The 111,065-nt window shown below is 70.9% G+C and carries 111 protein-coding genes, 1 tRNA gene, 1 pseudogene and 1 riboswitch (1 of these 114 only partly in view); of the genes and pseudogenes, 63 read left to right on the top strand and 50 right to left on the bottom strand.

What is annotated here, in order from left to right; translation table 11 throughout:
- The first annotated feature begins 28 nt into the window (after window positions 1-28).
- The 4 genes from ACIF83_RS17770 (at window position 29) to ACIF83_RS17785 (ending at window position 3,528) form a co-directional block, all read left to right on the top strand.
- On the top strand, window positions 29-1,435 hold the full coding sequence (locus ACIF83_RS17770) for an MFS transporter (protein ID WP_393472714.1): 1,407 nt from the start codon (window positions 29-31) through the stop codon (window positions 1,433-1,435).
- Window positions 1,436-1,497: 62 nt separating this feature from the next.
- Window positions 1,498-1,971, top strand: coding sequence for a DUF2771 domain-containing protein (locus ACIF83_RS17775; RefSeq protein WP_393472330.1), 474 nt, complete (start codon window positions 1,498-1,500; stop codon window positions 1,969-1,971).
- Window positions 1,944-2,690, top strand: coding sequence for a futalosine hydrolase (locus ACIF83_RS17780; protein ID WP_399727763.1), 747 nt, complete (start codon window positions 1,944-1,946; stop codon window positions 2,688-2,690). Before ACIF83_RS17775 ends, ACIF83_RS17780 begins: the two co-directional genes overlap by 28 nt.
- Entirely contained in the window at window positions 2,680-3,528 is an 849-nt protein-coding gene (locus ACIF83_RS17785) for a 1,4-dihydroxy-6-naphthoate synthase (RefSeq protein ID WP_399727766.1), read from the top strand. Before ACIF83_RS17780 ends, ACIF83_RS17785 begins: the two co-directional genes overlap by 11 nt.
- Before the next feature lie 3 nt (window positions 3,529-3,531).
- On the opposite strand, the gene ACIF83_RS17790 is transcribed toward ACIF83_RS17785, so the two are convergent.
- Window positions 3,532-3,915, bottom strand: coding sequence for a cold-shock protein (locus ACIF83_RS17790; RefSeq protein WP_053657923.1), 384 nt, complete (start codon window positions 3,913-3,915; stop codon window positions 3,532-3,534).
- 165 nt (window positions 3,916-4,080) lie between these two features.
- Between ACIF83_RS17790 and ACIF83_RS17795 the strand changes: the two genes are divergently transcribed.
- The gene (locus ACIF83_RS17795; RefSeq protein WP_094217163.1) at window positions 4,081-4,332 is read left to right on the top strand and encodes a hypothetical protein; all 252 of its coding nucleotides are present in this window, start codon (window positions 4,081-4,083) and stop codon (window positions 4,330-4,332) included.
- On the opposite strand, the gene ACIF83_RS17800 is transcribed toward ACIF83_RS17795, so the two are convergent.
- Together ACIF83_RS17800 and ACIF83_RS17805 are read right to left on the bottom strand one after the other, a co-directional pair.
- Window positions 4,308-4,952: an HAD family hydrolase gene (locus tag ACIF83_RS17800; RefSeq protein WP_399727770.1), complete on the bottom strand. Its 645-nt coding sequence runs from the start codon at window positions 4,950-4,952 to the stop codon at window positions 4,308-4,310. The genes ACIF83_RS17795 and ACIF83_RS17800 overlap by 25 nt on opposite strands.
- Window positions 4,953-5,027: 75 nt before the next feature.
- Window positions 5,028-6,044: a hypothetical protein gene (locus tag ACIF83_RS17805; protein ID WP_399727773.1), complete on the bottom strand. Its 1,017-nt coding sequence runs from the start codon at window positions 6,042-6,044 to the stop codon at window positions 5,028-5,030.
- A 146-nt stretch (window positions 6,045-6,190) separates the two neighbouring features.
- Between ACIF83_RS17805 and ACIF83_RS17810 the strand changes: the two genes are divergently transcribed.
- From ACIF83_RS17810 to ACIF83_RS17830, 5 genes are all read left to right on the top strand, one after another.
- Window positions 6,191-7,816: a hypothetical protein gene (locus ACIF83_RS17810; RefSeq protein ID WP_399727776.1), complete on the top strand. Its 1,626-nt coding sequence runs from the start codon at window positions 6,191-6,193 to the stop codon at window positions 7,814-7,816.
- 149 nt (window positions 7,817-7,965) lie between these two features.
- A complete protein-coding gene (locus tag ACIF83_RS17815) occupies window positions 7,966-9,576 on the top strand; it encodes a hypothetical protein (protein ID WP_399727780.1) in 1,611 nt (536 codons plus the stop codon).
- Window positions 9,577-9,810: 234 nt separating this feature from the next.
- Entirely contained in the window at window positions 9,811-11,415 is a 1,605-nt protein-coding gene (locus ACIF83_RS17820) for a hypothetical protein (RefSeq protein WP_393472347.1), read from the top strand.
- A gap of 97 nt (window positions 11,416-11,512) precedes the next feature.
- Entirely contained in the window at window positions 11,513-11,956 is a 444-nt protein-coding gene (locus ACIF83_RS17825) for a carboxypeptidase-like regulatory domain-containing protein (protein ID WP_393472350.1), read from the top strand.
- Window positions 11,957-12,021: 65 nt separating this feature from the next.
- Window positions 12,022-14,565 carry a helicase-associated domain-containing protein gene (locus ACIF83_RS17830; RefSeq protein ID WP_399727784.1) on the top strand — a complete coding sequence of 848 codons (2,544 nt, stop codon included), beginning with the start codon at window positions 12,022-12,024 and terminating at the stop codon, window positions 14,563-14,565.
- 12 nt (window positions 14,566-14,577) lie between these two features.
- On the opposite strand, the gene ACIF83_RS17835 is transcribed toward ACIF83_RS17830, so the two are convergent.
- Window positions 14,578-15,123, bottom strand: a complete 546-nt coding sequence (locus ACIF83_RS17835; protein WP_393472354.1) for a hypothetical protein — start codon at window positions 15,121-15,123, stop codon at window positions 14,578-14,580.
- Between the two features lie 147 nt (window positions 15,124-15,270).
- Between ACIF83_RS17835 and ACIF83_RS17840 the strand changes: the two genes are divergently transcribed.
- The gene (locus ACIF83_RS17840; protein ID WP_393472357.1) at window positions 15,271-16,914 is read left to right on the top strand and encodes a DNA repair helicase XPB; all 1,644 of its coding nucleotides are present in this window, start codon (window positions 15,271-15,273) and stop codon (window positions 16,912-16,914) included.
- A gap of 122 nt (window positions 16,915-17,036) precedes the next feature.
- Here ACIF83_RS17840 and ACIF83_RS17845 read toward each other — a convergent pair whose 3' ends face one another.
- From ACIF83_RS17845 to ACIF83_RS17855, 3 genes are read right to left on the bottom strand one after another with little or no spacing between them, the layout of a single operon-like run.
- Window positions 17,037-17,366 (bottom strand): SH3 domain-containing protein, encoded by a 330-nt coding sequence (locus tag ACIF83_RS17845; RefSeq protein ID WP_393472360.1) that lies wholly within the window; start codon window positions 17,364-17,366, stop codon window positions 17,037-17,039.
- A complete protein-coding gene (locus ACIF83_RS17850) occupies window positions 17,330-18,523 on the bottom strand; it encodes a glycosyltransferase 87 family protein (protein WP_399727789.1) in 1,194 nt (397 codons plus the stop codon). The genes ACIF83_RS17845 and ACIF83_RS17850 overlap by 37 nt, the downstream gene beginning before the upstream one ends.
- Before the next feature lie 18 nt (window positions 18,524-18,541).
- Window positions 18,542-18,724 carry a hypothetical protein gene (locus tag ACIF83_RS17855; protein ID WP_393472364.1) on the bottom strand — a complete coding sequence of 61 codons (183 nt, stop codon included), beginning with the start codon at window positions 18,722-18,724 and terminating at the stop codon, window positions 18,542-18,544.
- A 282-nt stretch (window positions 18,725-19,006) separates the two neighbouring features.
- Between ACIF83_RS17855 and ACIF83_RS17860 the strand changes: the two genes are divergently transcribed.
- A complete protein-coding gene (locus tag ACIF83_RS17860) occupies window positions 19,007-21,061 on the top strand; it encodes a HelD family protein (RefSeq protein ID WP_399727792.1) in 2,055 nt (684 codons plus the stop codon).
- 19 nt (window positions 21,062-21,080) lie between these two features.
- On the opposite strand, the gene ACIF83_RS17865 is transcribed toward ACIF83_RS17860, so the two are convergent.
- Window positions 21,081-21,788, bottom strand: a complete 708-nt coding sequence (locus tag ACIF83_RS17865; protein ID WP_399727795.1) for a copper homeostasis protein CutC — start codon at window positions 21,786-21,788, stop codon at window positions 21,081-21,083.
- A gap of 77 nt (window positions 21,789-21,865) precedes the next feature.
- Window positions 21,866-22,296 (bottom strand): annotated as a pseudogene (locus ACIF83_RS17870) (hypothetical protein).
- Window positions 22,297-22,356: 60 nt separating this feature from the next.
- Between ACIF83_RS17870 and ACIF83_RS17875 the strand changes: the two are divergent.
- Window positions 22,357-23,001 (top strand): hypothetical protein, encoded by a 645-nt coding sequence (locus ACIF83_RS17875; protein WP_399727798.1) that lies wholly within the window; start codon window positions 22,357-22,359, stop codon window positions 22,999-23,001.
- 26 nt (window positions 23,002-23,027) lie between these two features.
- Entirely contained in the window at window positions 23,028-24,128 is a 1,101-nt protein-coding gene (locus tag ACIF83_RS17880; protein WP_399727801.1) for a GNAT family N-acetyltransferase, read from the top strand.
- Between the two features lie 22 nt (window positions 24,129-24,150).
- On the opposite strand, the gene ACIF83_RS17885 is transcribed toward ACIF83_RS17880, so the two are convergent.
- Window positions 24,151-24,420 carry a DUF4031 domain-containing protein gene (locus ACIF83_RS17885; RefSeq protein WP_393472379.1) on the bottom strand — a complete coding sequence of 90 codons (270 nt, stop codon included), beginning with the start codon at window positions 24,418-24,420 and terminating at the stop codon, window positions 24,151-24,153.
- Between the two features lie 7 nt (window positions 24,421-24,427).
- A complete protein-coding gene (locus tag ACIF83_RS17890) occupies window positions 24,428-24,811 on the bottom strand; it encodes a hypothetical protein (protein WP_398139135.1) in 384 nt (127 codons plus the stop codon).
- A gap of 55 nt (window positions 24,812-24,866) precedes the next feature.
- On the opposite strand from ACIF83_RS17890, the gene ACIF83_RS17895 reads away from it, so the two are divergent.
- The 5 genes from ACIF83_RS17895 (at window position 24,867) to ACIF83_RS17915 (ending at window position 29,670) form a co-directional block, all read left to right on the top strand.
- Window positions 24,867-25,772: a MurR/RpiR family transcriptional regulator gene (locus tag ACIF83_RS17895; RefSeq protein WP_399727806.1), complete on the top strand. Its 906-nt coding sequence runs from the start codon at window positions 24,867-24,869 to the stop codon at window positions 25,770-25,772.
- 35 nt (window positions 25,773-25,807) lie between these two features.
- Window positions 25,808-26,731 carry an N-acetylmuramic acid 6-phosphate etherase gene (gene murQ / locus ACIF83_RS17900; protein ID WP_399727809.1) on the top strand — a complete coding sequence of 308 codons (924 nt, stop codon included), beginning with the start codon at window positions 25,808-25,810 and terminating at the stop codon, window positions 26,729-26,731.
- Between the two features lie 16 nt (window positions 26,732-26,747).
- Entirely contained in the window at window positions 26,748-28,220 is a 1,473-nt protein-coding gene (locus tag ACIF83_RS17905) for a PTS transporter subunit EIIC (protein WP_399727812.1), read from the top strand.
- Between the two features lie 31 nt (window positions 28,221-28,251).
- Window positions 28,252-28,467 (top strand): hypothetical protein, encoded by a 216-nt coding sequence (locus ACIF83_RS17910; RefSeq protein ID WP_393472391.1) that lies wholly within the window; start codon window positions 28,252-28,254, stop codon window positions 28,465-28,467.
- A gap of 66 nt (window positions 28,468-28,533) precedes the next feature.
- On the top strand, window positions 28,534-29,670 hold the full coding sequence (locus ACIF83_RS17915) for a methyltransferase (protein WP_398139132.1): 1,137 nt from the start codon (window positions 28,534-28,536) through the stop codon (window positions 29,668-29,670).
- A 44-nt stretch (window positions 29,671-29,714) separates the two neighbouring features.
- Here the strand turns inward: ACIF83_RS17915 and ACIF83_RS17920 are convergent, their stop codons facing one another.
- Window positions 29,715-30,377 carry a TetR/AcrR family transcriptional regulator gene (locus ACIF83_RS17920; RefSeq protein WP_393472397.1) on the bottom strand — a complete coding sequence of 221 codons (663 nt, stop codon included), beginning with the start codon at window positions 30,375-30,377 and terminating at the stop codon, window positions 29,715-29,717.
- A 136-nt stretch (window positions 30,378-30,513) separates the two neighbouring features.
- Between ACIF83_RS17920 and tcmA the strand changes: the two genes are divergently transcribed.
- The gene (gene tcmA, locus ACIF83_RS17925; protein WP_393472400.1) at window positions 30,514-32,160 is read left to right on the top strand and encodes a tetracenomycin C efflux MFS transporter; all 1,647 of its coding nucleotides are present in this window, start codon (window positions 30,514-30,516) and stop codon (window positions 32,158-32,160) included.
- Window positions 32,161-32,237: 77 nt separating this feature from the next.
- On the opposite strand, the gene ACIF83_RS17930 is transcribed toward tcmA, so the two are convergent.
- Window positions 32,238-33,050 carry a class I SAM-dependent methyltransferase gene (locus tag ACIF83_RS17930; protein ID WP_393472402.1) on the bottom strand — a complete coding sequence of 271 codons (813 nt, stop codon included), beginning with the start codon at window positions 33,048-33,050 and terminating at the stop codon, window positions 32,238-32,240.
- A 440-nt stretch (window positions 33,051-33,490) separates the two neighbouring features.
- Here ACIF83_RS17930 and ACIF83_RS17935 point away from each other — a divergent pair, with 440 nt between their 5' ends.
- The 11 genes from ACIF83_RS17935 to ACIF83_RS17985 all read left to right on the top strand — a co-directional run bounded on the left by ACIF83_RS17935 (window position 33,491) and on the right by ACIF83_RS17985 (window position 42,631).
- Window positions 33,491-35,218, top strand: coding sequence for an FAD-dependent oxidoreductase (locus ACIF83_RS17935; RefSeq protein WP_393472405.1), 1,728 nt, complete (start codon window positions 33,491-33,493; stop codon window positions 35,216-35,218).
- 1 nt (window position 35,219) lies between these two features.
- Window positions 35,220-35,561 carry an antibiotic biosynthesis monooxygenase family protein gene (locus ACIF83_RS17940; protein ID WP_393472408.1) on the top strand — a complete coding sequence of 114 codons (342 nt, stop codon included), beginning with the start codon at window positions 35,220-35,222 and terminating at the stop codon, window positions 35,559-35,561.
- Window positions 35,562-35,563: 2 nt separating this feature from the next.
- A complete protein-coding gene (locus ACIF83_RS17945; RefSeq protein WP_393472411.1) occupies window positions 35,564-35,893 on the top strand; it encodes a TcmI family type II polyketide cyclase in 330 nt (109 codons plus the stop codon).
- Between the two features lie 46 nt (window positions 35,894-35,939).
- Window positions 35,940-36,356, top strand: a complete 417-nt coding sequence (locus tag ACIF83_RS17950; protein ID WP_399727820.1) for a cupin domain-containing protein — start codon at window positions 35,940-35,942, stop codon at window positions 36,354-36,356.
- A gap of 1 nt (window position 36,357) precedes the next feature.
- The gene (locus ACIF83_RS17955) at window positions 36,358-37,638 is read left to right on the top strand and encodes a beta-ketoacyl-[acyl-carrier-protein] synthase family protein (protein ID WP_393472415.1); all 1,281 of its coding nucleotides are present in this window, start codon (window positions 36,358-36,360) and stop codon (window positions 37,636-37,638) included.
- Entirely contained in the window at window positions 37,635-38,864 is a 1,230-nt protein-coding gene (locus ACIF83_RS17960; protein ID WP_393472418.1) for a ketosynthase chain-length factor, read from the top strand. Before ACIF83_RS17955 ends, ACIF83_RS17960 begins: the two co-directional genes overlap by 4 nt.
- A 67-nt stretch (window positions 38,865-38,931) precedes the next feature.
- The gene (locus ACIF83_RS17965) at window positions 38,932-39,186 is read left to right on the top strand and encodes an acyl carrier protein (protein WP_393472716.1); all 255 of its coding nucleotides are present in this window, start codon (window positions 38,932-38,934) and stop codon (window positions 39,184-39,186) included.
- Between the two features lies 1 nt (window position 39,187).
- On the top strand, window positions 39,188-40,672 hold the full coding sequence (locus ACIF83_RS17970) for a methyltransferase (RefSeq protein WP_393472420.1): 1,485 nt from the start codon (window positions 39,188-39,190) through the stop codon (window positions 40,670-40,672).
- A 96-nt stretch (window positions 40,673-40,768) separates the two neighbouring features.
- Window positions 40,769-41,788: a methyltransferase gene (locus tag ACIF83_RS17975; protein WP_393472423.1), complete on the top strand. Its 1,020-nt coding sequence runs from the start codon at window positions 40,769-40,771 to the stop codon at window positions 41,786-41,788.
- A 14-nt stretch (window positions 41,789-41,802) separates the two neighbouring features.
- Entirely contained in the window at window positions 41,803-41,982 is a 180-nt protein-coding gene (locus ACIF83_RS17980; RefSeq protein WP_393472426.1) for a DUF6059 family protein, read from the top strand.
- 79 nt (window positions 41,983-42,061) lie between these two features.
- Window positions 42,062-42,631 carry a hypothetical protein gene (locus ACIF83_RS17985; protein WP_393472429.1) on the top strand — a complete coding sequence of 190 codons (570 nt, stop codon included), beginning with the start codon at window positions 42,062-42,064 and terminating at the stop codon, window positions 42,629-42,631.
- Here the strand turns inward: ACIF83_RS17985 and ACIF83_RS17990 are convergent.
- From ACIF83_RS17990 to ACIF83_RS18005, 4 genes are all read right to left on the bottom strand, one after another.
- Window positions 42,628-44,175, bottom strand: coding sequence for a carboxylesterase/lipase family protein (locus ACIF83_RS17990; protein WP_399727825.1), 1,548 nt, complete (start codon window positions 44,173-44,175; stop codon window positions 42,628-42,630). The genes ACIF83_RS17985 and ACIF83_RS17990 overlap by 4 nt on opposite strands.
- Window positions 44,176-44,254: 79 nt before the next feature.
- Window positions 44,255-45,382, bottom strand: coding sequence for an NADH:flavin oxidoreductase (locus ACIF83_RS17995; protein WP_393472435.1), 1,128 nt, complete (start codon window positions 45,380-45,382; stop codon window positions 44,255-44,257).
- 145 nt (window positions 45,383-45,527) lie between these two features.
- A complete protein-coding gene (locus tag ACIF83_RS18000; RefSeq protein WP_393472438.1) occupies window positions 45,528-45,764 on the bottom strand; it encodes a hypothetical protein in 237 nt (78 codons plus the stop codon).
- The gene (locus tag ACIF83_RS18005) at window positions 45,761-45,985 is read right to left on the bottom strand and encodes a hypothetical protein (protein WP_398139279.1); all 225 of its coding nucleotides are present in this window, start codon (window positions 45,983-45,985) and stop codon (window positions 45,761-45,763) included. Before ACIF83_RS18005 ends, ACIF83_RS18000 begins: the two co-directional genes overlap by 4 nt.
- Window positions 45,986-46,107: 122 nt before the next feature.
- Between ACIF83_RS18005 and ACIF83_RS18010 the strand changes: the two genes are divergently transcribed.
- From ACIF83_RS18010 to ACIF83_RS18020, 3 genes are all read left to right on the top strand, one after another.
- Complete coding sequence (locus ACIF83_RS18010) at window positions 46,108-46,947, top strand: Scr1 family TA system antitoxin-like transcriptional regulator (RefSeq protein WP_393472441.1); 840 nt, start codon at window positions 46,108-46,110, stop codon at window positions 46,945-46,947.
- The gene (locus ACIF83_RS18015; RefSeq protein ID WP_393472444.1) at window positions 46,931-47,116 is read left to right on the top strand and encodes a DUF397 domain-containing protein; all 186 of its coding nucleotides are present in this window, start codon (window positions 46,931-46,933) and stop codon (window positions 47,114-47,116) included. The genes ACIF83_RS18010 and ACIF83_RS18015 overlap by 17 nt, the downstream gene beginning before the upstream one ends.
- Window positions 47,117-48,152: 1,036 nt before the next feature.
- The gene (locus ACIF83_RS18020) at window positions 48,153-48,845 is read left to right on the top strand and encodes a class I SAM-dependent methyltransferase (RefSeq protein ID WP_393472447.1); all 693 of its coding nucleotides are present in this window, start codon (window positions 48,153-48,155) and stop codon (window positions 48,843-48,845) included.
- A gap of 90 nt (window positions 48,846-48,935) precedes the next feature.
- On the opposite strand, the gene groL is transcribed toward ACIF83_RS18020, so the two are convergent.
- From groL to thrC, 4 genes are all read right to left on the bottom strand, one after another.
- Window positions 48,936-50,558 (bottom strand): chaperonin GroEL, encoded by a 1,623-nt coding sequence (gene groL, locus ACIF83_RS18025; RefSeq protein WP_393472450.1) that lies wholly within the window; start codon window positions 50,556-50,558, stop codon window positions 48,936-48,938.
- 324 nt (window positions 50,559-50,882) lie between these two features.
- A complete protein-coding gene (locus tag ACIF83_RS18030; RefSeq protein WP_019057200.1) occupies window positions 50,883-51,089 on the bottom strand; it encodes a cold-shock protein in 207 nt (68 codons plus the stop codon).
- 441 nt (window positions 51,090-51,530) lie between these two features.
- Complete coding sequence (locus tag ACIF83_RS18035; RefSeq protein ID WP_393472453.1) at window positions 51,531-51,806, bottom strand: MoaD/ThiS family protein; 276 nt, start codon at window positions 51,804-51,806, stop codon at window positions 51,531-51,533.
- The gene (thrC, locus tag ACIF83_RS18040) at window positions 51,803-53,086 is read right to left on the bottom strand and encodes a threonine synthase (RefSeq protein ID WP_393472456.1); all 1,284 of its coding nucleotides are present in this window, start codon (window positions 53,084-53,086) and stop codon (window positions 51,803-51,805) included. Before thrC ends, ACIF83_RS18035 begins: the two co-directional genes overlap by 4 nt.
- 17 nt (window positions 53,087-53,103) lie before the next feature.
- A riboswitch (SAM riboswitch) is annotated at window positions 53,104-53,245 on the bottom strand.
- Window positions 53,246-53,403: 158 nt separating this feature from the next.
- On the opposite strand from thrC, the gene ACIF83_RS18045 reads away from it, so the two are divergent.
- On the top strand, window positions 53,404-54,348 hold the full coding sequence (locus ACIF83_RS18045; RefSeq protein ID WP_399727834.1) for a glucosyl-3-phosphoglycerate synthase: 945 nt from the start codon (window positions 53,404-53,406) through the stop codon (window positions 54,346-54,348).
- Between the two features lie 86 nt (window positions 54,349-54,434).
- The gene (locus ACIF83_RS18050; RefSeq protein ID WP_399727837.1) at window positions 54,435-55,853 is read left to right on the top strand and encodes a trehalose-6-phosphate synthase; all 1,419 of its coding nucleotides are present in this window, start codon (window positions 54,435-54,437) and stop codon (window positions 55,851-55,853) included.
- A gap of 4 nt (window positions 55,854-55,857) precedes the next feature.
- On the opposite strand, the gene otsB is transcribed toward ACIF83_RS18050, so the two are convergent.
- From otsB to ACIF83_RS18065, 3 genes are all read right to left on the bottom strand, one after another.
- Window positions 55,858-56,691, bottom strand: a complete 834-nt coding sequence (gene otsB, locus ACIF83_RS18055; RefSeq protein WP_398139123.1) for a trehalose-phosphatase — start codon at window positions 56,689-56,691, stop codon at window positions 55,858-55,860.
- Window positions 56,692-57,043: 352 nt separating this feature from the next.
- Complete coding sequence (locus tag ACIF83_RS18060) at window positions 57,044-57,268, bottom strand: DUF3263 domain-containing protein (RefSeq protein WP_393472466.1); 225 nt, start codon at window positions 57,266-57,268, stop codon at window positions 57,044-57,046.
- Between the two features lie 35 nt (window positions 57,269-57,303).
- Complete coding sequence (locus ACIF83_RS18065; protein ID WP_393472469.1) at window positions 57,304-58,548, bottom strand: extracellular solute-binding protein; 1,245 nt, start codon at window positions 58,546-58,548, stop codon at window positions 57,304-57,306.
- Window positions 58,549-58,686: 138 nt separating this feature from the next.
- On the opposite strand from ACIF83_RS18065, the gene ACIF83_RS18070 reads away from it, so the two are divergent.
- The 4 genes from ACIF83_RS18070 (at window position 58,687) to ACIF83_RS18085 (ending at window position 62,119) form a co-directional block, all read left to right on the top strand.
- Window positions 58,687-59,628, top strand: coding sequence for an ROK family protein (locus ACIF83_RS18070; RefSeq protein WP_393472471.1), 942 nt, complete (start codon window positions 58,687-58,689; stop codon window positions 59,626-59,628).
- Complete coding sequence (gene nagA / locus ACIF83_RS18075; protein WP_393472474.1) at window positions 59,628-60,770, top strand: N-acetylglucosamine-6-phosphate deacetylase; 1,143 nt, start codon at window positions 59,628-59,630, stop codon at window positions 60,768-60,770. Before ACIF83_RS18070 ends, nagA begins: the two co-directional genes overlap by 1 nt.
- Before the next feature lie 118 nt (window positions 60,771-60,888).
- Entirely contained in the window at window positions 60,889-61,806 is a 918-nt protein-coding gene (locus ACIF83_RS18080) for a 1-phosphofructokinase family hexose kinase (RefSeq protein ID WP_399727843.1), read from the top strand.
- Between the two features lie 82 nt (window positions 61,807-61,888).
- Entirely contained in the window at window positions 61,889-62,119 is a 231-nt protein-coding gene (locus tag ACIF83_RS18085) for a peptidase inhibitor family I36 protein (protein WP_393472480.1), read from the top strand.
- On the opposite strand, the gene ACIF83_RS18090 is transcribed toward ACIF83_RS18085, so the two are convergent.
- Both ACIF83_RS18090 and cdgB read right to left on the bottom strand, forming a co-directional pair.
- Window positions 62,112-63,017 carry a carbohydrate-binding protein gene (locus tag ACIF83_RS18090; protein WP_399727846.1) on the bottom strand — a complete coding sequence of 302 codons (906 nt, stop codon included), beginning with the start codon at window positions 63,015-63,017 and terminating at the stop codon, window positions 62,112-62,114. The two genes, ACIF83_RS18085 and ACIF83_RS18090, sit on opposite strands and share 8 nt — an antisense overlap.
- Before the next feature lie 117 nt (window positions 63,018-63,134).
- The gene (gene cdgB, locus ACIF83_RS18095; RefSeq protein ID WP_393472484.1) at window positions 63,135-64,790 is read right to left on the bottom strand and encodes a diguanylate cyclase CdgB; all 1,656 of its coding nucleotides are present in this window, start codon (window positions 64,788-64,790) and stop codon (window positions 63,135-63,137) included.
- 347 nt (window positions 64,791-65,137) lie between these two features.
- On the opposite strand from cdgB, the gene ACIF83_RS18100 reads away from it, so the two are divergent.
- Window positions 65,138-65,710 (top strand): flavin reductase family protein, encoded by a 573-nt coding sequence (locus tag ACIF83_RS18100; protein ID WP_393472487.1) that lies wholly within the window; start codon window positions 65,138-65,140, stop codon window positions 65,708-65,710.
- Between the two features lie 198 nt (window positions 65,711-65,908).
- Here ACIF83_RS18100 and arfB read toward each other — a convergent pair whose 3' ends face one another.
- Entirely contained in the window at window positions 65,909-66,346 is a 438-nt protein-coding gene (gene arfB, locus ACIF83_RS18105) for an alternative ribosome rescue aminoacyl-tRNA hydrolase ArfB (protein WP_389176606.1), read from the bottom strand.
- A 151-nt stretch (window positions 66,347-66,497) separates the two neighbouring features.
- Here arfB and ACIF83_RS18110 point away from each other — a divergent pair, with 151 nt between their 5' ends.
- Window positions 66,498-67,073, top strand: coding sequence for a TerD family protein (locus ACIF83_RS18110; protein ID WP_225824582.1), 576 nt, complete (start codon window positions 66,498-66,500; stop codon window positions 67,071-67,073).
- Window positions 67,074-67,143: 70 nt separating this feature from the next.
- Here ACIF83_RS18110 and ACIF83_RS18115 read toward each other — a convergent pair whose 3' ends face one another.
- Entirely contained in the window at window positions 67,144-67,575 is a 432-nt protein-coding gene (locus ACIF83_RS18115; RefSeq protein ID WP_399727851.1) for a hypothetical protein, read from the bottom strand.
- Window positions 67,576-67,672: 97 nt separating this feature from the next.
- Here ACIF83_RS18115 and ACIF83_RS18120 point away from each other — a divergent pair, with 97 nt between their 5' ends.
- Together ACIF83_RS18120 and ACIF83_RS18125 are read left to right on the top strand one after the other, a co-directional pair.
- A complete protein-coding gene (locus ACIF83_RS18120) occupies window positions 67,673-68,629 on the top strand; it encodes a GNAT family N-acetyltransferase (protein ID WP_399727854.1) in 957 nt (318 codons plus the stop codon).
- Between the two features lie 305 nt (window positions 68,630-68,934).
- Window positions 68,935-70,497, top strand: coding sequence for a M4 family metallopeptidase (locus ACIF83_RS18125; RefSeq protein WP_399727981.1), 1,563 nt, complete (start codon window positions 68,935-68,937; stop codon window positions 70,495-70,497).
- Window positions 70,498-70,534: 37 nt separating this feature from the next.
- Here ACIF83_RS18125 and ACIF83_RS18130 read toward each other — a convergent pair whose 3' ends face one another.
- On the bottom strand, window positions 70,535-71,929 hold the full coding sequence (locus tag ACIF83_RS18130) for a M1 family metallopeptidase (protein WP_399727857.1): 1,395 nt from the start codon (window positions 71,927-71,929) through the stop codon (window positions 70,535-70,537).
- 70 nt (window positions 71,930-71,999) lie between these two features.
- Between ACIF83_RS18130 and ACIF83_RS18135 the strand changes: the two genes are divergently transcribed.
- Window positions 72,000-72,500: a hypothetical protein gene (locus ACIF83_RS18135; RefSeq protein WP_393472518.1), complete on the top strand. Its 501-nt coding sequence runs from the start codon at window positions 72,000-72,002 to the stop codon at window positions 72,498-72,500.
- Between the two features lie 4 nt (window positions 72,501-72,504).
- On the opposite strand, the gene ACIF83_RS18140 is transcribed toward ACIF83_RS18135, so the two are convergent.
- Window positions 72,505-73,188 (bottom strand): pentapeptide repeat-containing protein, encoded by a 684-nt coding sequence (locus tag ACIF83_RS18140; protein WP_393472520.1) that lies wholly within the window; start codon window positions 73,186-73,188, stop codon window positions 72,505-72,507.
- 137 nt (window positions 73,189-73,325) lie between these two features.
- Between ACIF83_RS18140 and ACIF83_RS18145 the strand changes: the two genes are divergently transcribed.
- The 3 genes from ACIF83_RS18145 (at window position 73,326) to ACIF83_RS18155 (ending at window position 77,090) form a co-directional block, all read left to right on the top strand.
- Window positions 73,326-74,486 (top strand): NAD(P)-binding protein, encoded by a 1,161-nt coding sequence (locus ACIF83_RS18145; RefSeq protein ID WP_393472523.1) that lies wholly within the window; start codon window positions 73,326-73,328, stop codon window positions 74,484-74,486.
- 49 nt (window positions 74,487-74,535) lie between these two features.
- Window positions 74,536-75,510: a zinc-binding dehydrogenase gene (locus ACIF83_RS18150; protein WP_398139113.1), complete on the top strand. Its 975-nt coding sequence runs from the start codon at window positions 74,536-74,538 to the stop codon at window positions 75,508-75,510.
- Between the two features lie 65 nt (window positions 75,511-75,575).
- A complete protein-coding gene (locus tag ACIF83_RS18155; protein WP_399727862.1) occupies window positions 75,576-77,090 on the top strand; it encodes an MFS transporter in 1,515 nt (504 codons plus the stop codon).
- A 40-nt stretch (window positions 77,091-77,130) separates the two neighbouring features.
- Here ACIF83_RS18155 and ACIF83_RS18160 read toward each other — a convergent pair whose 3' ends face one another.
- Window positions 77,131-78,537: an NAD(P)/FAD-dependent oxidoreductase gene (locus ACIF83_RS18160; protein ID WP_393472530.1), complete on the bottom strand. Its 1,407-nt coding sequence runs from the start codon at window positions 78,535-78,537 to the stop codon at window positions 77,131-77,133.
- 78 nt (window positions 78,538-78,615) lie between these two features.
- Between ACIF83_RS18160 and ACIF83_RS18165 the strand changes: the two genes are divergently transcribed.
- Entirely contained in the window at window positions 78,616-82,386 is a 3,771-nt protein-coding gene (locus tag ACIF83_RS18165; protein WP_399727865.1) for a CHAT domain-containing protein, read from the top strand.
- 18 nt (window positions 82,387-82,404) lie between these two features.
- Here ACIF83_RS18165 and ACIF83_RS18170 read toward each other — a convergent pair whose 3' ends face one another.
- A complete protein-coding gene (locus tag ACIF83_RS18170) occupies window positions 82,405-83,100 on the bottom strand; it encodes a rhomboid-like protein (protein ID WP_399727984.1) in 696 nt (231 codons plus the stop codon).
- A gap of 22 nt (window positions 83,101-83,122) precedes the next feature.
- Here ACIF83_RS18170 and ACIF83_RS18175 point away from each other — a divergent pair, with 22 nt between their 5' ends.
- The 3 genes from ACIF83_RS18175 to ACIF83_RS18185 are packed head-to-tail and all read left to right on the top strand — an operon-like array spanning window position 83,123 to window position 86,232.
- Window positions 83,123-84,016: an aminoglycoside phosphotransferase family protein gene (locus tag ACIF83_RS18175; protein WP_399727869.1), complete on the top strand. Its 894-nt coding sequence runs from the start codon at window positions 83,123-83,125 to the stop codon at window positions 84,014-84,016.
- 59 nt (window positions 84,017-84,075) lie between these two features.
- A complete protein-coding gene (locus tag ACIF83_RS18180; RefSeq protein ID WP_399727871.1) occupies window positions 84,076-85,146 on the top strand; it encodes a nitrous oxide reductase family maturation protein NosD in 1,071 nt (356 codons plus the stop codon).
- A 57-nt stretch (window positions 85,147-85,203) separates the two neighbouring features.
- Window positions 85,204-86,232: a methyltransferase gene (locus tag ACIF83_RS18185; protein ID WP_393472541.1), complete on the top strand. Its 1,029-nt coding sequence runs from the start codon at window positions 85,204-85,206 to the stop codon at window positions 86,230-86,232.
- 97 nt (window positions 86,233-86,329) lie between these two features.
- On the opposite strand, the gene ACIF83_RS18190 is transcribed toward ACIF83_RS18185, so the two are convergent.
- The 7 genes from ACIF83_RS18190 to ACIF83_RS18220 form a co-directional block, all read right to left on the bottom strand.
- The gene (locus ACIF83_RS18190) at window positions 86,330-86,653 is read right to left on the bottom strand and encodes a TcmI family type II polyketide cyclase (protein WP_393472543.1); all 324 of its coding nucleotides are present in this window, start codon (window positions 86,651-86,653) and stop codon (window positions 86,330-86,332) included.
- A gap of 22 nt (window positions 86,654-86,675) precedes the next feature.
- Window positions 86,676-87,155, bottom strand: coding sequence for an SRPBCC family protein (locus tag ACIF83_RS18195; protein ID WP_390852948.1), 480 nt, complete (start codon window positions 87,153-87,155; stop codon window positions 86,676-86,678).
- 1 nt (window position 87,156) lies between these two features.
- Window positions 87,157-87,414, bottom strand: coding sequence for an acyl carrier protein (locus ACIF83_RS18200; protein WP_145875969.1), 258 nt, complete (start codon window positions 87,412-87,414; stop codon window positions 87,157-87,159).
- 19 nt (window positions 87,415-87,433) lie between these two features.
- Window positions 87,434-88,681, bottom strand: coding sequence for a ketosynthase chain-length factor (locus ACIF83_RS18205; protein WP_399727876.1), 1,248 nt, complete (start codon window positions 88,679-88,681; stop codon window positions 87,434-87,436).
- Window positions 88,678-89,958: a beta-ketoacyl-[acyl-carrier-protein] synthase family protein gene (locus tag ACIF83_RS18210; RefSeq protein WP_399727879.1), complete on the bottom strand. Its 1,281-nt coding sequence runs from the start codon at window positions 89,956-89,958 to the stop codon at window positions 88,678-88,680. The genes ACIF83_RS18205 and ACIF83_RS18210 overlap by 4 nt, the downstream gene beginning before the upstream one ends.
- Window positions 89,955-90,392: a cupin domain-containing protein gene (locus tag ACIF83_RS18215; protein ID WP_393472727.1), complete on the bottom strand. Its 438-nt coding sequence runs from the start codon at window positions 90,390-90,392 to the stop codon at window positions 89,955-89,957. The genes ACIF83_RS18210 and ACIF83_RS18215 overlap by 4 nt, the downstream gene beginning before the upstream one ends.
- Before the next feature lie 89 nt (window positions 90,393-90,481).
- On the bottom strand, window positions 90,482-91,570 hold the full coding sequence (locus ACIF83_RS18220; protein WP_393472551.1) for a SchA/CurD-like domain-containing protein: 1,089 nt from the start codon (window positions 91,568-91,570) through the stop codon (window positions 90,482-90,484).
- Between the two features lie 200 nt (window positions 91,571-91,770).
- On the opposite strand from ACIF83_RS18220, the gene ACIF83_RS18225 reads away from it, so the two are divergent.
- From ACIF83_RS18225 to ACIF83_RS18235, 3 genes are all read left to right on the top strand, one after another.
- Window positions 91,771-93,411 carry an FAD-dependent oxidoreductase gene (locus tag ACIF83_RS18225; protein ID WP_399727882.1) on the top strand — a complete coding sequence of 547 codons (1,641 nt, stop codon included), beginning with the start codon at window positions 91,771-91,773 and terminating at the stop codon, window positions 93,409-93,411.
- Window positions 93,412-93,939: 528 nt separating this feature from the next.
- Window positions 93,940-94,176, top strand: a complete 237-nt coding sequence (locus ACIF83_RS18230) for a hypothetical protein (protein WP_399727885.1) — start codon at window positions 93,940-93,942, stop codon at window positions 94,174-94,176.
- A complete protein-coding gene (locus ACIF83_RS18235) occupies window positions 94,173-94,613 on the top strand; it encodes an SRPBCC family protein (RefSeq protein ID WP_393472557.1) in 441 nt (146 codons plus the stop codon). Before ACIF83_RS18230 ends, ACIF83_RS18235 begins: the two co-directional genes overlap by 4 nt.
- 69 nt (window positions 94,614-94,682) lie before the next feature.
- Here ACIF83_RS18235 and ACIF83_RS18240 read toward each other — a convergent pair.
- Window positions 94,683-94,757, bottom strand: a tRNA-Thr gene (locus ACIF83_RS18240).
- A gap of 296 nt (window positions 94,758-95,053) precedes the next feature.
- Here ACIF83_RS18240 and ACIF83_RS18245 point away from each other — a divergent pair.
- The 3 genes from ACIF83_RS18245 to ACIF83_RS18255 all read left to right on the top strand — a co-directional run bounded on the left by ACIF83_RS18245 (window position 95,054) and on the right by ACIF83_RS18255 (window position 97,677).
- Complete coding sequence (locus ACIF83_RS18245; protein ID WP_399727890.1) at window positions 95,054-96,190, top strand: ABC transporter ATP-binding protein; 1,137 nt, start codon at window positions 95,054-95,056, stop codon at window positions 96,188-96,190.
- 208 nt (window positions 96,191-96,398) lie between these two features.
- The gene (locus ACIF83_RS18250; protein WP_393472560.1) at window positions 96,399-96,860 is read left to right on the top strand and encodes a hypothetical protein; all 462 of its coding nucleotides are present in this window, start codon (window positions 96,399-96,401) and stop codon (window positions 96,858-96,860) included.
- Between the two features lie 85 nt (window positions 96,861-96,945).
- Complete coding sequence (locus tag ACIF83_RS18255; protein WP_393472562.1) at window positions 96,946-97,677, top strand: NDP-sugar synthase; 732 nt, start codon at window positions 96,946-96,948, stop codon at window positions 97,675-97,677.
- A gap of 172 nt (window positions 97,678-97,849) precedes the next feature.
- Here ACIF83_RS18255 and ACIF83_RS18260 read toward each other — a convergent pair whose 3' ends face one another.
- The 7 genes from ACIF83_RS18260 to ACIF83_RS18290 all read right to left on the bottom strand — a co-directional run bounded on the left by ACIF83_RS18260 (window position 97,850) and on the right by ACIF83_RS18290 (window position 104,619).
- On the bottom strand, window positions 97,850-99,496 hold the full coding sequence (locus ACIF83_RS18260) for a DoxX family protein (protein ID WP_399727894.1): 1,647 nt from the start codon (window positions 99,494-99,496) through the stop codon (window positions 97,850-97,852).
- 128 nt (window positions 99,497-99,624) lie between these two features.
- Window positions 99,625-100,566, bottom strand: coding sequence for a 23S rRNA (guanosine(2251)-2'-O)-methyltransferase RlmB (rlmB, locus tag ACIF83_RS18265; RefSeq protein ID WP_393472568.1), 942 nt, complete (start codon window positions 100,564-100,566; stop codon window positions 99,625-99,627).
- An 87-nt stretch (window positions 100,567-100,653) separates the two neighbouring features.
- Window positions 100,654-102,057 carry a cysteine--tRNA ligase gene (cysS, locus tag ACIF83_RS18270; protein WP_399727897.1) on the bottom strand — a complete coding sequence of 468 codons (1,404 nt, stop codon included), beginning with the start codon at window positions 102,055-102,057 and terminating at the stop codon, window positions 100,654-100,656.
- A gap of 45 nt (window positions 102,058-102,102) precedes the next feature.
- Window positions 102,103-102,507, bottom strand: coding sequence for a PPOX class F420-dependent oxidoreductase (locus tag ACIF83_RS18275; RefSeq protein ID WP_393472574.1), 405 nt, complete (start codon window positions 102,505-102,507; stop codon window positions 102,103-102,105).
- A 62-nt stretch (window positions 102,508-102,569) separates the two neighbouring features.
- Window positions 102,570-103,094, bottom strand: coding sequence for a 2-C-methyl-D-erythritol 2,4-cyclodiphosphate synthase (ispF, locus tag ACIF83_RS18280; protein WP_393472576.1), 525 nt, complete (start codon window positions 103,092-103,094; stop codon window positions 102,570-102,572).
- The gene (gene ispD, locus ACIF83_RS18285) at window positions 103,084-103,836 is read right to left on the bottom strand and encodes a 2-C-methyl-D-erythritol 4-phosphate cytidylyltransferase (protein ID WP_393472579.1); all 753 of its coding nucleotides are present in this window, start codon (window positions 103,834-103,836) and stop codon (window positions 103,084-103,086) included. The genes ispF and ispD overlap by 11 nt, the downstream gene beginning before the upstream one ends.
- 300 nt (window positions 103,837-104,136) lie before the next feature.
- A complete protein-coding gene (locus tag ACIF83_RS18290; protein WP_003953493.1) occupies window positions 104,137-104,619 on the bottom strand; it encodes a CarD family transcriptional regulator in 483 nt (160 codons plus the stop codon).
- Between the two features lie 639 nt (window positions 104,620-105,258).
- Here ACIF83_RS18290 and ACIF83_RS18295 point away from each other — a divergent pair.
- On the top strand, window positions 105,259-105,948 hold the full coding sequence (locus ACIF83_RS18295) for a DUF461 domain-containing protein (RefSeq protein WP_393472582.1): 690 nt from the start codon (window positions 105,259-105,261) through the stop codon (window positions 105,946-105,948).
- Window positions 105,949-106,045: 97 nt separating this feature from the next.
- On the opposite strand, the gene ACIF83_RS18300 is transcribed toward ACIF83_RS18295, so the two are convergent.
- Both ACIF83_RS18300 and ACIF83_RS18305 read right to left on the bottom strand, forming a co-directional pair.
- Complete coding sequence (locus ACIF83_RS18300) at window positions 106,046-106,726, bottom strand: response regulator transcription factor (RefSeq protein ID WP_010358452.1); 681 nt, start codon at window positions 106,724-106,726, stop codon at window positions 106,046-106,048.
- On the bottom strand, window positions 106,723-107,976 hold the full coding sequence (locus ACIF83_RS18305; protein WP_393472585.1) for a sensor histidine kinase: 1,254 nt from the start codon (window positions 107,974-107,976) through the stop codon (window positions 106,723-106,725). The genes ACIF83_RS18300 and ACIF83_RS18305 overlap by 4 nt, the downstream gene beginning before the upstream one ends.
- A 234-nt stretch (window positions 107,977-108,210) precedes the next feature.
- On the opposite strand from ACIF83_RS18305, the gene phoU reads away from it, so the two are divergent.
- Window positions 108,211-108,900, top strand: coding sequence for a phosphate signaling complex protein PhoU (gene phoU / locus ACIF83_RS18310; RefSeq protein ID WP_393472588.1), 690 nt, complete (start codon window positions 108,211-108,213; stop codon window positions 108,898-108,900).
- Window positions 108,901-109,032: 132 nt separating this feature from the next.
- Complete coding sequence (locus ACIF83_RS18315; RefSeq protein ID WP_179851626.1) at window positions 109,033-109,188, top strand: hypothetical protein; 156 nt, start codon at window positions 109,033-109,035, stop codon at window positions 109,186-109,188.
- Between the two features lie 65 nt (window positions 109,189-109,253).
- Here the strand turns inward: ACIF83_RS18315 and ACIF83_RS18320 are convergent, their stop codons facing one another.
- A complete protein-coding gene (locus ACIF83_RS18320) occupies window positions 109,254-110,018 on the bottom strand; it encodes a GAF and ANTAR domain-containing protein (protein ID WP_393472591.1) in 765 nt (254 codons plus the stop codon).
- 197 nt (window positions 110,019-110,215) lie between these two features.
- Here ACIF83_RS18320 and ACIF83_RS18325 point away from each other — a divergent pair, with 197 nt between their 5' ends.
- Both ACIF83_RS18325 and ACIF83_RS18330 read left to right on the top strand, forming a co-directional pair.
- On the top strand, window positions 110,216-110,530 hold the full coding sequence (locus ACIF83_RS18325; RefSeq protein WP_393472593.1) for a hypothetical protein: 315 nt from the start codon (window positions 110,216-110,218) through the stop codon (window positions 110,528-110,530).
- Window positions 110,531-110,737: 207 nt separating this feature from the next.
- Window positions 110,738-111,065 carry the 5' portion of a GNAT family N-acetyltransferase gene (locus ACIF83_RS18330; RefSeq protein ID WP_393472596.1) on the top strand. 227 nt of this gene lie beyond the right edge of the window, so 328 of the gene's 555 nt are visible here — the first part of the coding sequence; the start codon lies at window positions 110,738-110,740; its stop codon lies off the right edge, out of view.

The raw sequence follows: 111,065 nt of genomic DNA on the forward strand, positions 1-111,065 counted from the left end.
GCACTATCGGGCGGTGTCTCAGGGCACTATGAAGCACGTGGCAGCCGCGGACAGGGGGAGCGTTCGAGGTGGCGGTTCGGGCCGGGTCGGCGGTGCCGTCCGCGCGGTGGGGCGTGCCCTGCACTTCCCGGTGACCGGTACCGCGCGCGGGATCCGGAAGGCCACGCACGCCCATGGTGCGGGCGAGTCGGGGCTGGGCAAGCTGATCGAGCTCCACGCGGTGAACGGCGCCGGTGATGTCATGATCACCATCGCGCTGGCCTCGACCGTGTTCTTCTCCGTGCCGACCGACGAGGCACGCGGGCGCGTCGCGCTCTATCTCGCCATCACCATGGCCCCCTTCACCGTGCTCGCCCCCGTCATCGGGCCGCTCCTCGACCGGCTGCCGCACGGGCGGCGGGCCGCGATGGCCGCGGCGATGCTGGCCCGGGCGCTGCTCGCGCTGATCATCTCGGGGGCCGTGGCCAGTGGCAGCCTGGAGCTGTATCCCGCCGCGCTGGGGGTGCTCGTGGCCTCCAAGGCGTACGGGGTGGTCCGCAGCGCCGTCGTGCCGCGGCTGCTGCCGCCCGCCTTCTCGCTCGTGAAGGCCAACTCCCGGGTCACCCTCGCCGGCCTCCTGGCCACCGGCGTGGCCGCGCCGATCGGGGCGGGACTGCATGCCGTCGGAGATCCCTGGCCGCTGTACGGCGCCTTCGTGATCTTCGTTGCAGGGACGTTCCTGTCGTTCTCCCTGCCGCCCAAGGTGGACTCCGCCAAGGGCGAGGACGTGGCCCTGCTCGCCGCCGACGAGGAGCATCTGCACGGGCCGCACCGCCGGCAGACGATCAAGCGGCGGCCCGGGCTGCGGACGGTCGGGCCCGCCGTCACCCATGCTCTCGGCGCCAACGCCTCCCTGCGCTGCCTGTCCGGCTTCCTGATCTTCTTCCTCGCGTTCCTGCTGCGCGAGCAGCCGCTGACCGGGGAGAGCGCGGCGGTCTCGCTGGGGATCGTGGGCGTCGCGGCGGGTGCGGGGAACGCCCTGGGTACGGCCGTGGGGGCCTGGCTGAGGTCCAGGGCCCCCGAGATCATCATCGTGACCGTCGTCGCCGTGGTGCTGGGTACGGCGATCGTGGCCGCCGTGTTCTTCGGGCCCTTCCTGGTGGCCTGTCTGGCCGCCGTCGCCGGGTTCGCGCAGGCGCTGGCCAAGCTGTCCCTGGACGCGCTGATCCAACGGGACGTGCCCGAGCTGGTGCGGACGTCGGCGTTCGCGCGGTCGGAGACACTGCTCCAGGTGGCCTGGGTCTTCGGCGGCGCCGTCGGCATCGTGATGCCCCTCAACGGCTCCCTCGGCCTCACGGTCGCCGCCGCCATCGTGGCCGCCGGATGGCTGACCACTCTGCGCGGACTGCTCTCCTCGGCACGCCACGGCAGCAGGCCGCGGGCGCGAGTGGCGTAACGAACCGGGCACGTCGCACCCCACATGGGCGGCGGGCTCCGGGTGCCCGATAGCCTTCGGCCATGACCACGCTGCAATCCGTTGTGCGACGCCGCCGCGCCGTCGCAGCCGCCGGCGCCGTTTCCGCCGGACTGCTCGTCCTGTCCGCCTGCGAGAAGCCGACTCCCGTCGCGACGATCACCGTAGGCCGGGAATCGGTCAACTCCGAGGCCCTCTGCTACAACGACGGCAATCCCCTGGACGCCAAGTCGCTGGCCAAGTGCGCCAAGAAGGCCGGGGACATCGAATCGATCAAGGTGGACCCGGACCAGACGGTCCGCTTCGGCGTCGACCCGAAGATCGCGGACGCCGGCTGGATCCTCCTGGTGAACGGCCGCCAGTTCACCGACGTGAGCAAGAAGACCTACACCACCATCCCCGGCAGCGCGTTCTTCAACGCCCAGTACGGCACCCAGGGCACCAGCAACACCGTCTCCGTCCAGATGGGCCAGCAGCCGGCCAAGGGCCTGTGGTCCTTCAAGCTGAAGAAGGCCTGACCACGCCCTCCGTACGCGTACTCGTAGCCACCGCGGTCCCGGCCGAACGGGATGCGGTGGCCCGGGCGTTCCCGGAGGCGGCCGCGGAGGTACGGCTGCCAGGGGTCTCCCTCGTGCGGACCGGTGCCGGGTACGACCTGCTGGCCGGCGGTGTAGGGCCCGCCCTCGCCGCCGCCTCCACCGCCACAGCGCTCACCGCGGCCGCCCTCGACGGCAGACCCTACGGTCTCGTCGTCTCGGCCGGGATCGGCGGTGGCTTCCTGCCCGAGGCCCCGGTCGGCTCGCTCGTCGTCGCCGACGCGATCACCGTGGCCGATCTGGGCGCCGAGACCGCCGACGGCTTCCTCCCGGTCACCGAGCTCGGCTTCGGGACCGTCACCCACCGGCCGCCGCCCTCGCTCGTGCGAGCCGTGTCCGAGACCACCGGCGCCCGTCCCGGCACCGTCCTCACCGTCTCCACCGTCACCGGCACCGCCGCCCGCGCCGCCGAGCTGCGCGCCCGCCACCCGCGGGCCCTCGCCGAGGGCATGGAGGGGTTCGGAGTGGCCGAGGCGGCCGCAGCGCACGGGGTACCCGTGCTGGAGATCCGGGCGGTGTCCAACCCGGTCGGCCCGCGCGACCGCGCCGCCTGGCGCATCGGCGACGCGCTCGCCGCCCTCGCCGAGGGCTTCGGGAAGCTCGCGCCCGCTTTGGAGAGTTGGAACACGCATGACCAGTGATGCGATGCAGATCGCGTACTCGCCCTGTCCGAACGACACCTTCGTCTTCGACGCCCTCGCGCACGGCCGCGTCCCCGGCGCCCCCGCGCTGGACGTGACCTTCGCCGACATCGACATCACCAACGGCATGGCCGAGCGTGGCGAGTTCGACGTACTGAAGGTGTCGTACGCCGTGCTGCCCTACGTCCTGGACGAGTACACGCTGCTGCCGTGCGGCGGTGCGCTGGGGCGGGGCTGCGGGCCGCTGGTGCTGACCCGGGAGGCGGGAAGCGACCTGACGGGCCGTACGGTCGCGGTGCCGAGCGAGAAGTCGACCGCCTACCTGCTGTTCCGGCTCTGGGCGGCGGACACGCTGCCGGGAGGGGTGGGCGAGATCGTCGTCCTGCCGTTCCACGAGATCATGCCGGCCGTGCGGGACGGCAAGGTGGACGCCGGACTCGTCATCCACGAGGCACGCTTCACGTACCAGAACTACGGGCTGCACAAGCTCGCCGACATGGGCGAGCACTGGGAGCGCAGCACCGGACTGCCGATCCCGCTCGGCGCGATCATCGCCAAGCGCTCGCTGGGCGCCGAGACCCTCGGCCGGCTCGCCGACTCCATCAAGGCGTCCGTCCGGGCCGCCTGGGACGACCCCGAGGCCTCCCGGCCGTACGTCATGGAGCACGCCCAGGAGATGGACCCGGCCGTCGCCGACCAGCACATCGGGCTGTACGTCAACGAGTTCACCGCCGACCTCGGCGAGGACGGCTACGCGGCGATCCGCGGACTGCTCACACGCGCGGCGGCCGAGGGGCTGCTGCCGCCCCTCGGTCCGGATGCGCTCGCTTTCCCCTGAGGGTCACACGTCCAACTGGTCGGCGACCGCCCGCAGGAGGCCGGCGATCTTCTTGCCGGAGGTCTTCTCCGGGTAGCGGCCCTTCTCGAGCATCGGCGTGATGTTCTCGAGGAGGGTCGTCAGGTCCTGCACGATCGAGGCCAGCTCGTCCGGCTTCTTGCGCTGCGCGGCCGCGACGGACGGCGTCGGGTCGAGCACGGTCACGGAAAGGGCCTGGTCACCGCGCTGACCGGCGACGACGCCGAACTCCACGCGCTGTCCCGGCTTGAGCGCTTCGACTCCGGCGGGGAGAACCGAGGAATGGACGAAGACGTCACCGCCGTCGTCGCGGGAGAGAAAGCCGAAGCCCTTCTCGCTGTTGAACCACTTGACCTTGCCGGTAGGCACGTCTGTCCTCGTCCTCGTACTTGTCGGGAAAACTACTTCGGAAACGGCTCTTGATAGCACTAGAGCGGGTCGACCATGACCCGCCGACACCAAGGCTAATGGTCTTCGGGCGGGTGACAAGACGTCCCCCGGTTGTTCTCTTGCGCTGGGAACTACCCTGGTCCGGTGCGTGACAAAACCCAAACGAATTCCGCCGGGCCCGGTGACCGACTGATCCGCGCCGGTGCCGTGGTGTTCTTCATCGGGGCCGTGGCCACCCTTGTCACGGTGGCCCCGCTGTTCCTCGGTGCGAAGCCTTTTCCGACGTACATGTTCGGTCTGAGCATGCTCATGGCCGTCGGCTTCCTGGTGGCCGGGGCGGGCGTGCTGCGTTCCGTCGCCGCCGGGCGGCGTCAGGCGCGGGGCGCCTCGCGGTAGGCGGCCAGCCAGGCCGGGAAGGCGGAGAGGTCGTCGAGCACGACGTCCGCCCCCGCCGCGCGCAGCTCGTCGCCGTCGCACGGTCCGGTGACCACGGCGACGGACAGCGCGCCCGCCGTACGGGCCCCGCGGACGTCTCCGACGTGGTCACCGACGTACACGGCCGCGCCGTACTCGCGCAGGGCCTCCGCCTTCTGCTCGGCCCACAGGTCGCCCACGACCACGTCGGGTGCGATGCGCAGGTGGTCCAGGTGCAGTTTGGCGTTCGGCTCGTACTTCGCCGTGACCACCATCGTCCGGCCGCCGACGGTCCGCACCGCGTCTATCGCCTCCCGGGCGCCCGCCATCGCGGGCGTCGCGGCGATGGCGATCGAGGGGTACATCTCGCGATACAGATCGGCCATACCGGCGACCTCCTCCGCGGGGAACCAGTTGACCAGTTCCTCCGCGAGCGGCGGCCCCAGCCGGGTCACCGCCAGGTCGGCGTCGATGAACGTCCCAGTCCGCTCCGCCAGCGCCCGGTAGCAGGCGTGGATGCCCGGCCGGGAGTCGATGAGCGTCATGTCGAGGTCGAAGCCGACGGTGAGGGCGGGGGCCGGGGTGACGGTCATGGGGGACATTCTGCCGGGTACCGATGACAGCGGGCCCGGAGGGCTGAGCGGCCTCGGGGAAGTGAGGCACGCCCCCGAGGCCGCTCAGCGCCTTCTCTGTGACCGCCAGACCAGGAACAGGGCCGAGGCGACCGCAGCGCCGCGCACCACCCAGGGCCAGGTCTGTGCCAGGGCCTCGTTCATGTGCCCCTGGGCGACGGGGGCACCCCAGCGGCCGGTGTCGCGGCCCCACAGCCACAGCAACCCGGACGCGAGGGCCAGGCCGGGGGCGCCCAGTACGGCCCACTTGGTCTCCGCGGGGGTGAGGCGGCGGGAGCCGTAGGCGATCAGCCAGCCGAGCAGGAGCGCGAACCAGTTGCCGAGCACGGCTCCGACGACCAGTGCGGCGGCGGCCAGCAGGAGGAGGGGGTTGCTCCAGCCGGCGGCGGGGCCCGGGAGCAGGCGGCGGGCGGCCGCCGCAGGCGCGGGCGCCTTGCGGGCGAACAGGCGGCGGCGCGGGGCGGCCGCCTGTTCCGTCGCCTCCGGCGGCTCTGCCTGCCGGGGCTCCGGCTCCTTCTCCTCCGTCTCCTTCTGCGGGCGTTTGAGCAGGTCGGGGATCTCCACCCCGCCCACGAACCCCGGTACGACGTCACCGGCGGGCGTACCGAACGGGCTGCCCTCCACCCGCCACCAGTCGGGATGCGTCGCACTGTCCCCCAGCTCGTCCGGGGCGGCGAGATGCGGCGGGGACGGAGCGTCGCGCGGCTCCGGCTTCGACTCCGGCTCGGCGGCACGCGGCCGGGGTACGACCCTGCGCAGCCCCTTGGGCCGTTCCTTCGGCTCCGGGTCCCGCTGTACGGGCACGGCGGCGGGCGCCGACCGCGGCACCCCCGCGCTGCCGCCCGCGGCCTCGACCACCTCGTCCGGGGTGCCCAGCCGCTCAAGGATGCGGCGCACCGCGGCGGGGCTGTCCACCGCCGCCCTGGCCCGGTGCCGGTCGATCTCGTTGCGCAGCTCCGACACCAGCCGCATCCGCGCGGACGACGGCAACTGCCGCTGCTGAGCGATGTCTCCGACGCGGCTCAGATACTCGTAGACGACCTGATCGCTTTCGATCCCCACGGAAAACCCTTCCGGGGCAACGGCGATGACACCCCGTTGGACGACGGTACCGCGTGGGTGCGGGTGCCCGACGCCATGACCTCTCATCCTGAGCGTGACCTGCTCACCGGCCACCGAGGCCGCGAAGCGGAGAGAGGAAACCTGTCTTGACGACCAGACGGAGAGCGCGCCGCGTCGTGCCGGCCCTGCTGGCCGCGCTCGCGCTGAGCCTGGGCGCGGGCCTGCCGCGGGCGAGTGGGGCGGCCGCTCGGCCCTGGGCGGAGGGGAGGCCGCTCCCCGCGCCCCACAAGGTTCACCTGTCCGAACCGAAGGTGGTCGACCCGACCGGGCACGCCCGGCCGAAGGTGCGCAAGAGCCAGGGACCGCTGCCCACCGTCCCCCGCGAGAGGCTCGCCGAACTGAAGGCCGACGCCGCGAAGCACCCGGCGAAGCAGCGACCCGGACAGACCGGCGGGAACAGGGCCTGGAAACTGGCGCCGCCACCCAGTCAGGGCAGCTTCGACGGGCTCGGCCAACCCTGCTGTCTCATGCCGCCGGACACGCACGGCGCCGTCAGCAACGGTTACTTCGTCGAGGTCACGAACGCCGGCATCGGCGTGTTCAGCAAGTCGGACGGCTCCCTGATCAAGAACGTCTCGTTGGCCGGCTTCTTCGGCTACGACGCGCAGGAGATCTTCGACCCCCGGGTCGTCTACGACAGGACGTGGAACCGGTGGGTCATCTCGGCCGAGGCGTTCCCGGAGGAGCAGGACGTCCAGAAGGTGTTCTACGCGGTGTCCACCGGCTCCAACCCGGCCGGCTCGTTCTACCGCTACACGTTCGACCCGCCGGAGGAGCCCGGCACCGGCGACTTCTACGACTTCCCGCAGCTGGGGCTCGACCAGGACGCCGTGATCGTCACGGCGAACGTCTTCCGCCCCACGGAACCCGGGTACGACTACATCGGCTCCCGCGCCTTCGGCATGGCCAAGGCCGATCTGTACAACGGCCGCTTCACCGACTTCCGGTACTTCGACCTGGGCTTGTCCGGCACGGTCGCACCTCCCGTCGTGGAGGACGACAACTCCAGCGCCTTCCTGGTGGCGGCCTCCCCCATGGCCGACCGTCTGAGCCTGTTCAAGGCCACCGGCCTGGGCCGCAGCGACGACACCATCGTGCAGCAGCCCGACGTGCCGGTGACCGCCTACACCGCACCGCCGAACGCCCGCCAGCCCGGTACGAGCGCCGTGCTGGACACCCTGGACGCCCGGTTCCAGAACAACAGCACACAGATCGGCAACCAGCTGCTCAACGTCCACACCGTCGATGAAGGGGGGCACCCGACCCCGAGGTGGTACCAGATCGACACCGACACCAGCACGGTCTCCGCCGGCGGTGAGGTGATCGAGTCCCCCGACTCGGACGACTTCAACCCCTCGGTGGCCGGCTCGGTCGTGGGCGGCACCATGGACAACCCGATCGGCCGGATGTTCTTCACCTGGTCCTCGACGAACGTGACGAGCACCCCCCACCAGGTGCGGGTCAAGAGCGGAGGCCGCCTCGGCACCGACGCCCCGAACGTCCTCGGGGGCAACACCCACAGCACGGCCTCGACGTTCTACGCGCCGTCGGGCGGGAACCAGGTCCAGCGCTGGGGCGACTACTCCGCCGTCACGATCAACCCTTCCGCGACCGGCACCTGCGTCGCCGGCAGCCGTGCCTACGTCGTGAACGAGCGTCAGATCGACACCGATTCATGGGGTTCGCGCATCGGCAGGCTCGGCTTCTGCTAGCCGACGGGACCGGAAACCGCTCCAACGACCGTTCAGGTGGACCTGGCTGAAATGTTCGCTAGGTCGCTTAGTTTCCAAATGCCCTTTCTCTCATGCTGAAACCTTCTCGGCGGCCCTCCAGGCCGCGGAAGCGAAGAGAGGAAGCCGTCTTGACGACCAGCCGGAGAGCGCGCCGAGTCGTGCCGGCCATGCTGGCCGCGCTCGTGCTGAGCCTGGGCGCGGCTCAGGCGACCGGGGCGGCCGCTCGGCCCAGGGCGGAGGGGAAGCCGGTCCCGGCGACCCACACGGTTCACCTGTCCAAACCGAAGTTGGTCACCCCGACCGGCAATGCCATGCCGAAGGTCCTGAAGAGCCAGGGCCCCCTGCCCACCATTCCCCGCAAGAAGCTCGCCGAGCTGAAGGCGGAGGCCGCGAAACACCCCGCGAAGCACGGGCCCGGACAGACCGGCGGGAACAGGGCCTGGAAACTGGCGCCTCCACCCAGTCAGGGCAGCTTCGAGGGGCTCGGCGAGCCCTGCTGCATCCGGCCGCCGGACACGCACGGCGCCGTCGGCCTCGGCCACTTCGTCCAGGTCGTGAACGGCACCGGCTTCGGCGTCTTCCGGAAGTCGGACGGCGCCCTGTTGAAGAAGGTGTCGTTCGCGAGCTTCTTCAAGTACACCGCACAGACGATCTTCGATCCACGCGTCGTCTACGACAAGAAGTCGAACCGCTGGGTCATCTCGGCCGCTGCGTTCCCAGAGAACTCCACGGTCCAGAAGGTGTTCTTCGCGGTGTCCACCACCTCGGACCCCACCGGCTCGTTCTTCGTCTACACGTTCGACCCGCCGGAGAATGCCGGCGACTTCTACGACTTCCCGCAGCTGGGGCTCAGCCCGGACGCCGTGATCGTCACGGCCAACATCTTCGACTCCGCGGAGAACTACGTCCGCAGCCGCGCGTTCGGCCTGGCCAAGGCCGACCTGTACAACGGCCGCATCACGAACTACCCGTACTTCAGCCTCGGCAAGGCGGGCACGGTCGCGCCTCCCCTCGTGGAGGACAACAACACCAACGCCTTCCTGGTGGCGGCCGGCACCTCGAACCAGCTGGGCCTGTTCCGCGCCACCAACCTGGGCCACAGCAACGCCACCATCGTGCAGCAGGCCGGCGTGCCGGTGGCCGCCTACACGGTGCCGCCGAACGCCCGCCAGCCCGGTACGAACAACCTGCTGGACAGCGCGGACGCCCGGTTCCAGAACGCGAGCTCGCAGATCGGCAACCAGCTGCTCAACGTCCACACCATCAATTCCGGCGGCTTGCCGCGCCCCAAGTGGTACCAGATCAACACCAGCACCGGCACGGTGCCCTCCGGTCGGTCCGGTTTCGTCTACGAGTCCGGCACCTCGGACGACTTCAACCCATCGGTGGCCGGCTCCTCCGTGGGCGGCACCACGACCAACCCGATCGGCCGGATGTTCTTCACCTGGTCCTCGACGAACGTGACGAGCACCCCCCACCAGGTGCGGGTGAAGAGCGGCGGCCGCCTCGCCACCGACCCGGTCAACGTCGTCGGGGGCAACACCTACAGCACGGCCTCGACCTTCTACGACCCGTCGTCCGACACCGTCGAGCGCTGGGGCGACTACTCCGCCGTCACCATCGACCCTTCCTCGACCAGCACCTGCCCCGTCGGCAACCGTGCCTACGTCGTGAACGAACGCCAGATCAGCACCACCTCGTGGGGCTCACGCATCGGCAGGCTCGGCTTCTGCAGCTAGCGGAGGAACCCGGGAGCAGGCGGCGGCCGGCCGGTCCGCCGTCCGCTCCCGGTGGCGTGTCTTCAACCGGCCGTCCATCGAAACGACTTCGGCGTTCGACCTCCCAAACCGCCGTTCAGGTGGAATTGGGTTAAATATTCACTAGGTCACCAAGTTTCCGAAATCCCTCTCGCATGCTGTGCCTGACCTTCTCGGCGGCCGTCCAGGCTGCGGAAGTGAAGAGAGGAATCTGTCTTGACGACCAGACGGAGAGCGCGCCGCGTCGTGCCGGCCATGCTGGCCGCGCTCGCGCTGAGCCTGGGCGTGGCTCAGGCGACCGGGGCGTCCGCCCACCCCCGGGCGGAGGGCAAACCACTCCCGGCGCCCCACATGGTTCACGTGTCCAAACCGAAGTTGATCAACCCGAGCGGGCACGCCCAGCCGAAGGTCCGCAAGGACCAGGGCCCGCTGCCCACTGTTTCGCGCAACAAGCTCGCCGAGCTGAAGGCCGCCGCCGCGAAGCACCCCGCGAAGCACCGGCCCAAGGTGACCGGCGGGAACAGCGCCAAGATGCTGAAGCAGCCCTCCCAGGGCAGCTTCGAGGGGCTCAGCCAGCCCTGCTGCGTCCGGCCGCCGGACACGGAGGGCGCCGTCGGCAAGGGCCAGTTCGTCGAGGTCGTGAACGGCGCCGGCTTCGGCGTGTTCAGCAAGTCGGACGGCAGCCTGCTGAAGAACGTGTCGTTCGCGAGCTTCTTCGGCTACAGCACGCAGACGATCTTCGACCCCCGGGTCGTCTACGACAAGAAGTGGAACCGCTGGGTCATCTCGGCCGAGGCGCTCCCGGAGAGCAGCACGGTCCAGAAGGTGTTCTACGCGGTGTCCACCACCTCGGACGCCACCAAGGATTTCTTCCTCTACACGTTCGACCCGCCGGAGAACCCCGGCGACCTCTACGACTTCCCGCAGCTGGGGCTCGACCAGGACGCCGTGATCGTCACGGCGAACATCTTCGACTCCGGGCTGAACTACGTCCGCTCCCGCGCCTTCGGCATCGCCAAGGCCGATCTGTACAACGGCCGCGACTTCGGCTTCCTGTACTTCGACCTGGGCACGCCGGGCACCGTCGCGCCTCCCGTCGTGGAGGACAACAACTCCAGCGACTTCCTGGTGGCGGCCACCGCGTCGGGCAACAAGCTGAGCCTGTTCAAGGCCACCGGCCTGGGCCGCAGCAACGAGAACATCGTGCAGCAGCCCGACGTGCCGGTGACGGCCTACACCGTGCCGCCGAGCGGCCGCCAGCCCGGTACGAGCAGCCTGCTGAACTCCGGGGACTCCCGGTTCGGGAACAACAGCACGCAGATCGGCAACCAGCTGCTCAACATCCACACCATCAACGACTCGGGGTTCCCGACCCCGACGTGGTACCAGATCAACACCGACACCAGCGCACTCACCGCCACCGGTGAGGTGTTCGAGTCCCCCGACTCGGACGACTTCAACGCGTCGGTGGCCGGCTCCCCCGTGGGCGGCAACGCGACGAACAACATCGGCCGGATGTTCTTCAGCTGGACCTCGACCAACGCGATGAGCGCCCCCCACCAGGTGCGGGTGAAGAGCGGCGGCCGCCTCGCCACCGACCCGGTCAACGTCATCGGGGGCAACACCCACAGCACGGCCTCGACGTTCTACGACCCCACGGGCGACGCCGTCGAGCGCTGGGGCGACTACTCCGCCGTCACCATCAACCCCTCCTCGACCAGCACCTGCCCCGTCGGCAACCGTGCCTACGTCGTGAACGAACGCCAGATCAGCACCACCTCGTGGGGCTCACGCATCGGCAAGCTCGGCTTCTGCAGCTAGCCGGCACCACCGAGCACCACCACTGACACACGGAAGGGCGGAGGCGGTGGCCACAGAGCCACCCCCTCCGCCCTTCCGTGCTGCCTACAGTGGAAACGTGCTCCCGCAACGCCGCCGCATCGCCCGGCGGCCGCCGGCCGGCCTGCTCCTCGCGCTCGTGGCGCTGACCGTGCCGGTGGCGCTGGCCGCGTGCTCCGAAGCGGCTCCGAACGGGTCGGGCGGCGCGCCGGCGGACGCCCGGTCCGGGGTGAAGGGCGTCGTCGTCCGGTGGCCGGCGTGTCCCGTGGAAGGCGCTCCCGAGAGCCGGGACTGCAGCAGGCCCGCCGAGGCGACCGTGCGGGTGCGGGACCGGTCCTCGGACACCGAGGTGGCGACCGTGCACACCGGTCCGGACGGCCGGTTCCGGGTGCCGCTGCGGACCGGCGTGTACGAGGTGCGGGCCCGCACCTCCGGCACCGCCCACTGCAAGCCGGTCGACGTCACCGTCCGCCCCGACGCGTACACGGAGATCACGGTCAGGTGCGACACGGGTCTGCGCTGACCGCGTAACGCCGGACCCCGTCCTACACCGCTGCGACCGGCCGCCCTCCGGGTACCGTGGGCGGGATGAGCGCCCACACGCCCCCGTCGGCTCCACGCTCCCTCGCGGAAGCGCTCCGCGCGCGCGACGACGCTTCCCTGGCCGCGCTCCTGCGCAGCAGGCCCGATCTCATCACCCCGGTTCCCACCGACCTCACGCAGCTCGCCACCCGCGCCGGCACCCGCGCCTCGGTCCTGCGTGCCCTGGAGCGGCTGGACCGGTTCGCGCTGCAGACCGCCGAGGCTCTCGCCGTGGCTCCGGAACCGGCGTCGTACGAGATTCTGCTCGGCCTGATGGCCGGGTACGCCCGGGACGAGACCGTCGCCGCCGCGCTGCCCCGCGCGGTGGCCACCCTGCGCGAACAGGCCCTGGTGTGGGGCGACGACGAACGGCTGCGCCTGGTGCGGACAGCGCGGGAGCTGCTGGCGCCGTCCGCGCAGCACCCCTCCCCGACCGGTCTCGGCCCGAGCGTGCAGGAGGCCACCGCGGGCATGTCCCCGGGGCGGATCCAGGAGATCGTCGGCGCGGCCGGTCTGGCCTCGACGCACGACTCGGTCTCCGCCGCGGCCGCGCTCACCGCCCTGTTCACCCACCGGAAGAAGATGGCCGCGCTGCTCGCGAAGGCCCCGGAGGCCGCCCGCGAGGTGCTGTCCCGGCTGGTGTGGGGGCCGCCGTACGGGCAGGTCACCGCCGACCCGGCCGCCCATCTGCGCTGGCTGCTGGACCGCGGCCTGCTGCTGCCCACCGCGCCCGGCACGGTCGTCCTGCCCCGCGAGGTCGCCCTGCATCTGCGCGAGGGCCGCGCGCACCGGGAGCCCGAGCCGCTGCCGCCCGCCGTCGAGCCGGCCGCGACGCACGGTCCGCAGATCGTGGACGCCACCGCGGCCGGGCAGGCGTACACCGCGCTGGCCACCGTCGAGGAGCTGCTGAAGGACTGGGACGAGGGCGGCCCGGCCGTGCTGCGGGCCGGCGGGCTGAGCGTGCGGGACCTGAAGCGGACCGCCGTCGCCCTCGACGTGCCCGAACCGGTCGCCGCCTTCTGGGTCGAGCTGGCGTACGCGGCCGGCCTGCTCGCCTCCGACGGCGAGGCCGACGAGCGGTACGCGGCCACCCCCGCCTACGACGAATGGCTGGAGCGGCCGCCCGCCGAGCGCTGGGCCCGGCTCGCCGAGGCCTGGCTGACGGCCACCCGGACAGCGGGGCTGGTCGGCGGGCGGGACGCGAAGGACCGTACGTTGTCCGCCCTGGGACCGGGACTCGACCGGTCCGCCGCACCCGAGGTACGGCGGCGGGTGCTGACCCTGCTGGCCGGGCTGCCGCAGGGCGCCGCCCCCGGCGCCGAGTCGGTGCTGGCGCGGCTGCTCTGGGAGCGGCCGCTGCGCGGCCCCCAGCGCGACGTCGACGGCGCCGACGACCTGCGCTCCCGGCTCGCCCGCTGGACCCTCTCGGAGGCGGAGCTGCTCGGCGTCACCGGGCGCGGGGCGCTGTCGACGCAGGGGCGGGCGCTGCTCGGCGCGCCCGCGGCCGCGCACCCCTCGGCCGCCACGGAACCCTCCGGCCCCGGCGACAAACTTCCCGTCCACCACCGCCCGGGCGCGCTCCTCGAACCCCTCTCCCCCACCGAGCAGACCGTCGCCACGGCCGGCGCGGCCCGGCTCCTCGCACCTCTGCTGCCCGAACCCCTGGACCACGTCCTGCTCCAGGCGGACCTCACGGCGGTGGCCCCCGGCCCGCTCCGGCGTCCGCTCGCCGACATGCTCGGGATCCTCGCGGACGTCGAGTCCAAGGGCGGGGCGACCGTCTACCGCTTCACACCGGCCTCGGTCCGCCGCGCCCTGGACGCCGGCCGGGCCGCTGCCGACCTGCACGCCTTCCTCACCGCACACTCCCGCACGCCGGTCCCGCAGCCGCTGGCCTATCTGATCGACGACGTGGCACGCAAGCACGGCCATCTGCGGGTGGGCGCGGCCTCGGCGTACGTCCGCTGCGACGACGACGCCCTGCTGAACGAGATCCTCGCCGACAAGCGGGCGGCGGCCCTGCGCCTGCGCCGCCTGGCCCCGACCGTCCTGGCCGCCCCGACGGACCCGGCCACGCTGCTGGAGGGCCTGCGCGCGCTGGGCTTCGCGCCCGCCGCCGAGTCCGCCGAGGGCGACGTCCTGATCACCCGCGCCGACGCCCACCGCACCCCGCCGCGCACCGCGCCCGAGCCGGTGCCGGACGGACCGCCGCCGCCCGACGCCACGCTGCTGGCGGCCGCGATCCGCGCGATCCGGGCGGGCGACCTGGCCGCCACCGCCCCGCGCAAGCCGTCGGGCAGCGCGCTCACGGGCGGCGAACTGCCCCGCACCAGCTCCGCCGAGACCCTGGCCACCATGCAGGCCGCCGTCCTGACCGGCGAGTCCCTGTGGATCGGCTATGTCAACGCCGAGGGCACCGCCAGCCAGCGCGTCATCGCCCCGATCCGTGTCGAGGGCGGTTTCGTGACGGCGTACGACCACACGGCCGACGAGGTGCGGACGTATCCGCTGCACCGGGTCACCGGGGTCGCGGAGCTGGCGGAGGAATAGGCGCGGACCCGGTCAGCAGTCCCTGACCGGAGCGTCCGCCGGCAGGCCGAAGTGCTTGCGGGCGGCGGCCTCCAGGGCGGCGGACCCGCCCGTGCCCTCGGGGCCGGGCTCGCGAAAGAAACTGAAGTGGTCCTCCACCCACTTCCCGCTCCCCGCGCCGTCCGGCCCCTCCTCCCGCGACGTCACGCGAAAGCCGCCGTGCGCGCCCGCGTCCCGCTTCAGGCGCACCACCTGCGGGACGTCGGCACCGGAGCACTCCACAAGAGCGCCGTTCCGCGCCCCGTACTCCATGCACAGCGTGGTCACGCCCGCCCGTACGACGCCGTCGTGCTCGTCGAGGTCCCGTGCCTCGGCCCGGCAGAACCACCGCGCCCGCAGTCCGGGCTGCGTCTCCCCGTACCCGCTGCCCTTCGAGTCCGCCACCAGCCGCGCCTCGATCACCGGCCGCACCTCGCCCCACAGGTGCTGATCGACACCCGGCGGCCACACCGCCCACGCCCCTGCCGCCACCAGCACCGCCGCGGCCCCCAGGCCGGTCACCCACCTGCGTACCGACATCGCGCCGCACTCCTCCCCGGACCGCGTCCCCGCGCCGGTCCCGGGTAGGAAGACCCGTGTCGGGGGCCCACGGTTGCGGCGCCCCACCGCGATCATCCGCTGATAGGGCACACTGGACGTTTGGCCACGCGGAAGGGAAGTGCGTCGGTGAACGGACCGCTGATCGTCCAGTCGGACAAGACCCTGCTCCTGGAAGTCGACCACGAGCGGGCCGACGACTGCCGGCGTGCCATCGCGCCCTTCGCCGAGCTGGAGCGGGCGCCGGAGCACATCCACACCTACCGGGTCACCCCGCTCGGTCTGTGGAACGCGCGGGCCGCCGGGCACGACGCCGAGCAGGTCGTGGACGCGCTGGTGCAGTACAGCCGCTATCCGGTACCGCACGCGCTGCTCGTGGACATCGCCGAGACGATGGACCGGTACGGGCGGCTCACCCTGAGCAAGCACCCCGCGCACGGCCTCGTCCTCACCACCACCGACCGGCCGGTGCTGGAGGAGGTGCTGAAGTCCAAGCGGATCACCCCGCTGGTCGGGGCGCGCCTCGACCCGGACACCGTGGTCGTGCACCCCTCCGAGCGCGGGCAGATCAAGCAGATGCTGCTGAAGCTGGGCTGGCCGGCCGAGGACCTCGCCGGGTACGTGGACGGCGAGGCGCATCCGATCGAGCTGCTCGAGGACGGCTGGGCGCTGCGTCCGTACCAGAAGCAGGCCGTGGAGAACTTCTGGCACGGCGGCAGCGGCGTGGTCGTGCTCCCCTGCGGCGCCGGAAAGACGCTGGTCGGCGCCGGGTCGATGGCGCAGGCGAAGTCCACCACCCTCATCCTCGTCACCAACACCGTCTCGGCCCGGCAGTGGAAGCACGAGCTGGTGAAGCGGACCACGCTGACCGAGGACGAGATCGGCGAGTACAGCGGGACCCGGAAGGAGATCCGCCCGGTCACCATCGCCACCTACCAGGTGCTGACGACCAGGCGGAAGGGCGTCTACCCGCACCTGGAGCTGTTCGACTCCCGCGACTGGGGTCTGATCGTCTACGACGAGGTGCACCTGCTGCCCGCGCCGGTCTTCAAGTTCACCGCGGACCTCCAGGCACGCCGCCGCCTCGGTCTGACCGCGACCCTGGTGCGCGAGGACGGCCGTGAGTCCGACGTCTTCTCCCTCATCGGGCCGAAGCGGTTCGACGCGCCCTGGAAGGAGATCGAGGCGCAGGGCTACATCGCGCCCGCCGACTGCGTCGAGGTCCGGGTGAACCTCACCGACTCCGAGCGGCTCGCGTACGCCACCGCCGAGACCGAGGAGAAGTACCGCTTCTGCGCGACCACCGAGACCAAGCGGAAGGTCACGGAGGCGATCGTGCGCCGGTTCGCCGGGCAGCAGATCCTCGTCATCGGCCAGTACATCGACCAGCTGGACGAGCTGGGCGAGCACCTGAACGCCCCGGTGATCAAGGGCGAGACGTCCAACGCGCAGCGCGAGAAGCTCTTCGACGCCTTCCGCGAGGGTGAGATCAGCGTGCTCGTGGTGTCGAAGGTCGCCAACTTCTCCATCGACCTGCCCGAGGCCACGGTCGCCGTCCAGGTGTCCGGCACCTTCGGCTCCCGCCAGGAGGAGGCCCAGCGCCTGGGCCGTGTGCTGCGCCCCAAGGCCGACGGCCACCAGGCCCACTTCTACTCGGTCGTCGCCCGCGACACCATCGACCAGGACTTCGCCGCCCACCGCCAGCGCTTCCTGGCGGAGCAGGGGTACGCGTACCGGATCGTGGACGCGGACGAGATCCTGGCGGAGGGCTAGGGCCTGTCCGGCGGATCAGGTCGCAGGGAAGCTACGGCGCCTTGTCAGCGCGTCTGCGACAGGATCCGCCGGACAGGCCCTGGGCGGGGCGGCGAAGAACCGGAGACGTGGAGGGGTACGGCCTAGAAGAAGGCGTGCTCCTCCATCCAGCCGTAGGTCTTGCCGAACTTGCCGTAGTACCAGGAGCCGCCCTTGGCGGTGCAGTACACGCGCACCTTGTTGCCCATGTACACCGACTTCTTCACCCTGTACCCGTTGCCGGGGCCGGTGTGCATGTCGGCGTGGTCGTACTGGACGACCGTGTAGGTCGTGTCCTTGATGTTCTCGGTGCAGCCGGAGGAGCCGACCGCCGAGGCGGTGGGAGCGGCCATGAGGGTGGCGCCGAGGGCGAGCGCGGTGGCGGCGGTCAGTCCGCTCACCGCCCTGCGGAACGGAAGCTTCGAGAAGGGCATGTCTGGTTCCCCGTTTGCTCGGTCGAATGGATCGGACAACGGCTGATCATGTTGGCACACGCCCCTGACAGCCCGAGCGCCAGGATCGGGTAAGGGGCCGCCAACAGCTGCTGCCACCAAGGAAGTTCGAGGTCCAAGGCGCCCTCGTGGGGCACCAGCCACATCGTGCGGGCGGTGAAGACGAGGGTCACGAGCCCGGCGGTGACCGTGCGGCCCTCGGCCAGGAGCACCGCGAGGAGCGGCACGCACCACACCCAGTGGTGCGACCAGCTGATCGGGCAGACCAGCAGGGCAGCGCAGGCGGCCAGCAGGATGCCGTGGCTGTCCCGGCAGGCACGGGTGGCCAGCCGGAGGACGATCACCGCCACCAGCGCCGCCGGGAGCGCCCAGGCAAGGCCCGGCGCCGGGTCGCCCAGGGCCCGCGCGACCAGCCCCCGTAAGGACTGGTTGTCCACGATCCACGCCTTGCCCACCCGTCCGGTCTCGTACAGGCGCCGGCTCCAGAAGTCGGCGCTCGCGGCGGGCAGCAGCAGGAACCCGAGCAGGGCCGTGGCCGCGAAGCCGGTCGCCGCCGTGGCCGCCTCACGTTTGCGTCCGCGCAGGAACAGATGGACCACGAACACGGCGGGCGTGAGCTTCACGCCGGTCGCGAGGCCGAGGGCGAGGCCCTTGGCGCGGGCGCCCGGAGGCCGGGTGAGATCCCACAGGACGAGGCAGGCCACGGCGAGGTTGACCTGGCCGAACAGGAGCGTCTGGAAGACCGGCTCCAGCCAGAGGGCCAGGGCCGCGCACGTGCACAGGAGGGGCAGGGACAGGGGGCGGGCGGCCAGGCGGGCCGAGAGGGTGACCAGACCGGCGAGCAGGAGCGCGTTGCCCGCCAGGAAGGCCGCCTTCAGCGCCGGGACGGGGAGCCAGGTGGCCGGGACGAAGAGGATCGCCGCGAAGGGCGGGTAGGTCGCCGGGAGGCGCCACTCGGTGACCGTGAAGCCGTACAGATCGCCGCCGTGGGACGCGGCAGCACCCTCGGCCCGGTAGACCAGCAGGTCGGCCATCGGGGCCCGCTGCAGGACGCACAGGGCGGTGAAGGAGCAGAGAGAGACCGCGAGCAGGAGCAGGGACAACAGGGCAGGGCGGGACGCCACCGTCCGTTTCAGCACGGAGGTGACACTATGCCGCTACTTGCGGCGTATGCCTGTTTCCTCGCCGTACTCGCCGAGGATCACCACGCTGAACGCGGCCTCGACGAACACCTTGACGGCGCGCAGGGCGTTGCCCAGGGGGTGGCGATGGGGGCCGTCCATGGCCGTGGCGCCGGACGGGGGGCGGACAGAGGCTGGATGGATGGTTGCTGCGCTCATGTCTCCATGGTGGAACTTCGGACCCGGGTCACGCATCGGTCTCGAGAGCCAATCCCGCAGACCTCCGCGTAGGTCTCCGGGTGGACCCCCACCCCTACGCCGGACGGTCCGTCTCCCCTAGGGGACACGGCCTCCGGAGGATCCCGCGCGGAAATTCATTGGCCTCCTCCCGGCCGCCCCACCTACAATCTCCGCTCTTGCCCGCCTCCCTACGGAGTGCCGCCGCCCGGACGGAAACCGGGCGGCTCCCAGTCATGCCACGAGCAGATCCGGAGGGACCCCTTGTCCACGCCCGCCCACGAACCGCTCGACGACCCGCTCGCCCGGGAGCGCAGCCACCTCGCCTCCTCCCGGTCCGCACTGCGCGCCATGCGCGAGGACGTCGAGGCGCTGGACATCCGCGACGTCACCGCGAACTGGGTCAACGCCGAGGTGCTCGCCCGCCAGATCGACGAGCGCATCAAGGCGCTCGCCGACCTCAGCGACACCCCCCTCTTCTTCGGGCGGCTTGACTACCTGCACGCCCCGAGCGCCGACCAGGCGGAAGGGGCCGAGGGCGAGAGGTTCTACATCGGGCGGCGGCATGTGCACGACGGCGACGGCGACCCCATGGTCATCGACTGGCGCGCCCCGGTCTCGCAGCCGTTCTACCGTGCGTCCAAGAAGGACCCGATGGACATCGGGCTGCGCCGCCGCTTCGGCTACACCGGCGGCGACCTGACCGCGTACGAGGACGAGCACCTGTCCGACCCGGGCGAGGCGGCCGCCACCAGCAAGCTGCTCCAGCAGGAGATCGAGCGCCCGCGCGTCGGCCCCATGCGGGACATCGTGGCGACCATCCAGCCCGAGCAGGACGAGATCGTCCGCAGCGGTCTGGGCGGGACGGTGTGCGTACAGGGAGGCCCGGGCACCGGAAAGACCGCCGTCGGCCTGCACCGCGTCGCCTACCTCCTCTACGCCCACCGGGAACGGCTCGCCCGCACCGGCACGCTCGTCATCGGCCCGAACAAGTCCTTCCTGCACTACATCGAGCAGGTCCTCCCGGCACTCGGCGAGCTGACCGTGCAGCAGGCGACCGTGAACGACCTGGTCGCCCATGTGGAGGTACGCGGCACGGACGAGGCGGTCGCCGCCGTCGTCAAGGGCGACGCCCGGATGGCCGAGGTGCTGCGCCGGGCCCTGTACTCCCACGTGACCATGCCCACCGAGCCGGTCGTCGTCGTACGCGGCTCGCGGCGCTGGCGGGTTCCGGCGTACGAACTGGAGGAGCTCGTCCGCGAGTTGCTCGACCGGGACATCCGCTACGGCGCCGCCCGCGAGGCCCTGCCGCAGCGGATCGCGCACGCCGTGCTGGTGCAGATGGAGCGGGCCGGGGAGGCACCGGACGACCGGGTGCAGGACGCGGTCGCCCGCAACAGCGCGGTGAAGGCGGCCGTGAAGGCGGTCTGGCCTGCGGTGGACCCGGCGAAACTGGTCCTGCGTCTGCTGACGGAGGCCGACTTCCTCGCCGAGCACGCCGAGGGCATCCTGGACGAGGACGAGCAGAAGACGATCCTGTGGGCGAAGCCCGTGCGCAGCGTGAAGTCGGCCAAGTGGTCGGCGGCGGACGCGGTGCTGATCGACGAGGCGGCCGACCTGACCCAGCGCACGCACTCGCTCGGGCACGTGGTCCTGGACGAGGCGCAGGACCTGTCCCCCATGCAGTACCGAGCCGTCGGCCGCCGCTGCACCACCGGCAGCGCGACCGTCCTGGGCGACCTGGCGCAGGGCACGACGCCCTGGGCGACGCGGAGTTGGGACGAGGCGCTGGCCCACCTCGGCAAGCGGGAGGGCGTCATCGAGGAGCTGACGGCGGGTTTCCGCGTCCCCACGGACGTCATCACCTACGCCTCCCGCCTCCTTCCCCACATCGCCCCCGGCCTCACCCCGGTCGCCTCGGTCCGTGAGAACCCCGGCTTCTTCGAGGTCCGCACCGTGGCGGAGACGGCCGAAGTGATCTCCGCCTGCGCGGAGTTGCTGGGCAACGAGGGCTCGACCGGCCTGATCGCGGCCGACGCGCGCATCCCGGCCCTGGCCGAGGCCCTGAGCGCGGCCGGGATCACCTACCTGGCCCCGGGCGAGGAGACCACCCGCGAGACCCGGCTGACCCTCGTCCCGGCCTCCCTCGCCAAGGGTCTGGAGTACGACTACGTCGTGCTGGACGAGCCCCGGGCGGTGGTGGACGGCGAACCGGACGAACGCACGGGCCTGCGGCGCCTGTACGTGGCCCTGACCCGAGCGGTGTCGGGCCTGATCGTGACGCACGCGGCGCCGCTGCCCCCGCAACTCACCGAGTAGGCGCTCCCCGAGGCGACCGCTAGGCGGCCTCGCCGTCCAGCATCTTCCGCCACTGCGTGACCGCGTCCACCGAGACCGGCCCCTCCCAGCCTCCCGGCCGGGCCGCGCCCCCGATGTGGAAGGCGTCGATGCCGGCGTGGCGGAGGTCCGGGACGTGGTCCAGGCGGAGGCCGCCGCCGACGAGGATCGTCTGGTCGTAGCCGGGCTCGCCCCGTCGGCGCGCCTCGGCGACCAGGGTCGGCAGGCCCTCGTCGACGCCGGAGGCGGAGCCGGCGGTGAGGTAGGTGTCCAGGCCGGGCAGGTCGGCGAGCTGCTTGCGCAGGGCGTCGCGGTCGGCGGCGCGGTCGATGGCCCGGTGGAAGGTCCAGCTGCAGCCGCCCAGCGCGGCCACGACCCGCTCCACCGCGTCCAGGTCGACGTCCCCGTCCGCGTCGAGGTACCCGAGCACGAACTGGTCGGCGCCGGCCTCGCGCAGCTCGCCCGCCACCCGGACCAGACGCTCGACGTCCTCGGCGTCTCCGGCCGCGAACCCGTCCGCCAGCCGCAGCATCACGCGCAGGTCGATGTCGACGGCGGCCCGGATCCCGGCGACGGTGGCCGCCGACGGGGTGAGCCCGTCGGCCGCCATCTCGGTGACCAGCTCCAGACGATCCGCGCCTCCGGCCTGGGCGGCGACCGCGTCCTCGACGTCGAGGGCGATCACCTCCAGGACTGCACGCTTGCTCATGGCACCCCATTCATCGGCGACTACAGGTCTAGTCCAATTCAAGACTACGCCGGTTCCGTACCCACCCGGGCCGCCCCTCATCCGAAGATGTTCAGTTCCCCCTCCGCCGCGCCCGCCGGCTCGTACGCGGCTCCGTCCAGCGATCGCCCCGCGTACAGCCGTACGAGCGTGGAGGCCGAGCCGATGTACCGGGCGGGCGGAGCCCCCGCCGCCAGGTCCCTCAGGCGCAGCGGCTCGTCTTCCCCGACCGCCTCGGAGGCATGGGGACCCCCACCCCCAGCGCGATCATGCCAGCACCCCGCCCGCCTCGGCGATCACCGGCCCCGCCTCGGTCACCCGCGCTCCAGCTCGTCCACGACCTGCGCGTTCGTCCACTGCGCGCGCTCGGCGACGTCCCGGCCGGCAGCGCGAAGGCGGCGTCGCCGCGCGACCGCAGCAGCGGTACCAGGGCATCCCGCTCGACCTCCAGCAGCCGACCGGGGAGTTCGGGATCCCGCACTTCCTCCAGGTGAGTCTTGGGCCACACGCCAGGGGCGCCGTCCGCCGCGCGTCACGGAAGAATGAGCACATGGCCGACCTCGACGCCCTGCGCCTCCGCTTCGCCCACGCCCTGGAGGGAGCCCGCACCCCCGGCGACGGCCCCGACCCCACCCCCTACGCCGACAACCTCCTCACCCGCTGGCAGGAACCCCAGCGCCACTACCACACGCTCGCCCACCTCACAGCGGTCCTGGACCACATCGACGTGCTCGAGAAATACGCGGCCGCCCCGGACGTGGTCCGCCTGGCCGCCTGGTTCCACGACGCGGTCTACCTGCCGGACCGCTCCGAGAACGAGGAGCGCTCCGCGCACCTGGCCGAGCGCGCCCTACGCGAGGCAGGGCTGCCGGAGGCGGAGACAGCCGAGGCAGCCCGCCTCGTCCGCCTCACCGTCACCCACGACCCCACCGACGACGACCGCAACGGCCAGGTCCTCTGCGACGCCGACCTCGCCATCCTCGCCGCGCCCCCGTCGGCGTACGCCATCTACACCGCCGAGGTCCGCGAGGAGTACCACTTCGTCCCCAACGAGGCCTTTCGCGAGGGACGTTCGGGCATCCTGCGCCAACTCCTCGATCTGCCCCACCTGTTCCGCACTCCGTACGGGCGGGAGCACTGGGAGGCGACGGCGCGCTACAACCTGGCGGGCGAGCTGGAAATGCTGTCGACCTGAGGGAACCCGCGCCCTAGGGTTCGCCCATGCGACCGATAAACGGGGATGACGTGATCGCTGCCGTCGAGGGCAGCGCGGCAGTGCTCGGCACGGCGGTGGAGCGGGACTGGAAGGGTGTCAAGGCCTGGCGGATGGAGTGGAGTTGCCAGGAGACGGCCGAGCACCTCGCAGCAGCCCTGTTCGGGTACGCGAGCCGTTTGGTCACAGGCGCCCAGGACTGGCTTCCCTGTGACCTCACGTTCGACGAGGACGCCGACGGCGCCGGTGTGGTGGAGGTGCTCCGGTCGACCGGTGGCCTGCTCGCCACCACCGTCCGCACCGCCCCGCGCGAGGTGCGTGCCGTCCACCCCTACCCCTTCGGCAGCGCCGACCGCGAGGGCTTCGCCGCGATGGGCGTCGCCGAGGTGCTGCTGCACACCTACGACATCGCCCTGGGCCTCGGGATCGCCTACGAGCCGGCCGAGGAGCTCGCCGAGTCCGTCCTGACCTGGCTGTTCCCGCACGTCCAGCCCGGCCCGGCCGCCTGGCCGACCCTGCTGTGGGCGACCGGCCGCGGCGAGCTGCCCGGTCGCGCCCCGGTCACCGAGTGGCGCTGGCGGAACAACCTCGTCATCCCCGCCGAGCGCTTCACCCTGGTCGGAGTCCGCCCGGCTGCCGCCCGCGACCTCCGCCGCGGCGGCGACGGCGGCTTCGAGTGGATCGAGGGCGGGCCGTACGAGGGCACGCGGGTGGCCGCGGGCTTCATGGTGAAGGCATACGAAGCGGGCGTGCACCGGCCCGAGTTCGGCGTCTTCGCCCTCGTACGGAACGAGGACGGCCGCGCCATCGGCGGCATCGGCTTCCACGGCGTCCCGGACGAGGAGGGCCGGGTCGAGGTCGGCTACGACCTGGCCGAGGGCGCACGCGGCCAGGGCTACGCGACCGAGGCCCTGCGCACGCTGACGCAGTGGGCGCTGGCCCGGGACGACGTCGACACGGTGTTCGCGACCATCGAGGGGGACAACCTCCCCTCGCAGCGCGTGGTGTCCCGGGCGGGGTTCACCCGGGCCACCGTGGAGGAGGAGCGGACGGTACAGGAGGAGAACGGCGCGGACAGCGAGCTGCAGCTCCACATCCGGCGGCGGTGAGCACTACGGTTCAGTCCCGAACCTAAGGAGCCGGCCGTCCCTTGGGTCGCCGCAGCCCCGCCGCGGTGATCCTGCGGACCAGTTCCTTGGAGCCGATCTCCACCGCCCCGGCGGCCACCGCGTCCGCGTAGTGGTGCGACGGGATGTCGTAGTGGTCGCGTTCGAAGGCTCGCCGGGGTACGCCCAACTCCGCCGCGAACACATGCAGTTCGTCGAAGGACACATCGCTCACCAGGTGTGACCACATACGCCCGTGGCCGGGCCAGGACGGCGGGTCTATGTACACCGTCACGGGAGCCTCACGAGGACTGCATCCCGCCCGTGGCCCACCCCAGCGAGCCCACCGCGGCCACCTTCACGCCCGCCTTGCTGCACACCCAGTACGGGTCGGGGCCCAGTTCCGGCTCCACGTCCAGCGCGTGCGGGTCGCCCGAGCCGCACACCGGACACAGCGGCCAGCGGCCGTACCGCTCCAGGAGTGCGTCCTGGACGTCCTGCGCGACCAGTCCGGCCACGAACTCGACGCCGTCCGGCCACTGCTCGACCCACCAGCGGCGCTGTGTGACGGAGTCCTCGACCAGGGAGACCACGTCGGCCTCGGCCACGTCGCCCGCGACCAGGTCGGCGAGCACCAGCGCGCGGGCGGCGTGCAGCGCCTGTTCGAGCGGGGATAGGGACTCCATGGTCCCATTGTGCGCACTCTTGACCGGGAGACCGAAACGAAAATATCTTTCAGTGGTGACCCAGGACGTGAAGGAAATTTTCGGAAGTCCGGGCGGCTCCCTCGCCGCCAAGGTGCGCACCCTCGCCCCTTCCATGACCCGGTCCATGCAGCGCGTCGCCGAGGCGGTCGCGGGCGACCCGGCGGGATGCGCGGCCCTCACGGTCACCGGCCTGGCCGAACTGACCGGCACCAGCGAGGCGACGGTCGTACGCACCGCCCGGCTGCTCGGCTATCCCGGTTACCGCGATCTGCGCCTCGCCCTGGCCGGGCTGGCCGCGCAGCAGCAGTCCGGCCGGGCGCCCGCGATCACGACGGACATCGCGGTGGACGACCCCATCGCCGACGTGGTCGCCAAGCTCGCCTACGAGGAGCAGCAGACCCTCGTCGACACCGCCGCCGGACTCGACACCGCCCAGCTGGGCGCGGCCGTCACCGCGCTCGCCGGCGCCCGCCGCACCGACGTGTACGGCATAGGGGCGTCCGGTCTGGTCGCCCAGGACCTCACGCAGAAGCTGCTGCGGATCGGGCTCATAGCCCACGCGCACAGCGATCCGCATCTCGCGGTGACCAACGCGGTGCAGCTCCGGACGGGGGACGTGGCGATCGCGATCACGCACTCCGGGTCGACCGGGGACGTCATCGAACCGCTCCGGGTCGCCTTCGAGCACGGGGCGACGACGGTGGCCATCACCGGCCGCCCGGACTCGCCGGTCACCCAGTACGCCGACCACGTCCTGACCACGTCGACCTCCCGGGAGACCGAGCTGCGGCCGGCCGCGATGTCCTCGCGGACGAGTCAACTGCTGGTGGTGGACTGCCTGTTCGTGGGGGTGGCACAGCGGACGTACGAGAGTGCGGCGCCCGCGCTGGCCGCGTCCTACGAGGCGTTGGCGCACCGGCACCGCACCCATCCCAGGTGAGTGAAGAGCACGCGAATCGGAGAGAGCCACCCCCCATGACCTCCCATGACCTGCGCAACGAGCTGGAGTCCCTCACCACCGAAGCCTTCCGGCCGGAACTCGCCGAGATCGACCGGTTGCCCACCCTCGAGATCGCCCGCCTGATGAACCGCGAGGACACCGGCGTGCCCGACGCCGTCGGCGCGCGGCTGACGGAGATCGCCGCCGCCGTCGACGCCGTGTCCGAGCGGATGGCCCGGGGCGGACGTCTGGTCTACACCGGCGCGGGCACCGCCGGACGCCTCGGCGTGCTGGACGCCTCCGAGTGCCCGCCCACCTTCAACACCGACCCCTCCCAGGTCGTCGGCCTGATCGCGGGCGGCCCCGAGGCTCTGGTCACCTCGATCGAGGGCGCCGAGGACTCCAAGGAGCTGGCCCGCAGCGACCTGGACGCACTGAAGGTCGGTGCGGACGACACCGTCGTCGGCATCTCGGCCTCCGGCCGTACCCCGTACGCCATCGGCGCCGTCGAGCACGCCCGTGCGCTCGGCGCGCTGACCATCGGGCTGGCCTGCAACGAGCACAGTGCGCTCGCGGCCGCCGCCGAGCACGGCATCGAGGTCGTCGTCGGGCCTGAGCTGATCACCGGCTCGACGCGGCTGAAGGCGGGCACGGCCCAGAAGCTGGTGCTCAACATGCTGTCGACGATCACGATGATCCGCCTGGGCAAGACCTACGGGAACCTGATGGTCGACGTGCGCGCCTCCAACGACAAGCTCCGGGCCCGTTCCCGCCGTATCGTCGCGCTGGCCACGGGAGCCTCGGCGGAGGAGATCGAGAAGGCGCTCACCGAGTCGGGCGGCGAGGTGAAGAACGCCGTCCTGACCATCCTCGCCGGCGTCGACGGCCCGACGGCTGCCCGCCTTCTGGAGGAGTCCGGCGGTCATCTGCGTGCCGCGCTGGCGGTCGCGGGCACCTGAGCCGCACGCTCGGGGCGTGCGCAACGACCCCGCCTCCCTCGCAGCCGCCGTCCTCGCCCGGGTCGGCGGCCCCGCGAACGTCACCTCCGTCGCCCACTGCATGACCCGGCTCCGGCTGGGCGTCGCCGATCCGGCGGCGGTGGACGGGGAGGGGCTGCGGGGGCTGCCCGGGGTGCTGGGGGTCGTCGCGGACGGGGAGTCGTCCTTGCAGGTCGTGCTGGGGCCGGGAGTGGTCGTCGAGGTCACGGCGACGGCCGCGACCGCGGGTGCCGCGGCCGTGCGGACGCGGGTCGGCGAGGGCACGGCGGACTTGCCGATCCAGGTCGGTGAGAGCACGGCGGCCGTGCAGCCCCAGGCCAGTGAGCCACCGGTCGGTGCCGCCGACCGGGTGAGGGAACAGCTCCGGCAGCGCAACGCCACCCCCTTCAAGGCCGCCCTTCGCCACGTCGCCGCCGTCTTCGTGCCGCTCATCCCCGCCCTGATCGGCTGCGGCATCCTCGCCGGGATCAACGGGCTGCTGGTGAACGCCGGACGGCTGCCCGGGCTGACCCCCGCCCTGGCCTCCGTAGCCTCCGCGTTCATGGCGCTGATCACGGTGTTCGTCGGGTACAACACCGCGAAGGAGTTCGGCGGCACGCCGGTGCTGGGCGGTGCCGTGGCCGCCGTGATCGTCTACCCGGGCGTGGCGAAGGTGACGGCGTTCGGGGTGCATCTGGCGCCCGGCCAGGGCGGGGTGCTCGGCGCGCTCGCGGCGGCCCTGCTGGCGACCCGGGTGGAGAAGTGGTGCCGGGGCCGGGTACCGGGAGCGCTGGACGTGCTCCTGACCCCGACCGTGACCGTCCTCGTCTCCGGCCTGGTCACGCTGTACGGCCTGATGTACGTGGCCGGCGTGGTCGCCTCGGCGATCGGTACGGCGGCGAACTGGCTGCTGGCCACGACCGGCGCCCTGGCCGGACTGGTCCTCGGCGGCCTGTTCCTCCCCCTCGTCATGCTGGGTCTGCACCAGGCCCTGATCCCCATCCACACCACCCTCATCGAGCAGCAGGGCTACACCGTCCTGCTCCCGCTGCTGGCCATGGCGGGCGCCGGCCAGGTGGGCGCGGCGCTGGCGGTGTACGCCCGGCTGCGCCACGACACCTCGCTGTGTACGACGATCAGGTCGGCGCTCCCGGCGGGGCTGCTGGGCGTGGGCGAGCCGCTGATCTACGGCGTCTCGCTCCCCCTGGGCCGCCCGTTCGTGACGGCGTGCGCGGGCGGGGCGGCCGGCGGGGCCTTCATCGGGTTCTTCGCGATGCTCGGGGACAAGGTGGGGGCGACGGCCATCGGCCCGTCGGGCTGGGCCCTGTTCCCGCTGCTGGCGGGGAACAGAGGTCCGGGGATGACGGCCGCGGTCTACGGGGGCGGACTGCTCACCGGTTACGCGGTGGGGTTCGCGGCGACGTACTTCTTCGGCCTCCCCCGCGGCTCCCGTGTGGCCGCGTCGGCGTGACGCACCGTCGGGACCGGTCGTTGCCCCGGGCATGATGAAGAAGCTTCTGGCCACCGCCGCCCTGACCGCCTGCGGCGCCGCCCTGGCCACCCCCGCCCACGCCGACGACCACTGGACCGCCACCGCAACCGCCCTGTGCGCCAGTGACCTCGTGGTGGCCCCGGCGGCCAAGGCCGTCTCGCCCCTGCCCCTGGCCGATGCCGCCCCCGCCTGCGGCAAGGGAAGCCTCATCCGCAGCGACGGCTGACCGGGCGGCACCAACGCCGGTCACTCGGCCGACCTTTGGCGTCCTCCCGCAGGGGATGATGAAGAGGTGAGTACAGAACAGACTGTTCGCTGGCTGGAGAGTTCGGGAGAGGAGCGCTGCGCCCTGTGGCGATCGGAGAGCGGTGCGCCGCCGCCGAAACGGGTTGTGACAGCCGATGACGGCATGAACGCGGACACCGCGTTCCGCTTGGCGTGCGAAGGAACCTCGCTGTTATGGCGCGGCGACTACCACAATGCGCGTCAACTGCTGCAGGCGATGGCCCGCCGCGCCGACCGGAAGCGGCCCAAGCCAGGCACGTCACCTGGGCAGAGCTTCCACCTGTACCGTCAAGCGCAGTCGCGGCGTGCACGCATCCTCGGCATGCTGCTGTTGCCGGTAGCAGTGGGGCATGTCATCCCGCTGCGACGGGCTCCGGACGTGCGACTGGCCTGCGAACAGGCGTACGGACACTGTGATGAGCCCTATGTGGTGTCACTGCGCGAGCTGCAGGGGGTGGTCGGGGCCGGTGAATGGCGCAAGCGGGGGGTCCACGTACCAGCGCTGGGGGAGCCGATCACGCCACACTTCGGCGTATTCGCCCCGGTGCGGGGCGAATACGTCGACCTGGTGGCCGAAGCACCCCTGCCGTCGCAGGGCACGGCCTTCGACATCGGCACGGGTACGGGCGTGCTCGCTGCCGTTCTGGCCCGGCGCGGTGTCCGGCGAGTGGTGGCCACGGACTGCGACGCGCGTGCGCTTGCCTGCGCGCGAGAGAACATCAGCCGCTTGGGCCTGTCCCCCATCGTGGACATTCAGCAGGCAGATCTGTTCCCCGCCACCCGGGCGTCCCTGATCGTCTGCAACCCTCCATGGCTTCCCGGACGGGCCCGGACCTCACTCGAACACGCTGTCTACGACCCGGGAAGCCGTATGCTTCGCGGCTTCGTCGACGGGCTTTCGGCGCATCTGGCCCCGGGTGGTGAGGGATGGCTCGTCATCTCCGACCTCGCCGAGCGCCTCGGACTGCGCTCACGTACCGAGCTGTCCGAGCTCTTCGCCGCGGCCGGCCTGAGAGTGGTGGGGCGTATCGACGCACGGCCGCGCCACCCTCGCGCCCACGACCCCGCCGATCCGCTCCACGCCGCACGGAAGGCGGAGGTGACATCGCTGTGGCGTCTCGCAGCGAGTCCGGACGCCCACTGAGCGCGTGCACACCGGAAGCCTGACGGCCCGAACTCCTGAGCCGGTCAGGCTTCCGGTCGCCTCCAGTCACCGAACAACTCCGGTTGCAGCGAGTCCAGGGCGGACTCGAAGGCCAGCGAAAGCGCCTGCAGATCCGTGTCGGCCCGCAGGTACCAGGCACGGCTGATGACGCGGCCGACCGCCTTGAACACCGCCACGATGAACTGGGGCCGGAAGTCGTCGGCCGGGTCGACGCCCTCACGTGCGGCGATGATCTGTGCCAGCCGCCCCTCCATCTCCTCGCTTCGGCGCAGATACTCCGCGAGAAGCCCGGGAGTACGTTCCACCAACCGCATCATGGCCATGTGCAAGTCGCCGTCCACGCCGTCCAGTTGACCGTCGCGTACGCGCTCCAGGACAGCTCGGAAGGCGCCGCTCATGGCTTGCAGCGGGTTCTCGTGCCCCGGCCGGGCTTCCAGTGCCGCGAGAAACGCCTCGTCGATGCTGCTGATGGGGGTGAGAGCCACCTCTTCCTTGCTGGCGAAGTGGCGGAAGAAGGTGCGCGGGTGCACATCGACGGCCTCGGCGATCTGTTCAACGGTCGTGTGCCCGTAGCCCTGCGCCAGGAACAGCTCCAGAGCCTGGCGGATCAGCTGCTCGCGGGTACGGCGGAGCTTTCGCTGCCGCAGGCCGGGGTTGTTGGCGGTGACGGGTTCAGCAGAGTCCACACGGGAACCCTACCTCGCGCCACTCACTGACTCCTGCGTGTGATTGTCAAATGTCACTCACTGCTGTTACCTTCGCCGCATGCTCTCCTCGTTACACATGTGTCCGTCATGCCGGAAATCACCAGGGGGACGCTGAATGAGCACGGCAATGCACGATGAGCCGTCACGCGTCACACCTGGCCCTGTCCCCGGCTTACGTGGACGTCCCTGGCTGACCCTTCTCGCGGTCGCCGTGGGCGTGATGATGGTGGCCTTGGACAGCACCATCGTCGCGATCGCGAACCCGGCCATTCAGCAGGACCTCCACGCCTCGCTGGCCGACGTGCAATGGATCACCAACGGCTATCTGTTGGCGCTGGCGGTATCACTGATCACCGCCGGCAAACTGGGCGACAGGTTCGGACATCGCCAGACCTTCCTGACCGGGGTGGCCGGTTTCGCCGTCACCTCCGCAGCCATCGGCCTGTCCGACAGCGTCGCCGCCATCGTCGTCTTCCGCGTTCTCCAGGGGCTGTTCGGCGCCCTGATGCAACCGTCCGCGCTCGGCCTGCTGCGGGTGACGTTCCCGCCGGGCAAGCTCAACATGGCGATCGGTATCTGGAGTGGCGTGGTCGGCGCCTCGACCGCAGCGGGTCCGATCATCGGGGGGCTCCTCGTCCAGCACGTCAGCTGGGAAGCCGTCTTCTTCATCAACGTTCCGGTCGGCCTTGCGGCGCTTGCCTGCGGCGTGATCATCCTGAAGGACGCGCGCGCCGAACACGCACCGAGGTCCTTCGACGTACCCGGCGTCGTGCTCCTCTCGGGAGCGATGTTCTGCCTGGTCTGGGGCCTCATCAAGGCTCCGGCCTGGGGGTGGGGCGACCCGTGGACGCTGGGATTCCTGGCTGCCGCCGTGCTCGCGTTCGTCGTCTTCGCGCTGCGTGAGAACCGAGCGAGCGAGCCGCTGGTGCCGCTGGCCATGTTCCGTTCCGTGCCGCTTTCCGCCGGCACCGTGCTCATGGTGCTGATGGCGTTCTCGTTCATCGGCGGACTGTTCTTCGTCACGTTCTACCTGCAGAACGTCCATGGCATGAGCCCGGTGGAGAGCGGCGTGCACCTGTTGCCGCTCACCGGCATGATGATTGTCGGTGCTCCGGTGTCCGGCGCCGTGATCAGCCGGTTCGGACCACGCCCTCCGCTGGTGGTGGGCATGCTCCTCACCTCGGCGTCCCTGTGGGGCATGTCGACGCTGAAGGCCGACAGCGGGATGGGTATCACGTCCCTCTGGTTCGTACTGCTGGGCCTCGGCCTCGCCCCGGTGATGGTGGGCACGACGGACGTCATCGTGAGCAACGCCCCGGCCGAACTGGCCGGTGTGGCCGGCGGTCTGCAGCAGTCGGCGATGCAGGTCGGCGGCAGTCTCGGCACCGCGGTCCTCGGCGTCCTCATGGCGTCACGGGTCAGCGACGTCTTCCCCGGCCAGTGGGCACAGGCGAAGCTGCCGCGGCTGGGCTCGAAAGAATCCGCGACCTGGGAGGACGCGGCCAAGGTCGGAGTCGTTCCCTCGCCCAAGGCCCTGCCCGGCCAGAACGCCGAGACAGCAGCGAACGTGGTGCACTCCTCGTTCATTTCGGGAATGGGGCTGGCCTTCACCGTGGCGGCCGTCGTCGCACTCGTAGCGGCCGCAGTCGCCGTACTGACCAAGAAGGGCGAGCCGGCCGAGGCACCGCTCCTGGCCACCTCCTCCGTGGAGTCCGCCCAGGAAGGCGAGCCGCACCGCACGTCGGCTGCGCCGAACACCTAGGAGCCCCGACGCGGGCAGTCCCCGCCCATGGTGGTGCCGCGGGATGCTCGGCGGCACCACCGATCAGCATTCCGCGGTCAGAAGTCGTAGCGCAGGAGCCGGTGCGCGTACCTCAGTTGGGGAACGCTTCGCATGGCGGCTCCCACCGCCCTTTCGACGGGGCGGGAACTGGCCAGGTACGGCGAATCAAGCAGAGACCACTGCTCCAGGAATCGCAGCCCCGGGACACTGTGCTCCAGTGTCCGCGGATCTCCTATTCCCCAGCCGAATGTGGCACCCGTGGCCCGCAGAAGTTGCGAATACTTGGCGAATCGGAGGGTCCACGGAAGCACGGCATCGAACATGACCGCCCCCGTCTGGAGGTGTCGTGTGATTCTCCGTAGCAGTGCTTCTCCGTCGGATTCCCGGAGATAGGGTGTCAGCCCTTCCGCGATGACCAGCGTCGGACGGTCCTCGGGCACCGAGCCAAGCCACTCCTCGGTAGTAACCGATGCCCCGATCATCCGGTATCCGTCACGGCCACGGTACAGCTGACTTCTCAGCTCGATGACGTCCGGGACATCGACATCGATCCATTGGACACCGGGTGGGACGCCCAGGCGGAATGCGCGACTGTCCAGACCGCACGCCAGGTGCAGCACCACGGCGTCCGGGTATGCCGACAGAAACTCCGCAGTCCACTCGTCCAGCTTCTTGGCGCGGAAAGTCACGATCCGCACGTCCTTCGTGGCGGTTCTGATCCGGCTGAAGTCGTAATCGATACGACGCAGCAAGTCTTCCGCCGTTGCATCCCCCAGCACGGGCTCCGGTTGTCGATTGTCCATGGCTCGGGCCTGAAGTGTGGCCAGAAGCGTCTCGTGCACCCCGGTCAGTCGGATCGTTTCACCCATGGGACAGCACCTTCCAAGTCCACGGCATGTGACGTCAAGCGATCACCGACACCCCCTCACGCAACAGTTCTGGACACATTCCGACGTGCGAGATATTGGGACAGTTCCAGATATTATCCGTCACGAAGCGGGATCGATCGCTCCTTCTCCTGGCTCGATTCAAGTTGCCGAGCCGAAGCAGTATCGCCGTCCAGGTGGCCGAACCTTTTCCCCGAAACAATGTACACACCCCTTTTCCGGACGGGAACTCGGACTTCCCGGCCATGGATTCTGGAGATTCCAGAAGGTAGATGTTTACTACATCAACCCCCTGGGCAAACATGCCGGACCGCCTCCCCGAGAAGTTTCTGACGGACGGTCACAGGTGCTTTTCTGGTCCACTGTTGAAAGGCGGGAGCATGTTGACTCGACCGGCGCGAAAGTGTTCGTCTGTATGAGCCATGCATCGCCGCACCTGCCGACCTGAAAGGCGAACGTTGTCCACTGAAGAAGTTTCCGTACTGATAGTCGGCGGAGGTCTGACAGGACTCTCCGCGGCTCTGTTTCTCAGCCAGCACGGCGTCGATTGCCGCCTGGTGGAGAGGCACAGGGGAACCACGGTTCTGACCCGTGCATCCGGAATCAGCTCACGCACGATGGAGCTGCTGCGCGATGTCGGCCTGGAGCAGACCGTCGTGGAGCGAGGACCGAAGCTCGTCGAAGGATCCCGCTGGCGCGAACTCGGCCAGCCGGCGAACCAGATCCCCTGGGTCGTGATCCGGACGAACGGCCTGCACGACCTCGGGAACGCGGTGACCGTCGAGGAACCCTCCCTCGATGTCGGACACCTCAGCCCGACCAGGCCCTACTGGTGCGGACAGGACAGGCTTGAACCCATCCTCCGCGACGAGGCCGTCCGCCGCGGAGCCCGTGTCGACTTCCATACCCGGATGGACGCGTTCACCGCGGACGCGGACGGGGTGACGGCCACGATCGTCGACCAGGCCACCGGGGAGGAGAGCACGGTCCGCGCCCAGTACCTCATCGCCGCCGACGGGGTGCGCAGCCCGGTGCGGGAGACGCTCGGGATCGCCCGCACCGGACACGGCGCGATCGGCAACGCCATGAGCGTCCTGTTCAAGGCGGACCTGAAGGAGACGATCAAGGGCCGACGCTTCGTCATCTGCTACCTGCCGAACCCCGCCGAACCCGGGGTGCTCCAGATGCCGGAGGTGCCGGCCGTGCTCCAGCTGTTCGACGAGGAGCACTGGATCTTCGGCTTCTTCTACGACCCTCGGGAGACCGCGGCCGAGGAGTTCACCGACGAGCGCTGCGCGCAGATCATCCGCGCTGCGACCGGTATCCCGGACCTCGCGCTCGAGGTCCAGATGGCCAGGCCCTGGGAGATGTCCCACAACAGCGCCCGGTCCTACCGCCGCGGAAGGGTCTTCCTGGCCGGGGACGCCGCTCACGTGCATCCGCCCGCCGGTGCCTTCGGAGCGAACGGTGGCATCCAGGACGCCCACAACCTCTCCTGGAAACTGGCGGCGGTCCTGAAGGGAGCAGCCGGCGACGCTCTGCTCGACACCTACGAGCAGGAGCGGATGCCGATCGGTGCCGCCGTCGCCGAGCAGGCATGGATCCGCCACACCTGGAGGCTCAACGACTCCGAGGAGCTTCGCCGCGCTCTGCGGGAGTCGACACTGGTCGCCACGGGCTACCGCTACACCTCCGACGCGATTCTCGGTCCCGCCTACCCCGAGCCCATCCCCACGGAGCACGACCTCACCGGCAAGCCGGGACACCGTGTCCCCCACGTCTGGTTGCGGCGCGACGGGGACCGCGTCTCGACGGTCGACCTCAGCAGCGACACGTTCGTCCTGCTCACCGGACCGGACGGAGGCGAGTGGCACTCGGCGGCCGACAAGGTCGCGCAGGACACCGGAGTGCCCGTGCACTGCTGCACGGTGGGACAGGACGGAGAGCTGACCGATCCGGACGGCGCCTTCCTGAGCGCCACGGGTCTCACCCGCAGTGGCGCGCTGCTGATCCGGCCGGACGACTTCGTGGCGTGGCGGGCGGAGAGCCTGCCGGAGGACGCCCCCGGCACGCTGCGGACCGTGCTGGAGCGGATCCTGGGCCGGTCCTCGGACACGGCACCTTCCGTGGCGCCGGCGAGGGAGGGCTGACTTGACGGCAACCATCTCCCAGCCCTCGGACCTGTTCACGCTCGTCAACGTCTTCGCCGTCGCACCCGAGAAGCAGAAGGAACTGTGCGACCACCTGGCCCGGGTGACCGAGGAACTGATCCGGCACATGCCGGGGTTCGTCTCGGCCAACTTCCACCTCAGCCACGACGGCAGGCATGTCGTCAACTACGCCCAGTGGCGGTCGGAAGCCGACTTCCGAGCCATGCATGCCGACGCGCGGCTGCAGGACCACTTCGACTACTGCCGGTCGGTCTCCCAACCGAAGCCGATCTTCTGCGACGTCACGCATGCCTACGACGCCGAGCCCCTGGACGGAGCGTGAACATGGCCTACCGGGCACTCATGGTCCTGCGCATGGACCCCGCAGACGCAGAACACGTGGCAGCTGCCTTCGCCGAGCACGACAGGACGGAACTGCCGGTGGAGATCGGGGTCAGGCGACGCGTCCTCTTCAGGTTTCACGACCTGTACATGCACCTGATCGAGGCGGACGACGACATCATGGAGCGTCTCTACCAGGCGCGGAGCAACCCGCTCTTCCAGCAGGTCAACGAGTGTGTGGGGCAGTACCTCACCCCGTACTCGCAGGACTGGCAGGAGCTGAAGGACTCCAAGGCGGAAGTGTTCTACACCTGGACCGCCCCTGACTCCTGACCGTCGGCCATCAGTGACCATCGCTGAGCACGAAGGAGAAGAGACCGTGGCATCCGCCGCCAGAATCGCCCTGTCCAGTGTGGCGCCCAGTCACCGGCAAGGAGGAAGCACCCGGGCCCTGCTGACTCCGTCGTCGGTGGGTACGACGTCCGGATTTCTGGGCCACATCGAGTTGGCGCCCCAAGAGTGCATCACCGAGCACTACCACCCGTTCTCGGACAAGTTCCTGTACCTGATCGAGGGGACCGTCGTCGTCCGGGTGAACGACCAGGACGTGAGCCTTGAGCAGGACGAGGCCCTGTTCGTCACGCGCGGTCAGCGGCACCGCATCGAGAACCGAGGAGACGTCTCCGCACGGCTGGTGTTCCAGATTGCGCCGCTCGCGCCGCGGCCCGAACTCGGCCACGTCGACACCGAGCCCGTGCCGCACCCGCAGTCCGCGCCACCGAAGGTAGGAGGCTGACATGGCGGAACACGCGGAGAAGAGGGTGGTGATCACCGGAATCGGCGTGCGGGCCCCAGGAGGCATCGGAACCGCGGCCTTCTGGGATCTGCTGACTGCCGGACGCACCGCCACCAGAAGGATCTCCCTGTTCGACCCCTCTCCTTTCCGGTCACGCATAGCCGGAGAGATCGACCTCGACCCGCTGGGCGAAGGTCTGACGCCCCAGCAGGCGTCCACGTACGACCGGGCGACGCAGCTGGCCGTCCTCTGCGCCCGCGAGGCACTGGCGGACAGCGGGCTCGTCCCGGCGGAACTGCGTCCGGAACGGGTGGGAGTCAGTATCGGCACCGCCGTCGGCTGCACCACCAGCCTTGATCGCGAGTACAAGCGGGTCAGTGACGCCGGCTCTCGGTGGCTGGTCGACCACACCGCCGCCGTGGAGCAGCTCTTCGACTACTTCGTGCCGACTTCCGTCTGCCGGGAGGTCGCCTGGGAGGCGGGGGCCGAGGGCCCGGTGACGGTGGTGTCCACGGGTTGCACCTCCGGTCTCGATGCCGTGGGACACGCCACGGAACTCATCCGGGACGGACGCGCCGACGTGGTCGTCTGCGGTGCCACCGACGCTCCCATCTCTCCCATCACCGTGGCCTGCTTCGACGCCATCAAGGCGACGTCGGCGAACAACGACGACCCGGCCCACGCGTCCCGCCCCTTCGACCGCAACCGCGACGGATTCGTGCTCGGGGAAGGCGCGGCGGTCTTCGTCCTGGAGGAGCTGTCCGCCGCACGACGGCGAGGAGCGCACGCGTACGCGGAGATCCGCGGCTTCGCGACTCGGTCGAACGCCTACCACATGACCGGCTTGAGGCCGGACGGCCGGGAGATGGCGGAGGCCATCACAGCGGCCCTGCGTCAGGCCCACTGCACCGGCGAGGACCTGCACTACATCAACGCGCACGGCTCCGGTACCCGGCAGAACGACCGGCACGAGACGGCTGCCTTCAAGCGAAGCCTCGGCCGACGGGCGTACGAGGTGCCGGTGAGCTCCATCAAGTCCATGATCGGACACTCGCTCGGTGCCATCGGATCCCTTGAGCTGGCCGCCTCCGCGCTCGCCATCGACCGGGGCGTGATCCCGCCCACGGCGAACTACCAGGAGCCCGACCCCGAGTGCGATCTCGACTACGTGCCGAACGTGGCGAGGGAGCAGCGGGTGGACACCGTGCTCAGCGTCGGCAGCGGATTCGGTGGTTTCCAGAGTGCCGCGGTGCTCGCCCGGCCGAGGGGAGCGAGCTCGTGAGTACGCCGGCTGCCGCTGTGGTCACCGGCATGGGCATCGTGGCGCCCAACGGCATCGGAACCGAGGAGTACTGGGCCGCCACGCTCGCTGGAAAGAGCGGCATCGATGTCATCCAGCGGTTCGACCCACAGTCCTATCCCGTGCGAGTGGGTGGTGAGGTGCTGGCCTTCGACGCCGCCGCGCACCTCCCCAAACGCCTACTGCCGCAGACCGACCGCATGACGCAGCATGCCCTGGTGGCTGCCGAGTGGGCGCTGGCGGACGCCGGGCTGGAGGTCGAGAAACACGACGAGTACGGCCTCGGAGTCCTGACAGCCGGCGGATCCGGAGGGTTCGAGTTCGGCCAGCGCGAAATGCAGAAGCTCTGGGGAACCGGCCCCGAGCGCGTCAGCGCCTATCAGTCCTTCGCCTGGTTCTACGCGGTGAACAGCGGTCAGATCTCCATCCGCCATGGCATGCGTGGCCACAGCTCCGTGTTCGTCACCGAACAGGCCGGGGGGCTCGACGCCGCCGCCCACGCGGCACGCCTGCTGCGGAAGGGCACGCTTGAAAGCGTCCTGACCGGCGGGTTCGAAGCTTCCCTCTGTCCCTGGGGCCTGGTCGCCCAGATTCCGAGCGGCCTGTTGAGCCAGGCCACCGAGCCCCACCGTGCCTATCTGCCGTTCGACGCGGAGGCCGCCGGATATGTACCCGGTGAGGGTGGCGCCATCGTGGTGGTCGAGCGGGCGGACACCGCGCAGGAGCGGGGGGCCGCCTCGATCTACGGGAAGATCGCCGGGCACGCCTCGACCTTCGACGCCCGCCCCGGCTCCGGCAGGCCCGCCGGACTGGCCCGGGCCATACGTCTGGCCCTCGACGAGGCCCGGGTCGACCCGGAAGACGTCGACGTGGTCTTCGCGGACGCCTCCGGCGTACCGGCCCTCGACCGGGCGGAGGCAGAGGCCCTGACCGACGTCTTCGGTCCCGCGGGCGTGCCGGTCACCGCCCCGAAGACAATGACCGGACGACTCTACGCAGGCGGAGCGGCCCTGGACACCGCGACCGCGCTGCTGTCCATCAGGGACTCGGTCATCCCGCCGACCATCGGCACCGGTGCGGTCGCGCCGGCGCTCGACCTCGACCTGGTACTTCATCAGCCTCGTGAGATGCGGATGGACACCGCCCTGGTCGTCGCGCGGGGAACGGGCGGGTTCAATTCCGCCCTGGTCGTTCAGCGGCACCACTGACCAAGCCGCTTCACTTCAGACGCGCTTGAGCGCACATCAGCACATGACGGCACTCATCCGGAGGTTCATGGTGCCCCACATCAGCCTGCCCCGACTCGTGCAGATCATCAGGGAATGCGCGGGAGACTCCGACGAACGGGATCTGGACGGCGACATCCTCGACGTCACCTTCCAGGACCTCGGTTACGACTCGCTCGCCCTTCTGGAGATCTCCGCGAAGATCGAACAGGACTTCGGAGTGTCGATACCGGAGGACGAGATACGAACCCCCCGGAACACTCTGCTGCTCATCAACGCCAAGATGACCGGGGAGGCCGCCTGACATGGCAGCGCGCACCGACAACTCCATTGTGGTCAACGCCCCGTTCGAACTCGTATGGGATGTCACCAACGACATCGAGTCGTGGCCCGAACTGTTCTCCGAGTACGCCGAGGCAGAGATACTCCGGCGGGACGACGACGGAATCGACTTCCGGCTCAAGACCCGCCCCGACGCGAACGGAAACGTCTGGGAGTGGGTCTCGCACCGGGCGCCCGACAAGGAGTCCCGCACCGTCACGGCCCACCGCATCGAGACCGGGCCCTTCGCCTACATGAACCTGAACTGGACCTATCGTGCCGTTGCCGGCGGAACCGAGATGCGGTGGGTCCAGCAGTTCGACATGAAGGCCGAGGCCCCGTTCGACAACGAGCACATGACGGCGCACCTCAACACCACGACGCGGGCCAACATGGAGCGCATCAAGAAGATCATCGAAGACAAGCACCGCTCGCACCAGGAGACCGCGACGTCCGTTCTTCCCGCCGAACTCCACGCCCAGCAGCTGCTCCTGCTGGCGGGCACCGGTCGTCTGGCCCGGGTCGTCCATGTTCTCGTCGAGCTGAAAATCGCTGATCTGCTGGCCGGCGGCCCCCGCAACGTCGAGGAACTGGCCAAGGAGGCCGGCGCTCACGAACTCTCCCTCTACCGGGTCCTGCGAAGCGCCGCCGCGGTCGGCATCTTCGCCGAGGGACCCGTCAAGACCTTCTCCCGGACGCCTCTGTCGGACGGGCTTCGGGCAGACAATCCGGACGGTGTACTGCCGCTGGTGAAGTACAACAACATGGAACTCACCAGGCGGCCGTTCGACGAGATCATGCACAGTGTTCGCACCGGAGAGCCGGCTTTCCGGCAGGTGTTCGGCAGGTCGTTCTTCGAGCACCTGGAACAGACGCCGGAAGAAGGCGAGTTCTTCGAGCGCTTCATGGCGCACTGGAGCCGCCGGCTCGTCCTCGACGGGCTGGCCGACACAGGGATGGAGCGCTTCTCGCGCATCGCCGACCTCGGCGGTGGAGACGGTTGGTTCCTCGCCCAGGTTCTCAAGCGCAATCCGGACGCCACGGGCATCCTGATGGACCTCCCGCGGGTGACCGCCTCGGCCCGGCCCGTACTGGAGGAGGCCGGTGTCGCCGACCGCGTCACCGTGCTGCCCGGTGACTTCTTCACCGATCCCGTCCCCACCGACTGCGACGCCTACTTCTTCAAGGGTGTCCTGCACAACTGGTCGGACGAGGAGGCCGTGACCGTGCTGCGCCGGGTCCGGGATGCCATCGGTGACGACGACGCGCGCCTCCTGATCTTCGACCAGGTCATGGCTCCGGAGAACGAGTGGGACCACGCCAAGCTGCTGGACATCGACATGCTGGTCCTCTTCGGAGGCCGTGAACGCGTGGTGGCCGAGTGGCGGCAGCTTCTCCTCCAGGCCGGCTTCGAACTCGTCAACACCCCGTCCCACACCTGGACGACGCTGGAGTGCCGCCCCGTCTAGGGCCCTGTCTCGGACTCTTCGGACCGCGGGGTCTGGCACGCACCAGACCCCGCTCGCCTGAACTGCCACCCTCACGTCAAGGAGAGCCAGCACACCATGACACCGCACACCGAAGTTCGCGGACCGGGCGAGATTCTGCAGCTGACCATGGCCTTCTACGGATCGCGTGCCCTCATCAGCGCAGTCGAGTTGGATCTCTTCACCCTGCTCACCGAGAAGCCGATGACGGTCGGGGAGTTGTGCGACCGGGCAGGTATGCATCCACGCGGCGCGCGGGACTTCCTCGACGCCCTGGTGGCACTCGGACTCCTGGAGCGAGCGGGCTACGAGACGTACGGCAACAGTCCGGTTGCCGCCCGCTACCTGGACCGGCGCAGGCCCGGATACGTCGGCGGCTACACCCGCCTTGCTGACACCAAGCTGTTCCCCGTCTGGGCCCGGCTGACCGACGCCTTGCGAACGGGCGAGAAGCAGGTGCCGAGCCAGGGGGGCTTCTTCGGCGGCTATGCGGACCCCGAGGCAGCCCGCAGCTTCCTCGGCGCCATGGACGCCGTCAACAGCGGTGTCGGTCACGCACTGGCCGGGGCGCTGGACTGGAAGGAGCACTCCGCCTTCGTCGACCTCGGCGGCGCGCGCGGCAACCTCGCCTCGCACCTGTACAGGGCTCATCCCCACCTGCACGCCACCTGTTTCGACCTGCCGGAAATGGAACAGTTCTTCCAGGAGCACATGAAGTCCCTGGACATGACGGGCCAGGTGCACTTCGTCGCGGGTGACTTCTTCAAGGACGCCCTGCCCGAAGCCGACGTCTTCGTCGTCGGGCACATCCTCCACTACTTCGGCCTCCGGCAGCGCGAGGACCTGCTCGCCCGTATCCACGAGGCGCTCACTCCGGGTGGCGTCGTCCTCGTCTACGACCGGATGATCGACAATGACCGGCGCAGTGCCGCGCTGAGCCTTCTCGGCAGCCTGAACATGCTGCTGACCTCGGACGAAGGACGCGAGTACACCCCTGCCGAGTGCACACGGTGGCTGTCCGACTCCGGCTTCACGGACATCCGCACCACTGCGGTGAGCGGGCCCGACACCCTCGCGATCGGCCACAAGCACCGGTGAGGTGGCTCGGAAAGGTGATCTGGCTGGGTCTTGTCAGCTACGGCACGTTCTGGACCGGGCCGCTGCCCAAGGGCCCGCACGGGCACGACAGGACTGCTCACGTACTGCCGACCGGACATCCGGAAAGGCTCGTCTCCAGGGCGCTGACGCGCCAGGAGCGGATCCTGGCGCGCGAGCTGGGCTGGACCCGCTGACTCGACGAGAAGCTCGAGCCACCGGCGGGCGACGCCCTGCTGCACCTCGCACGAGCCGTCCCGCGCTACCGTCGACACCATGAACCACGCCCAGCTCACCGCCCTCGGCCGGGCCCTGCGGCTGCTCGGCGAACACGGCGAGGCGCTCACCGCCGACACCCCGGACACCCGGCTGCACGAGGTCAGGGCCGATCTGCGGCGGGCCCTCGACCTGCTGGACGAGACCGTCGGCGCCGGCGCACCCACCACCCGGTGCCCCGAGCATCCGCACGGGCCCGTCGACGAGAGCGCCCCCGATCTGTGCCTGCTCTGCGAGACCCGGCGCCGGGCCGCCCGGCGCTCGGAGTTCCAGGGCAGGCCCAGCGCGGCCGAGCCGGTCGCCACCGCCCCCTCCCGTTACGGCGTCCGGGCCGACCGCCCCCAGCCCCAGCAGCGGTGGCTGCCGGAGGCCTGGAACGGACGCGAGTGGGAACTGTGCGGGACGCCCCGGCGGGACCGGCACGAGGCCGAGGCGTACCTGGCCGCCCAGCGACGCGGATCCCGGCCCGCCATGGCGTACCGGCTCGTGCACGAGTTCACCGACTACGAGGTGCTGCGGATCTGGGGCACGCCGGTGCACGTCGACATCGAACCCCTGGGCAACCTCTAGCCGAGCAGCGGCAGGGGCAGGAAGTCGTAGCCCTCCCACAGGCGCCTGCTGCGCTCCTCCGGGTAGGCCGCGACCGTCGGCTCGGCGTCCAGGATCTGCACCGGGCCGCCCTCGGTGCCGTACGCCGGCCAGCCCGGGTCTCCGGTACGGGCGAACGACGTCCACGCGCGGCGGAAGCGGGCGGACAGCTCCTCCGCCACAGCCGGTATGTCCACCCCGGCGAAGAACAGACCGCCCACGACGCCGCGGTACGTGCCGAAGAGCAGGGCGACGTCCAGGGCGTGGCACGCGCCCAGGACACCGCCGCTGCCCGGCGCCTCCCAGGTCAGTTCGTAGACGTGGGCCCTGCCGCCGCCCGCCAGCTGGGCCTGGGCGAGATGCAGGCTCGGCATCCCGAACAGCCAGTCCGTCTGGACCCGCTCGAACAGGTCGCTCGGCGAGGCGTCCGGGAAGGCCGAGCGGTAGGCCTGCTCGCCCGCCTCGCCGCCCGGGGCGAACATCCGCAGCGCCGCCGTCGCCCGGTCCTCCGTGATCTTGCCGAGCATGCCGGCCACGGCCAGGAACAGACGGAACTCGTCCCGGTTGTGGCCCACCAGGAGGTCGACGTCCCTTGCCGCGCCCGCCGCCAGAGCCTGCCAGGGGGTGGTGGGCAGGACGTCGCCGTCGACGACCGGGGAGAAGGGCGTGACCGTCGGTGCCGCCTGACCCCATCTGTCCGTGTACTGGAGCATCTTGGCGCTCAACGCCTGTCCGGCGCCGACGAGTTCACGGGGGTCCACCGCGGCCAGATCCGCCACCGTCGGCTGCCGTCCCGCCTCCGCCGCCAGCTCCCCGGCCATGTCCCGAGCCAGCTCGGCGGAGAAGAACGTGCCCGGCAGGCTCTGCGCCACCGCCCGCCGGAACAGTCCTCGGGCCCTCGGCATCGCCAGCAGCGAGGCCACCGAGCCCGCTCCGGCCGACTCGCCGAAGACCGTGACCTGATCGGGGTCACCGCCGAACGCCGCGACGTTCTCCCGCACCCACTCCAGGGCCGCCACCTGGTCCAACAGGCCCCGGTTGGCCGGCGCGCCCTCCAGGAGGGCGAATCCCTCCATGCCCACGCGGTAGTTGAAGGTGACCACGACGACGTCGCCGTCCCGGGCGATGCGCTGTGCGTCGTAGCCGGGCTGGCCGGCGTGGCCCATCTTGTACGAGCCGCCGTAGATCCACACCATGACCGGGCGGCCGGCGGACGGATCCGGGCCGGGTGTCCACACGTTCACGGTCAGCCAGTCGTCACCAGTGGGGCCGGTCGCCCCACCCCCCTGGACGCCCAAGTCCTGCGGAGGCGGGGGTCCGAAGGCGTACGCCTCCCGGGTGCCGTCCCAGGGCCGGGCCGGGCGCGGGGCCTGGAACCTGGCCTCGCCGACGGGGGGTTCGGCGAAGGGGATGCCACGGAAGACCGCCAGACCGTCCTCGTGGCGGCCGCGCACCGCGCCGGAGGCGGTGCGCACCACAGGTCCGGCGGTCTCCGCCGCCCGGGCCCCGGACTCGCTCGTCGTCATGCTCGCTCCTCACTGGTCATCAGGGGAACGGACGGGAACGATCACGAGTGCCCGGCGAAATCGGTCACTTCGGCCCAGGTCAGCTGAGGGTCTGCAGCGCGGCCGCGTCGTACGGCTTCAGCTCGTCGAAGCGGTCCGCGAGCACCTTCGCCGCCCACTCCGGGTCCTGGAGCAGCGCGCGGCCGACCGCGACCATGTCGAACTCGTCGGCCTCCAGGCGGTCGAGCAGGTTGTCGATGCTCTTGACCGGGGAGCCCTCGCCCTGGAAGGCGTTGATGAAGTCGCCGTCGAGGCCGACCGAGCCGACGCTGATGACCTGCTTGCCGGTGATCTTCTTCGTCCAGCCCGCGAGGTTCAGGTCGGAGCCGTCGAACTCGGGCAGCCAGTAGCGGCGGGTCGAGGCGTGGAACACGTCGACGCCGGCGGCGGCCAGCGGGGTGAGGATCGCCTCCAGCTCCTCGGGGGTCTCGGCGAGACGGGCGCTGTAGTCCTGCTGCTTCCACTGCGAGTAGCGGAAGAGGATCGGGAACTCGGGGGAGACGGCCTCGCGGACCGCCGCGACGATCTCCGCCGAGAACTTGGTGCGGGCCACCGGGTCGCCGCCGTAGGCGTCGGTGCGGCGGTTGGTGCCCGCCCACAGGAACTGGTCGAGGAGGTAGCCGTGGGCACCGTGCAGCTCGACGCCGTCGAAGCCGATGCGCTCGGCGTCGGCCGCGGCCTGGGCGAACGCGGCCACCACGTCGTCCAGGTCCTGCTGGGTCATGGCCTTGCCGGTGGGCTCGGCACCCTCGGTGACCAGGCCGGACGGGCCGACCGCGGGAGCCTCGGGGAAGGGCGCGTCGCCCTGCTTGCGGACCATGCCGATGTGCCACAGCTGCGGCACGATGGTGCCGCCGGCCGCGTGCACGTCCTCGGCGACCTTGGCCCAGCCGGCCAGCTGCTCCTCGCCGTGGAAGCGCGGGACCCGGTCGCTCTGGCCCGCCGACTCGTGGCCGACGTAGGTGCCCTCGGTGACGATCAGCCCGACGCCGGCGGCGGCACGGCGCGAGTAGTACGACCGCACGTCCTCGCCGGGGATGCCGCCCGGGGAGAACATGCGGGTCATCGGCGCCATCACGATCCGGTTGGGAACCCTGAGCCCGTTGAGGCTGATCGGACGGGAGAGGATCTGGGCCGCGCGGGAGGCGGGAGGCGTCGTGTCGGTCACGTGGGGGCTCCTCGGCTGTTGCTCGTTCTGACCAGCTGGTATGTGCACGCGCATTGTTGCACCTCCTCAAAGAACCATCTATGCAGTGCGGCACATTCCGAATCCGGGCCGAACACCTTGTGATCCCGGCCACGCCCGCCGGCCGTCAGGGCAGCTTGGCCGATGGGCGCGAGCGGGCTTCCTGGTTCAGCCGCCGTACCTTTTCGCGCAGCACCTCGTCCGGCGCCGCCTCTCCCAGCTCCCCCGGCGGGCAGTCCCACTCCCGCCCGCCGCCCACGGGCCGCAGCTGCACATAGCCGCCCACGTGCCCCATCACCTCGCCGAGACGACCGTTCCGCGCGTCGACGGCATACGAGCCGACCGCGGGCCCACCGCCCGTCATGCCCCACCGCCGCCGGCCGCCGTGCGCAGGGCAGCCGCCAGCCGCGACGCCACGCCCAGGTTGCAGCGGCCCAGGCTGACCAGGGCGTACGGGTGGCCGGACGCACCTGTCACCGGGTCGATGCCGAGCGACGGCAGGACGATGCCGACATCGTGCAGAGCCACGCGCAGTTGTTCCACGGCCTCCTCGGCCGTCCGGGCCGGCCGGTGGCTCTCCGTCATCTCGGACACGCCTGCACCTCCACGGTGAGTGTTCGGGTTCACCACACAGCGTGGTCACTGCGCCGCTAGCCTGGCCAGATACGGCGCCCCAACAACCCCACGTGTGTGACAGGGAGTTGCGCATGGCAGGACCGAAGGACCTCGACCCGTCGTCATCGCCCAGGGCGCTGCTGGGCGCGGAACTGCGCCACGCGCGCGAGAGGGCCGGGATGAGCCAGGAGGAGCTGGGTCAGCGGCTGTTCGTGAGCGGGTCGTTCATCGGGCAGCTGGAGGCGGGGACGCGGCGGATGCAGCCGGAGTACGCGCGGATGCTGGACGAAGTGCTCGGGAGGGAGGACTTCTTCCAGAGGAACTGCGCTGCGGTGGCGAAGTCGAAGTATCCGGATCACTTTGCAGAGGCGGCGGAGGCGGAGGCGAGAGCTACTGCGATCAAGGAGTACGCCCCCTTGCTGATCCCGGGGCTGTTGCAGACCCCGGATTACGCGAGGGCCGTCTTCCGCGCGTATCGACCCACCGCGACCGAGGACGTCATCGACGAGCTACTGGCGGCCCGGCTCGAGCGAACGCACATCCTCGGCGACCCAACAAAGCCCCTGTTGTGGGCAGTGCTTGACGAAGCCGTTCTGCGACGCGTGACAGGTGGACGCCGCGTGATGACGGAGGCCCTGCGGCACGTGGCGGCACTGGCCGGACAACACCGGATCATCGTGCAGGTGCTGCCCTTCAGCGCAGGAGCGCATGCGTCCATGACCGGCGCTCTGACGCTCATGTCCTTCGAGGACGCACCGCCGCTCGCCTTCGTCGAAGGCCCCAGCATGGGTCGGCTCGAAGACGACCCGGCCACCGTCGGCCGCCACGAACTGACCTACGATTTACTCCGGGCCAGTGCCCTCTCACCGGCAGAATCTCTGGCCCTGATCGAGTCAGTGGCAGAGGATTACGCCCATGAAGATCAGCCCTGAGTACGCCTGGCGCAAGTCCAGCTACAGCGGCGGCGAAGGCGGCAACTGCCTCGAAGTAGCCGACGGCCACCCCACCCTCGTCCCCGTCCGCGATTCCAAGACCCCCCAAGGGCCGAAGCTCTTCTTCAGCTCGGTCACCTGGGCTGCCTTCACCTCTTCTCTCAAGTGACCGTTGAGGCCGCCCGCTTCTTGGCCAGTGTCGTGCTTCCACGGCCCGCCTCAAGGGCGCTTCGCGTCGCCTTCGGCGATGGGCCTGCGGCCCACCCTTGACCCGGGCCGCTCCAGCACGGGGAAGAAGCGAGCGAGCGGCCCGGAAAGGCGGGGTCCCGGCCGGTGTTCGCGAGCAACGGTCGGCTGCGCAGTGGGCCTGCGCCGACGGGCGCGGTCGCGTCTCGCCTGCACGCCGGGCCGGCTCAGCGACTTCCGGCCCGGTGGGCGTGATCGCACCGGGCGGGTGGCGGCACGCCGGGCCGGTTCGGCGGCTTGCGGGCGAGCGAGGGAATGAAAAGGGGAGGTTTGCGGGCAGGTAGCCCAGCAACCTGGCAGCTAGTCGAACCTGAGTGGTGCGAATGGGCCCCTCTTCCTCGTCTGGCCTGCCTGACCAGGGCATTCGCAAGGACTGGTGGCCCAAATATGCCAATCACTCGGTGAAGCGAGACCGAAGGGGCCTGTGTGACGGACGGGACGACGAGACCAAGCGCATCGCCCCGCCCCGGCACGCCCACTGTCCGCTGAGCCATCCGGCACGCCCCACACGGCTGCCCACAGCTGCCGCGCCCACCACCCACGCACCGCAAGCCGCTGAGCCAGCCCGGAGGTCGCGCCCCACTCACCGGCCGTGACCCGCCAAGCCGCCCGGCCCGCCCCAGACCAGATGCCGCGCCGCGCCCACCACCCACGCACCGCAAGTCGCTGAACCGCCCCGGCGCGCCGCCACTCGCCCGGTCGCGCCCCGGCACCCCGGTCCAAGATGCAGCGCGCCCAAGGGCCAACAAGCCCGTGCCACCCACTGCTCCCCCGGCCGCCCCGCTCGCTTCTCACCCGTGCTGGAGCGGCTCGGGTCAAGGGTGGGCCGCAGGCCCATCGCCGAAGGCGACGCGCAGCGCCCTTGACGCGGGCCGTGGAAGCACGACAATCGCCCAACTCCCGAGGCTCAAGCCTCGCACCCCGCCCTGCGAGTTGACTTCACTACGCAGACTGGCCGTATGCCGAAACCTCCCCTGATCTCCGCGAGCGACGAGCTGGAGCGGTCCTCCGTCGTGGCCAACAACTCCATGAACCGGGAACGCGGGCTCACCGGAGTCAACAGCTACGCCCGCGAGTTGGGCTTCGATCCCCTTACCCGGCTGGCCGGTCGTCCCGCTCCCTCCTGGCTGGACCTGTGCAGTGGTGAGGGCCGGGCCTTGCGTGAGGCGGCCGGTGCCCTGTCGAGCGACGCCGTGCTCACCGCCGTGGACCTCGTGGGGCCGCTCGCTCCCGGGGCGCCGACGCCGCCCGTCCTGGAGGAGATCGTCGCCTCCGTCTCCTCTTGGGCGCCCTCACGGACGTACGACCTCATCACCTGCGTACACGGTCTCCACTACATCGGCGATCAGCTGGGGCTGCTCTGCCGGGCCGCCTCCTGGCTCACGCCCGACGGGCTGTTCATCACCCACTTCGACCCCGACTCCATCCGCTGGGCCGACGGCTCACCCGCCGGGCGGGCCGCCCTCTCCGCCCTCCGCGCCGCCGGGTTCCGCTACAGCTCCCGGCACCACCGCCTCACCCTCGACGGCGCCCGTGACATCCGACTGCCGTTCCGCTACGTCGGTGCCGATCCCTCCGCCGGGCCGAACTACACGGGTCAGCCCGCAGTGGGCTCCCATTACTCTCAGGAACCGACTGATCGGAGCACCTGAGCCCTGAAAACGCCCGAGGGCGGCACCCCCAGCCAGAAGCTGGAAGTGCCGCCCTCGGTCCGAAGGACAGGCGATCAACCGTCAGGTCGATCAGAAGTCCATGTCACCGCCCGGCATGCCGCCCGGAGCGGCCGCGGAGGCCTTCTCCGGCTTGTCGGCGATGACGGCCTCGGTGGTGAGGAACAGCGCGGCGATGGAGGCGGCGTTCTGCAGGGCAGAGCGGGTCACCTTCGCCGGGTCGATGATGCCCTCGGCGACCAGGTCGACGTACTCGCCGGTCGCGGCGTTCAGGCCGTGGCCCGGGGTCAGGTTGCGCACCTTCTCCACCACGACACCGCCCTCGAGGCCGGCGTTGACGGCGATCTGCTTCAGCGGGGCCTCCAGGGCCAGCTTCACAGCGGCGGCACCGGTGGCCTCGTCGCCCTCGAGCTCCAGCTTCTCGAAGACACCGGAGGTCTGCAGCAGGGCCACGCCACCACCGGCGACGATGCCCTCCTCGACGGCCGCCTTGGCGTTGCGGACGGCGTCCTCGATGCGGTGCTTGCGCTCCTTGAGCTCCACCTCGGTGGCAGCACCGGCCTTGATGACCGCGACACCGCCGGCGAGCTTCGCCAGGCGCTCCTGCAGCTTCTCGCGGTCGTAGTCCGAGTCGCTGTTCTCGATCTCGGCGCGGATCTGGTTCACCCGGCCGTTGACCTGGTCGGAGGAGCCGGCACCGTCGACGATGGTGGTCTCGTCCTTGGTGATGACGACCTTGCGGGCGCGGCCCAGGAGGTCCAGGGTCGCGTTCTCCAGCTTGAGGCCGACCTCCTCGGAGATGACCTCGCCGCCCGTGAGGATGGCGATGTCGCCGAGCATGGCCTTGCGGCGGTCACCGAAGCCCGGGGCCTTGACGGCGACGGACTTGAAGGTGCCACGGATCTTGTTGACGACCAGGGTCGACAGGGCCTCGCCCTCGACGTCCTCGGCGATGATCAGGAGCGGCTTGCCCGACTGCATGACCTTCTCCAGCAGCGGGAGCAGGTCCTTGACGGAGCCGATCTTGGAGTTGGCGATGAGGATGTACGGGTCCTCGAGCGACGCCTCCATGCGCTCCATGTCGGTCGCGAAGTAGGCGGAGATGTAGCCCTTGTCGAAGCGCATACCCTCGGTGAGCTCGAGCTCCAGACCGAAGGTGTTGCTCTCCTCGACGGTGATGACGCCTTCCTTGCCGACCTTGTCCATGGCCTCGGCGATCAGCTCGCCGATCTGGGTGTCGGCGGCGGAGATGGACGCGGTGGAGGCGATCTGCTCCTTGGTCTCGACGTCCTTCGCCTGCTCCAGCAGGGCGGCGGAGACGGCCTCGACGGCCTTCTCGATACCGCGCTTCAGAGCCATCGGGTTGGCGCCCGCGGCGACGTTGCGGAGGCCTTCCTTGACCAGGGCCTGGGCCAGGACGGTCGCGGTCGTCGTGCCGTCACCGGCTACGTCGTCCGTCTTCTTCGCGACTTCCTTGACCAGCTCGGCGCCGATCTTCTCGTACGGGTCCTCGAGCTCGATCTCCTTGGCGATGGAGACACCATCGTTGGTGATCGTGGGGGCACCCCACTTCTTCTCGAGGACGACGTTGCGGCCCTTGGGGCCGAGCGTCACCTTGACGGCGTCCGCGAGCTGGTTCATGCCGCGCTCGAGGCCGCGCCGCGCCTCCTCGTCGAACGCGATGATCTTGGCCATGTGAAGTGGTCCCTCCAGGACTGGGGGTGATTCCTTCGGACCGCGCCCGCGCCCGCGACGGACGGCTCGCCGACCTGTGGTTCCTTGCCCCACTTGGCCTGCGGGCCTCACCGACCCGGTCCTTCTTTGTCACTCTCACCTTCAGAGTGCTAACGCCAATGATTAGCACTCGGCACCCCCGAGTGCAAGCGCCTCGGGCATGCCGGAGGGGGCGCTCAGCCGCGCGCGAACAGGGGCGCCGGGCATGCCGAAGGGCCCGTACCCCAGGAGGCACGGGCCCTTCGAAGATGAACAGAAGAACGTCGCTGTCAGTCGACGCGTGCTTCAGCTGGTCGCCAGCCGGACCATGTCCGCCTGCGGGCCCTTCTGACCCTGCGAGATCTCGAAGTCGACCCGCTGTCCCTCTTCCAGGGTGCGGTAACCGTCCATCTGGATCGCGCTGTAGTGGACGAAAACATCCGCACCACCGTCGACCGCGATGAAGCCGTACCCCTTCTCCGCGTTGAACCACTTGACGGTGCCCTGAGCCATGCCTAACTCCCCTATTACTGGCCCTTGCACAGATCCACACTTCGCGGACCCGGGTCAGACCTCACCCCCCATTGGTCGGGGGCGTGCGCCGGAACGCGTCGACCGCGGCTGAATGTATCTGTCCAACTGCCCTCTGCAACAGGTCAATCGGACGAGAATTCTGGACGAGCCCGATCCGGAATCTGCCGAGAATTCGTCCGAATTCAGGGCAAGTCGGGCCCCATAAATGGCGCAAAAGCCGCATATAACGCGGGCACTTTGGCTGCTTCTCACCGGGCGTAAGGCATGATTCCGGGGCTTGCGACCCGCAGACCCGGCACGCGTTCCCCAACTGTACCGCGCTCAATCACACAGAATGGCCCCCTCCGCTTCTCTCACGGAGGAGGCCATTCGATGAACAATCGGTAACCGCGGTTACCGAAGGTAATGGTCCGCTTTTGATCAGCCGCCGGCGACGGCAGGAATGATGGAGACACCGGCACCGTCCGGGGTCGCCGTCTCCAGCCCCTGCTCGAAGCGGACGTCGTCGTCGTTGACGTACACGTTGACGAAGCGGCGCAGCTTGCCCTGGTCGTCCAGAACGCGGGCCGCGATGCCCGTGTGGTTCTTCTCCAGGTCCTCGATGACCTCGGCGAGGGTCCCGCCTTCGGCGGCGACCTCGGCCCGGCCGCCCGTGTAGGTGCGCAGGATGGTGGGGATGCGGACGGTCACGCTCATGCGAGGCCAGCCTCTCGGAAGGAGTCCAGGGTCGGACGGATGGTGGCGGTGAGGCCGGTACCGGCCACCGCGTCTAGGGTCTTGAGGCCGTCGCCGGTGTTGAGGACGACCGTGGTGAGCGACGGGTCCAGCACGCCGCTCTCGATCAGCTTGCGCGTGACGCCCACGGTCACACCGCCGGCCGTCTCCGCGAAGATGCCCTCGGTCCGGGCCAGCAGCTTGATCGCCTCCACGACCTGCTCGTCCGTCACGTCCTCCACCGCGCCACCGGTACGGCGGGCGATGTCGAGGACGTACGGGCCGTCGGCCGGGTTGCCGATCGCCAGGGACTTGGCGATGGTGTTCGGCTTCTGCGGGCGGACCACGTCGTGACCGGCCTTGTAGGCGGTGGACACCGGCGAGCAGCCCTCGGCCTGCGCACCGAAGATCTTGTACGGCCTGTCCTCGACGAGCCCGAGCTTGATCAGCTCCTGCAGACCCTTGTCGATCTTCGTCAGCTGGGAGCCGGAGGCGATCGGGACCACGATCTGGTCCGGGAGCCGCCAGCCGAGCTGCTCGCAGATCTCGTACGCCAGGGTCTTCGAGCCCTCCGCGTAGTACGGCCGCAGGTTGACGTTGACGAAGCCCCAGCCCTCGCCGGCCGGGTCACCGATCAGCTCGGAGCAGAACCGGTTCACGTCGTCGTAGTTGCCCTGGATGCCGACCAGCTCGCCGCCGTAGACCGCGGCCATGACGACCTTGCCCTGCTCCAGGTCGTGCGGGATGAACACGCAGGAGCGGAAGCCGGCGCGGGCGGCTGCGGCGCCGACGGCACCGGCCAGGTTGCCGGTCGAGGAGCAGGAGAGCGTGGTGAAGCCGAAGGCGCGCGCGGCCTCCAGGGCCTGGGCCACCACCCGGTCCTTGAAGGAGTGCGTCGGGTTGCCGGAGTCGTCCTTCACGTACAGCCCGCCGGTGACACCCAGCTCGCGGGCCAGGTTGTCGGCCTTGACGAGCTTGGTCCAGCCCGGGTTGATGTTGGGCTTGTCGGCCACGTCGGCGGGGACGGGCAGCAGCGGCGCGTAACGCCAGATGTTCGCGGGGCCGGACTCGATCCGCTTGCGCAGCTCTTCGGTGTCGTAGGCGGAGAAGTCGTACGCGATCTCCAGCGGACCGAAACACTCCTCGCAGGCGAACACCGGCCCGAGGGGCACCCGGTGACCGCACTCGCGACAGCTCAGGGCCGCGGCGGGGCCGAGGTCTACGGTGGGATTGCTGGTGCTTGCAACTGTCTGCACAGCCATGGAGGCGAGGCCCTTTCTCCTCATCTTCCTCACGACGCATCTCGCCGTGAGACGGATTTGGCACCTTCCCTAGCCGGGAGCCTCGCTGGAGAACGAGAACCGACTGGAGGGTTGCCGGGGCTTCATCGGGCCGTTTCCCTCTGCCCCTCTGGATGAGCTGTATGTGGTTGTCAACGCTCGTTGACCCTGACATGCGATGGTCACCGGCGTTGTTCAAGACTGTAACCGAAGGCCAGGACAGTTGAGATAGTCGTCCGAACCGCGAGATGGATCACACGGTCACACCATGTGATCACGACAGTGAGGAGCCGCAGACCGTGCTGGAAGAAGTCGAGCGCTGGCTGGCCACCCGCTCCTGGTCCGTGACCGATCGCCCGCTCCACCGGATACTCGCCGCCAAGCAGCGCACCGGTCAGTCCGTCTCCGTCGTCCTGCCCGCGCTGAACGAGGAGAAGACGGTCGGCGACATCGTCGCGATCATCCGTCACGACCTCATGCAGCAGGTCCCGCTCGTCGACGAGATCGTCGTCGTCGACTCCGGGTCCACCGACCGCACCGCCGAGGTGGCCGCCTCGGCGGGTGCCCGGGTCGTCCACCGCGACGACATCCTCCCGCGTATCCCGGCCGTCCCCGGCAAGGGCGAGGTGCTGTGGCGTTCGCTGCTGGTGACCAGCGGGGACATCATCTGCTTCATCGACGCCGACCTGAAGGAGTTCTCCTCCGACTTCGTCTCCGGCATCGTCGCTCCGTTGCTCACCGAACCGGGCGTCGACCTGGTCAAGGCGATGTACGACCGCCCGCTCGGCGGCGCGACCGGACAGGGCGGCCGGGTCACCGAACTCATGGCCCGCCCGCTGCTGAACATGCACTGGCCGCAGCTGGCCGGTTTCGTGCAGCCGCTCGGCGGCGAGTACGCGGCCCGCCGCTCGCTGCTCGAACAGCTCCCCTTCCCCGTCGGCTACGGCGTCGAGCTGGGCATGCTGGTCGACGCCCTGCACCTGGTGGGCCTGGACGCCCTCGCCCAGGTGGACGTCGGCGTGCGCAAGCACCGCCACCAGGACGGCCAGGCGCTGGGCCGGATGGCCGCGGCGATCTACCGCACGGCCCAGCTCAGGCTCGCCCGCGGGCACCTCGTCCGGCCGTCCCTCACCCAGTTCGAGCGGGGCGAGGACGGGTTCGAGCCGCGCACCTACTCGGTGGACACCGAGGAGCGGCCGCCGATGGCGGAGATCGCGGAGTACGCGGCGCGCCGGGTGGCGTGAGGGGTGCACGAGAACGGCTGTATACAGCCCCCTTCCGGGGCAGACCGTACGTTTGAGCGTTTCCGGGCCGGGCTAGGTTGAGGACCATGGCTTCCGCGCACACTGCTGATGTGCTGGTCGCGTCCAACCGCGGCCCGGTTTCGTACGAGGTGCACGAGGACGGCTCGCTGCTCGCCAAGCGGGGCGGCGGCGGGCTGGTCTCGGGGCTGTCGGCCATCGGGCCGAACCACAATGCGGTGTGGGTGTGCGCCGCGCTGGGCGGCGGCGACCGCGAGGCGGTACGGCGCGCGGGCGGCGGGCTGCTGCCGGCCGAGGAGACCGGCGGGCAGCGGGTGCGGATGCTCGACATCGACGCGACCGTGTTCTCCGACGCGTACAACGGCATCGCCAACTCGGTGCTGTGGTTCGTCCACCACATGCTGTACCAGACCCCGCTGGAGCCGGTCTTCGACGCCGAGTTCCGGCGGCAGTGGGCGTCGTACGAGGCGTACAACCGCGCCTTCGCCGAGGCGCTGGCCGAGGAGGCGGCGGACGGCGCCGCGGTGCTCGTCCAGGACTACCACCTGGCCCTCGCCCCCCGGATGCTCCGCCGGCTCCGCCCCGACCTGCGTATCGGCCACTTCTCGCACACCCCGTGGGCCCCGCCGGACTACTTCCGCCTACTGCCCGACGACATCGCGGCCGAACTGCTGACCGGCATCCTGGGCGCGGACCGGGCCGCGTTCCTGACCCGGCGCTGGGCGGACGCGTTCACCGACTGCTGTCACGCGGTGCTGGGCCCCGGCATCCCGTCCGGGACCCGGATCGGTGTGCACGGGCTCGGCGCGGACGCGGACTTCCTGCGCGAGCGTGCGCACCGGACGGACGTGGACGAGCGGATGGCCGCACTGCGGGCGGAGATCGGCGAGGGGCGCCGGACGATCGTCCGGGTGGACCGCACCGAGCTGTCCAAGAACATCGTGCGCGGCCTGCTGGCGTACCGGCAGCTGCTGGAGGACCACCCCGAGTGGCGCGAACGGGTGGTCCACCTCGCCTTCGCCTACCCGTCCCGGCAGGACCTCAGCGTCTACCGGGAGTACACGGCCGAGGTGCAGCGGGTGACGGAGACGATCAACTCCGTGTACGGGACCGAGGGTTGGACGCCGGTCATACTGCACGTCAAGGACGACTTCGCCCGCTCCCTGGCCGCGTACCGGCTCGCGGACGTGGCGCTGGTCAACCCGATCCGGGACGGCATGAACCTGGTCGCCAAGGAGATGCCGGTCGTCTCCGACGAGGGGTGCGCGCTGGTGCTGTCGCGGGAGGCGGGGGCGTACGAGGAGCTGGGCGAGGACGCGATCGTGGTGAACCCGTACGACATCGGGGGTACGGCGAGGGCGTTGCACGAGGCGCTGAGCCTGCCGGCGGGTGAGCGGGCGGAACGCTCGAAGAGGCTGGCCGTGGCCGCTACGGCGTTGCCGCCTGCTCAGTGGTTCCTGGATCAGCTGGGTGCACTCGAGCGGTAACCGGTCAGGGCATGTGTGCTGCCAGGGCTCGCAGGAGGGCTACGACTCCCTCCGGGCCGTCCACCACCACGTCCGCCCGTTCCGCCAGTTCCGTGACCTCGGTGCTGCCGCTGCAGACCAGGAGGCCGGGGACGCCGTCGGAGCGGAGTTTGTCGACGGCCGCGTAGGCGGGGAGGTCGCCGAGGTCGTCGCCGGCGTAGAGGACGGACTCGGCGCCGGTGGTGCGGGCGTGGTCGAGCAGGGCGACGCCCTTGTCCATGCCGGGCGGACGGAGTTCGAGGACCAGCCGGCCGGGCTCGACGATCAGGCCGTGCCGGGTGGCGAGGTCGGCGAGGGGGTCGCGCAGGGCCTCGAACGCGGCCTGCGGGTCGTCGGCGCGGCGGGTGTGGACGGCGACGGCACGCCCCTTCTCCTCGATCCAGGTGCCGTGCCCGGCGCCGACGCGCTCCAGCAGGCCCGGCAGCTCGGCGCGGACCGCGGCCACGCCGGGGTGGGGTGGGGGTGCGGTGACCGTGTTCGTCGCGGCTTCCCAGCGTTCGGCGCCGTAGTGGCCAAGGACGACGAGGTGTTCCAGGCCGGGAGTGTCCGCGAAGCCGCCGTGCCGGACCGCCACCTCGGCGGGTCTGCCGGTGATCACGGCGACCGAGGCGACCTTGGGGGCGAGGGTGGCCAGTGCGGGGGCGGCGTCGGGGTGGGCTCGGGCCTGCTCGGGGTCTTCGACGATCGGGGAGAGTGTGCCGTCGAAGTCGAGTCCGATCACTGCTGAGCGGGGCTTTGCGAGCAGCGCCCGCAGTCCATCCCGGCCGGCCTTGGTCGCCGGGGTCGGCAGAAGGTCCATACCGCGACAGTATCCAGCGCGGGCGCTGGTCACTCCTGGGGCTCCGCCCCCGGACCCCGTTTCCCACCCGCCCACCCGACTCGGTCGGCTGGGAAGGCACCCTGGCCGGCCGGGGTGGGTGGGGAAAGGCTCGGGTGAGTCGACGCCCAGCTCAAGCTCGTCGGTGCCGGGCCCAGGTGGGGCGACGCCGGATCCCGGGCGCATCGGCGCCAGGCCCACGCGGGTCCGCGCCAGACCCCGGATGAGTCCGCGCCCGCTCCCAGGTGCATCGGCGCCAGGCCCACGCGGGTCCGCGCCAGACCCAGATGCATCGGCGCCGGACCCCAGGTGGGTCCGCGCCAGGTCCCGGGGCTCAGCGTTCGGAGCGGCGGGTGTCCCGGACCCGGCGTAGGCGGTTCACCGTCACCGGGTCCAGGGACAGGGCCCGCTCGTCGTCCAGGAGGGCGTTGAGGAGCTGGTAGTAGCGGACCGGGGACAGGCCCAGTTCCTCGCGGATGGCTCGTTCCTTCGCGCCGGGGCCGGGGAAGGTCCGGCGCTCCAGCGCGAGGACGGCCTTTTCGCGGGTGCCCAGTTCCATGGGGGCCACCGTAACGGCGGGCAGTGACAGCCGGGTCAGTTCGTGTCGCTGCTGTCCGCCTCGGTCGCCGTCGCCTGGAGGCGGGTCAGGACGGCGGAGGGGCTGCCGCCGGGGGTGACCGCCTGGCCGATCTCCTTCTTCACGGACGCGCTGACCGTCGCCCAGGAGGTCTTGCCGACGGGGTACAGCTCGGAGATCGGGAGCTGGTCGAGGAAGGGGCGCAGGTCCTTGTCGGGGGCGGAGTCCGACTCGGTCATGGTGTTCGAAGCGGAGCCCGTGACCGGGAGCAGTCCGTACTCGCGGGAGAAGGCCAGGACGTTCTTCTGCTCGTAGACGAAGTCGAGGAAGTCGCCTATCTGCTCGGCGTGCCCGTGCTGCTTGAAGCCCATCATCCAGTCGGCGACACCCATCGCGGCCTTGGCCTTGCCGGTGCGGCCCGGCATCGGGACCATGCCGAACTGCACACCCTTCTTGGCGGCCTGCTGGATCAGCGTGGGATGCCCGTTGAGCATGCCGACCTGGCCGTCGGCGAAGGCGGCGAAGGCGTCCGCGCGGTTGAGCTTGCCGGGGGCGACCGGACCGGTCAGGCCCTTGCCGACCAGGTCGTCCTTGAGCCAGGTGAAGGTCTCGACGTTCTGCGCCGAGTCGATGGTGTAGGTGCCGACGTCGTCGGTGTAGCCGTCACCGCCGCTCAGCAGCCACTGCATGGTCTCGGCCTGCGCCTCCTCGGAGCCGAGCGGCAGCGCGTAGGGGTACTTCACCCCCTTGTCCTTGAGTGCCTTCGCGTCGGCGGCCAGCTCGCTCCAGGTGGTGGGCGGGGTGATGCCGGCGGCGGCGAAGAGGGTCTTGTTGTAGAAGAGCACCCGGGTGGAGGCGGCGAACGGGATGCCGTACTGCACGTGCTTCCACTCGCCCGCGTCGGAGAGCTGGGAGAGGAAGTCGGCCTGGGTGCGGATGGAGAGCAGGTCGGAGACCTGGTAGAGCTTGCCCGCGGCCGCGTAGTCGGCGTAGGCGCCGATCTGGGCCAGGTCGGGCGCGTCCCCGGCGTCGACCATCTCCTTGACCTTGCGGTCGACGTCGTTCCAGGAGTAGACGCTGACCTCGACCTTCACACCGGGGTGCTGGGACTCGTACGCCTCGGCCAGCTTGTCCCAGTACTTCTTCGAGCTGTTCGCCGCGGAGTCGCCGTAGTCCGCCGCGACCAGTCTGAGGGTCACGTCGGAGGAGCCCGTACTCCCGCAGCCGCCGAGGACCGCCGTCATGCCCAGTGCGGACACCACCGCGATCGTTCCTGCCGTACGCCGACGCACCCTCAAAGCCCCAACCCTGCTGTCTGACCGTTCAATATGTGGACACATAAGGTCTACACCACGCGAGTGGACTAGACCTCTTGTGGGTCCGCGGGCCACACTGTCCCCGTGAGACATGTCATCGCCCTGGACGTGGGCGGTACCGGGATGAAGGCGGCCCTCGTCACAGACGCGGGCGCGCTGCTGCACCGCGCCCGCCGCGCGACCGACCGTGAGCGCGGGCCCGACGCGGTGGTCGAGACCATCCTCGACTTCGCCACGGAGCTGCGCGCCTACGGCATGGAGCACTACGGCGAACCGGCCGCCGCGGCCGGCCTCGCGGTCCCCGGCATCGTCGACGAGGAGCACGGCATCGCCGTCTACGCGGCCAACCTCGGCTGGCGGGACGTACCCCTGCGCGCCCTCCTCGCGGACCGGCTCGGCGTCCCCGTGGCACTCGGCCACGACGTGCGCACCGGCGGGCTCGCCGAGGGCCGGATCGGCGCGGGCAAGGGTGCCGACCGCTTCCTGTTCGTGCCGCTGGGCACCGGCATCGCCGGCGCCATCGGCGTCGACGGGCGGGTGGAGGCCGGCGCGCACGGCTTCGCCGGCGAGATCGGCCATGTCGTCGTACGGCCCGGCGGGACCCCGTGCCCCTGCGGCCAGCGCGGCTGCCTGGAGCGGTACGCCTCCGCGTCCGCCGTCAGCGAGGCATGGGCGGCAGCCTGCGGGGACCCGGAAGCGGACGCGGCCGACTGTGCGAAGGCCGTCGCGTCCGGTGACCCGAACGCTGTCCGGATCTGGCAGGAGGCGGTGGACGCACTGGCCGACGGGCTGGTCACCGCGCTCACCCTGCTGGACCCGCGCACGCTGATCATCGGTGGCGGCCTGGCCGAGGCGGGGGAAGTGTTGTTCCAACCCCTGCGGGACGCCGTCCGGCGACGGGTCACCTTCCAGAAACTTCCGTCCATCGTCCCCGCCGCCCTCGGCGACACGGCCGGCTGCCTGGGCGCGGGACTTCTCGCCCGGGATCTCCTCGACTCCACCGACCCTACGGAGGTAACCGCCTGATGGCTCCCAGCTTGGTTCTCACAGGTGCTCGGGTGGTGCTGCCCACCGGTGTGGTGGACGACGGGCGTGTGGTCGTCGAGGGCACGAAGATCGGGGGCGAGGCTCCCGGGAACGCCGACGTGCTGGACGTGACCGGCCACTGGCTGGTCCCCGGCTTCGTCGACATCCACAACCACGGCGGCGGCGGGGCCTCCTTCTCCGGCACGGTGGACGACGTGCTGCGAGCCATCCGCACGCACCGCCTGCACGGCACCACCACCCTGATCGCCTCCACCGTCACCGACGAGATGGACCTGCTGGTGCAGCAGGCGGGGCTGCTGAGCGAGCTGGCCGAGCAGGGCGACATCGCGGGTATCCACTTCGAGGGGCCGTTCATCTCGCCGTGCCGCAAGGGCGCGCACTCCGAGGAGCTGCTGCGCGACCCGGACCCGTCCGAGGTGCGCAAGCTGATCGACGCTGGGCGCGGCAAGGCGAAGATGGTCACCCTCGCCACCGAGCTGCCGGGCGGCATCGACTCCGTACGGCTGCTCGCGGAGCACGGCGTGATCGCGGCGATCGGGCACACGGACGCCACCTACGAGCAGACGATCAAGGCCATCGACGCGGGCGCCACGGTCGCCACCCACCTCTTCAACGCCATGCCGACGCTCGGCCACCGCTCCCCCGGCCCGATCGCCGCCCTGCTGGAGGACGAGCGGGTGACGGTGGAGCTGATCAACGACGGTACGCATCTGCATCCGGCTGCGCTGGAGCTGGCGTTCCATCACGCGGGGGCCTCCCGGGTCGCGTTCATCACCGACGCGATGGACGCGGCCGGCATCGGCGACGGCCGCTACATGCTCGGCCCGCTGGAGGTCGAGGTCAGTGAGGGTGTGGCCCGTCTGGTGGAGGGCGGCTCGATCGCGGGCTCCACGCTCACCCTGGACCGCGCGTTCAAGCGGGCGGTGACGGTCGACAAGCTGCCGGTGGAAGACGCGGTCGCCGCGCTTTCGGCCAACCCGGCCCGCCTCCTGGGCCTCTCCGACCGCATCGGCTCCCTGGAGCCCGGCAAGGACGCCGACCTGGTGCTGCTGGACGCGAACTTCGACCTGAAGGGCGTGATGCGCAGGGGCGAATGGGTGATGGCGCCCCAACTGCCCTGATCCGTCCCTCTCTTCGCCAGCCGGCGGCCGATCCTCGCACTGGGCCGGCCGCCGTCTCTTTGGCATGATCGGGGCCCCGGTACCGATGGCACACGGACTTCGAGGGAGGTCGGCCCGGGTGATCCTCACGGTCACACTGAACACCGCTCTCGACATCACCTATCACGTACGGTCCCTGCGGCCGCACGCCTCGCACCGCGTCTCGGACGTCATCGAGCGGCCCGGCGGCAAGGGCGTGAACGTGGCGCGGGTGCTGACGGCCCTCGGACACGAGGTGACGGCCACCGGCTTCGCGGGCGGTGCCACCGGCCAGGTGCTGCGCGAGCACCTCGCGGCCACGCCCGGTGTGACGGACGCCTTCGTCCCGGTCGTCGGGCCGACCCGCCGCACGATCGCCATCGTCGACGAACGCTCCGGCGACACGACCCAGTTGAACGAACCGGGCCCGCAGATATCGCCCACCGACTGGGGCATCTTCCTGGACCACTACGAGGAACTACTGGTCCCCGCCTCGGCGGTGGCCCTCTCCGGCAGCCTGCCGCCGGGGGTACCGGTGGGCGCGTACGCGGGCCTGATCCGCGCCGCCCGCACCGCCGGCGTCCCCGTACTCCTGGACACCAGCGGCGAGCCCCTGCGCCGTGGGGTGGCAGCCCGCCCCGACATCATCAAGCCCAACTCGGACGAACTGGCCGAACTCACCGGCTCCCACGAGCCGTTGCGCGCCACCCAGGACGCCCGCCGCCGCGGCGCCCACGCGGTGGTCGCCTCCCTCGGCCCGGAAGGCCTGCTCGCAGCGACCCCCGAGGGCCGCTGGCGTGCCGCCCCTCCGGCCCACATCCACGGCAACCCGACCGGCGCGGGCGACTCGGCGGTCGCGGGCCTGCTGTCGGGGCTCGTGGAGCGGCTCTCCTGGCCGGAGCGGCTGGCCCGCGCGGTCGCCCTGTCGGCGGCGACCGTACGGGCTCCTGCGGCGGGCGAGTTCGACTGCACGGCTTACGAGAAACTCCTGACGCGAGTGTCGGTCACGGCGGCGTGAAGGCTGTGCATCCCCTGCCCGGATATGCCCACCTGGCAGTTCGGCCGAGAAACGAATCCCCCCGTGACAGCCGAATGATCCTGTGATCATCTGTTCGCTGCATCGACCGAAAGCGAACAATTCGGAGTCGGGGACCTGTGAGCGTTCACCGGCCGCGGCGGCCGATCCCAACACCTGCCCGAAGGGCAAGTTCTGCGGATGGTCGGGGACGAACAGGACCGGGACCAGGACGGTTCACAATGTTCGGCAGCCGCCGGAAATCAACGCCTCCGGCGGCTGTCGCGCTCGACGGACCGCATCGGCCTCTACTTGATGATGTAGAGCTGGTCCAGGACAGCGTTGCACTGGTTTCCGTCCTGGCAAGCGATCTGGATCGTGTTCGTGCCCTTGTTCAGGTTCACGTTTGACCAGGTGGTCTTCCAGCCCTTCTCCCAGTCGCCTTCGGGTGTGCCGCCACCGAAGTTCTTCATGCCAATCGGTCGCGGGTCCACCTTGTTGTTGACCACCAGGGTCGCGTCGGCGTCCACGCCCGGGATGCCGTAGCGCACGTACAGCCGGTAGGTGCCGGCCTTCTCAATGTTGTTGACCGTCCAGGTGACCGTCGCTCCAACGTGGTTGAAGCCCGTCACATAGGTACCGCCCTGGGCCTTCGCCCCTTTGATGTCCGACGCTTTCGTAACACCGGGCCCGAGCTGCAGAGCGCTCGCGTCCGTCTTCGGCAGCTCCCCCGGAGCCGCCGAGCTGCTGCCGGACGGGCTCGGCTTGCTGGTCTGGGACTGGGTCGGGGTGGCGCCCGCCTGGTTGCCGGACTTGTTGTCGTCCCCGTTGTCGTTGAGCATCGCGATGCTGATGCCGATGACCACGGCGGCGACCACGGCGATCGCGCCGATCAGCAGGCCCTTGGTGTTCGGGCCGCTGCGGGCGGGGGCCGGCGCGGGCTGGCGGCCCGTCGGGGCACCGCCGGGGAGCGTCTCCGGGGCCTGGTAGTGGGCGTTCGGCTGACCGTAGGCGGCCTGCTGCTGCGGGACACCGGGCTGCGCCTGCTGCCCGCCGTACGTGCGCTCACCGACCGAACGCACTCTGCTGACCGAGTTCGGGTAGCCGTACCCGCCGGACGGCGGCTGGGCCCCTCTGGCCTGACCGTCGGCGTACAGATAGCCGAACGGGTCGTCGTCCTCGGGTGTGCTCGGGCTGTTTTCGCCGGGCGTCATCCCTTGGTCTCCTCAGCAGGTGCGGGTGGATGCGGTACAGGTCTGGAATGGCGAGCCTACCCGCTCCGGCTGGCCCAAACGGGTGACTCGGACCGCATCAACTCACTGACCTGCGGATCATCCGGCGCGCCGGTGCTGTTTGGGACGAGATCGTTTCTCTACGTACATCCGCTCGTCGGCTGACTTCAACACTTCGTCCGCAGTCATACCGCAGTGTGCCCAGCCGATGCCGAAACTGGCGCCCACCCGGACGGCCCGTCCCTCCGCGCGGATGGGCTGGATGATCTCGTTGCGCAGGCGTACGGCGAGGTCCTGGGCGTCGGCCTTGCCGAGGCCGTTGGCGAGGATCACGAACTCGTCGCCGCCGAGGCGCGCCACGGTGTCGCCGTCGCGGACGCCTCGGGAGAGCCTGCGGGCGACCTCGATCAGGACCGCGTCGCCCGCGTTGTGCCCGAAGCGGTCGTTGATCGACTTGAAGCCGTCCAGGTCGCAGAAGAGGACCGCGAGACCCTTGGCGCCGTCGTCGCGGTCGTCCTCGGGGGCGACGGTGTGGACGTGGTGGTCGAAGCCGTCGTACGCCTCCGCGCCCGACGCGAAGTCGAAGCCGTGGCCGGCGGGGGCGTCGAAGGCGGGGTGGCCGTAAGCCGCGTCGAGGGACTCCAGGGCGCCGGCGTGGGTCGGGCGCTGACAGAGGCTCGCCGACAGCCGGGAGCGCAGCTCGGCGGAGTTCGGCAGGCCGGTGAGGGAGTCGTGGGAGGCGCGGTGGGCGAGCTGCAGCTCGCGGCGCTTGCGCTCCTCGATGTCCTCGACGTGGGTGAGCAGGAAGCGGGGGCCGTCGGCGGCGTCCGCGACGACCGAGTTGCGCAGCGACACCCACACGTACGAGCCGTCGCGGCGGCCGAGGCGCAGTTCCGCGCGGCCGCCCTCGGCAGAGGTCCTGAGCAGGGTGCCTATGTCCTCGGGGTGGACGAGGTCGGAGAAGGAGTAGCGGCGCATCGCGGAGGCGGGGCGGCCCAGCAGACGGCACAGGGCGTCGTTGGTGCGCAGGATCCGGCCGTGCTGGTCGCCGCCCATCTCGGCGATCGCCATGCCGGAGGGGGCGTACTCGAAGGCCTGCCTGAAGCTTTCCTCACTGGCTCGCAGCGCCTGCTGCTCCCGCTCCAGGCGGACCAGGGCGCGCTGCATGTTGGCACGTAGACGCGCGTTGCTGATCGCGATGGCGGCCTGGAAGGCGTACATCTGGAGGGCCTCGCGGCCCCAGGCGCCGGGGTGGCGGCCGTTGCGCGGCCGGTCGACGGATATGACGCCGAGCAGCTCACCGGAGGAGCCGCCCTGCACGCCGGGCGTGTACATCGGCGCGAAGAGCCGGTCGGAGGGGTGCCACTCGTCCTCGAAGCGGGGCGCGGGCCCGTCGGTGTACCACTGCGGGACGTCGTCGTCGTCCAGCACCCAGCCCTCGGTGTGCGGTATGAAAACCAGGTCGCCCCACTGCTCGCCCATGCTCAGCCGGCGCAGCCAGGAGTCGCGGGAGCCGACCCGGCCGGTGATCAGGGCCTCGGCGGCGGGGTTGCCGGAGAAGGCGGCGACGACGAGGTCGCCGTCGGGGCGTACGAGGTTGACGCACGCCATCTCGTACCCGAGGGCGTTCACCGCGCCGTCGGAGACGGTCTGCAGTGTGTCCGCCAGGCTGCGTGCCGTGTTCATGTCGGCCATGACCTGGTGCAGCTGCCGCAGGGACGCAAGACGGACATACGGCTCCGACTCGGTCTCCATGCTCGCCCTCCCCCCGAGACCTCGCAGCGAATCAAGGGTTGTGTTCGGCGCTTCTTTACCCCGGTGGTTCTTGTCGTGTTCTTAGCTTCCCGCCACTGAATCACAGCGCGCTGCCCACTCGGTACACAGGGTCAACAATTCCTGCCCCTTGTGACTCAAGTCACAGAAGAACGTGAACAATTGGGTGGAGTTTCTGCGTTTTCCCTGTGCGTTTACCGAACGCAGGCTTGGTGAGTGCGTTCACATCATGCACAGACCGCCGACCGCCCATGGTCCCCGGGTCCTAGGACCCGCTTCGGTCCAGGGCCCGATGCGGCGCGCACGGAGCGGAGATTAGCGTCTCCGGCGTGCTGAACACTCCCTCACTCACCGCCACAGCTCCTTCCGGGCATGCTGAGGGGGTGAGCAACGACGAGTTCCGGGCCGCGATGTCCCGGCTGGCCGCGGGCGTGGTCCTGGTGACCGCGCAGGAGCCGCCGCTGGACCCGGACGACCCGACCGCGCCGGGCGGCGAGGACGTCGGCATGACCGCAACGGCCTTCATGTCCGTCTCGCTGGACCCGCCGCTGGTGCTGGTCAGCCTGCGCACCGGCGCCCGCATGGACGACCTGCTCGACGAGCAGCCGCTGTGGGCGGTCTCGGTCCTCGCCGAGAGCCAGCGCCACGTCGCCGGCCGCTTCGCCATGAAGGGCCGGATCAGCGACCGTCTGCTCTTCGAGGACCTCCCCTACGCCCGCGGGGAGGTCTCCGGCGCCCCGCTGATGGGTGGCGCGCTGGCCACCCTGGAGTGCCGCACCGAGCAGCGGGTGACGGCCGGGGACCACACACTCGTCATCGGCCGGGTGCTGACCGCACAGGTGCCGAGCGCCGAGGGCGGCCCGCTGCTGCATTTCCGGGGCCGCTACCGGCAGTTGGGGTAATCGGGCGCCGCGGAATTCCTTGACGGTGCCGTGAACGCCCGACTTAATGTGCGCGGATGACCGCCCGTCCGGAAGAGAGATATCCCCCGGGAATCCCGAAGCCGGGATGTACGTCACCTGGCGTCCGGGAAGACGAGCGGCGACCGGACCGTCGGTGTGCCGGCCCCGGCACGGCCGGGGCGCGTCGCGACGGAGGGGCTAGGACCAGTCGCGGCCGGACCTGCCCCGCTTGGTGTCCGAGCGCTGCTTCTTCTCCCGCAGGCGACGCTCGTTGATGCCCCGCGGGATCCGGGTCGGCCGGCGCGGCTTGGGCGGTGGGGCCGTCGCCTCGGCGAGGAGGGCGGCGAGGCGTACGGCGGCGGTCTCGCGGTTGCGCCACTGGGAGCGGTGCTCGGAGGAGCGCACGACCACGACCCCGTCGACCAGTCGCCCGGCCAGCCGCTGCAGCGCCCGCTCCTTCCACACCTCGGGGAGCGCCTCGGTGGCCGCGAGGTCGAAGCGCAGCTCCACCTGCGAGTCGCTGGTGTTCACGTGCTGCCCGCCGGGCCCGGAGGATCTGGAGAAACGCCACGTCAGCTCGGCCTCGGGAAGCGAGACCGAGCCACGGATGAGGTAAGGCCCGGACATGCATCCCATGTTCCCGCCCCGGCCCGCCTCGCGTCATCCGGTTTTCGCCATGGGTAAAAAAGGTAAAGGGATCCGGAACCATAGGGACCCCCCTCGACGTTCTCCCCGGTGACGGTAGCTTCGTCGGCACAGAAACCTAAAAGGGAAGGGACTCCCAATCATGGCTGTAAGCCTGTCCAAGGGTGGCAACGTCTCGCTCACCAAGGAGGCTCCGGGCCTGACCGCCGTCACCGTGGGCCTCGGCTGGGACGTCCGCACCACCACCGGCACGGACTTCGACCTCGACGCCTCCGCCATCGCGGTGAACACGCAGGGCAAGGTCTACTCCGACGCCCACTTCGTGTTCTTCAACAACAAGCAGACCCCGGACAACTCCATCGTCCACACGGGTGACAACCGCACCGGCGAGGGCGCGGGCGACGACGAGGCGATCAACGTCAACCTCGCGGCCCTCCCGGCCGACGTCGAGAAGATCGTCTTCCCGGTCTCCATCTACGACGCCGAGAACCGCGGCCAGAACTTCGGCCAGGTCCGCAACGCCTACATCCGCATCGTCAACCAGGCCGGCGGCGCCGAGATCGCCCGCTACGACCTCTCCGAGGACGCCGCCACCGAGACGGCCATGATCTTCGGCGAGCTGTACCGCAACGGCGCGGAGTGGAAGTTCCGCGCGGTGGGCCAGGGCTACGCCTCGGGCCTGGTGGGCATCGCCCAGGACTTCGGCGTGAACGTCTGACGGACGCTGCGCTGTGCGGGGACCCCCGGCTTCGGCCGGGGGTCCCCGCATTCGGGGCCGTGCAGCGGCCCTAGCAGCCCGCCGGCCGGTAATACCCCAGCACGGCGGACAGTTGGGCGAACCACTCCCCCAGCCGCGCCCTCGGCTTCGCCTCGACGACGCACTCGTAGAACCGGCCGTCGGGGAGGACCACCGCCACCATCAGCGCCTTGCCGGACGGGCTCGCCTTGTAGTGGACGCTGCGGATCTCCTGCCAGGGGAAGTCGACGGACATGCCGTGGTCCTCGAAGGCCACACCCTGGGTGTCCACCACGATCGAGTTGTGGCGGTCGACCGCCATGAACTCCGGGCCACTGGCCTGCGGTGGGGGTGCGGTCGGGGTGTAGGCGTACTGGGGCGGCGGGGGACCGAAGCCCGGCTGAGCGGTGACTGGCGGAAGCGGTGGCGGTGGCTGCCCGCCGTAGGGGGGCTGGTTGCCGTACGGCGGTGGCTGGGTCGTCATCTTCTTCCGTCTCCCCGGACATGGTGTGGCTCCTGCGGAAATCTATCCAGCATCACGGTGACCCCAGAAACAGCCGGTCAGTGGATAGGGTCCCGTCATGCTCCTCGAACGGCTCTCGTCGACCGACGGCTCCCTCCCGGCTGAGCTGCTCACCGAGCTCACCGCCCTGTACGCCTCCAACCGCGAGTTCCACGCGCTCAGTGGCGACTTCCCCGACCCGGACGACGTACGGCCGGAGCAGGTGGCGGTCGCGCTGGCCGACGAGTTGGCGCATCCGGACGCCGAGGTGTTGCTCGCCCGCAGCGGGGGGCGGGTGGTCGGGATCGTGATCACGCTCGCGCGGCACCCCGACCCGGCCGACCCGGACCCGTGGATCGGGCTGCTGATGGTGGACGCGGCCGAGCAGGGCAAGGGGTACGGCCGGCGGGTCGCCGCGCTGGTCGAGGAGCGCTTCCGCGCCGCCGGGCGCCGGGCCGTCCGGCTCGCCGTCCTGGACAACAACCCCAAGGGCCTGGCCTTCTGGACCGCCCTCGGCTACGAGACCGTCGACCACCGTCCCGACCGCGCCCACGGCCGCCCCTGCGCCGTGCTGCGCAAGGTCCTGCGGACGCCCCGGCGGGCAGCCCGCGTCGCCGTGGTGGACCCCGAGGGCGCGGTGCTCCTCTTCCGCTACGACAACGTCGAGGTCGGCGTCCACTGGGCCCTGCCCGGCGGCGGCCTGGAGCCGGGCGAGGGGCCCGTCGAGGGTGCCCTGCGGGAGCTGGCCGAGGAGACCGGCTGGACCGACCTGAAGCCCGGCCCTCTCCTGTGCACCTGGGAGCACGACTTCACCCGCTTCGACATCCCCGTCCGCCAGCACGAGCACATCTATGTCACCCACGGCCCCCGCCGCGAACCGGCCGGCCCCGCCCTCGCCGCCGCGCACGCCGCCGACGGCATCCTCACCTGGCGCTGGTGGACCCGGCGGGAGCTGGCCGAGCAGGCGGAGCCGGTGTGGCCGCCGGACCTCGCGCGGCTGCTGGACGAGTGGGCGGGCCGAGCGGGCGGGGTGTGACGTTCGGGGCGTCAAGTTCGCTTGATCAAGGGGAAGTTGGGCGCGTTCAGTACGTCCGGATAACGGATTCCGTGGCACGGCTTTCGGATACGAACACGTAAAGTCTTGTCGGCACTCTGTCAAACAGGCCGTTCCCGGTGTCACTCTCTCCTCGCCGCCGCACCTGTGCATCCCCTGTGTCCTGCCTGCGTCTCCAACCCCACGGAGACCAGCCTGAAGGAGATCGAGTGAGTCAGCAGCCCCACGCTCCCCACACCTCCCGCAAGACCGCCGTGCGCGCCGCCGCCCTGGTCGGCTCGGCCGCGATGGTCGTCCTCGCGCTGCAGAACGGCGCCGCCACCGCCGCCCCCGAGCACACCCCCGGTGCCCTCGCGGCCCCGCTCAGCACCTCCGCCCGCGCCGCGGCCCTGAAGTCCGCACAGGACCACGCCGGTTCGGCGGCCCGTGCCCTCGGGCTCGGCAGCAAGGAGAAGCTGGTCGTCCGCGATGTGATCAAGGACCGGGACGGCATGGTCCACACCCGCTACGAGCGCACCTACGCGGGCCTGCCCGTCCTCGGCGGCGACCTGGTCACCCACGTGGCGAAGAACGGCGACCTCAAGGGCGTCAACAAGGCGACCAGCGCCCGGATATCCGTGCCGACCACCGCCGCGGCCGTCTCCCCCACGAACGCCAAGAAGAGCGCCCTGAAGGCCGCGAGCGGCACCAAGGCCACCGCCTCGACCTCCCGCAAGGTCGTCTGGGCGGCCGGCGCCAAGCCGGTCCTCGCCTACGAGTCCGTCGTCAAGGGCGTCCAGAAGGACGGCACCCCGAGCGAGCTGCACGTCATCACCGACGCCACCACCGGCAAGCAGCTCTACTCCTACCAGGCCATCGACACCGACACCGGCACGGGCAACAGCCGGTACAGCGGCACCGTCAGCCTCACCACCACCGCCTCCTCCACCGGCGGCTGGGACCTGAACGACGGCGCGCGCGGCGGCCACAAGACGTACGACCTGAACGGCGGCACCTCCGGCACCGGCACCCTCTTCCACGACGCCGACGACACCTGGGGCGACGGCACCAACGCCAACCGCCAGACCGCTGCCGCCGACGCCGCCTACGGCGCCGCCGTCACCTGGGACTTCTACAAGTCCGCGTTCAACCGCAACGGCATCGCGGGCGACGGCAAGGCCGCCTACTCCCGCGTCCACTACGGCAACGCCTACGTCAACGCCTTCTGGGACGACAGCTGCTTCTGCATGACGTACGGCGACGGCTCGGGCAACAACGACCCGCTGACCTCGCTCGACGTGGCCGGCCACGAGATGAGCCACGGTCTGACCGCGGCCACCGCGAAGCTCAACTACCGCGGTGAGTCCGGCGGCCTGAACGAGGCCACCTCGGACATCTTCGGCACCTCGGTGGAGTTCTTCGCGAACAACGCCTCGGACCCCGGTGACTACCTCATCGGCGAGAAGATCGACATCAACGGCAACGGCACCCCGCTGCGCTACATGGACAAGCCCAGCAAGGACGGCGGCTCCGCCGACTACTGGTCGAAGTCGGTCGGCCGCCTCGACGTGCACTACTCGTCGGGCGTCGCCAACCACTTCTTCTACCTGCTGAGCGAGGGCAGCGGCGCGAAGACGATCAACGGGGTCTCCTACAACTCCCCGACCATCGACGGCTCCACGGTCACCGGCATCGGCCGGGCCAAGGCCGACCAGATCTGGTACAAGGCCCTGACCACGTACTTCACGTCGACGACCAACTACGCGGGCGCCCGCACCGGCACCCTGCAGGCCGCGGCGGACCTGTACGGCTCGGGCAGCGCGGAGTACAACGCGGTGGCGGCGGCCTGGAAGGCGGTCAACGTCAAGTAGCCGCACGCGCACGACAGTACGCAGGCCGGGCCGCCCGTCACGGGTGGTCCGGCTTGCCTTCGCCGTACAGCCAGTCCTTCCAGATCTCACGGAAGTCCTTGTCCGGGGCCTTCTCCTCCACGTACGCGGTGAAGTCGGCCGTGTCGGCGGTGCCGTGGCGGTGGGCGGCGGCCCAACCCTGGATCATGTCGTAGAAGGTGTCGTCGCCGACCTTCTGGCGGATCTTCTGCAGGACCATCGCGCCGCGCTCGTAGACCGGGCTGTCGGAGATGTGCGCGGCGCTGGAGGGCTTGGCCGGCGGGAAGGCCCAGATCTCCTCGTGGTCGCCCTCGTACAGGTCGGTGAAGGTCTGCTGGGCGCTCTTGCCGCCGAAATCCTCCTTGTAGAGCCACTCGGCGTACGTCGCGAAGCCCTCGTTGAGCCACATGTCCCGCCAGCTCTTCGGGGTGACCGAGTCGCCGTACCACTGGTGGGCGAGTTCGTGCACCAGCGTGCTGGTGTCGAGCTGGTCGGCGGGGAAGACGGGCCGGGTCTGGGTCTCCAGGGCGTAGCCCGCGTCGCCCGGGCGGTCGACGATCGCGCCGGTGGAGGAGAACGGGTACGGCCCGAAGTTGGTCTCCTCCCAGTCGATGATCTCGGGGATCTTCGCGAGCACCTTCGCGCTGTGCTCGGCCTGGGTGGGGTCGACCGCGGTGAGGACGGGCAGGCCGTGCGGGCCCGTGGTGCGGGTGATGTCGTAGTGCCCGATGGCGACGGTGGCGAGGTAGGTGGCCATGGGCTGGGCGCAGTGCCAGGCGAACGTGGTCCGGCCGCCCTTGGTGCGCCGGCCGGTCAGCTCTCCGTTGGAGACGGCCTGGAGGCCCTTCGGGACGGCGACCGTGATGTCGTACGTCGCCTTGTCCGAGGGGTGGTTGTTGCCGGGGAACCAGGCCATGGCTCCGACGGGCTCGCCGAGGGCGAGCGCGCCGTCGGCGGTGCGCAGCCAGCCCTCCTCGGAGCCGTCGGGGTCGGTGAGGGTCTTCGGCCTGCCCGCGTAGCGGACGGTGGTGCTGAACGTCTCGCCCTTGTCGAGGTCGTCGTGGGGCCGGATCGTGAGTTCCTGGCCGGCGCGGTTCCAGCGGGCGCGCCTGCCCTCGACGGTCACCGAGTCGACGTCCAGTCCGGCGAGGTCGAGGTCGAAGGCGGACAGGTCCTTCGTGGCACGAGCGGTGATGACCGCCTTGCCGGTGAGGTGGCGGGTGCCGGGGGTGTAGTCGAGGGTGAGGGCGTAGTGGGTGACGTCGTAGCCCCCGTTGCCCGCCTTCGGGAAGTACGGATCGCGCAGGCCGGAGCCCCCTGGGGTGCCGTGGACCCCGCCGTCGCACGCGGTGCCGGTGAGGGCGAGAGCGAGCAGGGCAGCGACCGCCGGGACAAGGCGCGCGGATCTGGACATGTCAGTGATCTTAGGTGGGCGTGACACACGGGAGCAGGGGTGCGACGGCGGGCGTGACACCATCTCTTCCGTGCTCGACATCGGCTACGCCCTCTCCAACCGCTTCCCGGATCCGCCGCAGACCGACTACCGCCGCGCGGACGTCCACACACTGCGGCACGACCTGTTCTGCGGGGACGTCTATCTCGCGGACACCAAGTCGGACCGGGAGCTGTCCACAGCCTGGGGATGGGTGCCGGTGCTGGACTTCGCGTGGGCGCTGTGCGACATCGTGGAGCAGCTGGACCGGGACCCCATGGGCTCCCGCGCCTCCCGGCCGCAGCACGCGGAGCTGGACTTCACCGAGTCCACCGACCGCATGCTGTTCGAGCGCCGCTTCGGCTGGGTGGACGTCGAGGCCGACTGGATGCCGGCCGAGGAGCCCCCGCTCACCTTCTCCCACGCCGAACTCCGCCGCGAGGCACGGGACTTCCTGCACGACCTCCTCGCCGACCTGACCGACCTGCACGAGGACCTGGCGGAGAACCCGGCGATCTGGACGCTCCAGGCACGGTTCCCCCGCCTGCCCTGAGCGCTCAGCCCTCCACCCGGATCCCCAGCTCCCCCGCCAGCACCGGCGCCAGGTCGAGCAGCTGCCCGGTGCTGATCACCGCCCCCGACAGCCGGTCCAGGCCCCGGACGATCTCCAGCGGAGCGGCCCCGCGCAGGTCCACGTCCTTCAGGGTCGCACCGCTGAAGTCGGCCTCCTTCAGGGCGCAGTCGAGGAACTCGACCCGCTCCAGGCGGGCGCCCGCGAAGTCCGGCTCGACCAGGACGCAGGAGTCGAAGACCACATCCTTGAGGCGGGCCTCGCGCAGGTTGAGGTAGTCGATCTTGCCGCCCCGGATCACGACCCGCTCCAGGACGGCGCCGTGGAGCTGGGTGCCGCCGAGGCGGGGGTCGATCAGTTCGACGTCGCGGAGCGTGGACTCGGCGAGGTGGGTGCCGACGCCCCGCAGGCCGGTGAGGACGGAGTCCAGGAAACGGGCCCGGCCCAGTGCCGTCTCGTCCACCGCGCAGCCCGTCAGCGCGCAGTCCAGGAAGCGGGCGCCCGCGCCGTCCTGCCGGGCCAGGTCCGCCTCCCGGAACTCCAGCCCGTCGTAGTCTCCGTCCGGCGCCAACTCCCCGTCCGTCCAGGGCTCCAGGGGCGGCAGGCGCAGCTCCGGCCGCCGCGCGCCCTTGATCCCCGCCTCGTTCGTGCCCGTCGCTCTCCTCGCCATGGCCCCATGCTGCACCCCGCCACTGACAATCCGCCTGAGCTGCGGACATCGGATCCGCGCCGGGCCGATGTCACATTTCGGGGTCCTGTTCGGTCGTATGCACGGAAGGTGAACCGACCCGAGGGAGAGCGCACCCCATGCATCGCATCACCGTCGTCGGCGGCGGCTTCGCCGGGCTCACCGCCGCCATCACCGCCGCCGAGGCAGGCGCCGAGGTCACCGTGTACGAGGCCCACCACACCCTGGGCGGCCGGGCGCGCACCGCCGAGGCGCCGTACCGGACGAACGAGGGCCCGCACGCCCTCTACAACGGCGGCCCGCACTGGACCTGGCTCAAGCAGCGGGGCCTGATCGGGCCGCTCGCCCCGCTCCCGCCCCTGGAGGCGGCCCGGCTGCGGCTGCGTCACCACGGCGTCCTGCGCCGCACCCCGCCCTTCGCCCTGCTCAAACTGCTGCGCCCCAGCGTCCGCCAGGCCCCCGTCGACACCGACTTCCTCAGCTGGGCGACCGGCATCGCCGGTGAGGAGGGCGCCCGGGCCGCGGCGAACTACTCCGCCGTCGCCCTCTTCCACCACGACCCGGGCGCCCTGTCCGCCGCCTTCGTGCAGGAGCGGCTGCGCCGGGCCACCAAGCTGCCGCCGGAGGCGCACTATCCACGCGGCGGCTGGGCGAGCCTCATCGACCGGATGGCCGCGCGGGCCTGGAATCTCGGCGTGCGGATCGAGACGCTGTCCCGCGTCGACACCCTGCCGACCGACACCCCCGTGGTCGTCGCCACCTCCCTGGCCGCCGCCCGGCGGCTGCTCGGCGACGACTCGCTGACCTGGCCCGGCGGCCGTACCGTCCTGCTCGACCTCGCCCTGCGCACCCGGCGCGGGGACGCCTTCGCCGTCTCCGACCTGGACGCGCCCGGCTGGATCGAGCGGTTCACCGCGCAGGACCGGACCCTCGCCCCGGCCGGCGAACAGCTGCTCCAGGGGCAGATCCCGATCGGGCCCGGCGAGGCACGCGGCGACGGCCTCGCCCGGGCCGAGGAACTGCTCGACCTGGCCTTCGAAGGGTGGCGGGAGCGGGTCACCTGGCGCCGGGAGTCCGTGGCGGAGGGGCGTACGGGAGCCGTGGACCTGCCGGGGACCAGCTGGCGGGACCGGCCCTGCGTGGACCGCGGCGACGGCGTCTACCTGGCCGGCGACCAGGTGGCGGCGCCGGGGGTGCTGTCGGAGGTGTCCTTCAACAGCGCGGTCACCGCGGTGTCACTGATCCTCGGCCGGGCCGTCCTTGACCTCAAGCATGCTTGAGGTCGAAGAGTGGCCTCCGGAGACGGAGACACGATCACTGGGGGGTCCCATGCACGCCGTGCGCCTGTACGCCTTCGGGCCGGCCGAGAACCTGACCCACGAGGAGGCCGCGGACCCGGTCCCGGGGCCGGGCGAGGTGCGGATCGCCGTGGCGGCAGCGGGGGTGCACCTTCTCGACACGGCCCTGCGCGAGGGCCGGCAGGGCCCGCTGCCCGAACCGCCCACGCTGCCGACCGTCCCCGGCCGTGAGGTCGCGGGCGTCGTGGACGCCGTCGGCGACGGCGTGGAGGAGGCGTGGCTCGGCCGGCGGGCGGTCGCCCACCTGGGCTTCGCGCCCGGAGGGTACGCCGAACTCGCCGTCACCGCCGCCGAACGCCTGCACGAGATCCCGGAAGGACTGGGCTTCGCCGAGGCCGTCGCCATGATCGGGACGGGGCGTACGGCGCTGGGGATCGCGCAGTTCGCCGAGCCGGGTCCGGACGACGTGGTCGTCGTACCGGCGGCCGCGGGCGGCATCGGCACCCTGCTCGTGCAGTACGCCAAGAACGCCGGAGCGACGGTGATCGGCCTCGCGGGCGGGCCGGAGAAGACCGCCCGCGTGCGAGCCGACGGCGCCGATCTCGCCGTCGACTACAACGACTCCGCCTGGCCGGCCAAGGTCCGCGCCCACCTCGGTGGGCGATCCGCCACGATCGTCTACGACGGCGTCGGCGGTGCCGTCGCCCGGGAGGCCGTGGCGCTGCTCGGGCCCGGCGGCCGGCATCTCGTCTTCGGCTGGTCGGCGGAGGGCATCGGGGAGGGCGCCCGGGGCCACTTCGTCGACGGCCTCTCCGAGTCGGTCCTCGGCCCGGCGATGCTGCAGAGGGCCGGCGGTCTGCGCGCCCTCGAACTGCGCGCCCTCACCGAAGCCGGCCGGGGCCGCCTGCGCCCGGCCGTCACCCGTTTCCCCCTCTCCGAGGCGGCCGCGGCACACCGGGCGCTGGAGAACCGCGGCACGATCGGAAAGGTGGTGCTGGAGCCATGAGGCACAAGCACGGCAGGACCCCGCACGCGGATGCGATACGCCCTGATTCGTGGTCTGCTGACGAGATGAGTACCGGCCGAACGGGTGACGCCCCGCCGGCGACGGCCGGAGCCGCGGAAGTCGATCCCCACCGCTGGTGGGGCCTGGTCGTCATCGCTCTGGCCCAGCTGATGGTGGTGCTGGACGCGACGATCGTGAACATCGCCCTGCCCTCGGCGCAGCACGACCTGGGCATGTCCGACGGCAACCGGCAGTGGGTCATCACCGCCTACACCCTGTCCTTCGGCGGACTCCTGCTGCTCGGCGGCCGGATCGCCGACCTCGTCGGCCGCAAACGGACCTTCGTCATCGGGCTCGTCGGCTTCGCGGCCGCCTCCGCGCTGGGCGGTGCGGCCACCGGTCCCGGCATGCTCTTCGGCGCCCGCGCCCTGCAGGGCGTCTTCGCCGCCGTCCTCGCGCCCTCCGCGCTGAGCCTGCTGACCACGACCTTCACCGACCCGCGCGAACGCGGCAAGGCCTTCGGCATCTACGGCGCCCTGGCCGGCAGCGGCTCGGCGATCGGGTTCATCGTCGGCGGTCTGCTCACCGAGTACCTGAACTGGCGCTGGTGTCTGTACGTCAACGTACCCATCGCCGTCGCCGCGGTTTTCGGCGCCTTCGCCCTGCTGCACGACCGCCCCGGCCGCACCGACGCCCGCCTCGACGTACCCGGCGTCCTGCTCGGCTGCGGCGGACTCGTCGCGATCGTCTACGGCTTCAGCGAGGCCGAGCCGCGCGGCTGGACCGACCCGCTGGTGCTCGGCCTGTTCGCGGGCGGTGTCGTCCTGCTCATCGCGTTCGTCCGGTGGCAGAACCGCGCCCCGAGCCCGCTGCTGCCGCTGCACATCGTCAAGGACCGCAACCGCGCGGGCTGTTTCCTGACCATGTTGCTCGCGGTGATCGGCATGTTCGGGCTGTTCCTGTTCATGACCTACTACCTGCAGGTCATCCTCGGCTACTCGCCGATGAAGGCGGGCCTGGCCTTCCTCCCGCTGACCGCGGCGGTCATCACCGGCTCGACCCAGATATCGGCCCGCCTGCTGCACCGGGTGGCCCCGCGCGTGCTCATGGTGCCCGGCACGCTCCTCGCCGCCTCCGGCCTGCTCCTGCTGACCCGGATGACCGTCTCCTCCTCCTACACCACCGAGATCCTGCCCTCGCTGCTCCTGATGGGCCTCGGCATGGGCCTGACCTTCATGCCGGTGTTCGCCACCGCCACGGCCGGCGTCCCCGCGCGCGACTCCGGCGTCACCTCCGCCACCGTCAACACCGCCCAGCAGGTGGGCGGCTCGATCGGTACGGCCCTGCTCAACACCATCGCCACCACCAGCAGCACCGCCTACATCGCGGCCCACCTGCACAACCCGGCCGACAAGGCCACCGTGGTCCCCGAGGGCGTGGTGCACGGCTACACGGTCGCCATCTGGTGGGCCGCCGGCATCATGCTCGTCGCCGGCCTGGTAGCGGGTCTGATGGTCACGGCCAGGGCACCCGGGCACGGCGCACGGGCCGGGGCGCGGGTGGCGGAGTCGGCGGTCTGACCCGCCGCGCCTCGCGCCGGGCCCGGTGACCCGTGATGCCTCAGTGGCGCCCCGCCACCCGGTCCGCGATCCGGGCCAGGCGGGAGGACTCCGTGCCCGGGTGGAGGAGTTCACGCCGGTCGGCCGCGCGGTAGGTGGCGTACATGCCCTGGACACCGAGCCAGCGGAAGGGTTCCGGCTCCCACTTGCGGACCTTGTGGTTCACCCAGGGCAGGTCGGTCAGCTCGGTGCGGCCGGCCTGGCCGGAGTCCTGCTGGACGAGGTCGCGCAGGGTTCGGGCGGCGAGGTTGGTGGTGGCCACGCCCGAGCCGACGTAGCCGCCCGCCCAGCCGAGGCCGGTGGCCCGGTCGAGGGTGACCGTGGCGCACCAGTCGCGCGGGACACCGAGGACACCGGACCACGCGTACTCGACGCGCACGCCCGCGAGGGCGGGGAAGAAGCGGGTCAGGATCTCCCGCAGGGCCTCGATCGTCTCCGGCTGGGTGCGGCCGTCGTTGTCGGTGCGCGAGCCGAAGCGGTACGGCACCCCGCGCCCGCCGAGCGCAATCCGCCCGTCGGCCGTGCGCTGCGCGTACATGTAGGCGTGCGCCATGTCGCCCAGCGTCTCCCGGCCGTCCCAGCCGACGGCCGCCCACTGCTCGTCGGTGAGCGGCTCGGTGGCGATCATCGAGGAGTTCATCGGCAGCCAGGTGCGCCGCTGGCCCTTCAGGGAGGCGGTGAAGCCCTCCGTGCAGCGCAGGATGTAGGGGGCGCGGACCGTGCCGTAGGGGGTCACGGCGTGCTTGGGGCGGATCTCGGTGACCGGGGTCGACTCGTGGATGGTGACGCCGAGCGCCTCCACGGCCGCCGCGAGGCCCTTCACCAGCTTCACGGGGTGCAGCCGGGCCCCGTGCGGGGTCCAGGTCGAGCCGACCGCGCCGGCCACCCTGATCCGCTCGGCGGTCTGCCGGGCGCCGTACAGCTCGCGGTCCTTCTCGCCGTACGACAGCTCGTGCTCGTGGAACGCCTTCAGCCGGGCCAACTGGGCGGGCGTGGTCGCCACTTCCAGCACCCCGCCGCGGTGCACGTCGGCGTCGATGCCCTCGGCCTCGGCGACCGCGACGACCTCGGCCACGGTGTCGTTCATCGCCTTCTGCAGCCGTACGGCGGCCTCGTGGCCGTGCAGCTTCGCGTACCGGTCGCGGCCCGCGATGCCGTTGTACAGCCAGCCGCCGTTGCGGCCGGAGGCGCCGTAGCCGCAGAACTTCTGCTCCAGGACGGTGATCCGGAGGAAGGGAGCGGCCTGCTTCAGGTAGTACGCGGTCCACAGCCCCGTGTACCCGCCGCCCACGATCACCACGTCGGCGGACGCGTCCCCGGGCAGCGGCTCCCGCACCGCCGGAAGACCGTCGTCCGCGTACCAGAAGGAGATGCCGCCGTTGACGACACTGCTTGCCGTGCTGTTCATGCGCGGACGTTAACCGTTCCTGGAGACTGAGTGGAAGTGGGTCCTACGGGGCGAGGCACGCGCACGGCGGGGGAGCCGATGGGCAGCGGGGTTCGACGGGACGACGACGGCGCAGGGTTGGCGGGACTGCGGAAGGAGGCGGAGGACGCCGTCCGGGAGGCCCGACGGCTGCTGGACGGCCCGGAGCGCCGACCGCCCGCCGAGTCGTTACGGCCGGTGGGCGAGCGGCTGGCACGCGCGGAGGCCGCGCTGGCCGAGCGGCACGAGGAGGAATTCCTCCCTGTCGTCGTCATCCACCTGGGCCTCGTGCTCGGCGCGCGTTGCCTGAGCAGGGACGAGAGCGCGTCGTCCGGTTCCAGCGAGCGGACGGAAGCGCTGGGGCGCCTGCGGTGGGCGGACCGCGAGGGGCCGCTGGAGAGCCTGCTCTTGGTGCAGGCCCGCATGATGCTGATCTTCCTGCTCCTGCCCTGGATGCTGCCCCGCGCCGACGGCACCCGCACCGCCCTTCAGGTGGCGCTGCTCTCCGCCGCCGACGAACGGGTACTGACCGAGTCGTTGCGCCGGGACATCGCGGAGGCCCTGGAGGTGGTCGACCGCATCGCCGCCGCCCCGCTCGACCCGGAGCTCCTGACGAGGACCGCGGAGATCAAGCGGGACCTCGAGATGATGCTCACCCCTCGCTGGACTTCCCCCGGCACGACGGCGGAGACGGCAGTGGCGGAGGCGGCAGTGGCGGCCACCCAAGCAGCCGTCGCAGGTGCGGCAGCCGCACCCGACAGCGCCCAGAACGCCGATGAGGCCATCGCCCCCGAGGACGCACTGCTCGACGCCCTCCGCGGCCTGGTGGCCCTGGCCGGCTCACGCAGCACGCCGCAGTTCACCCGTGTGCTGGTCTGGCTGAACGCCGAACTGAACTCCGAAGGCGGCGGTCGGACGGGCGGCGGCGCGGACCTGGTGGATCCGGAAGCCGCGGCGCTGCTGCGCCAGGCCGGCGCCGGCCGGGCAGCCGGCACCGACGGCATCCGCCGCGCTGCCGACCTGGCTCTGCGGGCGCTGCGCGCGTTGCCGCCGGACGCACCCGAGCGGGCCCGGGTCGCCAGACTCCACGGCTACCTGCTTGTCACAGTGGAGACCAGGGAGCCCGGTTCGGTCGACTTCGGCACGGTGGAGCGGCCCACGCCGGAACCGGACGACGACGGCGACCGCCTCGGCGAGTGGCCGATCAGTCTCCCCGTGGAGCCCGGCTTCTTCGACCATCTCGACAGCCGTCTGAAGGACTTCGTCTCCCACCTCGGCATTCGCGAGCGGCGCTCGGCGGCCGTGTACGACCGAGTCCTGGCCCAACGAACCGGCGATCCCGGCTACCTGGAGGACGCCGCCGCCCTGCTCAAGGAGGCGCTCGACGCGAGTCCCGCGGACTCGTGGTGGGCCACGGCCCTGCGGGTGGAGCTGGCCGAGATCGTGGACGATGCCGCCTCGCGCGGCGGCATCTTCCACGACTCCGACGTCTCCCTGGCCGCCATGCGCGGGCTGGGCGCCACCCTGGAACGCGAGGGCTCCCTGCCACCCGACGCGCCACTGGCCCTCGACTTCGTGCTCTCCCTCGCCGACGGCGAGCTGCGGCACGCGGAGCGCACCGGAGACCACGAGGCGCTGGCGCGCCTGAGCGAGGAGCTCCGTGGCCGGCACGCCACCCTGCCGGCGGACAGCGAGTGGCGCGACAAGGTGGCGAAGCGGTTGGAGCAGCTCGACAAGCTGCGCGCGGACGCGCGGTCGGCCACCGAGGGCGAGGCGCCCGGAGCGGCCGAGGCCGCAGACCCCGCCGACGAGCGAGCGGCGATGGAACGCGACGTCGCCGAGATCCGCCGGCGGCTCGACGGACCGGAGTCCTATCACGAGCAGGAGTACGACCTGCGCGCCCAGCTCGGCCTGCGGCTGCAACTCGCCGTCGTGCGTGGCGAGAAGGACCCGGCGCTGCTGGACGCGGCCATCACCGAGCTGACCCGCGTCCGCGCACTGCTCACCGAAGGGCGTGGCGCATTCCGGCGCGTGGACATCCTGAAGATTCTGGCCGAGGCCCACATCATGCGCTCCGCCCGGCCCGGCGCGCACGCCGCCGATGACTTGCCGGCGTTCGTGCGGATCACCCGTGAGGCGCTGGCCGAACTGGCCGCCGACGTCCTGCTCCAGCTCGGTGCCGACCACGGCCTGTCGGCGGCCCTCAACGGGGCCCTGCTGACGCGGCGGCTGGCGTTCGTCGACTTCCGTCTGAGCCGGCCGACCGACGCGGTGGCCGATCTGGAGATGGGGCGTGCCCTGGTGCTGCAGGCCGCCTCCGCCGCCCGGAGCATCCCCGAGCTGCTCGACGACGCCGGCCGGCCCGCGCTGGCCCGGCAGTGGCGCGCGCAGGTTCCCACGGACCCGCTGCGGTCCCGGACCGGCGACGCACCGTCCTCGTCGGCCGACGGCCCGCCGATCCCGGGCGCGCTGCGGCGCAGGGCACTGTCCGTGCTGGGCGTCCACCCCGGTGCCGGAGAGGGTTCGGGCACCCGGCAGTTGGTGGGCGCGGCGGACGTGGCCCAGTTGACGGACGGTCTCGCCGCCACGGGCACGGACGCGCTGGTCTACCTGGTGCCCGGTGCGCCCCTGTCCAACGGCCCATGGCTCGGCCACGCGCTGATCCTGCGCCCGGGCGCCGCTCCCTTCATCCTTCCCCTGCCGGAGATGAAGGCCCCGGGCAGCCCGCCGCTGGAGCGCTACCTCGACGCCGCGGCGGGGCGCTCCCGAGCCCTCGCCGACCCGGACCTGCACGCTTCGTGGCGGGCCGCCTGGGAGATGCATTGGCAGGCCGCGCTGGGCGATCTGTGCGACTGGGCCTGGAAGGCAGCCATGGGCCCGGTGCTCGCGGCCGTACGCCCGCTGTCGGCGGCCCTGGGGCCGTACGCCCGGCCGCCGAGGATCGTGCTGGTGCCCTGCGGCCCGCTCGGTGTCGTGCCGTGGCACGCCGCGCGCATCCGGGGTCTCGGCGAGCACGGTCACCGGTACGCCTGCCAGGAGGCCGTGCTCAGCTACGCCCCGTCCGGCACCCAGTTCCTCGCCTCGGCCGCCCGGCGGCGGATGCCTCCGGCCGCCGGGCGGCAGGTGCTCGTCGCGGACCCGGAGCTGACCCTGCCGTGGGCCGAGGTGGAGACGGCCGCGCTGCGGGCCGGCTGCTACCCCGATGCGCTCCGATACGGCGAGTTCGTCACCACGGACGAGCTGCCGGACGCCGCGGGCACGCCGGAGGAGCTGCTCGCCGTGCTGCCCGGCGGCGCGTCACCGGCGTCCGTGGTCCATCTGTCCTGCCACGCCGTCGCCGCGCCGCGCCCCACCGACTCCGCGCTGTGGCTGGCCGGTCCGCCCGGCGCGGGCGAGGACGCCGGCCGGCTCACCGTGGCCGGCATCCTCGACGGCGCGTACGGCCGCCGGCCGGACACCGCGGGCCCGCTGGTCGTGCTCAGCGCCTGCGAGACCGACCTGAGCACGCGTCACCACGACGAGGCACTGACCCTTGCCACCGCGCTGGTCACGGGCGGCGCCGCCGACGTCGTGGGCTCCCGCTGGGCCGTGCGGGACAGTGCCACCGCCGTGATGATGGCCGTCTTCCACCACCGTCTCACCGTCGGCGGACTGGCCCCGCCCGACGCCCTGCGCGCCGCCCAGCTGTGGATGCTCAACCCGCACCGCAAGGTCCCGCGCACGCTCGACGGCCTCCTGCGCCGCGAGGCCACCCGCCCCGACCTCCACCGCCTGCACCACTGGGCCGCCTTCACCCACCAGGGCAACCCGGCGTCCGCGGTGACGGGATGAGGGGCGGTTCCCGCCGCGTCAACCGGTGGTGATGGCCCGCAGCGCGGCCAGGGTCTCCTTCGGGTTCCATGCCCTTCCGCGGCCTCTGACCAGCGGATAGCACGCCAGACCGATCAGTACGGCCACGAAGTGCCCGAAGTCGGTGAAGGTGCGGCTGGTGGCGAGCGGGACCGTGTAGATCGCGAGCACGACCACCAGGTACAGGTACCGCCAGGGCGCCGCGATCCGGTAGGCGAGCACCGCCGCCACGCCGGCCAGGGCGTAACTCACGCCGATGTCCAGGGTGTTGACCGCGGAGTGCGGGGCCATGCCGTCGTGGATCGCGTTCAGCAGGGCCAGCTCGCTGATCAGCGTGGCGAACACGTGCGCGGCCACGCACACCGCGAGCCAGCGCAGGGTGCCGAGCCAGCGTTCGGCCTGGGCGTGGAAGACGGTGTACAGGACGGCGTACGGCAGCCAGTGCCCGCCGTCGATCCACATCGCGCTGGTGATGAGCACCCGTACCGGGTTCTGCGACAGCTCGTGGATGTTGGTCGACCGCTGCCGCAGGAAGTCCTCCTCGAAGTCCGGCGACATGTGGTGCAGGGCGACGGTGGTGACGAACAGGATCAGCAGCCAGACATAGGTGCCCGGGGCGCTGCGGACATAGGCCGTGACGCCCGGGGCGCGGCGGACATAGGCCGCGACCGCCCGGAGCCCACGCCGAAATCGGATGACCCGGTTCACAGACGTCAGTATGGTCGGCAAGGTGATCGAGGTGCCTGGCGAGCTGGCCGCTTCTCAGGAGAAATTCAACGGGGAGGCGGGGCGGGCGTTCGTCGCGGACCTGCCGCGGCGGGCCGGGGAGTTCCTCGGGCGTTGGGAGCTGCGGGTCGACGGACCCGCGATGTACGGGGTGGCCGCGCTGGTCCTGCCGGTCGTCCGGGCCGACGGCAGCGGGGCCGCGCTCAAGCTGCAGCTGCTCGACGAGGAGAGCGCGGGCGAGCCGGCGGCCCTGCGGACGTGGGACGGGGACGGGGCCGTCCGGCTGCTGGAGCACGACGAGCCGACCTGCACGCTGCTGCTGGAGCGGCTGGACGAGAGCCGCATGCTGACCGGTCTGCCGGACGCGCGCGAGGCGGTCCTGGTCATCGCCGGGCTGCTGGCCCGGCTGACGTCCGCGCCGGCCCCGGCGGGACTGCGCCGTCCGGGCGATGTCGCGCGGGCGATGCTGGACCAGGTGCCCTGGGCGCTCGGCCGGATTCCGGACCCGGCGGACCGCCGTCTGGTCGCGGACTGCGCGGCCGCGGTGCGCGAGGTGGTCGCCGAGCCCGGCGACCGGCTGCTGCACTGGGACCTGCACTACGCCAACGTGCTGGCGGCCGACCGGGCACCGTGGCTGGCCATCGACCCGAAGCCGCTGGCCGGCGATCCCGGCTTCGACCTGCTGCCCGCGATCGACAACCGGTACGACCCCGCCGATACCCGCCGGCGTTTCGACGCGCTGACGGACGCGCTGGGCCTGGACCGGGAGCGGGCCCGGGCGTGGACGCTGGGGCGCGTGCTGCAGAACTGTCTCTGGGAGATCGAGGACGGCAGACCACTGGAGGACGTGCAGCTGGAGATCGGGCGGGAGCTGCGCGGCGGCTGACACGCCGCCGGATGGCCCATCCGGCCACTATGGGATTAAACGGTCATACCGTATGCGATATGAAGAGATGTCATCTCGCATATCTCGCCTGCACCGCGGCTCTCGTCGGCGCGGGACTGGGCGCGGCCCCTGCCTCCGCCGCCCACAAAACCCTGCTGGTCCGCCCGGGCGAGTCCATCCAGAAGGCGGTGGACGCCGCGCGGGCCGGAGACACCGTGGTCGTGCTCGGCGGCACCTACCACGAGAGCGTCAAGATCATGACGCCCGGGCTGACCCTGCGGGGCGTGGGCCCCGCGACGGTGATCAAGCCCGTCAACAAGAAGACCTCGAAGAAGGCCGCCAACAGCTGCGCCGAGCGCGGCACCGGCATCTGCGTGGTGGGCACAAAGACCAAGAACGTCGAGGGCGTCACCGTCGAGGACCTGGCCGTGACCGGCTTCAGCCGGGCCGGTGTGTTCGGCATGGCGACGGACACCATGACCGTCCGCCGGGTGCGGGCCTACAAGAACGGCGTGTGGGGCATCGCCCAGGAGCGGTCCGTGCACGGGCAGCTCCAGTACAACTACGCGCACGACAACGGCGACGCGGGCCTGTTCCTCGCCAACACCATCATGGAGGAGGCGGGCGCCTACGACGCCGGGCAGACGCTGGTCGCGCGCAACCGCCTCGAGAACAACCGGATCGGCGTCACCGTGCGCAGGCTGCGCAACCTCACCGTCGCGGAGAACTACGTCACCGGCAACTGCGCCGGGGTGTTCGTCGTCGGCGACGAGAACAAGCCCAAGGCCGGCGCCCTGGAAGTGACCGCCAACCGCGTCGTCAAGAACAACAAGTCCTGCCCGAAGACCGAGCGGCTGCCCGCCCTCCAGGGCTCCGGCATCGTTCTGACCGGCACCGAGCAGGTCTCGGTCACCGGGAACCTGGTCACCGACCACTCGGGCAAGTCCCCGCTGTCGGGCGGCATCGTGCTGTTCAAGAGCTTCGTGGGCGTCACCGGCGACAAGAACCGGGTCAGCAACAACATGCTCACCAACAACTCCCCGGCGGACCTGGTCAACACCGACATCGGCAAGGGCAACGCCTTCCAGCACAACTCCTGCCGGGCCTCCGAGCCCGCGGGCCTGTGCTGACCGCACCCGCACTGCCCCTGCTGGACCGACGAAGGCCGAAGAAAGAGAGGGCGGCACATGACATCCGCTGAAACAGCCCCACCGCCACCCATGCGGCTGCGCGAACTCGTGTTCGGCGCGGCCTGTGCCGCCGCCGTCCGGGCGGCAGCCCGGCTGGGCGTCGCCGACGCCCTCGAGAACGCGCCGATGGCCGTCGAGGACCTCGCGGCCGCGGTGAAGACAGAACCGAAGCCGCTGCGCCGGCTGTTGCGCGCCCTGTCCTGCTACGGCGTCTTCGCCGAGCAGCCGGACGGCACGTTCGCGCACACCGAGACGTCCCGGCTGCTGCGCGAGGACGACCCGAACAGCCTGCGCGCCATCGCCCTGTGGTGCACCGAGCCGTGGACCTGGGACGCCTGGCCCAAGCTGGACGAGGCGGTGCGCACCGGCAGCAACGTCGTGGAGGGCCTCTACGGCAAGGAGTTCTTCACCTACCTCAACGAGGACGCCCCCGAGTCCGCGGACGTCTTCAACCGCGCGATGACCCGCTCCAGCGAGCAGTCGGCACGGGAGGTCGCGGCCCTGCTGGACCTGTCCGGCAGCAGGTCCGTCGCCGACGTCGGCGGCGGCCAGGGACACGTGGTGGCGTGCCTGCTGGACAAGTACCCGGAGATGCGGGGCAGTCTGCTCGACCTGCCCCGGGTGGTGGAGAACGCCCTGCCGCGGCTGCGGGAGGGCGGCGATCTCGCAGACCGTGCGCGGATCGTGCCCGGCGACGTCCGGGAGGCGATCCCGGTCCAGGCCGACGTCTACATCATCAAGAACATCCTGGAGTGGGACGACGAGAGCACGGCCCGGACGCTGCGCAACGTCGTCGAGGCGGGCGGCCCCGGCACCCGGGTCGTCGTCATCGAGAACCTGGTGGACGACACCCCCTCGATGCGCTTCAGCACCGGCATGGACCTGCTGCTGCTCCTCAACGTCGGCGGGGCCAAGCACACCACCGACTCCATGGTGAGCAGACTGACCTCGGCGGGCCTGAAGGTGGAGGACATCCGGCCGGTCAACCCGTATCTGCACGCGTTCGACTGCCACGTGCCCGGGTGACGGGACACGCAGGACACGCAGGACACAGAGCACCGGCCGCCGGGCCCGCGACGCTGCGGGCCCGGCGGCCGGTGGCCGTCCGGACGGACCGTACGGCTCAGTCGCGCTCCCAGACGTAGAAGCGGTGTGCCATCGCGTCCTTGGGGGACCTCCAGGTCTCCGGGTCGTACGCGCTGACGTACGCCTGCAGGCGCTCGCTGACGTCACGGAACTCGGGGTGGTTCGTCACCTTGGCGATGGCCGGTCCCGGCTCGCGCTCGGACTCGATGAGGTGCATGTACACATCGCCGAACTGGAAGAGGCTGCGCCGCACCACACCGACGAGGTGGGGCAGCTCTCCGCGGTCGGACTCCTCGAACACCTTGGCGATGCCGGGTGCGGAGCCCGGGGCCATCCTGGCGACGATCAGGGCCTGGTGCATGGGGCCTGCTCCTCCTTCCGGTTCAGTCGGCCAGGGCCGGTGCGGGCCGGTGTCCGGCGGCGGCCTTCTCGATCTTGTCCCGGATGAGGGCCATCTGGACCTTGGAGTTCCGGTTGATGTTGTCGGTCATCCACTCGTCGTCGACCGGGGCGTCGGGCTTCATCGCGAAGTCCTGCGTCCACACCATCCGGGTGCCGGCCGGGACCTCCTCGTACCGCCAGTGGATGTCCATGTGGGCGAACGGGCCGGTCTCGACGCGGCGGGCCTTCACGGTGAGGGTGTCGCGGTCGGGCTCGCGCTCGGAGACCCAGCTCCAGACGACGCCGTTGTCGTCCGGGTGCATGGTCAGCCGGAACGTCGTCTTCTTCCCCTCGCGGGAGAGGACGTCGACGGACGCGTACTCGCTGAACAGCTGGGGCCAGCGCTCCAGGTCGTTGGTCATGTCCCAGACCAGGTCCAGCGGCGCGGCGATGGTGATCTCGTTCTGCGTGTGTCCTGCCATCTCAGGCTCCTGCCATCAGAGTGCTGTTGACCAGGTCGAGGAACTGCCGGGGCGTCTTGCAGCGCTCCGCGTCGGGCGGCATCGGGGTGCCGTGCGTGTTCTCCAGCTCGCCGACGATGCCGAGCAGGCCGAGCGAGTCGACACCGAGGGCGTCGAAGCCGGACTCGCCCCGCTCCAGGAGCATGTCCGGGGCCACGGTGACCCCGGCGGCCTTCTTCATCAGCGCGGACAGTTCTTCCACGGTGATCTGTGCGGTCATGCGATTACCTCCTGTGCTGCTAGGCGTTCACGGCGCCGTGCCGGAGCACGAGCGCCGAGTTCGACCCCATGAGTCCCCGGCTGAGCACCAGCGCCGTGCGCAGTTCGGCGACGCGGGCGCGGCCGGTCACGAGGTCGAGGTCGTGGCAGACGTCGAAGACGTTCGGCGTCGGCGGGATCAGCCCGTGCTCCATCGCGAGCACGGCCGCCGCGGTGTCCAGCACGGGCGCCGCGCAGTAGCCGCGGCCGATGCCGGTCTTCGGCGCGGTGACCGGCACCCTGGTGCCGTGCGCGCCGAGGGCGTCGGCGAGCGCGAGCGCCTCGGCCCGGTCCGCCTCCGGCACACCGAGGGCGTCGGCGAAGACCACGTCGACCTCCTCGGGCGCGCAGCCGGCCTCGGCCAGGGCCTGTCGGATGGCGTGGGCCAGGCCGTCCTGGGAGTCGGCCCAGCGGGAGGCACCGGTGAAGGTGGCCGCATGCCCGGCGACGAAGGCCCGGATGTCCGCGCCGCGCTCACGGGCGGACCGCTCCGCCTCGACCACGAGCATGGCGCCGCCCTCCGCCGGCACGAAGCCGCAGGCGGCGTCCGTGAACGGGCGGTAGGCGCGGGTCGGGTCCTCCTCACGGCTCAGCTCCTCGTAACCGAGCTGGCAGACCATCGAGTACGGCGCCAGCGGCGCCTCGGTGGAGCCGGCCACGATCACGTCGGTGCCGCGCCGCACCGCCCGCGCCGCGTGCGCGAGGGCGTCCAGACCGCCGGCCTCGTCGGAGGCGACGACCGAGCAGGGGCCCTTGAACTTGCGGCGGATGGAGATCTGTCCCGTGCTCGCGGCGTAGAACCAGGCGATGGACTGGTACGGGCCGACGAACCGGCTGCCCTTGCCCCACAGCTGCTGCAGCTCGCGCTGGCCGAACTCACCGCCGCCGGACCCGGCGGCGGTGACCACACCGATGGAGTACGGCTCCCCGGAGGTGTCGGCCTGCCCGAGCCGGGCGTCGTCCAGCGCGAAGTCGGCCGCGGCCATGGCGAAGTGCGTGAACCGGTCGGTCTGGACGAGGAACCGCTCCTCGATCGTCACCGCCGGATCGAAGGCGCGGACCTCGCCGGCCACCTTCAGCGGTAGGTGCTCACAGCCCTCGCGGGTGATGCGGTCGAGGACGCTGAGACCTCCCTGGGTGGCCTTCCAGAAGGTGTCGGTGCTGGTGCCGTTGGGCGCGACCACCCCGATGCCGGTGACGGCCGCGCGCCGGTCATGCGGTTCGCTCATCTTGTCCTCTCCCTAGTCCGGTCCCTCGTCCGGGTCAGGACCACGGCGGACTGGAAGCCTCCGAACCCGCTGCCCACGGACAGGACGCTGGTCAGCTTCCGTTCGCGGGCGACGCGCGGGACGTAGTCCAGGTCGCACTCGGGGTCGGGGGTCTCGTAGTTCGCGGTAGGGGGTACGACCTGCTTGGCGAGGGCCAGCACACACGCGACCACCTCGATCGCCCCGATCGCCCCGAGGGAGTGCCCCACCATCGACTTGATGGAGCTCATGGGGGTGCCGTAGGCGTGGTGGCCGAGCGCCCGCTTCACGGCCGCCGTCTCGTGGCGGTCGTTCTGCCGGGTGCCGGAGCCGTGGGCGTTGACGTAGTCGATCGCCGTGGGGTCGAGCCGGGCGTGGTCGAGCGCGGTGTCGATCGCCCGGGCCATCTCCAGGCCCTCGCTGGTCAGTCCGGTCATGTGGTACGCGTTGCCGAAGGTGGCGTAGCCGCTCAGCTCGCAGTACACGTGCGCGCCACGGGCCCGCGCGTGTTCCAGCTCCTCCAGGACGAGCACCGCACCGCCCTCGCCCATGACGAACCCGTCACGGTTGTTGTCGAAGGGCCGGGAGGCGTGTGCCGGGTCGTCGTTGTTCGGGGACGTGGCCTTGATCGCGTCGAAGCACGCCATGGTGATCGGGGAGATCGGCGAGTCCGACGCGCCCGCTATGCAGATGTCGGCCCGGCCCTCCTCGACGGTGTGGAAGGCGTACCCGACCGCGTCCAGGCCGGAGGTGCAGCCGGTGGAGACGGTCTGCACCGGACCCTGGGCGCCGAAACGTTCCGCCACCGCGGAGGCCACCGTGCTGGGCGAGAACGCCCGGTGCAGATGCGGCTCCGCCTCGCGGTCGTCGACGTCCCAGCGCTGCCCGCGGTGGCTGACCAGGACGTAGTCGTGCTCCAGGCGGGTGGTGCCGCCGACCGCGGTGCCCACCGAGACCCCGACCCGCCAGGGATCCTCCCGGGCCAGGTCGAGACCCGAGTCCCGGACCGCCTCCTCCCCGGCGACCAGGGCGAACTGGATGTACCGGTCCGCCCGGGCGGCCTGGTCCGCGTCCAGGCCGTGCACCGCCGGGTCGAAGTCGCACTCCGCCGCGATCTGCGACCTGAGCCCCGAGGGGTCGAAGAAGGTTATGCCCCGCGTCGCGGTCCGGCCGTCGGCAAGCAGATCCCAGAATGCCGGTACGCCGATGCCGCCCGGAGCAACGATGCCTATGCCAGTGACCGCCACGCGCCGGGTCATGACCGAACCCGGCCCCGGTCGGCCGCGTGCGCGGCACCTGCCTCGGTGACCACCGCGGCGGCCCCGATGACCTCCGTCTCCTCGGTGTCGACATGGCCCAGCTGCGGCCTGGGGGCCAGCGGGCCGAGGTGGAAGACGATCCGCGCCTCCACCTTGCCGACGTTGCGGAAACGGTGCCGCATGTGGGCCGGGATCATCAGGCCCTGCTCGGGCCGCAGCGCGTGCGGCTCACCGTCCAGGTCCACCTCCAGCTGCCCGCAGAGGACGTAGACGAACTCCTCGGAGTACGGGTGGTAGTGCTCCCCGATGCGGTCACCGGGCTGCACGATGGCCACGCCCATGAAGCCGCTGGTGGAGCCGACCGTGGCAGGGGTGAGCATGGCGCGCAGGTCGCCACCTCGCCGGACGTTGGGCTCGACCTCACTGAGGTCCACGATTTTCGGACGGGGTTTGATGGACAACGTTTCCTCCGTTGGATCTGCTGCGTCGGCGCTTGGCGGTTGGGGGGGACCCGGCCGCCGGATCAGGCGCCCGGCGAGCGGCGGTCGGTGATCAGGTCCATACGGGCGACCTCGGCGTCGAGCAGTTCCCGCACCTCGGCGGCCGACCGGGACTCCCGCGGCAGCACCTCGGCCTCCCGGTCGCCGCGCATGTCGACCAGGCGCACGACCACGTCGTCCCGCTGGAAGACCGTGCTGCGCAGCACGGGGCTCGCCGCGTCGTCCGCGGCAGCCGAGTCGGTCTGTGCGATCAGCTCGGCCAGCCGCATCCCACGGCCGGGCCGGGCCGGGTAGTACAGGGCCTGCCGCCTGCCCTCCGACTGGTCCTCCGTACTCACGTGGTGCACGGCCGGCAGCGCCGCCCGGGTGAAGAACATCCGGGCCGATTCCTGGTCGTTGAGGTCCCGTTCCTGCTCCAGGTACGGGTTGATCGCCTCCTCGACGGCCCGCACCTCCGGCTGCCGGGCCACGTGCCGGAGCGCCGCGAGCAGGTCGCCGCGCACCTCGATGGCCCGCACCACCCGGTTGCCGTGCATGAACAGCGAGGTACGGCACAGCCGCGTCGTGTCGTCCACCCGGGCCTCGGGCGAGCTGTAGTCGGCGAGGATCTTCGCGACCTTCTTCTCGCTGCCCGGCTTGACCGTGAAGGTCAGTGCGTGCCGGATCACGCCGTCACCGATGCGCGGGTGAGCCTGCAGCCGGCGCTCCGCCGACTGCGCCTGCGCGGCGCCGCCGGTCTCCCGCACGATGTGGAAGCGCAGCGACCGGGTGTCCCGGACACAGCTGTGCAGCGGCTGCACCATCCGCACGTGCTCCTCGCTGTTCACCCAGGTGAGGAACGGCGGGGCACTCTCCCACTCACTCGTGATGAGCCATTGGGAGGGATTCTCGATGGACTGGCACAGTTGGTCGCTGACATGGCCGGGCACCGACGCAACCTGCTTGCACAGCTGCTCGTACGCCTCGAGGAACTGCTGCTGTGCGCCGTCGTAGACGTCGACCAGGAGGACGACCCGGAGCCGGGAGCCGTCGAACACGGACTGGGAGACACGCTTCGAGACCTCGCGTGTCAGCTTCTCTTTCTCTGAAAGACGTTCAGACGTCGTGGTCATCCTGCACACATCTCCTTCGCGGGGCAGAGGCGTCGCCGGCCGCGAGTGACGCGACGGCAGCGTTCCTTGATCCTGTGCCGGTCCCCACCACCCCGCGACTCGTATGAACCACGTGGGTGATTGGGCACGCGGAGCAGGCGCCACCGGGCATGAGAACTCACAGGCGCCCCACACGTGCCCCCCTGCCTCTGGAGGCTTCGATGCATCAGAAAGCCGACCACCGGGTCCCCGTCCTCATCGTGGGCGGCTCCCTGGTGGGCCTGTCCATGTCCGTGTTCCTGGGCCGTCTCGGTGTGCGGCACATGCTCGTCGAGCGGCACTCCGGGACCTCGGTCCACCCGCGCGGACGCGGCAACAACGTGCGGACGATGGAACTGTTCCGGGTGGCCGGCATCGAGCCGGACATCAAGGCGGCGGCCTCACTCCTCGCCGAGAACCACGGCATCCTGCAGACGCCGACCCTCGTCGGGGATGCCGGCGAGTGGCTTTTCAAGCACATCGACCCGGGCGGCGGACTCGCGAGGTTCAGCCCCACCAGCTGGTGCCTGTGCAGCCAGAACGACCTCGAACCGGTCCTGCTGGACAACGCCCGGGAACTCGGCGGCGACCTGCGCTACCACCACCAGATGGAGTCCTTCGAGCAGGACGCCTACGGGGTGACGGCGGTGATCCGCGACCGCGCCACCGGGGAGCCCTACACCGTCCACGCCGACTACCTGGTCGCCGCCGACGGCCCGCGCAGCCCGGTCCGCACCGCGCTGGGCACCGGCCAGACGGGCCCCGGCGACCTCTTCGCGAACGTCAGCGTCACCTTCCGCTCCGCCGGCCTGGCCGAAGTGGTCGGCGACCGCCGCTTCATCTGCTGCTACCTCACCCACCCGGACGCCGACGGCGCCCTCCTGCCCGTCGACAACAAGGAAAGCTGGGTCTTCCACGCCCCCTGGCACCCCGAGCACGGCGAAACGCTGGAGGAGTTCACCGAGGAACGCCTCCGGCGCCACATCCGCAAGGCGGTGGGCGTGCCCGACCTCGACGTGGAAATCACCGGAAAGGCGTCCTGGCGTGCCGCCGAACGGGTCGCCGACCAGTACTCCTGCGGCCGGGTCTTCCTCGCCGGCGACTCCGCCCACGAGATGTCCCCGACCGGCGCCTTCGGCTCCAACACCGGCATCCAGGACGCCCACAACCTGGCGTGGAAGCTGGCCGCAGTCCTGGCCGGCTGGGCCGGCCCCGGCCTGCTCGACTCGTACGACACCGAGCGCCGCCCGGTCGCCCTCGCCACCAGTGCCCGCGCCTCCGCCCGCTCGGTCGAGCACAGCCACCCCGGCTTCGCCCCCGCCCCCGGTGTCGGCGGCGGCAAGCGCGGCGGCATCCTCGACGTCGTCCTCGGCTACCACTACCCGCACGGCGCCACCCTCGGCACCGACCCCGAGCAGCCGGTCGTCCCCGACGCCCTGGACCTGACCGGCCGGCCCGGCAGCCGAGCCCCGCACCTCTGGCTGCGCCGCGCCACCACCCGTCTGTCCACCCTCGACCTGTACGAACGCTCCCTGGTCCTGCTCACCGACGCCCCGGACGACGCGGGCTGGCACGCGGCGGCCCGCCGTATCGCCGACGCGGACGGGGTACGGCTCGACGCGTACCGGATCGGCCCGGGCGCCGACGCCGACCTGACGTACGACGCCGAGGGCACCGACTGGGCCCAGGCCCACGGCACCAGCGCCGACGGCGCGGTCCTGGTGCGGCCGGACGGATTCGTGGCATGGCGGACGACGGGCGCCGTCCCGGACCCGGAGGCAGAGCTGCGAAAGGTCCTGCGGAACCTGCTCCATACGGCCTGACCTGCACAGCCGGCGAAGGCCACCCGCACGGTGAGGTGCAGGTGGCCGTCGCCCTGCCGAGCCCCCTGGGCCGGTGACCACAGGCGGGGGCGCACAGGTGGGAGGGTGATGGCGGGATGGATTACGCGGCGCTGTTCGCGGCCACGCCGAGCCCGTATCTGGTGCTGGGCCCGGTCCTCGTGATCGTGGAGGTCAACCGGGCCTATCTGAAAGCGACCGCCCGCACCCCGACGCGGCGAGGACATCGACGCCGGCCTGAAACGCCTCACCGACGCCCTCGGCCGCTGTGCGACGCTCGCCCCCGAAGCCCTGGCCGATGCCCTGCCGGCCCGCCTCGGCCTGGCCGGCGGAACCCGCGACGACATCGCTCTGGCAGTCGTCCAACTCTGACCGATCCACAGGCCGGGGATTCATCCGCCATTTCCGAGCCGTTCCACATCAGTTGCCGATGCGCAAGTGGTGGCCGACCATGAGGACATGGCAGTTCTGCTCGCTCCCCGCCGGAAAGCCGGAAAGAAGGGTTGAGCCATGCCTGCCAAAGCGTCGCCGAGAGCACGCAGGACGGGCTCACCCGTCAAGCCGGGCTTCTACAAGAACTGCGCGTCGCAGACGGCGACCGACGGAAAGCACCATTCCGTCGCTTACCCGGAGCGGGCGAACGAGCCCATGGGTTTCGTGGATTTCATCAGCACCGCGCATTTCACGAAGAACATCTGCCCCCGGCTCGGCTTCCGGATCGGGATGATGGGCAACCCCGGCTCATGAGCACCTTCGAGATCCGCAGGACAGCGGCCGCGCCGCCGGAGACGGTGTTCGACGTCTTCACCGATCACCGACGCTATGCCGACCTGGTCACAGCGATCAGGAGTTCCACGCTGGAGCAGGAGGGTGACCCCGCCCCCAACGGGGTGGGGGCCGTACGGGCCCTGCGCCTGCCGGGCGTCACCGTCCGGGAACAGGTGACGGACTTTCACCGGCCCGGCCGGTACGCGTACCGGATGCGCTCAGGCGTGCCCCTGCGGCACTACACCGCGACGGTCACTTTCACTCCGGCCGGCGAGGGACGGACCGAGGTGGTCTACACCGTCGACGTCGAGCCCAAGCTACGCGCCCTCGAACCGCTCCTCGACAAAATCGTCAGGAAGTCGATCGCCGACTTCACGGATGCGGCCGTCGCCAGGGCGGAGCGACCGCAGGGCTGAGGCTCGCCCGAAGCGGCCGACCAAAACGCCTCCCCAAGGAGAAACCCCAGGTCGGAGCGGTGTAGACAGAGCCCCCTGTCGGATTCGAACCGACGACCTACGCATTACAAGTGCGTTGCTCTGGCCGGACTGAGCTAAGGAGGCATCGCGCGCTACGAGCCCGCGCGCGATGGGCGGCTCCACTGTACACAGCGCGCGTTTCACGTAGCCACGAAGTTCTCCACTCCACGCGAGCACACAACCGTGCGTGACCATCCGTGCACTCGTTCATCGGGTGGTCCGACGGGACTTTCCGGGAAGTTCACACTGGTCCGGGTACTGACAGACGAGTGAACGCCAGGTACCGTCCTGAGGCAGTTCACTCGCGTGGACTACACCAACCACCTTCCTACAACGGATCGTCCGGCACGTTCCTGCCGGTAGAAGGGGGCCCATTCACCATGGCCACTGTCACGTTCGACAAGGCGACCCGGATCTACCCGGGTTCCACCAAGCCCGCCGTCGACCAGCTCGACATCGCGATCGAGGACGGCGAGTTCCTCGTCCTGGTCGGCCCGTCCGGTTGCGGAAAGTCCACCTCCCTGCGGATGCTCGCGGGCCTGGAGGACGTCAACGGCGGCGCCATCCGCATCGGTGACCGCGACGTCACGCACCTGCCGCCCAAGGACCGGGACATCGCCATGGTGTTCCAGAACTACGCGCTCTACCCGCACATGACGGTCGCCGACAACATGGGCTTCGCGCTCAAGATCGCCGGCGTCAACAAGGCGGAGATCCGGCAGAAGGTCGAGGAGGCCGCGAAGATCCTCGACCTCACCGAGTACCTGGACCGCAAGCCGAAGGCGCTCTCCGGCGGTCAGCGCCAGCGTGTCGCCATGGGCCGCGCCATCGTGCGTGAGCCGCAGGTCTTCCTCATGGACGAGCCGCTGTCCAACCTGGACGCCAAGCTCCGTGTGTCGACGCGTACGCAGATCGCGTCGCTGCAGCGCCGCCTCGGCATCACCACCGTCTACGTCACCCACGACCAGGTCGAGGCCATGACGATGGGCGACCGGGTGGCCGTGCTCAAGGACGGCCTCCTCCAGCAGGTCGACTCGCCGCGCAACATGTACGACAAGCCCGCGAACCTCTTCGTCGCCGGCTTCATCGGCTCCCCCGCCATGAACCTGGTCGAGGTCCCGATCACCGACGGCGGCGTGAAGTTCGGCAACAGCGTGGTCCCCGTCAACCGGGACGCCCTGAAGGCAGCCGCCGACAAGGGTGACCGCACGGTGACCGTCGGCGTCCGGCCCGAGCACTTCGAGGTGGTCGAGCTGGGCAGCGGTGCCGCCGCCTCCCTGTCCAAGGACACCGAGGACGCCCCGGCCGGTCTCGCCGTCTCCGTGAACGTCGTCGAGGAGCTGGGCGCCGACGGCTACGTCTACGGCACCGCCGAGGTCGGCGGCGAGGTCAAGGACCTGGTCGTCCGCGTGGGCGGCCGCCAGGTGCCGGAGAAGGGCGCCACCCTGCACGTCGTGCCGCGTCCGGGCGAGACCCACGTGTTCTCGACCTCGACGGGCGAGCGCCTCTCCGACTGACCGGCCTGAGCAGGGCGTTTTCACGCAGGTTGACGAGTAGGGCCCCGCGGACCCCCGCGGGGCCCTACTCATTGCCGCGAAATACCCCGGCACAGCGATCATTTCGGGCACCGCGCGTCAACGCTCTACCCAGAAAATGGCGCCACTTCATCCCCCATAAGGGTGACCGAATGTCGCCAAATCATTACCGGGCGCTACCCTCACACGCGTGAAGCACTCCACCAACCCTCAGACGCGACGCGGCCATCGGGGCGGCCCTGCCCGCCGGATCGGCCGAACTCTCGCCCTCGTCCTCCCCGTCGTCATGGTGCTCTCCGGGACCCTCGCGGTCACCCGGGTCAACTGGACGGGAAGCCCCTCCGGCTCGGTGCTCACCGCCTCGGACGTCTCCTCGGCGGAGGTCTCCTCGAAGGCGGTCTCCCGCGCCCCGCAGGACGTGCTCCGCGACCAGCTGATGTCCGAGCTGCAGGACAAGAACCCCGGCGTGGTCCTCACCCACCTGCAGCAGGCGGTCAACGGGCACCCCGCGCTGGCGAAGCACTGCACCTCCATCGCCCGCGCCCTGGGCAGGGCGGCGGTGCGCATCTACGGCGCCTCGCGCGCCCAGTCGTACGCCCGCCCGGTCTGCGACACCGCCTTCGCCACCGGGGTCCTGGCCGCACACAGCTGAGTGCCGGTTCGGAACTCGGTAACGGCTCCTTAAGGAGCAGGTTGCAGTCGGAATTCCGGCCGGGGCGCCACGTACAGTTCGGGACATGACCCATCCGAGCGCCGCGTTGCGCCCCACTCAAGCCGTCGTCCTGGCCGGTGGCCAGGGCTCACGGCTGCGTCCCTACACCGACGACCGGCCCAAGCCGATGGTCGAGATCCCGGGCACGGGCACCCCGATCATCGGCCACCAGCTGGCCTGGCTCGCCGAGGAGGGCGTGACGGACGTGGTGGTCTCCTGCGGCCACCTCGCCGAGGTCCTGCAGAAGTGGCTGGACACGGCCGACCTGCCCGTCTCCGTCACCACCGTCGTCGAGACGGAGCCCCTGGGCCGTGGCGGCGGCCTCAAGTACGCCGCCGCGCACCTCCCTCACCCCGACCGGCCCTGGTACGCCACCAACGGCGACATCTGGACCCGCTTCTCCCTGCGGGACATGGCCGACTTCCACACCGAGCGGGACGCCGTCGCCACGCTGGCGCTGGCCCGGCCCCGGATTCCCTGGGGTGCGGTGAAGACCGACGGGTTCGGGCACATCACCGACTTCATCGAGGCGCCCCCGTCGCCGTTCGAGATCAACGCGGGTGTGTACGTGTTCTCGCCCGAGTTCGGGGAGCTGCTGCCCGAGCGGGGGGATCATGAGCGGACGACGTTTCCTCGGCTGGCCCGGGAGCGGAAGCTGTTCGGGTTCCCGATTCCGCAGGGGGCTTACTGGCGGGCCATCGACACGGCCAAGGACCTGACCGAGGCGGCCAAGGAATTGGCGGCGCTGGGTCGCTGACAGATACGCGGGGACGGTTGTTCGTCAGCCGCGGGCTCTTGGGGGCTGGTCGCGCCCACGCTGCGGAGCCGCAGATCGATACAGCCCCGCGCCCCTGACGTAACTCGCCCCTCCGCGCATCAAAGGGCCCCGTACCTTCGGTGGTACGGGGCCCTTTTGATGTCCTGGTCTGTCAGCCCAGGATGCCGCCCACCAAGCCCGGCTGGCCGGAGGACGTGGCGCCGCCCGAGGTGCCGGTGCCGCCGGTGGAGGTGCTGCCGCCCGTTGACGTGCCGCCCGTGGTGGTCGGGCCCGCCGTGGTGCTGGGGGCGCCGCCCGTCGGGGAGGACTGTCGGGGCGGGACCTGGCCCGTGGTGCCCTGGGTCTGGGTGGGCGTCGTGGTGGTCGCGCCGGCGCTGTGGCTCGCGCCCGGGGTCGCGGCCGCCCCGGAGGGGCTCGCGCCGGCCGTGGCGCCGCCCGTGGGCGAGGTGGAGACCGACGGGGTCGTCCGCTGCCGCTGACTGGGCTCCTCGGGCAGCGGGGAGCCCGGCAGGTTGTTGCGCGGAGCGTCGCCGGGGCCGGGGACGACCACGCGGCTGGAGTCACGCACGGCGCCGCCCAGCAGGGAGCCGACGAGCAGGGTGAGACCGACGGTGACGGCCGTGATGAGCGAGCCGCGGCGCAGGACGTAGCGGCGCAGCTCCCAGATGTCGGAGCGGGGGCCGAGCCGACGCCAGGCGCTGCCGGCGAGGCGGCCGTCGACGGAGTAGACGGGGGCGCCGGCGATGATCAGCGGGGACCAGGCGGCGAGGTAGATGATGTCGGGGGTGTCGTAGGCGGGGACCGTCTTCCAGCTGACGGTGACGATCAGGGCGGCGGAGAGCAGGGCGCCGACCACGGCGGCGACGCGCTGCCAGCAGCCGAGGATGGTCAGGACGCCCACGACCACCTGGAGGAAGGCGATGACCAGGCCGGAGCCGACCGGGTGGTGCAGGGCGAACTGGCGCAGAGGCTCGGCGACTTCCCAGGGGTGCAGGGTGTTGAGCCACTTGACCATGGAGCCGCGCTTGCCGCCGTCGAAGTAGACGGGGTCGCACAGCTTGCCCATGCCGGCGTAGATGGAGATGAAGCCGAGGAAGATGCGCAGGGGGAGCAGGACCACGCCGAGGTTCATCCGGCGGCCGGGGTAGTAGGCGTGCCGGGCCGGGTCGTCGCCGTGGCGCTTGGCGGGGCGTCCGCCCTCCCCGGCGCTCTCCTCGTAGTGGTCGAACTCGTCGTCGGCGTAGGCGGGTTCGTCGTAGGCGCTGCCGACCGTGCGCATGTGGGGCAGGAGCCGGGCGCCGTCCTCGGGAGCGGTGCGCTGGTGGCCGACGACGGGGGTCTCGACGGTCTGGTCGAACGCCGCGTAGCCGTCGTAGCCGTCGTAGCCGGTCCCGACGCGCGGGATGACCTGGGTGGCGCCGGCCTCGACGGGCTCGTCGGCATGGCGGACGCTGCTGCCCCGCACGGCCTGGAGCAGCCGGTGGGCGCCGGTGTCGTCGGGGGCGGACCTGCCGCTCCACACGACGGGGCGGCGGCGGCCGGCCGCGGCGCCGACCCGGCCCGCCGTGCCCACGACCGGCATACGGGCGGTGTCCGGGGTGGCGCTCAGGTGCCAGGCGATCCGCGGGGATTGGCTGCGTTTCGCCGACGCGCCCAGCTGCACGCGGAAGCTGGCGTGATTGACGATGACCTGCGCCGGATCGCTCGGCACCTTCACCATGCTCAGCGCGGGAGCGTCGTCGAATCCCGACGAGCGGTCCCCCGTGGGTGTGCGGGGTGTTCTGGTGTCCACACTCATCTAACCGAGTGACGTGGAGTTAGGACACTGCTTTGACCGGCCGGATGTGTCCGGACCGCGTCAAAGCGGCCCGGAACGCCATATGGACGCCTGAATTACCCCGTACGGGTGATGCGACGGACGCTTGTTCAGCCGCGTCGGCGAGCCGTCTCGTACAGGACGATTCCGGCAGCCACACCCGCGTTGAGCGACTCCGCACCACCCGGCATCGGGATCCGCACGCGGAAGTCGCAGGTCTCGCCGACCAGCCGGGACAGGCCCTTGCCCTCGCTGCCGACCACGATCACGACCGGGCCCTCGAGGGCCTCCAGCGCACCGAGTTCGACCTCGCCGTCGGCGGCCAGACCGACGACCGTGATGCCGGCCTTCTTGTAGGCCTCCAGGGTGCGGGTCAGGTTGGTGGCCCGGGCGACCGGCGTGCGGGCGGCCGTACCGGCGGAGGTCTTCCAGGCGCCGGCGGTCATGCCGGCCGAGCGGCGCTCGGGGACGACGACGCCGTGGCCGCCGAAGGCGGAGACGGAGCGGACGACCGCGCCGAGGTTGCGCGGGTCGGTGACGCCGTCGAGCGCCACGATCAGCGGGTCCTCGCCCTCGTCGTAGGCGGCCTCGGTGAGGTCCTCCGGGTGCGCGTACTCGTACGGCGGGACCTGCAGGACCAGACCCTGGTGGTTCAGGCCGTTCGTCATGCGGTCCAGCTCGGGGCGCGGGGCCTCCATGAGGTTGATGCCACCGCGCTCGGCGGCGAGCTGGAGGGCCTCACGGACGCGCTCGTCGTTGTCGATGAACTGCTGGACGTAGAGGGTGGAGGCCGGTACGCCCTCGCGCAGCGCCTCGACGACCGGGTTGCGGCCGACGACCAGCTCGGAGGGCGACTTGCCGCCCCGGCCCCTGGGCGCCGGGCGGCGCACGGCCTGCTTGGCCTTGGCGTTGGCGATGCGGTTCTTCTTGTGACCCTTGCGCATCTCGGCGGGCGGGGTCGGCCCCTTGCCCTCCAAGCCCTTGCGCCGCTGGCCGCCACTGCCGACCTGCGCGCCCTTCTTGCCGGACATGCGGCGGTTGTTCGCGGCCATGAGTTACCTGTCTCCGTGAGCTTCGTACGTACGTCTTATGCAGTGTGCCGCCCGGAGGGCCGGGCGGCACAGTCGATCAAGCAGCGGCTAGCGCGGGCCGAGGCTCCAGCGCGGGCCCTGCGGGCTGTCCTCGATGACCAGACCGGACTGGTTGAGCTGGTCGCGGATGGCGTCGGCGGTGCCCCAGTCCTTGCGGGCGCGGGCGGACTCACGCTGGTCGAGGACGAGCCGGACGAGGCTGTCCACGACGCCGTGCAGGTCTTCGCCCCGGTCGGCGCCCTCACCGGCCCACTGCGGATCCAGCGGGTCGAGGCCGAGAACCCCGAGCATGGCCCGCACCTCGGCGAGCCGGGCCACGGCCGCTTCCTTGTCGTCGGCGGCCAGCGCGCTGTTGCCCTGCCGGACGGTGGTGTGCACGATCGCCAGGGCCTGCGGGACGCCCAGGTCGTCGTCCATCGCCTCGGCGAAGGCGGGCGGGACCTCGGCGGCCGGCTCGACCGTCTTCCCGGCCAGCTCGATGACCCGCTGCACGAAGCCCTCGATCCGCGCGAACGCCGACTCGGCCTCGCGCAGCGCCTCCTCGCTGTACTCGATCATCGAGCGGTAGTGCGGGGTGCCGAGGTAGTAGCGCAGGACGATCGGGCGCCACACCTTGACCATCTCGCTCACGAGGACCGAGTTGCCCAGCGACTTGGACATCTTCTCGCCGCTCATGGTGACCCAGGCGTTGTGCACCCAGTACTGGGCGAAGTCGTCGCCGAACGCCTTGGCCTGGGCGATCTCGTTCTCGTGGTGCGGGAAGATCAGGTCGAGGCCGCCGCCGTGGATGTCGAAGGCGGAGCCGAGGTACTTGTGGGCCATGGCGGAGCACTCCAGGTGCCAGCCGGGGCGCCCACGGCCCCACGGCGTCTCCCAGTCGGGCTCGCCCGGCTTGGAGGCCTTCCACATGGCGAAGTCGCGCGGGTCGCGCTTGCCGGTGATGCCCTCCTCGGAGGGCTGCCGCATCTCGTCCAGGTCCTGCTTGGACAGCTCCAGGTAGGAGGGCCAGGAGCGGACGTCGAAGTAGATGCTGCCGTCGGCCTCGTAGGCGTGGCCGCGCTCGATGAGGGCGCGCATCATCTCGACCATCTCGGTCACGTGCCCGGTGGCACGAGGCTCGTAGGTCGGGGGGAGGCAGCCGAGGGCGTCGTAGCCGTCGTTGAAGGCGCGCTCGTTCTCGTACCCGATCGACCACCAGGGGCGGCCCTGGTCGGCGCCCTTGGCGATGATCTTGTCGTCGATGTCCGTGACGTTCCTGATGAACGTCACGTCGTAGCCGCGGTACTGGAACCAGCGGCGCATGATGTCGAAGTTGAGGTACGAGCGGACGTGCCCGATGTGGGGTGCCGCCTGCACGGTGGCGCCACACAGGTAGATCGAGACACAACCCGGCTTGAGCGGGGTGAAGTCACGGATCTGCCGGGCGCTGGTGTCGTACAGGCGAATAGTCACCACTCCAGGGTAGTGGGCCGGAAGTGATGCCTCGTGCCGCTTGCCTCACATCATCCCGACGACCTTCCGCGGAGTGATCCGCACGACCACCCGCTCCGCGTCCTGCGCCGAAGCCGGATTGAATTCCGCGTACTTCTTGCCGGTGTACTTGATCGACAGTTCGTCGATCAGTTCGCTGCCGCCCTGTGTGGTCATCTCCGCGGTGCCCCGGATCTCGCCGTAGACGTAGGGCATCTCGGGGTCCTGGACGACGACGCTCACCCGCGGGTCGCGGTCGAGGTTCTTCTTCTTGCGGCGGTCGACCGTCGTGGAGAACAGGATCTGGTCGCCGTCCCGCTTCACCCACACCGGGGACAGCTGGGGGCTGCCGTCGGGCTGGACCGTACCGACCACGATGAAGACGGGACCGTCGAGCAGGGACTTGAGCTGGTCCGACAGGGCGGCGGGCATGGGGGTACCTCCGGGACCTAGGGGCTGGTCACTGGTCGCTCTGCAGGCACCCTCGCACGCCCTCAGCCCACCCGCACCACGAGTGCCGTGGCCACCGCCATCAGCCCCTCCTCACGGCCGGGGAAGCCGAGGCCGTCCGTCGTCGCGCCGGACACCGACACCGGTGCGCCCGCCGCCTCGGAGAGGATCTTCTGGGCCTCGTCGCGGCGCTTGCCTATCTTCGGGCGGGGGCCGACGACCTGGACGGCGATGTTGCCGATGGCGAACCCGGCCGCACGGACGATCCGGGCGGCCTCGGTCAGCAGGGTGACCCCGGAGGCGCCGGACCACTCGGGGCGGCCGGTGCCGAAGTGCTGGCCGAGGTCGCCGAGCCCGGCGGCGGAGAAGAGCGCGTTGCAGGCGGCGTGCGCGACGACGTCGGCGTCGGAGTGCCCGGCCAGGCCGGGCCCCTCTCCCTCCCACTTCAGGCCGGCGCACCACAGCTCGCGGCCTTCCTCGAAGGCGTGGATGTCGGTGCCGATGCCGACCTGGGGGAGCACGGGCAGCCCACCCGGCGGCAGCCGGAGATCAGATGCCTCAGAAGCCATCGTTCAGCCTCCTGCGGGCCAGGACCGCCTCGGCGAGGACGAGGTCGAGGGGGCGGGTGACCTTGAAGGCCTCCTCGTGACCGGGGACGGTGACGACTCCGAGGCCGAGCTGCTCGACCATGCTCGCGTCGTCGGTGACGTCGTCGGTGACGGTCTCGTGGGCGCGGACCAGGGTCTCCCGGTCGAAACCCTGAGGCGTCTGCACGGCCCGCAGCCGGGCCCGCTCGGGCGTGGCCACGACCGGCTCGGGGTCGCCGGCGACGGCCGCGGGCTCGACCTCCTTGACCGTGTCGGCGAGCGGCAGCGCGGGGACCACGGCGGGGGCGCCGTCGCGCACGGCCTCGATGACCGCGTCGACGGTGTCGACGGGGACGAGCGGGCGGGCCGCGTCGTGGACGAGGACGACGCCGTACTCGGGCGGCAGGGCGTCGAGGCCGAGCCGGACCGACTCCTGGCGGCTGTCCCCGCCGGGGACGACGAGGAAGTCGGTGCGCTCGGGCAGCGCGTGCGCGTCGAGCAGGGACTTGACCTCGGCGGCGCCGTCCGGCGGAGCGACGACGATCACCAGGGAGACATGGCGGGACGCGGCGAGGGCGCGGACCGCGTGGATCAGCATCGGCGTGCCGTTCAGCGCGCGGAGCGCCTTGGGGGCGCCCGGGCCGAGCCGTACGCCCCGGCCGGCGGCGGGAATCACGGCGGCGACGGGGATCTGCGCGGGTACGGGGCGCGAATCGTCAGACATCGGTTCCTGTCAGGTTTGTGTGCTCGACCCAGGTGGGTATGGCCTGGAGGAGTGCCGGGCGCGAAGCCTTGACCGGACCCTTCCGTGACCCTGGTCGAGCCATCTGCCCGGGCCCGGCACACCAAGTATCGGGGGACTTCCCCCGAGATGAACGACAGGTGGTCCGGCGGTCTCACGACGGCCGGATCGTTTTGGGGACGAACATGCCGCAGCGCCCGGCGACAGGGTGAGTGTCATCGGGCACCGCGGCATTTCACTGTGCTGAACGGGCTGCGGGCAGCCGAAGCCGCCGGTGGCACGTCAGGAGGCGAGCACCTCGTCGAGCAGGGCCTCGGCCTTGTCCTCGTTCGTGTTCTCCGCGAGGGCGAGCTCGCTCACCAGGATCTGGCGAGCCTTGGCGAGCATGCGCTTCTCACCGGCGGAGAGACCGCGCTCGCGCTCGCGACGCCACAGGTCACGCACGACTTCGGCGACCTTGATGACATCGCCGGAGGCGAGCTTCTCCAGGTTTGCCTTGTAGCGACGAGACCAGTTCGTGGGCTCCTCGGCGTACGGCGCACGCAGCACCTCGAAGACCCGGTCCAGCCCGTCCTGACCGACCACATCACGCACGCCCACGAACTCAGCATTGTCCGCTGGCACACGCACCGTCAGGTCACCCTGGGCGACCTTCAGCACCAAGTAGGTCTTGTCCACGCCTTTGATCTGGCGAGTTTCGATGGCCTCGATCAGCGCGGCCCCGTGATGGGGATAGACCACGGTGTCGCCAACCTTGAACGTCATGTGACAGGTACCCCTTCCGTGGCTATCCAGGGTAACACGGATACGGCATGTTCTGAATGGCGTTTTCGCAGGTCAGGGCATATCTCGGGGCTTGACAACAGCAACAGGAACGTGCTTCGAGGGCGCCGGTCGAGCCGAGACGCAACAGGTATTCGCAGGTCGGAGCAGTTCTCCGGGCGAGGGGAACCGCGTACGTTACAACCTTGCAGAGCCTCGCCCAAGAGGTTGAACATCCCGATTTGTCCAGTTCCAAGCGTACGACTTCCGCTACTCCGTTCGGCCGCAGGAGCCGGGTGCGAGACGAATCCGGAATTGATCACAGGAGGCCGGATGGGCGCCGGATGATCAATATCAGAGGTGGCCGTGCATTCCTTCACGGAAAATTTGCGGACCGTGTTGCGGGGATGCGGACTGCGGTCTTGCGGGCGCGTTATGTGAATGGCGGACCAGCGCCTCGGCAAAGTGACTCATGAGTCACTTGCGGGCGGCGAGGTACCCCCACCCGGAGGGAAGCCCGGTGCCTGGGGGAGGGTCGGGTGCGGCCGCGCGGGAACGGCTCGGTAACCTAAGGCCGCTGACAGACACTTAGGGCGGCTTTATAAGGGGAGCCGCCCCTGCGTTCAAGGAGTTGCCGCCGCCGTGAGCAGCAGCCTTCGACGCGGCGCCCTCGCCGCATCCGCCATCGTCTTCTCGATCGCCTCGCTCGCCGCCTGTGGCGCCGGCAACAACTCGCAGACCCTGCAGATCAAGCCGGACAACGCAGCGACCAGCGTCGGCGACATCATGATCCAGAACGCGACGGTCATCACCCAGCCCGACCTGAAGGCGTCCGGCCCGGCCGTCATCTCCGCGACCGTCTTCAACAGGGGCAACACGAACCAGACCCTGCAGTCGATCTCCGTCGAGGGCAGCAGCGCGCCGGTCAAGCTGTCCGCCGCCAAGGGCCAGAGCCTGACGGTCCCGGCGCACGGCTCGCTGGTGCTCGGCGGCAAGGGCAACGCGTCCGCCGTGATCGCCAGCGGCCGTGAGGCGGTCCAGGACGGCAACGCGCAGAAGGTGACCTTCACCCTCAGCAAGACCGGTCCGGTGAACCTGCGCGCGTTCGTGGTCCCGGCCACCAGCTACTTCAGCGGCTGGGGCCCGAGCGAGATCCCGACCGCCTCGGCCACCACCACCGCCGCGCCGGGCTCGACCGCCTCCAGCAACGGCAAGCCGGGCAAGGGCGGCAAGACCAGCCCGTCGGCGACCGCCACGGACACCGCCACCGAGACCGCGACCACGGGCGCGACCCCGAGCGACTCGGCGTCGCAGTCGGCCGCGGGCCACTGAGCAGCGACACATACGAAGGGCGGCACCCCGTGGTGGGGTGCCGCCCTTCGTATGTGCACGGTGGCGCCGCACGACTCTCGTACGGCTGCGGTACGGCTTACGGCTCGAACTTGTAACCCAGGCCGCGCACCGTCACCAGGTACCGCGGCGCCCCCGGGTCCGGCTCGATCTTGGCACGGAGACGCTTGACGTGGACGTCGAGGGTCTTGGTGTCGCCCACGTAGTCGGCGCCCCAGACCCGGTCGATGAGCTGCATGCGGGTCAGGACGCGGCCGGCGTTGCGCAGGAGCATCTCCAGGAGGTCGAACTCCTTCAGCGGGAGGTCGACCTTGGAGCCCGACACCGTCACCACGTGACGGTCGACGTCCATGCGGACCGGGCCGGCCTCCAGGGCGGCCGGGGTGACCTCCTCCGGCTCACCGCGGCGGCGCAGCACGGCGCGGATGCGGGCCACCAGCTCGCGTGAGGAGAACGGCTTGGTGACGTAGTCGTCGGCTCCTATTTCGAGCCCCACGACCTTGTCGATCTCGCTGTCCTTGGCGGTCACCATGATCACGGGGACGTTGGAGCGGCCGCGCAGCTGGCGGCACACCTCCGTGCCGGGCAGACCCGGCAGCATCAGGTCGAGGAGGACGAGGTCGGCGCCGTTGCGCTCGAACTCGTCGAGTCCGTCGGGGCCGGTGGCCGCCACGGCCACCTCGAAGCCCTCCTTGCGGAGCATGTACGACAGGGCGTCGGAGAAGGACTCCTCGTCCTCGACGACGAGCACTCGGGTCACGGAAGGACCTCCGGGGCGGGAAGCGGTTCGTACGGGGTTGGGTCGGCGGTGCCGCCGGCCTCGTCGTCGAGGTCGGGGTGCTGCTGTGCACGGTCGCGGGCCGCACCCGCCTCCGGCAGCCTGAGGGTGAAGGTGGAGCCCTGGTTCTCGGCGCTCCAGACCGTGACCTCCCCGCCGTGCGAGGCGACCACGTGCTTCACGATCGCGAGACCCAGACCGGTGCCTCCGGTCTGCCGGGAGCGGGCCGGGTCGACGCGGTAGAAGCGCTCGAAGATGCGCTCCTTGTCCTTGTCGGAGATGCCGATGCCCTGGTCCGTGACGGCGAGTTCGATCATGTCGCCGCCCGGGGCGTTGACCCGGCGGGCGGCTATGCCGACGCGGGTGCGGGCCGGGGAGTAGTTCACGGCGTTCTCGACGAGGTTGCCGAGGGCGGCGGCGAGCTGGCCGCGGTTGCCCCAGACGTGCAGGTCGGCGGTGCCGCCGGCGGCCATCGTGATCTGCTTGGTGCCCGCCTGGTGGCGGCAGCGGTCGATGGCCTCGGCGACGAGGTCGTCCACGCGGACGGGCTCGGCGTCCTCGAGGGGGTCGTCGTTCTGGACCCGCGAGAGGTCGATCAGCTCCTGGACCAGGTTGGTCAGCCGGGTCGCCTCGATCTGCATGCGGCCCGCGAAGCGCTGTACGGCCTCGGGGTCGTCCGAGGCGTCCATGACGGCCTCGGAGAGCAGGGAGAGCGCGCCGACGGGCGTCTTCAGCTCGTGGCTCACGTTGGCCACGAAGTCGCGTCGTACGGCCTCGATCCGGCGGGCCTCGGTGAGGTCCTCGACCAGCAGCAGGACCAGGCGGGAGCCGAGCGGGGCCACACGCGCGGAGACGGCGAGGGCCTCGCCCCGTCCGGTGCCGCGCCGGGGCAGGTCCAGCTCGACCTGGCGTATCTCCCCGTCCCGGCGCGTGTCCCGGGCCATCTGGAGCATGGGCTCGACGGCGAGCTTGCCGCCGCGGACCAGCCCGAGGGCGTACGCGGCGGAGCTTGCCTTGACGACGGCGTCGGCCTCGTCGAGGACGACGGCCGAGGAGCGGAGCACGGACAGAACGGTGTCCACGCCGGGCGGGAGTACGGGATCGGTGTGCAAAGAAGTCCTGGTCGGTCGCTTCTGGTCGCGTTCGCTCCAGCGGAACGCCAGCATGGCGATGACACCGGTGAGCACCCCGGCGATCGCTGCCGCTGCGGCGACCGCCGCGTTCACGTCCATGCATCCAGGTTAGGCATGGCGTACGACATGACCACAGCCGTCGGAGTGCGACCTCGGCCACTCGTCGCCCAGAGTTCACCTTGGAGCCAGTAGTGGTTCATTTGGGGTGGCAGAAACGGACGCGTGCGAGGCGGAACGTGGGAGCGTGGGGTTCACACCGCCGGTTTCGCCACGGGGCGCGTGGTGTCACGGCCCCCGGAAGCCCCCAAAGAGAACGTACGAGAGGGAACCCTGATGCGGGACGCGTACCACGAGGAACTTGACTCGATCGGCGACGGTCTGGTGGAGATGGCCCGGCTGGTCGGGTCGGCCATCGGGCGCGCCACGACGGCCATCCTCGACGCCGACCTGAAGCTGGCCGAGAGCGTCATCGAGGCCGACCAGAAGGTGGACGAGCTCCAGCACGACCTGGAGGCGCGGGCGATAGCCCTGCTCGCCCGCCAGCAGCCGGTGGCGACCGACCTGCGGATCGTCGTCACGTCGCTGCGCATGTCCGCCGACCTGGAGCGCTCCGGTGACCTCGCCCAGCACGTGGCGAAGCTGGCCCGGCTGCGCTTCCCCGAGCGCGCGGTCCCGCACGACCTGCACGCCACCATCCTGGAGATGGGCCAGCTCGCGCAGCGCCTGATGGCGAAGGCGGCCGAGGTCCTGGTGACGAAGGACGTCGACCTCGCCCTCCAGCTGGAGCAGGACGACGACGACATGGACCAGCTGCACCGCACCCTCTTCCAGCACCTGATCGACGAGCGCTGGAAGCACGGCATCGAGACGGCCGTCGACGTGACCCTGCTGGGCCGCTACTACGAGCGGTACGCCGACCACGCGGTGGCCGTCGCCAAGCGCGTCGTCTTCCTGGTCACGGGCGAGCACGCGGACGAGCTGCAGCCCGACATCCAGCCCGTCACCGGGGTCGACGAAGCCTGACACCGGCGCTGCCCCGGGGGCTCGAGGGCCGTCGGGCAGGGCGCGCGGACGCCTCTGTGCGCCGTTGATGCGCCCGGAGAAACGGGCATGCAATGGGCGAGGGCACCTGGCCCCAGTGTCGAGGAGGGACCCATGGCCGAATCCCCCAGCACCACGCCCGACCCCACCCAGGAGCGCGAGACCGACCAGCCCGCCGAGATGAGGAGCCTGCCGCTCGTGGCCGCGTGCGGCTGCGGTTCCGGCTGCGGCTGCGGCTGCCAGTCGGGCGCTCCCTGCCAGTGCGGCTGACGGCGTACGACCTGTGAGGGGCCCCGGTGACTCCGGGGCCCCTCACTGCGTCCACCGGCCACCGGCTACTGGAGGCGGAGTCCGCGGGCCAGGACCCTCCGGGCGGCCTGGCTGACCGTACGGCCCTCGGCGAAGGCGCGGGCGCGTATCCGGTCCAGGGCCTGCTCGGGGTCCAGGTCGAGCTGCACCATCACCATGCCGACGGCCTGCTGCACGTCGGTGTGATCGGCCTGCGAGGCGCACACCCAGGACGCCGTCTCCCCCTCCTCTCCCCTGGGCCGCAGATCCGTCAGGGCGTCCGTCATCGCGTCCTGCACCCGCAGCGCGGTCCGCAGATCCGGCTCGGACAGTCCGCCGGGCCGGTCGCGGTACAGGTCGAGGGTGCCGATGGCGGTGCCGGTGACGCCGAGCGGCAGGGAGAACACGGCGGCCGCGCCGAGCCCGACGGCCTCGTGCGCGAAGATCGGCCAGCGGCAGGTGTCGCGCCGCCCGGCGAGGTCGGCCGCGAAGACCGGGGCGCCCTCGTCGAGGGCGGTCTGGCAGGGCCCCTCCCCCACCGTGTACTGCAGCTCGGCGAGCCGTGCGGCGACGCGGTCGCTGGCGCACCAGGTCACCCGGATCCCGCGCCCGCCGGACAGCGACACGGAGGCGCCGGTGACGGGCAGCAGCCGTACGCAGGCCGTGCAGAGCGCGACGGGAACCCGTCGCGGATCCCCGGCTCCCCGCGCGGCTGCGGCGAGCGCCGCGCCGACCCGCGACCGCCCCTCCGCCTCCGGCGGCACACCGCCCCCGGCCGACTGCTGGGACTGCCCGGACTGCCCGGACTGCATGGTCATCACCCCCGGCACGGCGTGCGGTGAGCGGGTCCCGTGCCTGCCGGGTTCCCCGGTTGCGCGGAGCTAGTGCTCGACGCGTCGTGCCGGCCGGGCGGCAATCCGAAAAGGCGCCTCGGACGTATCGGAAGTAGGGCCGCAACCTGGGGGTACGTCCCTGGTCGGCTCGTCCCGGAAGGAAGAGTGCATCCATCATGCGAGCACACGACGCGGGGCGTCTGCTCGCGGCGTCCGCGGTCGGCGTTCTGCTGGCCGGCGGCGCCGCGATCGGCACAGCGGGCACGGCCGCGGCGGCAGCCCCCGCTGTGCACACTCATGTGGCCACCGACTCGTGCTTCGGCCACGACGACTGGCGCTGCTTCGGCCACGGCGGATTCCGCTTCGACCACGACGGATTCCGCTTCGACCACCGCGGCTCCTGCTTCAACCATCCCGGGTTCTGCTTCGGCCACGACCGCTTCGATCATCGCTTCGGCAACGGATCCTTCGTGATCGTCATCGTCGGGTAGCGGCCGGCCCGGAACCACCCTGAAAGACAAACACCTCGCTCGGCCGGCAAGAAGGCCCGGTTCGTGACCCGGGCCTTCTTGCCGACCTCGGAGGTTCCGGACAGGTCCCGGCTCCGGGCCCCTCCTGGCCTCCAGGTGCTGTTCGGGGTCCAGGTGGAGTTGCGCATTCCCCCTTCGGTCGCTTTGACCACCTGTTAGCGTGCGCGGATGGAAGGTCTGGGACCCGTGGCTTGGCCGCCTGAGCCGATCAGGACCGAGAGACTCGTGCTCCGTGAGCCCGAGACCCGGGACCGTGGGACGTTCATCGAGCTGCTCGCCTCGCCAGAGGTGCACACCTACCTCGGCGGTCCCCGCCCGCGTGACGAGCTTGAGCGCGAGACGCCCGAGGTGCCCGAGCGGTGGCCCGGGAGTTTCGTCGTTGATCTCGACGGGACGATGATCGGCCAGATCCTGCTCAGGAGGGCAACGGGGCACCGTCGCCCGGCCGCCGCGGGGAAGGCCGATCTCGGCTATCTGTTCCTGCCGCGGGCGTGGG

The sequence above is a fragment of the Streptomyces sp. NPDC085866 genome (assembly GCF_044541035.1).
GTDB lineage: Bacteria > Actinomycetota > Actinomycetes > Streptomycetales > Streptomycetaceae > Streptomyces.

Bases quoted from the DNA above. Each gene is read 5' to 3' on its own strand.
- ACIF83_RS17770 (WP_393472714.1), top strand. From the start codon at position 29: ATGAAGCACGTGGCAGCCGCGGACAGGGGGAGCGTTCGAGGTGGCGGT.
- ACIF83_RS17775 (WP_393472330.1), top strand. From the start codon at position 1,498: ATGACCACGCTGCAATCCGTTGTGCGACGCCGCCGCGCCGTCGCAGCC.
- ACIF83_RS17785 (WP_399727766.1), top strand. From the start codon at position 2,680: ATGACCAGTGATGCGATGCAGATCGCGTACTCGCCCTGTCCGAACGAC.
- ACIF83_RS17800 (WP_399727770.1), bottom strand. From the start codon at position 4,952: ATGTCCCCCATGACCGTCACCCCGGCCCCCGCCCTCACCGTCGGCTTC.
- ACIF83_RS17830 (WP_399727784.1), top strand. From the start codon at position 12,022: ATGAGCGCCCACACGCCCCCGTCGGCTCCACGCTCCCTCGCGGAAGCG.
- ACIF83_RS17835 (WP_393472354.1), bottom strand. From the start codon at position 15,123: ATGTCGGTACGCAGGTGGGTGACCGGCCTGGGGGCCGCGGCGGTGCTG.
- ACIF83_RS17845 (WP_393472360.1), bottom strand. From the start codon at position 17,366: ATGCCCTTCTCGAAGCTTCCGTTCCGCAGGGCGGTGAGCGGACTGACC.
- ACIF83_RS17855 (WP_393472364.1), bottom strand. From the start codon at position 18,724: ATGAGCGCAGCAACCATCCATCCAGCCTCTGTCCGCCCCCCGTCCGGC.
- ACIF83_RS17865 (WP_399727795.1), bottom strand. From the start codon at position 21,788: ATGAGCAAGCGTGCAGTCCTGGAGGTGATCGCCCTCGACGTCGAGGAC.
- ACIF83_RS17875 (WP_399727798.1), top strand. From the start codon at position 22,357: ATGGCCGACCTCGACGCCCTGCGCCTCCGCTTCGCCCACGCCCTGGAG.
- ACIF83_RS17880 (WP_399727801.1), top strand. From the start codon at position 23,028: ATGCGACCGATAAACGGGGATGACGTGATCGCTGCCGTCGAGGGCAGC.
- ACIF83_RS17890 (WP_398139135.1), bottom strand. From the start codon at position 24,811: ATGGAGTCCCTATCCCCGCTCGAACAGGCGCTGCACGCCGCCCGCGCG.
- murQ (WP_399727809.1), top strand. From the start codon at position 25,808: ATGACCTCCCATGACCTGCGCAACGAGCTGGAGTCCCTCACCACCGAA.
- ACIF83_RS17910 (WP_393472391.1), top strand. From the start codon at position 28,252: ATGATGAAGAAGCTTCTGGCCACCGCCGCCCTGACCGCCTGCGGCGCC.
- tcmA (WP_393472400.1), top strand. From the start codon at position 30,514: ATGAGCACGGCAATGCACGATGAGCCGTCACGCGTCACACCTGGCCCT.
- ACIF83_RS17930 (WP_393472402.1), bottom strand. From the start codon at position 33,050: ATGGGTGAAACGATCCGACTGACCGGGGTGCACGAGACGCTTCTGGCC.
- ACIF83_RS17935 (WP_393472405.1), top strand. From the start codon at position 33,491: ATGCATCGCCGCACCTGCCGACCTGAAAGGCGAACGTTGTCCACTGAA.
- ACIF83_RS17945 (WP_393472411.1), top strand. From the start codon at position 35,564: ATGGCCTACCGGGCACTCATGGTCCTGCGCATGGACCCCGCAGACGCA.
- ACIF83_RS17955 (WP_393472415.1), top strand. From the start codon at position 36,358: ATGGCGGAACACGCGGAGAAGAGGGTGGTGATCACCGGAATCGGCGTG.
- ACIF83_RS17965 (WP_393472716.1), top strand. From the start codon at position 38,932: ATGGTGCCCCACATCAGCCTGCCCCGACTCGTGCAGATCATCAGGGAA.
- ACIF83_RS17970 (WP_393472420.1), top strand. From the start codon at position 39,188: ATGGCAGCGCGCACCGACAACTCCATTGTGGTCAACGCCCCGTTCGAA.
- ACIF83_RS17975 (WP_393472423.1), top strand. From the start codon at position 40,769: ATGACACCGCACACCGAAGTTCGCGGACCGGGCGAGATTCTGCAGCTG.
- ACIF83_RS17985 (WP_393472429.1), top strand. From the start codon at position 42,062: ATGAACCACGCCCAGCTCACCGCCCTCGGCCGGGCCCTGCGGCTGCTC.
- ACIF83_RS17990 (WP_399727825.1), bottom strand. From the start codon at position 44,175: ATGACGACGAGCGAGTCCGGGGCCCGGGCGGCGGAGACCGCCGGACCT.
- ACIF83_RS18000 (WP_393472438.1), bottom strand. From the start codon at position 45,764: ATGACGGGCGGTGGGCCCGCGGTCGGCTCGTATGCCGTCGACGCGCGG.
- ACIF83_RS18005 (WP_398139279.1), bottom strand. From the start codon at position 45,985: ATGACGGAGAGCCACCGGCCGGCCCGGACGGCCGAGGAGGCCGTGGAA.
- ACIF83_RS18010 (WP_393472441.1), top strand. From the start codon at position 46,108: ATGGCAGGACCGAAGGACCTCGACCCGTCGTCATCGCCCAGGGCGCTG.
- ACIF83_RS18015 (WP_393472444.1), top strand. From the start codon at position 46,931: ATGAAGATCAGCCCTGAGTACGCCTGGCGCAAGTCCAGCTACAGCGGC.
- ACIF83_RS18020 (WP_393472447.1), top strand. From the start codon at position 48,153: ATGCCGAAACCTCCCCTGATCTCCGCGAGCGACGAGCTGGAGCGGTCC.
- groL (WP_393472450.1), bottom strand. From the start codon at position 50,558: ATGGCCAAGATCATCGCGTTCGACGAGGAGGCGCGGCGCGGCCTCGAG.
- ACIF83_RS18030 (WP_019057200.1), bottom strand. From the start codon at position 51,089: ATGGCTCAGGGCACCGTCAAGTGGTTCAACGCGGAGAAGGGGTACGGC.
- ACIF83_RS18035 (WP_393472453.1), bottom strand. From the start codon at position 51,806: ATGAGCGTGACCGTCCGCATCCCCACCATCCTGCGCACCTACACGGGC.
- thrC (WP_393472456.1), bottom strand. From the start codon at position 53,086: ATGGCTGTGCAGACAGTTGCAAGCACCAGCAATCCCACCGTAGACCTC.
- ACIF83_RS18050 (WP_399727837.1), top strand. From the start codon at position 54,435: ATGGCTTCCGCGCACACTGCTGATGTGCTGGTCGCGTCCAACCGCGGC.
- otsB (WP_398139123.1), bottom strand. From the start codon at position 56,691: ATGGACCTTCTGCCGACCCCGGCGACCAAGGCCGGCCGGGATGGACTG.
- ACIF83_RS18060 (WP_393472466.1), bottom strand. From the start codon at position 57,268: ATGGAACTGGGCACCCGCGAAAAGGCCGTCCTCGCGCTGGAGCGCCGG.
- nagA (WP_393472474.1), top strand. From the start codon at position 59,628: ATGGCTCCCAGCTTGGTTCTCACAGGTGCTCGGGTGGTGCTGCCCACC.
- ACIF83_RS18090 (WP_399727846.1), bottom strand. From the start codon at position 63,017: ATGACGCCCGGCGAAAACAGCCCGAGCACACCCGAGGACGACGACCCG.
- cdgB (WP_393472484.1), bottom strand. From the start codon at position 64,790: ATGGAGACCGAGTCGGAGCCGTATGTCCGTCTTGCGTCCCTGCGGCAG.
- arfB (WP_389176606.1), bottom strand. From the start codon at position 66,346: ATGGGATGCATGTCCGGGCCTTACCTCATCCGTGGCTCGGTCTCGCTT.
- ACIF83_RS18110 (WP_225824582.1), top strand. From the start codon at position 66,498: ATGGCTGTAAGCCTGTCCAAGGGTGGCAACGTCTCGCTCACCAAGGAG.
- ACIF83_RS18115 (WP_399727851.1), bottom strand. From the start codon at position 67,575: ATGACGACCCAGCCACCGCCGTACGGCAACCAGCCCCCCTACGGCGGG.
- ACIF83_RS18120 (WP_399727854.1), top strand. From the start codon at position 67,673: ATGCTCCTCGAACGGCTCTCGTCGACCGACGGCTCCCTCCCGGCTGAG.
- ACIF83_RS18125 (WP_399727981.1), top strand. From the start codon at position 68,935: ATGGTCGTCCTCGCGCTGCAGAACGGCGCCGCCACCGCCGCCCCCGAG.
- ACIF83_RS18130 (WP_399727857.1), bottom strand. From the start codon at position 71,929: ATGTCCAGATCCGCGCGCCTTGTCCCGGCGGTCGCTGCCCTGCTCGCT.
- ACIF83_RS18140 (WP_393472520.1), bottom strand. From the start codon at position 73,188: ATGGCGAGGAGAGCGACGGGCACGAACGAGGCGGGGATCAAGGGCGCG.
- ACIF83_RS18145 (WP_393472523.1), top strand. From the start codon at position 73,326: ATGCATCGCATCACCGTCGTCGGCGGCGGCTTCGCCGGGCTCACCGCC.
- ACIF83_RS18150 (WP_398139113.1), top strand. From the start codon at position 74,536: ATGCACGCCGTGCGCCTGTACGCCTTCGGGCCGGCCGAGAACCTGACC.
- ACIF83_RS18155 (WP_399727862.1), top strand. From the start codon at position 75,576: ATGAGTACCGGCCGAACGGGTGACGCCCCGCCGGCGACGGCCGGAGCC.
- ACIF83_RS18160 (WP_393472530.1), bottom strand. From the start codon at position 78,537: ATGAACAGCACGGCAAGCAGTGTCGTCAACGGCGGCATCTCCTTCTGG.
- ACIF83_RS18165 (WP_399727865.1), top strand. From the start codon at position 78,616: ATGGGCAGCGGGGTTCGACGGGACGACGACGGCGCAGGGTTGGCGGGA.
- ACIF83_RS18175 (WP_399727869.1), top strand. From the start codon at position 83,123: ATGGTCGGCAAGGTGATCGAGGTGCCTGGCGAGCTGGCCGCTTCTCAG.
- ACIF83_RS18180 (WP_399727871.1), top strand. From the start codon at position 84,076: ATGAAGAGATGTCATCTCGCATATCTCGCCTGCACCGCGGCTCTCGTC.
- ACIF83_RS18185 (WP_393472541.1), top strand. From the start codon at position 85,204: ATGACATCCGCTGAAACAGCCCCACCGCCACCCATGCGGCTGCGCGAA.
- ACIF83_RS18190 (WP_393472543.1), bottom strand. From the start codon at position 86,653: ATGCACCAGGCCCTGATCGTCGCCAGGATGGCCCCGGGCTCCGCACCC.
- ACIF83_RS18195 (WP_390852948.1), bottom strand. From the start codon at position 87,155: ATGGCAGGACACACGCAGAACGAGATCACCATCGCCGCGCCGCTGGAC.
- ACIF83_RS18200 (WP_145875969.1), bottom strand. From the start codon at position 87,414: ATGACCGCACAGATCACCGTGGAAGAACTGTCCGCGCTGATGAAGAAG.
- ACIF83_RS18205 (WP_399727876.1), bottom strand. From the start codon at position 88,681: ATGAGCGAACCGCATGACCGGCGCGCGGCCGTCACCGGCATCGGGGTG.
- ACIF83_RS18210 (WP_399727879.1), bottom strand. From the start codon at position 89,958: ATGACCCGGCGCGTGGCGGTCACTGGCATAGGCATCGTTGCTCCGGGC.
- ACIF83_RS18220 (WP_393472551.1), bottom strand. From the start codon at position 91,570: ATGACCACGACGTCTGAACGTCTTTCAGAGAAAGAGAAGCTGACACGC.
- ACIF83_RS18225 (WP_399727882.1), top strand. From the start codon at position 91,771: ATGCATCAGAAAGCCGACCACCGGGTCCCCGTCCTCATCGTGGGCGGC.
- ACIF83_RS18230 (WP_399727885.1), top strand. From the start codon at position 93,940: ATGCCTGCCAAAGCGTCGCCGAGAGCACGCAGGACGGGCTCACCCGTC.
- ACIF83_RS18235 (WP_393472557.1), top strand. From the start codon at position 94,173: ATGAGCACCTTCGAGATCCGCAGGACAGCGGCCGCGCCGCCGGAGACG.
- ACIF83_RS18245 (WP_399727890.1), top strand. From the start codon at position 95,054: ATGGCCACTGTCACGTTCGACAAGGCGACCCGGATCTACCCGGGTTCC.
- ACIF83_RS18255 (WP_393472562.1), top strand. From the start codon at position 96,946: ATGACCCATCCGAGCGCCGCGTTGCGCCCCACTCAAGCCGTCGTCCTG.
- ACIF83_RS18260 (WP_399727894.1), bottom strand. From the start codon at position 99,496: ATGAGTGTGGACACCAGAACACCCCGCACACCCACGGGGGACCGCTCG.
- rlmB (WP_393472568.1), bottom strand. From the start codon at position 100,566: ATGGCCGCGAACAACCGCCGCATGTCCGGCAAGAAGGGCGCGCAGGTC.
- ACIF83_RS18275 (WP_393472574.1), bottom strand. From the start codon at position 102,507: ATGCCCGCCGCCCTGTCGGACCAGCTCAAGTCCCTGCTCGACGGTCCC.
- ispF (WP_393472576.1), bottom strand. From the start codon at position 103,094: ATGGCTTCTGAGGCATCTGATCTCCGGCTGCCGCCGGGTGGGCTGCCC.
- ispD (WP_393472579.1), bottom strand. From the start codon at position 103,836: ATGTCTGACGATTCGCGCCCCGTACCCGCGCAGATCCCCGTCGCCGCC.
- ACIF83_RS18290 (WP_003953493.1), bottom strand. From the start codon at position 104,619: ATGACGTTCAAGGTTGGCGACACCGTGGTCTATCCCCATCACGGGGCC.
- ACIF83_RS18305 (WP_393472585.1), bottom strand. From the start codon at position 107,976: ATGGACGTGAACGCGGCGGTCGCCGCAGCGGCAGCGATCGCCGGGGTG.
- phoU (WP_393472588.1), top strand. From the start codon at position 108,211: ATGCGGGACGCGTACCACGAGGAACTTGACTCGATCGGCGACGGTCTG.
- ACIF83_RS18315 (WP_179851626.1), top strand. From the start codon at position 109,033: ATGGCCGAATCCCCCAGCACCACGCCCGACCCCACCCAGGAGCGCGAG.
- ACIF83_RS18320 (WP_393472591.1), bottom strand. From the start codon at position 110,018: ATGCAGTCCGGGCAGTCCGGGCAGTCCCAGCAGTCGGCCGGGGGCGGT.
- ACIF83_RS18325 (WP_393472593.1), top strand. From the start codon at position 110,216: ATGCGAGCACACGACGCGGGGCGTCTGCTCGCGGCGTCCGCGGTCGGC.